The sequence below is a fragment of the Citrobacter sp. NCU1 genome, assembly GCF_010231475.1.
Taxonomy (GTDB): Bacteria; Pseudomonadota; Gammaproteobacteria; order Enterobacterales; family Enterobacteriaceae; genus Citrobacter_D.
In genome coordinates this window covers 1-115343 of sequence record NZ_NRDO01000045.1, presented here as the reverse complement: position 1 = coordinate 115343, position 115343 = coordinate 1, and the positions used below count along the sequence as shown (strand labels likewise).

Here is a 115343-nt window from a genome sequence, read left to right as displayed (position 1 = left end):
GCGCTTTGCGCTATGGATGGGCCCTTCCGGACTCATCGCTATTCTGGCCGGATGGGTAACGACTGAAGTCGGTCGCCAGCCCTGGGTGGTTTATGGGCTGCAACGCACCGCCGATGCCGTCTCCGCTCATGGCGATCTGCACATGAGCATCAGCCTGTTGAGCTTCTTTGTGGTCTACAGCTCGGTGTTTGGCGTCGGTTACAGCTACATGATCCGCCTGATCCGCAAAGGGCCGCTGGAAGATGACTCTACGGTTTCGCCAACCGGTACGCCTGCACGGCCGCTTTCTGCTGCTGTCCTCGATTCTCAACAAGAGGCACATCGCTAATGGGTATTGATTTATCAGTAATCTGGTTTGTTATCATCGTATTCGCCACGCTGATGTATATCGTGATGGACGGCTTCGATTTAGGGATCGGCATCCTCTTTCCCACCACCCGGGATGCCGATGATCGCGATGTGATGGTAAACAGCGTCGCTCCGGTCTGGGATGGCAATGAAACCTGGCTGGTGCTGGGCGGCGCGGGATTATTCGGCGCCTTCCCGCTGGCCTATGCGGTGATTGTTGACGCATTGACCATCCCACTCACGCTGATGCTGATGGGATTAATCTTTCGCGGCGTTGCCTTTGAATTTCGTTTCAAGGCCACGCCTGCGCACCGCCCTTTCTGGGATAACGCCTTTCTGGGCGGATCGATACTCGCGACGTTTTCGCAGGGGGTTGTCGTTGGCGCGGTGATCAACGGCTTTTCCGTCACGGGACGCAGTTACAGCGGCGGACCATTCGACTGGCTGACGCCGTTTACACTCTTTTGCGGTGCCGGACTGGTTGTGGCCTACGCGTTACTGGGCGCAACCTGGTTGGTCATGAAGAGCGAGAACCCGTTGCAGGATAAAATGCGGGCGGCGGCGAAAAAGTGGCTGATGGCGTTATTACTGGTCATTGCCGTCATCAGCCTCTGGACGCCGCTGGCGCACAGTGACATTGCCGCCCGCTGGTTTAGTCTGCCAAATCTGTGGTTCCTGCTCCCCGTGCCCGTTCTTGTGGGGCTGTGCAGCCTGTGGCTATGGCAATCGCTGAGCCAGCCGGAGAGCCACGCGCTGCCGTTTATCCTGACATTAGGGCTGATTTTCCTCGGCTTCAGTGGTCTGGGGATCAGTATTTGGCCGCACATTATTCCGCCCTCTATCACCCTATGGCAGGCGGCAGCGCCCGCGCAAAGTCAGGGCTTTATGTTGGTCGGCGCGCTGCTGATTATCCCTGTCATCCTGGTTTACACCTTCTGGAGCTATTACGTTTTTCGTGGAAAAGTGCAACATGGCGAGGGGTATCATTGATGGAACACTCAGTCTGGAAACGGTTGATGTGGCTGGTTATTTTGTGGGGATGCAGCGTCCTGGCGCTGGCCGCCGTGGGCATGTTCTTTCGCGTATTGATGGCGGCAGCCGGGTTTAAAGCGCATTAGTCTGTGTGCCGGGAGCAGCCTCGCTCCCGGCACATGCCTTTCTTCAGCACACGCTGACATATTCTTTTCGCTAATTTGAATTTTTGAATAATAACCCGACGAAAGCATGGGCATGATAGCCGCAAAAGGTAATCAGACGGTGGCATGATGTTGACGAAAGCGTTATCAGTGATATTGCTGACCTGCGCGTTGTTTTCAGGTCAGTTGATGGCGGGACACAAAGGGCACACATTTTTGTGGGTAAAGAACGTAGATCATCAGCTTCGCCATGAAGCGGACAGCGATGAACTTCGAACGGTGGCGGAAGACTCTGCGGAAGGCCTGCGCGAACACCACTACTGGCAAAAATCGCGCAAACCTGACACCCATTTTCGCTAAAACTTAACCTTTACGTTTCGGCAGCGTTTTCATCAGTTCTTCCGGGCTGACCGACGCCACCACACTCCCCGGCAACGGCATTTTCAAAATATGATTTTTGATCTTGCCGATGACATGCATTTCACACGGACGACAATCAAACTTCAGCGTCAGCACGTCATCGCCGTGGACCAGTTGCATTGGCGTGGCTTTCCAGCTCTTGATATTGCCTTTCGCCTGTTTCGGGCACAGGTTAAACGCAAAACGCAGACAGTGCTTGGTGATCATTACCGGCACGTCGCCTTTTTCTTCATGCGCTTCATACGCAGAATCAATCAGTTGTACGCCATAGCGGTGGTAAAACTCACGCGCCTTGCGGTTGTAAACGTTGGCCAGGAAGCTGAGATGGGATTCCGGGTATACCGGCGCGGGCTCCGTCACTGGCTTACGGCGACCGCGCTGATAGCTGGCGAGACGCGCGGCATCCAGCATTTCTGTGGCTTCCCGCCGGAACTGGTTAAGCACGCTGTTTGGCACAAACAGCGCACCAGGCAAATTCACCTGAATATTGCGGGCGTAGTACATCGTCTGCCCCAGTTTGGCTAAACCGTCTTTCAGGTTGCTCAGCGCTTTTTCAGCATTATTGGCTTCATCGAACTGACCGTCCAGGCTATGGGTGATGCTAACGCCCTCTTCGCTGGTCAGCGTCAGGATCAATTGTTCCTGCCAGCCGCCCAGTTCAATATCAACCGCCACCCGGCGCTCGCTGGAGGTTTTGGTTAAGGCCTGCTGCCAGTTGTGGTCAAGGTTACGATTGAGCGGGTGATGTGGGCGCACTTTGTGCAGATCAGCAGGCATCTCGTTTGGCCAGACGCGATAACGATTCTGTCCCGTTTTTTCAACGGTATTGGCGCGAAAACCGACCACGTCTCGCTTAATTAGCACATTTAATCCGTCACCGTTTGCCAGCGGCTCCGTGGCTTCCACGTCGAGATAATCTTTTGCCACTTTCAGAACTTCACCGACCGGAAGACCAATAAACTTTGGCGAATCAAAAGCGCCAATGTCACCTTTACGGTCATTCACAAAATAATCGGTGCTGCCGCGATGGAATGTTTTATCCGTCGAGGGAATAAAGAAATGTTCAGTACGCCCGGCGGATGCCCGGGCCAGGTCGCTACGATCTTCGATAATCGCATCCAGCATCTGCCGGTAATGGGCGGTGATATTCTTCACATAGCTCATGTCTTTGTAGCGCCCTTCAATCTTGAAGGAACGCACACCAGCGTCAATTAACGCCCCCAGATTGGCCGTCTGGTCGTTATCTTTCATCGATAACAGGTGTTTTTCATACGACACAACCCGCCCCTGATCGTCTTTGAGGGTATACGGCAGTCGGCAGGCCTGAGAACAATCGCCTCGGTTGGCGCTGCGTCCGGTCTGCGCATGAGAGATATAACACTGTCCGGAATACGCCACACATAGCGCACCGTGGACGAAGAACTCAATGGTGGCGTCGGTCGCCTGGTGGATCGCCTGAATTTGGCTCAGACTCAGCTCGCGCGCCAGCACAATCTGGGTAAAACCAACATCAGCAAGAAACTTCGCTTTTTCAACGCTGCGAATATCGCACTGGGTGCTGGCATGCAGTTCAATCGGCGGGATATCCAGTTCCAGAATACCCATGTCCTGCACAATCAACGCATCCACACCGGTCTGATACAGATCGGTAATCAACCGTTGCGCAGGTTCCAGTTCATCATCATGCAAAATGGTATTGAGCGTCACAAAGATCTTCGCCCCATAACGGTGAGCGAAAGGCACCAGCTCAGCAATATCTTTCAGGCTATTACTGGCGTTATGACGCGCGCCAAAACCGGGGCCACCGATATAGACGGCATCCGCGCCGTGCAAAATCGCTTCACGAGCGATGGCCGTGTCGCGGGCCGGGCTTAACAGTTCGAGGTGATGAAGTTGCTGGCGCATACAGTGATTACCATCCGATAACAGCGAAATGGCGGCTATTGTAGTCAGAAGCACCGATTTACGAAATACTTTTCCCGTTTAACGCTGTGGGTAATGAATGAGTGAGTGAAAGTGCGCGGTTTGCTCACTGCTGTTGCGGTAGGCGTGGGGGGAGTCCCCGGCAAAGCGCACGCCTTCTCCGGCCTGTAGCGTTTTCCATTCACCGTTGATACACATCTCCAGTTGACCCGAAATAACCACCACATGTTCAATTACGCCGCGTTCATGCGGGGTTGATTCACTGAGTGCGCCCGGTGCCAACAGAATGGAAAAATGGTCAAAACAGAGTTCAGGATCCCAGGGAAACAGCGGTGTGATCACCATTGCTTGCTGTTGTGGATCGAATGCAGGCGGCGTCACGGATTCCGGCGGCGTAATAAAGGTTGAAAACGGTACATTCAATCCCGTCGCTATTTTCCATAACGTCGCCACCGTCGGGCTGGACTCATTACGTTCAATTTGCCCGAGCATGGCTTTTGAGACACCCGTCGCCTCGGCCAGACGCGACAGACTCCATTCACGCTGGTGACGCAACGTTTTCAGGGTGGTGGAGAGATAGTGAGTCAGATTGTCCATTTGCTCCTCCTGCAAAGAGCCAGCTTACCACTTGTACGCTATAACGCACAAATGCTACAGTGAACGACCGCTATAACGCACAAGAAGGTGCCCATGCGTTCGTTTTCTCTTCCTCTGCCCACAGTACTGTCTGGGTTTGTCGCCGTTCTGGTGGGCTACGCGAGTTCCGCAACCATCATCTGGCAAGCGGCTATTGCCGCCGGAGCCACCACCGGGCAAATAGCCGGGTGGATGACGGCGCTCGGCGTCGCTATGGGCGTCAGTACCCTCGCGCTGACGTTGTGGTATCGCGCGCCAGTGCTGACCGCATGGTCAACCCCCGGCGCAGCGTTACTGGTCACCGGACTACAGGGATTGACGCTTCAGGAGGCGGTCGGCGTCTTCATTGTCGCCAATCTGTTGATTGTCCTGTGTGGGGTTACCGGGCTGTTCGCAAGGCTAATGCAGATAATTCCACACTCTCTCGCTGCGGCTATGCTGGCGGGGATCCTGCTGCGCTTTGGGTTGCAGGCCTTTAACCGTTTTGACGGTGAGTTTGTCTTGTGCGCCAGTATGTTTTTTGCCTGGCTGGTGATGAAAATCATCGCGCCGCGCTACGCCATCATCGCCGCAATGTTGGCGGGAATGGTGATTGCATTACTAAAAGGTGACGTTGTCACGCATGATATTCAATTATCGCCGGTGCTCCCTGCATTTATCGCCCCGCAGTTTTCCTTTGCGCACAGCCTTAGTGTGGCACTACCGCTGTTTCTGGTCACGATGGCGTCGCAAAATGCTCCCGGCATCGCCACGATGAAAGCCTCGGGTTATACCTTACCGGTCTCGCCCCTGATCGTTTTCACCGGACTTTTGGCGCTAGTTTTCTCCCCCTTTGGCGTTTTCTCCATTTGCATTGCCGCCATTACGGCGGCGATCTGCCAAAGCTCGGAAGCACATCCGGACGCCAAACGCCGCTGGATGGCGGCAGCGTCAGCGGGAGGGTTTTATCTGCTGGCCGGCGTGTTTGGTGGTTCCGTCACCAGCCTGATGGCTGCCCTGCCCGTGACCTGGATTCAGATGCTGGCCGGACTTGCCCTGTTAGGTACGATTGGTGGAAGTCTGCATCAGGCACTGAACAACGCGACGGAGCGCGACGCCGCTGTCGTTACATTTCTGGTAACCGCAAGCGGAGTGACGTTGCTGGGGATCGGCGCCGCATTCTGGGGACTCATCGCGGGTGGGATTTGCTATAGCGCGTTAGGCCTGGCTCGCCGCACATAGCTGCGACGGTGTTTAAAACGATGGCGGAAGGGTTTTACGAAACGGAACCCGATACGAGGGCGATATCTGTTAAGGCAAGCGAAGAATGGGAGACAAAAAATTGCGCCATCCGAAGATGGCGCAGTGTGCTTATTTCTGACCTGTTTTATTGACATCAAACATGGTCGCATCGGTCGCCATGTCGTCAACAACTTGCTTCAACGCTTCGAACGTCATTTGCGTTTTTTCGTTGTTCAGATCTTTACCTTCACCCTGACGTACAACTTTAATCACCGGCTTATTGGTTGCCGCGTCGACCAGCTCGCCTTCAAAGTAGAGGTGGGTGTCCATGTCACGATGGCCAGTCGCCATCTGCGTACCTGCAACCACTAACGCGACAGGAACCACTTCATAGAATTGCAGCCCTTCTTTGCTGGTATCCACACCGGTGATCGCACCGCGGAAAATCAAAGTGCGAGGACCTGCGGTTGCGACCAGCGGTTTACGCTGCTCGAGTGCCGTTTTCATTTTGGTGTTGGTGTAGCTCAGCAGTTTATCCAGTACTTGCTGTCCAATCTGAGTGCTTGGCTTAGGTACCGGGTAATAGGTAATCGGATTATAAACAATGTTGTCGTAATTTGATTGTTTAAAGCCAGGATCGACCCAACGTAAAACAGGATGCCCCGTAGCAGATTTTGTTTCCTTAAGACCAGAATAGTCTTTTAAAAACCCCGAGTATTTCTCTGGCTGAGTGATTTTCGACGCACAGCCTGATAACGCCAGTAAACCAGTAAGCACTGCAACTTTTATTAAAGTTTGAGCACGCATGAAACGATCCCTTAGTTTTTGAAGATATGCATCTGAAATAATAGCAAAGAGAAAATAAATACGATGTACCAAAAATGGTATCACCTGCACAAATTTTATATCTGCGTTCGGTAAAACAACGAATTCCGAACGCAGTGTAGATCACAATCCTCGTTTATCAATCGGAATTACCCGTTTTTACGCGCCAGTATTGTCGCAAAACGTAATTTAATTCGGTTACCATTAGCATCCGTACGATGTAATTCTCCGACATCTTCGTTGTATTTCAGCAGTTCCCAGCCTTCGTAATAATCGCGCAATTCCCCTTCTTTAAAGGTAAAAGGGAAATCCACGGTACACGGATAGTCTTCCGTATCCATCGCCGCCACGATCAGGTTATACCCTGCTGGTTTTGTGCAGCGCTGCATATTCGCGATCAAACGCGGAACGGTGTTTGCTTCAAGGAACATCAACACCACGGTAGAAACAATAAAATCATATTCGCCGTCAAAACTCAGCGTGTTGAGATCGACCACCTTCTCATGCACATTTTCCAGCCCTTCCGCCGCTTTAATGCGCGCCACGTTGGCGATACTCATCGGGTTTTTATCCCATGCCGTCACATCGAAACCGTTGGCCGCCAGATAAAGCGTATTACGCCCGTTGCCACAACCCAGATCGAGTGTTTTTCCGGGTTTGACAACCTTTACCGCCTCTAACACTTCAGAATGGGTGCGGGTAAGGTCATATTTATCGGTAAAGTAATTTTCGTCACGAAGGGTCATTTTTTATCCTCAGATTTCTGTAATGTTGCACGTTCGGCGCGAATCAGCAGTCGTCCCTGCATCAGTAAAGCAACCGTGCGTACCAGCAATAACGCAATGATAAAATTGGTGAAAATAAACAGTGGGATCGACAACGTATGGAAAAATCCTGTCGATGAGCCGTGCCCCAGATGCAATCCTGTCGTAGCCAGCGCGGAAACGCCGAACGAGAAGCTCCAGAACGAGGCATTAAACGGTTGTGACAGATACCACGGCATCAAGCGCAACATAAAAAGCAGTTGCAACAAACCGTAGCCAAACAGCATCTTCGCCAGAATATCGCCCTCGCCTCCGTTGACGCTCAGCCAGGCGCTACAGGCCACCAGCGCGGGCGCAAGCTGAATGCCAAGCGAGGTGCGTAACATCGTTGGCAGCTCTCCGGCGCTGCGCAGACGCTGCAAAATCACTGGCTCCAGACTCAGCCACGAGAAGACGCCAGCGCCTAAAAACACCAGACCGGCATCATTGAAACCGAGCGCTCCGCAGGCCATCGCGCTAATAAAATTGTTCGCCACCGTCGGCAAATATAACCCTGGCGTCGTGGCCTCTTCAGGGTGTGATCCCCGCCACAAGCCGGCCGTTTGCCACGCGGCGTAGGTCAGTTGAATGACAACGCCAATACTGAATAACGCCACCGATAGCGAACGACACCAGGGAACAAAGCCAATGGCGACCAGCATGGTGGTCGCAGGAAACAGGCTCACAAAGCTACTCATTACCGGATGGCGCACTTCGGCCAGCACACTGTGGGGAAACCGCACCAGGCGACTGAGAAACGCAAGCGTCAGTAATCCCCAGATGATCATCGCCAGTATCACCAGTCCATCGCCAATCCAATGGCTTACAGGCCAAATATGGCTTGCGTACCGCCACGCGAAGCCCATACCGATGGTGCCCAGGACCATGCCAAAGTATCCCGCAGGGAGATTGAGCACCTTGTCGTGCTGATTTTTATTACTCATTTCGTTTAATTTATAAATTATATTTGAAATGCATTTTATGAAATTTCGCTATGTTTATCCAGAGCCGAAATATTTGCTACGGTTATCTTAAGCGACTGAGTGGAAATAACCCATGACCAAATACCGTCTGAGTGAAGAACAGCGATCGTTTAGTTTTCAGGAGAATGGCAGCAAAAAAAGCGTACTCCTGCGCCAGATAATCGCCGTGGAAGATTTTAACGACGTCAAAGCCGGCACGCCAGGCGGCTGGGTGGACACGGATTCCGTTCTCGCGCAGGAAGGTCACTGCTGGATCTACGATGAAAACAGTCTTGCTTTTGCCGGCGCGCGGATTTCCGGGAATGCCCGAATTACCCAATATTGCGTGATAAAAGAGGACGCACAAATCGGCGACAACAGCTGGATAGACCAGGCAGAAATCAGTCATGGCGCCCAGATAAGTGACAACGTCACTGTGCAACATTCCGTGGTGCGAGGGATTTGCCACCTCTTTGGCGATGCGCGTGTTTTGCATCAGTCAGAAATTATCGCCGCAAGAGGGTTAACACGCGCTAACGACCTGATGTTGCAAATCTATGACCGCGCCACGGTGAGTCGCTCGCGGGTGGTGCATCAGGCGCAAATCTATGGCGATGCGATAGTCAATGAGGCGTTTATAGAGCACCGCGCTGAAGTCTTTGACTTTGCCCTGATCGAAGGTAATGCCGAAAACAATGTCTGGATTTGCGATTGCGCGAAGGTGTACGGCCACGCCCGCATCATTGCCGGTACTCACGAGGATGCTATTCCCACCCTACGCTACAGCTCGCAAGTGGCTGAACACGCAACCGTGGAAGGGAATTGTGTGTTGAAACATCACGTGCTGGTCGGCGGGCGCGCCCATCTCAGCGGCGGCCCCATTCTGCTCGATGATCATGTTTTAATTGAGGGCGACACCCGTGTGATCGGCGAAGTAGTGATAGAACACCGTGTTGAGATAACCGACCGGGCGACGGTGGAAGCCTTTGACGGCGACGTGATTCACCTGCGCGGGCCGAAGACCGTTAACGGTGAACAGCACATTACGCGCACCCCCTTAGCCGGTTTACTGTGAAACCGGATCGATGATACGGGCGTACATATTGACGTCGTGATAATCGCCGTTGAGAAATTCAGCCTGTTTCATACAGCCTTCCAGGATGAAGCCGTTGTGGAGTGCTACGCGGTTACTTCTGGCATTATCAACACGGCATTTGATGACAAACCGGCGGATCTCGCCACGCTGGGCATAAAAATGGATGACGCCCTGCAGTGCACGCGAAAGGATCCCCTGCCCCTGATTTTCTTCATCCAGCCAGTAACCGATATAGGCCGTTTTATTAAGCGGTTCGATTAAATTAAACGAAATAACCCCCACGACATCGTCGTGATTAAAAATAAGGTACATTTTGGCGTAGCCACGCTGGTGCAACATCATGTTGCCCTGCACGGTTTTGTGGGTGTCCTCTTCTGAATTGACGAATGGCACCCAATTCAGCGACTGTTGCAGCCACGCTTTATTTTTGAGGATTAACTGATGCAGCGGCGTCACGTAACTTTCTTCTACCGCGCGCAGTTGTAAGGCGTCGTCGAGTGTGATGATGTCGGACATTTCAGGCCATTCCCTTATTAAAAATCAAGATGGCCAGAATAATATCAGATGAAGGGCCTCAATGCGGGTGAAGCCCTTTGAGAACATGCGTTATTCAACACTTTCTTTTTGCAACATTTTAAGCAGATCGTCCTTCAACAGGCGTTTCTGTTACCTCAGGCGAACAATATCCAAATTGTATCCCCGACCATCAGAACCTTCCAGTCGGGCAATCTCGTGTACAGGCATAATTTTACTCGTTGATGTTTTACCTGGACGGTCAACTGGCTTCCGGTATTCCTGTGCCGCGAGCCGCAAAAACCTGATATTCCCAACGCTTCCCGCGCTCTGGCTTAAGCAAAACGATATCGTATGGATCTCCCTGGGGCGTCGTAAAAGACAATGAAGCGTCGCAGAAGCGAATACCGTGAACCGGGATGGTAAACGTCGGCAGGATCACTTTTTCTGAGACGGCGGCCTCTGTTCAGACAGTTATCAGGGTATCCAGGCCTATGCCCGGATACCGCTGCGTTATGGGATGAAAAGCCTCAGACCGTGGCCCGGACATAGTCTCCGGGAGCCTCCGCCAGCACGGGCCAGGTTTCATTCCCGACGGCATAAGCGGCCACCGGCTCTCCCTTCTCCTTGCTTTTCAGCCACTGATGCCAGTGCGGCCACCAGGAGCCAGGGTGCTCTTTCGCCGTGCTCAGCCAGGTCCCGGCATCATCCGGCAGCGTATCGTTCACCCGGTAACCATATTTCATGCCGGCTGGCGGGTTAATGATACCGGCCACATGCCCGGCCCCTCCGAGCACAAACGTGGTGTCGCCTTTCAGGTGTCTCGCCCCCTGATACGTGCCCTGCCATAGGGCGATATGATCGTCACAGGCGGAAACAAAATAACCGGGAATATCGATCCGCGACAGGTCGATATACACCCCGCCCACCTTGAAACCCCGCGGCTGGATCAGCCGGTTATGCAGATAAAATTCCTGCACGATATCCTGCCAGCAGGCGGCGGTGACGTTAATGCTGTCGCTGCTCCAGAACAGCAGATCAAAGTCCCGGGCCGGTTTTCCCAGCAGATAGTGGCTGGTGTAGTAATTCCAGTAGAGACTGTTCTCGCGCAGGGAGTTAAACGTGACATTCATCATCCTGCCATCCATATAGCCCCGCCGCGTGTTCTGTTCGCTGATAACAGACACCAGCGCCGGATCGATATAGGCTCCCACCTCGCCCGGCGTGGAAAAATCCAGCAGCGTGGTGAAGTAGGTGGCTGATCTGATTTTTTTCTTCATCCTTCTGGCCGCATAATAGGCAACCGTGCAGGCCAGCAGAGTGCCCCCGAGGCAATACCCGGCGGCATTGATCTGCCCGCATCCGGTGATCCCTTCAATCACATTCACCGCGTTGACTACGCCGTCCAGCACATAGCGGTCAAAGCCAGTTTCCCGCAGGGAGGCATCCGGATTGCGCCATGACAGCATGAACACAGCATGTCCCTGCTCCAGCAGCCAGCGCACCATGGAGTTTTTCTCACGCAGATCCAGAATGTAGTATTTGTTGATGAGCGGCGGGACGATCAGTAACGGGGTTTTGTTCACCGTCTCCGTCAGGGGGGTGTACTGAATCAGTTCACAGAGGTCGTTCCGAAAAACCACGGCTCCCGGAGTGGCCGCCAGATGCACCCCAGGAATAAAGGCATTTCTGCTGACCTGGCGAATATTCAGTACCCCATCGCTGTGGCGCAAATCATCGGTAAAACGGGCCAGACCGTCCCTCAGGTTTTCCCCATCAGTGTCGGCTATTCGGGCCAGTGCCTCCGGATTGGTGAACAGGTAATTGGCCGGAGAGAGCGCGCTGAGCAGTTGGCGGGAAAAGAATTTCAGCCGTGGGAGTCCTTCGTCGCCCTCTCCGCCCAGGGTGTCCAGCAGCGTGTCGACGCTCCGGCAGAAGTATAAATAGCGCGCTTTCAGCTCACCGTACATATCGTCCTTATTCCATTCCGGGGCACTGAACCGTGCATCTTCAGCCCCGGACAGAACGTCCTGCGTCTCAGCAACCTGTTTCTCCCACCAGTGCTGCATTCTGTCAGCAAACTGCTCCGGAGCCTGAAAAAGCGACAGCAGCGCCTCATTCACGTCCCGGAGATTAATGGCATACAGGGTTGCCAGCACCGGTGCCAGGCTGCTGAGCGACAGAGTGTCATCACTGTCAGCCTCCTGCTGTGGCCTGCTACGGGCAGCGTGTAAAACGGAATCGGTCATAACCATCCCTTTTATTTGCGGGCCTCACGTCAGTGAGGCCCGTCCTGTTATGACCCGGTGCGTGACCGGGCGGCGTTTTCTGTCATGAGCATTTCAATATCGGCCCTGAACGCTCTTGCTATTTCCGTAAACTGGCTACAGTCCTCCACACAGCGCCGGGACAACGCCAGCAGGCTCTCCAGTTGCTGTGCATTGAAAGCCGCCAGGGACGACAAATCCTTCACCTCCCCCAGGGCATGCAGATGGGCGTTGCCGATATCGCAACGGGCCTGCATGGACGCCAGGCTGAGTCCGGTCAGCTCTTCTACGTTTTTGGCCATCATCTGGTTAAAACGGGCATACGGGATCAGGATTTTTTCGACCTGCTCAGACAGGTTTTTGTACATCTTGGTATACATACACGGGGTTCCTTTTTGAGTGAGTAACAGAAAATCCGGGGCATTTTTATGCCATCCGGAGGGATTACATATTTTTCAGTATGACTGCCGTGCCCATGCCCCCACCAATACAGAGGGTAGCCAGGCCTCGCCCGGCCCCACGCCGACGCATTTCATACAGCAGCGTGACAAGAATGCGGTTACCAGAGGCCCCCAGCGGATGACCGAGCGCAATGGCTCCGCCATTCACATTGGTGCGGGCCAGCAGCGCCTCCGCAGGGGTACGGGTGAGCCTGGCGATCTCCTGGATCACCCCCAGCGCCTGGGCGGCAAACGCTTCATTGCATTCACACAGATCGATGTTGTCGATAAGCAGCCCGGCCTTCCCCAGCGCCCCGAGGCAGGCACCGACGGGCCCCAGTCCCATCACATCCGGGGCAACCCCGACCTGATGGTAGCTTTCGATTTCCACAAGCGGCTGCAGATGGTATTTCTCAACCGCCGCTTCTGAGACAACCAGGATGGCGCTGGCGCCGTCATTAAGGCCGGAGGCATTACCGGCAGTCACCGTGCCTCTGTCGGTAAACGCAGGAGACAGAGCCGCTAATTTTTCGATGGTGACACCGTCCCGGGGGTGTTCATCCTGCGCCACCGTCAGAAGACCGCTACGCGACTTCACCTCAACCGGCACAATTTCGTCTACAAATCGCCCCTGGCTGACGGCGGCCACCGCTTTGCGCTGGCTGGCCAGCGCAAAGCGATCCTGCTCTTCACGGCTGATCTCCAGTCGTCGGGCAATATTTTCCGCCGTGAACCCCATGTGGTATCGGTTGAACGCATCCGTCAGCCCGTCACTGATCAGCAAATCCCGCAATTCCAGATGCCCCGGTCGGATGCCGCAGCGGATATCTGCAGGGACGGTAAAGGGGATCTGCGACATGCTTTCAGTCCCGGCCGCAATGACAACCTCCGCATCACCCGCTTTAATGTGGGCGCACGCGTCCATGACAGCTTTCATACCGCTGCCGCACACCATATTCAGGGTGTAGGCCGGAACCCGGTCCGGGATACCGGCCGCCAGGGCGACCTGACGCCCCACCCCCATTCCCTGTCCGGCACCAATCACATTCCCGACGATCACTTCGTCAACGACGGAGGCCGCCAGTTGGACCTGGGCCAGGACGGCTTTCACGGCTTCAGCGCCCAGCCTGGCCGGAGAGAGGGTTTTCAGTGCGCCCTTAAAACAGCCAACCGGCGTCCGTTTTGCTGCCACGATATACACTTTCACAATCTGTCCTCCTGTGCGTCAGTCACGCCTCAGTGCATGTACAACCCGCCATTGACGGAGAGGGTTTCCCCGGTAATGTAGGCGGCAGCGTCACTGGCTAAAAACGCGACTGCCGCCGCCACTTCATCCGGGGTGGCCAGACGCTGCATCGGGATCCCGGCGGTGATAGCCTGCAGCGCTTCCGGTTTCATCATTTCGACCATTGGGGTGCCGGTATAGCCGGGAGCCACAGCATTCACCGTCACACCGGCCTTTGCCCCTTCCGCTGCAAGGGCTTTGGTGAACCCAATCATGCCCGCTTTCGCTGCAGAGTAGTTCACCTGGCCGAACTGCCCCTTCAGTCCATTCACAGAAGAGATATTGATAATGCGGGCATTCCCTCTCTCACACATGCCCGGAAACAGGGGACGGGTGACGTTATAGATGCCATTCAGGTTGACATTAATCACTTCATGCCACTGTGCGGGCGACATGCGTTTAAACGTGGTGTCCCGGGTGATCCCGGCGTTATTGACAAGCACATCGATATGTTTTTCCTGATCCAGTAATTCGCACAGTGTTTTTTCACACCCGCCGGTATCCGTGACATCCAGGGGAAGTAAAAAAACCTGTGTTTCTGAATAATTATTTTTCCTGAACCATTTCAGGGCCTGTAATTCATCGCCGGGAATATAGCAGACAATAACCCGATATCCGGAAGAGACCAGTGCGCGGGTGATTGCTGACCCGATACCACCGTGTCCACCTGTTACCAGTGCTTTTTTCATAAAATACCGCCAGAATAAAAATTAAAAACAGATGAGCCTGCCTCTCTATTTTCAAGAGGCTGGGGAAAATAAAATAAATAACGAACAAATAAAGGCGTCTGGTTTTTACCTCCAATTACAACAAGTCTGAATACAGAGTATTTCGCTTTGGCGGATTATTATTTGAATCTCATCACATCGACGGATTTTAATTAAAAAAAGGGTGATCGAAGTCATGCTTATGCGATCAAAATAGGTTTTTATTGCACAAAAACACTGACAAATAGATCAAAATCGCAATAAATAATCATTTTTCGGCATAAACAGCTTGACTTGCACAAAAATGCGTTAGCATGAATTTAGATTTCAAATTGAGCACTACGTGCTTTTTTAGGGATAAATAGTTATCAATAAAATAGTGCGATCGCAGCAATAAATATTCATGTCGGTATACGGAAATCGACGAGTGAATCAAAAACAGTAAAATGATCCTTAAGCACCATTAAAATAATGAAAACACATTCAGGAGTATTTTTCTTCATTAGACATATGTTCTCGACAAATGAAATAAATGCGATGAATAATTAATAACTGAGCGGGTAAGTTTATTCTCAGGTAATGCATAACAACGGTTACGCATAAATTATCCGTTATGGACGTTCTTGTTTATGAATGTTTTGGCGTAAATATCGTTACGAGTACGGTATTTAAATGCCAGGATGGCAAACTGGATTGGAATTGTCATCGGGAAGACACCAATATAAGGCGGCCTTTTTATTGTTCTTTCGGAACCTCGATAACGTCATCAATAATCCCCAGGGCCAGTCGCGCCATCCATTTCGCAAAGCGAGAATATCCAGGATACTGCTGGTAGATGCAGTCCATCCGCACCGTTGATTAACCTGGATGCGCTGGAGCCGGCTCAAGCGGAGGTAATGGAAATTCCGGCACAGAATCGCTGTACTCAGGGAAGAATGCGAACGGGATCGGGTTTAAATCGTGTACAAACGTCAACGGCGGGAAATGTAAAAACGGCTCCTCCCGGAGGAAGAGCCGTGATAAACGTTATTCGCGCATTATGCGATCGTCAACATACTGACGTTTGTCCGGCGCTGGCGGGAAATAGTGATACAGCCAGGTTTCGCTGATTGCATCACCCTGACAGCGCAAGAACAGGCGCATATCCACCGGATCGGTAGAGTCCGAGGTGGGGTACCAGTCAAACTGAATGCGATAGCCGTCGAACGGCTCAACATAGAGAATTTCGATCTGTTTCGCTTCACCGCTGGAGAGCGTAATCACCGGCTCAATGCCCTTCGGCGCCGCCGCTTTCAGATCGCCGCCGACGAAATCAATGGCAAAACGACGACACCATTTCTCCGGATAATGCTCGCCCGGCGCCCAGCCTTCCGGGAAACCGCCCATACCGGTACGGGTTGCCATCACGCGCGCCAACGGCGAACGTACAGGCGGTTGCGCGCTCCAGTACAAACGGTATTTGAACGCCAGTTCGTCACCGGCTTTAATCGCTTTTTCCGGTTGCCAGAAGCAGACGATGTTATCCAGTGTTTCTCCGGTCGTCGGGATCTCCATCAGACCGATCGTGCCCTTGCCCCATTGATTACGCGGCTCGACCCACAGGCTTGGGCGTTTGTTATACCAGCCCATGATGTCCTGATAGTGGGTAAAATCACGATCAAGCTGCAACAGACCAAACCCTTTTGGGTTGTTGTCGGTATAGGCATTGAACTGCAGTTTTTGCGGGTTATTCAACGGACGACAAACCCATTCACCGTTGCCGCGCCACATTGCCAGGCGATCGGAATCGTGGATTTGCGGGTGAATGGTGTCGCACATACGGCGTTCGTTATTGCCGCAGCTGAACATACTGGTCATTGGCGCAATGCCCAGTTGCTGAATGTCTTTACGGGCATAGATGTGATTTTCCACATCCATGATCACCTGCGTCTTCTCACAATGGATCACAAACTTATAGGCACCTGTGACGCTTGGGCTGTCTAACAGCGCGTACACCGTAAACGTGGTGTCGCCCGGCTTCGCGGTTTCAAACCAGAATGCCGTGAAATCAGGAAACTCTTCTTTTTTGTCCGCGTAGGTATCAACTGCCAGACCACGCGCAGACAAACCATACTGGTAGGTGTCATCAACGGCGCGGAAATAGCTGGCGCCGAGGAACGACACAATATCGCGACGCGCCAGTTCCGGAGCCTTAAACGCGCGGAAACCGGCAAATCCAAGGTCGGTCTGCCCTTCCAGTTGTTTTGTGTCGACGCCTGCATCGTTGTATTTGAACAGTTCCGGGCGGAAGTGGATCTCACGCGCCTGATGCGTTCCCGCATCCACGGAGAACATCCGCACGCGACGACGGAATCCCATCCCGACATGGAAGAACTGCACATCGAGTTCGCGACCTTCAACGTTATTCCACAGCGACTGTTCAGCATCATACTGGATGCTGTTGTACGCCTGCGGCGTCAGTTTCGCCAGCGTGTCAGGCAGCGCGCGCGGCGCTCCGCCCCACGGTTTCTCCGCCAAATCGTGTGCCATAGATTGCAGAACAGAGAAGTCAAAACGGACGGTTTGACCATCAGCAATGTCGGATTCGGCAGCAAACGCGGCGCGAGAAAAGAGAGATGCAATACCACTGGTACCGCATACGGCGGCCATTGCCATTGAACCTTGAATAAATCGTCTACGATCCATACCTGAAAGTGAGTCCTTCTGGTCGTGTGAATGGTCCCGCGCTGGTACGTAACAGCAGCAAGAGAGTGCACGTTTCTGAGCGCTCACTCTAGACAAAATCGATTAATAATCCAATTGTTGCCCGCCGATAATCTGTACAAAAATGAAAATATTTTATGTCGATCGGAACAGACTGATTCCAATGTAAAGTTAGCACAGGGTTATTACAGGGTTGAAACAGGTTAATCGGCGTTAATCCAGACTGACATGATGTTTCATCACCCGCTTAAACAGTGACATCCGCGCCCGCATAAAACGGTTTTCCACCTTAAAACCAGCAAATTTGTTCAGCCCTATCCGTAACAGGCGATCGCGCCCCTGAACGGAGGCAGGCCAGCGTACCGGGCCGTGCAAAACATCACAGGTGCGACTGGCGTGATAAGCAAAACTTACCCAATAATCCGCCACCTGCGACGCAAACGCCCGATCGTTGTCATTAGCATAATAGCGCGACGGTTCCGCCAGCATCAGCGTATCAAAGACATAAGGCACTTCATTACCGTGCCATGCCCCTTTGGCATAGGTGGCATGCTCGCTTTGTGCAACATAATCGAACCAGTATCGCCAGCAGGGTTCGCCGACCCGCTGCTGCGCTTGCATGACCACGTATCCCAGCGTGGTGAACGCCATATCACGACACACCTGGCGTCCCAGTTCTTCATCCCCTTTCACACCGGGATACAACAGTTTGATAAGCCCCAGGCCCAGCCGACGCTCCCGGCGCAACTTTTCGATTTGCCCGGCGAGATCCACGCCAAACACCGCCATCACGCTGGCTTCATCGCTGTTTGAGCCAATCAGTACCGGCATCGGATGCTGTTTTCCAGCAAAAATGATGTCGAGCATCGGTTCCGGGAGCACTGCATCGCCAGAAATCGGCGTCGGGGCTATTTTCAACGGCGCACCGAGCGACCAAAACGCATCTGCCGGGATCGCCCGTAACTGTTCGGCGGTGGCGTTGTGCAGACCAAAGTGCGCGGCCACGGCGACGCCTTTTTCGAGCGCCGTTTCGCGTGGCGTATCGGGCAACGTATACCCGCTCTGAATGATGGCTTTGTGAAAAAGCCCTTTGGCGCGCGGTGAGGCCATTAATGAGAGGACGCTGCGCGCGCCAGCTGATTCCCCAAACAAGGTGACATTGTGCGCATCGCCTCCAAACGCGGCGATGTTGTCCTGTACCCAACGCAGCGCTGCAATCTGGTCAAGCAAGGCAAAATTGTTCAGACATTCGCCCTCTTCGCCCTCCAGCGCCGGATGCGCAAAAAAGCCGAGATGACCGAGGCGGTAATTGAGCGTGACGACCACCACCTCTCGTTTTGCCAACGCTTCGCCATCGTAAGGCGGCAGACACCCGGAACCGATGGTGTAGCCCCCACCGTGCAGCCACACCATGACGGGTAATGGCCGGGAACGTGTCGCCGGGGACCAGATATTCAAATAGAGACAATCTTCCGAAAAACGCCCAGGGTCACCGCCGCCAAGCGCTTTGCAATATTCAATATCCTGCCAGCTTGCACAGGAGAAGGTGTTCGCCTGGCGGACGCCTTGCCACGCAGGCGCAGGTTGCGGCGCACGCCAGCGCAGCTCGCCTGTCGGCGGCGCCGCATAGGGGATCCCACGCCAGAGATGGATGTCGCCTTGCACGACACCCATAATGTTACCCTGCTGCGTGTTTGCCAGCGGGAGGGAGGGGATTTTCATGACAATATCCTGATACCACGTCTTTCACATCCCAACAGGATACCGTGTTCAGAGCAGGCCGCAACGCCGCTTACTGCGTTCTTCCGCCTGCTGGTACAACACAAACTCATCATGGACCGGACAACCCAATGCCTGCTCAAAGGCGTCACGGCTGGCATTGCCGTGGCTGCGTGCCTGCGTTTCATTGCCGAGATTTGACTGAAAAATCCCCGCCGCACTCACCGGCAGAAAATCTTCGTACGTAATGGGTTGCGCCACCACCCACCCGCGCTCAATCAGCGGTTGCGGATCATCCCCCGCATGGATCGCCTGACGATGCGCTTCACCTGATGGGGTCAGGCGATAGCGAAACCAGGCCAGTCCTTGCTGGCGCAGAAGAAATTCGCTATCGGGAAACACTTTGAACACATCCTGCAAATGAAGCTGGTGCGTGAGATTATCTTTACCGGTCCCGGCCTGTTGCAGCAGCGAGTCATACAGCTCACGGCCTTTCGGGGTTAGCGCCACCCCGCGCTGTTCGATTTCACCAAACCTCGCCGAATGGGTTCCCTGCATTTCGCCGGCAAACAGCACCGGTTCTTCCAGTGCTTTAAAACTGGTCTGGCGCAACAGAATCGGCACGTCGCGGCGCGGCGGGCCTTCAATCAAAATTTTGGGTTCAATTCCGCACTCCGGCATCATGGATTGCACCCTGTCGATGTCCAGCGTACGCGGCGTCAGGTGATTAATATGGCAGCCGGGGAAACACACCACATCAGCAATCAGGCGGTGTTCATTGTGCAGCGCATGGTATGTCGCCTCATCGACCGTGGCATGGCGATGCCAGCGAAAGGTCTCCAGCGCTTCCTGAACAAATTCCCGCGCCTGCGCAAGGGTAAAACCGCCCTGCGTATCAAATTCATCCAAAAGCTCACGGCAACGCGGGGTAAAAATATCGCGTTTCGCCAGAATCTCTGCCGCCCGCTTTCTGAGTTCTTCGTTCTCGATAAGCTCGAGTCGCAACAACGAGGTGAAGACGCGGAAAGGATTGCGGGAGAGCGAAGCATCATCAATCGGGCGAAAAGCGGTGGAATGCACAGGGACGCCCGCCTGAGAAAGATCGTAATAACTCACAGGATACATCCCCATAATGGCGAACATCCTGCGCAGTGTGGAAAGCTCCTGTGCGGTCCCTACCCGAATCGCGCCGTGGCGCTCCACGTTCAGCCGCGCCAGTTCATCGGCATTGGCCAGTTTTTCATGCAGTGTCGGGTTATTCTCCAGTACGGATAGATTCACGTCAGCGACAAGTTCCAGCAATGTGCCGTATTGCGGCACTTCCTGCTGGTACATTGCTGACATTGCCTGCGAAAAGTGTTCCCGAATCTCATCTGCCGTGATGGTGTTCGCCATAATGTCATGCCTCCAGTGAATATTACCTGGAGTGTAGAAAACGCTATTCACTCTGGGGGGAAGAATTTACGAAGTGTGATCTCGCCTGAATTCGTTGCCACCCGCGCTTACGCCCTCCTCTCAGATGTCTGACGCGCAGCGGTTTGGTAAACCCCGTACAGAGCAGTACAAAACATAAGCAAAACAAAACAGTTGTAACTTAAATGCCTTAAATGTTAATAATAATTTGCTAACAGGTTATCAAAAATTAATAACTTTACTTGTCACCAACACTGCTTTGTTTTTAACATCTATTATGGAAAAAAATGGTTTGTTCAGTCAGCGCATTCGCTTGCGCCATCTTCATACTTTCGTAGCCGTCGCCCAACAAGGAACACTGGGGCGCGCGGCTGAAACCCTTAACCTGAGTCAACCGGCGCTCTCCAAAACGCTTAACGAGCTGGAGCAATTGACCGGAACCCGTCTTTTTGAGCGTGGACGCCTCGGTGCGCAACTCACGCTGCCTGGCGAGCAGTTTCTTACTCATGCAGTGAAAGTGCTTGATGCGCTAAACACCGCAGGACAGGCGCTGAACCGCAAGGAAGGACTCAATCATGATGTGGTGCGCGTTGGCGCCCTGCCCACCGCCGCACTGGGGATCCTCCCCGCCGTTATCGGACAATTTCATCAGCAACAAAAAGAGACGACCCTGCAAGTGGCGACCATGAACAATCCCATGTTGCTGGCGGGTTTGAAGTCGGGAGAGATCGATCTGGGGATTGGCCGAATGTCCGACCCGGAATTGATGAGCGGGCTCAATTATGAGTTATTGTTTCTCGAATCCCTGAAACTGGTTGTGCGCCCCAACCACCCGTTGTTGCAGGAAACGGTGACGCTGAGTCGCGTGACGGACTGGCCGGTGGTGGTCTCCCCCAAAGGAACCGTCCCCCGGCAGAGCGCCGAAGCCTTGCTGCACAGCCAGGGCTGCAAAATGCCCTCCGGTTGTATTGAAACACTTTCAGCATCCCTCTCGCGCCAGCTTACCGTCGATTACGATTACGTTTGGTTTGTGCCTTCCGGCGCAGTCAGGGACGATTTACGTCAGGCGACGCTGGTATCGCTGCCGATTCCGTCTCAGGGAGCCGGTGAGCCTATCGGGATCCTCACTCGCGTCGATACGTCCCTTTCCTCTGCGGCGCAAACGCTGATTTCAACGATCCGCAAATCCATGCCACTCTGACGCCTCGTATTACCGTCCCGTGCTGGATACCCGGTCAGTAATGAGAAGACAATCAGGCCGGGTCATTCCCGGCCTGTAGTTCAGAACGTTTCCCGGTTATGGGCGGTGGCAGGCTGTAGTAAATGCCGCCCCGGCGCGCTTTTTCCCCGGCTTGTGGCCTGCAAACGAAACGCCCCTACGGCGTCGGTTAATCTGGCGGCCTGCGCTTCCAGAGAGGCGGCCGCAGCAGACGCCTCTTCAACCAACGACGCGTTTTGCTGCGTCACTTTATCCATCTCTGAAATGGCCTGGCTGACCTGCACAATACCCCGGCTCTGCTCATCCGACGCGGCGGCGATGTTCAGCATAATATCGGTAACGCGTTTAACTGCCTCAACAATCTCCGTCATCGTTTCGCCCGCGGCCACCACTTCGCCCGCCCCCTGATCGGTAAGTCTGACCGACTCGCTGATCAGCCCTTCAATCTCTTTCGCCGCTTGCGCACTGCGACTGGCAAGGGTGCGGACTTCACTGGCGACCACGGCAAATCCGCGCCCCTGTTCGCCCGCGCGTGCAGCCTCCACGGCGGCATTCAACGCCAGGATATTGGTCTGGAAGGCAATACTGTTGATAACCGCCGTGATTTCGGAAATCTTCTTCGAACTGGAGGAGATATTCCCCATCGTTTTCACCACGCCAGAAACCATCTGACCGCCCCGACTGGCTTTATCAGACGCGTCTTCCGCCAGTTTGCTGGCATGGTGCGCGTTATCGGCATTTTGTTTCACGGTGGCGGTTAACTCCTCCATACTGGCAGCCGTCTGTTCGATCGCCGCAGCCTGTTGTTCCGTGCGTGAAGAGAGGTCGGTGTTACCTGCCGAAATTTCACTGGTGCCGCGATAGATCTCTTCCGTCCCCTGGCGAACCGTGCCAACGGTCCGGACCAGCGCATGCTGCATTTTTTGCAGGTGACGGCTCAGGCGACCAATTTCACTGCCTCCGGTAGGTTCATCCTGCAAGGTTAAATCGCCAGCGGCGATCTGTTCGATACGTCGGGCGGCACGTTGCAATGGCTGAATCACCGTGCGGCGTAGCACGATAAATGTCATCAGGGTTAATACCAGCGCCAGCGCAAATGCACCAATCATAAACATCAGCCCCAGTTGGCTACGCTGGTGCGCCTGAGCACTCAGCCGGCTTGCCCGTTCCGTGCGCAGTTCGACCGCGTTTTGCAAGGTGGTGTTATACGCGTTGTCCAGCGAGCGCGCCTGTTCGTTTTCATGGTTGATGATGGCTTCAAACATGCCATTTCTGGCGTATTTCAGCATCGGCTGCAAACCGTCGATATAGGCAGTAAAACGGGCGCGCAACGCGTCGTCCAGCGCTTCATCCGCCGGCGTTTTCACCGCTCGGGCCATCCAGGCGTTAAACCCATCCTGCGCCAGTTTGATGCGTTTTTCCGCCTCATTGATGTTCGCTTTCATGTCCGCCATTTCAGCAATACGGCTGGCGGCGCCAGCATGGATCAGACTGATGCGTGCGGTCCGCAGGTGGTCAGCACTATTGGATAGCCCCATGCGCACCTGTATTTCATCTGTCACATCGCGTTGGTCGCGGTCTGCCTGCAACAGAAAATAGCCTGCCAGCCCTGAACTGAGCGCGAACAAAAGCAGGATGCCACCGAGAATGGAGGAAAACAGCGGAACCAGCCGGATATGATGCAAAAAGCCCAGCTTATGTGGTGCCTGCATCGATGATGTATTGTCCATGACCGTCGACTCTCTTATAGGTGAATGCGCAAAAAACGCCCGTAAGAGAATCATCGGCATCTCCCGACAATTGCTTACCCTGAAAAGCGCCGTATTCGTCACATTTCAGAACAATTCATTCCGGAAAATTCAGGAAAGTGCCAGCGGCAGAGACCGCTGGCGGAGTGCTTAGTTATCGCCGAAATGGATAACAGTGCGAATAGATTTGCCCTGATGCATAAGATCGAACGCCTCATTAATCTGTTCCAGCGGCAAGCGGTGGGTAATGAACGGATCCAGTTGAATTTTCCCGCTCATGGCCTCTTCCACCATTCCCGGCAACTGCGAACGTCCTTTAACGCCGCCAAATGCTGAACCACGCCAGACGCGCCCGGTCACTAACTGGAAGGGACGCGTTTTGATCTCCTGACCCGCCCCCGCTACGCCGATAATAATGCTCTCGCCCCATCCCTTGTGGCAGCACTCCAGCGCGGCGCGCATCACATTGACGTTACCAATGCACTCGAAGCTAAAGTCGACGCCACCGTCGGTCAGCGCAACAATCACATCCTGAACCGGCTTGTCATGATCGTTCGGGTTGATAAAGTCAGTCGCGCCCATCTCAGCGGCGAGTTTGAATTTTTCCGGATTGGTATCGATAGCCAGAATGCGACCGGCTTTTGCCTGTACCGCCCCCTGAATAACCGCCAGACCAATGCCGCCCAGACCGAATACGGCTACGGTGTCGCCCTCTTTCACTTTTGCGGTGTTATGCACCGCGCCGATACCGGTCGTCACGCCACAGCCCAGCAGACACACTTTATCCAGCGGTGCCTGCGGGTTCACTTTCGCCAGTGAAATCTCGGCGCAGACCGTGTACTCACTGAAGGTACTGGTGCCCATATAGTGATAAATGGGTTCACCGTTATAGGAGAAACGGGTGGTGCCGTCCGGCATCAGACCTTTCCCCTGCGTGGCGCGAACGGCCTGACACAAGTTCGTTTTACCTGACTTACAGAATTTACACTCACCGCATTCTGCCGTGTACAGAGGAATAACGTGGTCGCCGGGTTTCAGACTGGTCACCCCTTCGCCAACCTCGACGACGATCCCGCCGCCTTCGTGTCCCAGCACCGCAGGGAACACCCCTTCCGGATCATCACCAGAAAGCGTAAACGCGTCGGTATGGCAAACCCCGGTATGGGTGATTTTCACCAGCACCTCACCTTTTTTTGGCGGCGCGACGTCAATCTCAACAATTTTTAGCGGCTGGCCGGGGCCAAATGCAACTGCTGCACGTGATTTCATGTGTCTCTTCCCTTTATCGTCAGGTGATGTCTTTATTTTAGATAAGCGCGAAGCAGATGGCCGATCTCGGCCATGCGCACCGCACGCTGGTCCGGCGTGGTTTCGCCGCTGACCAGTTCATCTTTCAGGTGGATCTCGACCATTTCGCCCATCAGGCCGTTAGATGCCCCACGCACCGCCGCGATTTGTTGCAGAATGGCCAGGCACGGCTCGCCGGACTCCAGCGCCCGCTCCAGCGCATCGACCTGCCCGCGAATGCGACGAACACGAGTAAGAATACGTTTTTTATCTTCAGGGGAATGTGGCATACGCCCTCCATACTATAGGGGGGTATAGTAGCAATGTATGATAGCGGCTGTAAAACAATGATGTGGTGAATGAATAGTTAATGTGAATGATACAGCGGGAGAAACACACAAAACCCCGAATCGTCAGGCGGCCTGGTTTCGGGGTTTCTTTCACGCAGGCAGCGTATCGCCTGGCGGTGGTTTAATGATGCCGGTATTCTCCGGTACTGTGTTGCGGCCCAATGCGTCCTGCTTCAATCAAAATCTCTTCGATAAGCTCTTCAAGGCACTCTTTTCCGTGTTTGTCACAAACCAGATGCACTTGTCTGCAAATCTCATCCCCCTTCATACCATCACACAGCGCCGATTTCAGCATGAGCGTCGCCCAGCGTCGGGCTTCAGAGTGAGTCAGCATAACCCCTCCCGATATCTATAACCTTTTAAGCGTAGTTCGCAGAACAGGCTTTATCCATGTTCAGGCGTCTGATAAAGGGAGAGAGATCGCGTGTAGCGCGTCTGGCAGCACGCTAATAAACTCGTTTATATTTGTCATACAAATATATATAATGCCCGCTTCCGATGTAGACCCGTTTTTTTCACCTGCGTACGGGTCTGGTTAGACGCAGGTGCTTTCTCTTCCCCGTTCAAAGTAAAAACCCGTAAATATGTAACACCGTGAGTTTAAGACCGTGATATCCGGGGCGACCACCGGGTTTGGCGTCCCTCCGGGAACCAAATCCCGGTGTTTCCCCTCATTCATTGGCTTTACGGAACGGTGTTACGCAAGGCGCGGCGATGCGTGATGTCAGGAACGTTTACGCGGCATCATGCGCAACAGCGTATTGTCTTTCCAGAAATAGTGGTGCATCAGCGCGGCGCCAGCATGCAGCGCAATCACAAAGTAGCCCAGGTTTGCCAGCGTGACATGCCAGGATTTCAGTGTATCCGCGAGTTCAAAATGGGCTTCAGCGGCATGTGGCATCACAATCCCGAATGCAATCCAGGGATTTCCCCGGTTGTAAATCATCAGCAAACCGATGATCGGCAGAACGATAAACAGCAGGTAGATAACCAAATGGCCAAGGTGGGCAAGACCGGTCATCATTGGCTTCGGTTTTGGCACGATCGGCGGCGCAGGATACTTAAGCCGGACTAACAGACGCGTCACCATCAGTATGAGAATTGAGATCCCGCACGAAACGTGGACCATATTGAACCACGGACGATAACTTTGAGGCGCAAACCCACGTAATTCCATGGCGCAGTAGGCGCCGATCACCAGTAAAAAGACCAGCCAATGAATGCCAATTTGCAGGCCAGAATACTTATTGCCCATAACAATTCCTGAATAAAAACAATAAAGCGCCAACATAGCGATCTTTTGTTAAAAATTCATTAACTTTTGTTCCCCCGTTTTCAATCGGTTACGGGGAGTCGCAGGAATGGTGGTTGCTGGCAATGGCAGAGTGGACTAAGCCTGGTAGGGAAAAAATGTGGCGTATTGCCGGATCCTGACAGGAGAAAATCATGAGTAAGATTGGCATTAACGGTTTTGGTCGTATTGGTCGTCTGGTCCTGCGACGTCTGCTGGAAGTGAAAAGCCATGTGGATGTGGTGGCGATCAACGATCTCACCTCCCCCAAAATACTCGCTTATCTGTTAAAGCATGACTCTAACTACGGACCGTTCCCCTGGAGTGTTGATTTCACTGAGGATTCGCTGATTGTCGACGGCAAGAAAATTGCCGTTTACGCAGAAAAAGAGGCTAAAAACATTCCCTGGAAAACCACTGGTGCGGAGTACATCATTGAGTGTACCGGTTTTTATACCTCCGCAGATAAAGCCCGTGCGCACCTCGACGCCGGTGCTAAAAAAGTGCTGATCTCAGCGCCTGCGGGTGAGATGAAAACCATTGTCTTTAACGTCAATGATGAGACGCTGACAGCCAGCGACCAGATTGTCTCTGTCGCCTCCTGCACCACCAACTGCCTCGCGCCGATGGCAAAAGCGTTGCATGACAACTTCGGTATTCAGGTCGGCACCATGACCACCATTCACGCCTATACCGGCACGCAATCGCTGGTCGATGGCCCGCGTGGCAAGGATCTGCGCGCATCGCGGGCGGCCGCGGAAAATATCATCCCCCATACCACGGGTGCGGCAAAAGCGATTGGCCTGGTGATACCGGAATTGAGCGGTAAACTGAAAGGCCACGCTCAGCGTGTACCTGTAAAAACAGGTTCAGTGACGGAATTGGTCTCAATTTTGGGTACAAAAGTGACCGCTGAAGAGGTTAACAACGCGCTGAAAAAGGCGACGGCGAATAATGAATCCTTTGGCTACACCGATGAAGAAATCGTCTCATCCGACGTTATCGGCTCTCACTTTGGTTCGGTGTTTGACGCCACACAAACGGAAATCACCGAGGTGGGTGATTTGCAGCTGGTGAAAACGGTCGCCTGGTACGATAACGAATACGGATTCGTCACCCAACTGATCCGTACCCTGGAGAAATTCGTCAAACTTTAAATAATGAGAGGCGGGTCGGGCAGCGTTCACGCTCACCCGACCCGCCCGTTTCTGCTCGCCAATTAGGACTGTAGATAGACGACCTGCGTTTGCAGGTACTCATTCAACCCGTGTTTCCCGTCGGCCCCGCCAATACCCGATTTTCGCCACCCGGCATGAAAGCCCTGCATGGCTTCAAAGTTTTCGCGGTTAATGTAGGTTTCACCAAACTTCAGCCCTTTGATAGCCCGCATAGCAACGCTCAAATTCTGCGTATAAATAGAGGACGTAAGACCATAATCGCTGTCATTTGCCATCTGCAACGCCTGTTCCAGCGTGTCAAACGCCACGACAGGCAGCACAGGCCCAAATGTTTCTTCGTGCATGATGGCCATCTCCTGGCGCACATCCAGCAACAGAGTCGGCGGATAATAGTAGCCTTTCCCCTCAACCGCTTTGCCGCCCAGTACCACTCTGGCCCCTTCTTGTACCGCTCTCGCCACTTTTTGCTCTACCCGAGCCAGCGCCGCCGCATTAATCAAGGGTCCCATCGCGATATCATCCCGCTGTGCCGGATCGCCAAACTGTACTGCTTTCATCGCCTCGCCCAATCGATTGACAAAGCGATCGTAGATCCCTTTTTGCACATAGACGCGTTCCGCGCAGTTACAGACCTGCCCGCTGTTGATCACCCGTGAATCGACAATCGCTTTAACGGCCAGATCCAAATCCGCATCGTCCATCACAATCGCAGGCGCTTTACCGCCCAGTTCCAGGCACACTTTGGTGATATTTTTCGCCGCCGCCGTCATGATTTTCTCACCCGCCGTAATGCTTCCGGTCATGCTCACCATGGCCACTTTCGGGTTGCCCGCCAGCTCCTGTCCCACGGTTTCACCCCGCCCTAACACCAGGTTAAAGACGCCAGCAGGCAACCCGACATCATGCACAATTTGCGCAAAAGCAATGGCATTATTGGGGGTGAACTCGCTGGGTTTAATGACGATAGTATTTCCGGTCAGCAGCGCCGGTGCCAGCTTGCGGGCAATCAAAAAGAACGGGAAATTCCACGGTAGGATCCCGGTGGTTACGCCAAGGGCGCGTTTGAACAGCAAAATATTTTCACCCGGACGGTCGCTTTGCAGGATTTCGCCTTCGTAGCGGCGCGCCCACTCCGCCATATAGTCGATGTAATCCGCCGTAAAGGCGACTTCCACCTGCGCCAGTTGTTGGATTTTGCCGCCTTCCGCAACGATCAAGGCGCCGATCTCTTCTGCGCGCTCGCGGATACCCGCCGCCAGTTTTCTTAACCATCCCGCCCGTTCAATGGCGGGCAATGCCTCCCAGGCAGGCTGCGCGCGCTCCGCCGCCTCAATGGCCTGGCGCGCCTCTTCTGCGCTGCCATCGGGAATGCGGGAAATCAGTTCTTCCGTTGCAGGATTAACCACATCAATCCATGACGTTCCCTGCCAGCTCACAAACTGGCCATTGATATACATCGGGTGTTGTACGGGTGCTGACATGCGCTGCTCCTGTAATTGATTTGTTTTTAACAAGTAAAATCATTGTTAATTAATATCAATCATGAGCACATGCCGCCGTCAGGTTATCGACTTTGTGAAGTTGTTCATAAAAATCGCCCCGAAAGGGGCACAGAAAGGAGAATAGCGCAGAAAAATCATGCCCGTTTGCGGATAAATTGGCGCAAACGGGCAAACATGAGCGGTTAACGCAGGGAGCGGCTTGCTATTGCATCATTGAGCACATTATCGTTTTGCAGGATCTGCCAGGCCGCCTCAACCTCATCGGGAATGTCAATGTGGACAATAAAATCTCGTCCACGCGGTCCGTAACCGGCCTCATTATCACGTACCCGCGGGAGTTCGCCCGCAATTAATGACAGGTAACGCTCAACGGGCCACACCCCTTGCGCCGCATTCGTGAAATCAACCCCCTTTTCCTGATGACGCAACTCCGGCGTAAAACCCGGAAAGCTCAGCCAACGCGGGGCATCCGGGTCATCCCGCGTCACACGCCGGAACGTCGCCAGCGTGCGTCGCTGCATGGTGGGGTCCTGCACCACAATGGCCGTGTTAATGGTCACGGGCGCCTGACGGATTAAAGCGCAGCTGAAACGCGCGTTCTCTCCGCAGTTTGTTGACTGGTCTTCCACCCAAATGGATTCGCCAGGAATTTGCCAAAACTGACTGGCAATGTCGGCCAGAATCGCCGCTTCTGCCCGCCCGGTGGTACGTATCGTGTGATAACGCGGGTGTTCTGCAACCGCCGAATAGAGAAACGACGTCGAGTGGCCAATGCCTCCGCTTATCAGCAGCGGGATACGCTGCTCTTTTGCTATTTTGCAGGCCGCATCGATGGTCGGGATAACGGCATTTCCCGCCAGGACAACGCAGTCAGCCTGAAAGGGTTCCTCAGCGGAGAAATCGTTTTGCGCCAGCCAAAGGCCGACGGTGTTCACTGCCTGTAACGTCACTTCAGTCAGTGGCGGGAATTGACGCATGCTCATGATCCTCTTCATTGTTCTCTGCAGGGTACCGAACTCACTTCGCGAAAATAGCGGATCACTCTGAAAGACGGCCTGTTGAATTTCAGCATTTTTTAGCATCTCTGTGAAATAACAAGAAATAACTAAAAAAGTCGCGGTTGCACCTGGAGATTATCCTGTCACCTTCACTCCAGATAAAGTATTTACTTTCCATTCTCGCAAATAGCAGTGAATCACACTGCAATAATGTTGCCGGTTTAGCCCTTTTATTGGCCTTGTCACTTGTTAAATATTACAAACAATTCTAGTTTGATTAACAATTTAACAACCTTTGTAACGCGACAGGTTGCACCCACACCGATTCGGGTATCACCTGATTTATACTCTCTGTGGCGAGGTTCCAGTAATGACAACGCATCAAAGCAGCACGGCTATCTTGAAGAAAAACAAAAAAGTTCTCATCGCCAGTCTGACCGGCAGCGCGATAGAGTGGTTTGATTATTTTTTATATGGCACCGCCGCCGCACTGGTGTTTAACAAAATATTCTTCCCGATGGTGGATCCGGTCATTGGGCTGATTCTCTCTTATCTTTCCTTCTCCCTCACCTTTTTCATTCGTCCTATCGGCGGGGTGTTGTTTGCACATATTGGCGATCGTATCGGGCGTAAGAAAACGCTGGTGCTTACTCTGTCGTTGATGGGCGGCGCAACCGTGATGATTGGCCTGTTGCCAACCTATGAGATGATCGGGATCTGGGCGCCTATTTTATTGATTCTGATGCGTGTTATTCAGGGAATGGGCATCGGCGGTGAATGGGGCGGCGCACTGTTACTGGCCTATGAATATGCCCCCGAAAAACGCAAAGGCTTTTTTGGCAGCATTCCGCAGGCAGGCGTCACCATCGGTATGCTGATGGCCACCTTTATCGTTTCGCTGATGACCCTGTTCAGTGAAGAAGACTTCCTCTCCTGGGGCTGGCGTATTCCCTTCCTGTTAAGTTCCGTACTGGTGTTGTTAGGACTGTGGATCCGCAAAGATATTGATGAAACGCCAGAGTTTAAGAAGGTGAAGCAATCCGGTCAGGTGGCCAAAGCGCCGCTGCGCGATACGCTGACGCATCACTGGCGCGAAGTGCTGATCGCTGCCGGGTTGAAAGTGGTGGAAACCGCGCCGTTCTATATTTTCTCGACCTTTGTCGTCAGCTACGCCACCACCACCCTGACATACCAAAAATCACAGGTATTGGAAGCGGTCACGCTGGGCGCGCTGGTTGCGACGGTGATGATCCCGCTCATGGGGCTGCTTTCCGATAAAGTGGGACGCCAAAAAATGTACGCCATCAGTGTGTTTGCGCTGGGGCTGTTTATTGTTCCGTGGTTCCTGTTACTCAACACCGGCACCACCTGGGGAATCGTGGTCGCTACGGTTATCATGTTTGGTATCTTGTGGGCGCCGGTGACTGCTGTTCTCGGTACGCTGTGCTCTGAAATCTTTAGCGCTAACGTGCGTTACACAGGAATTACCCTCGGTTATCAGATTGGCGCAGCGCTGGCGGGCGGCACCGCCCCGCTGATCGCGACCGGCCTGTTGGCAAAATACGATGGCGACTGGGTGCCTGTCGCCATCTATCTGATGACCACCGTCGCCATTTCACTGACGGCGATTTTCTTCGCCAGCCGACGCCGCCGCACCGCCGTCATTGACGCGCAAACATCAACCCTGTAATAGCAAAACGGCCAGCAAATGCTGGCCGTTAAGATCCCTCTCAAGCTTAATAAATACTAGCCGCTAATCTGCTCCATCGCTTGCAGAATACGCTTATCCGAGATCGGATAAGGCGTTCCCAGCTGTTGGGCAAAGTAGCTGACGCGCAGTTCCTCAATCATCCAGCGGATCGCTTTGACATCTTCATCTTCACGACGCGCAGGCGGCAGTTTATTGATCCACTGCTGCCAGGCTTGCTGTACGCTTTCGACTTTCAACATCTGCGCCCGGTCGCGGTGCGGATCGGTAGCCAGTTTCTCGAGGCGTTTTTCGATCGCCTGGAGATAACGCAGCGTGTCACCGAGACGTTTGAAGCCGTTACAAGTGACGAACCCGCGATACACCAGACCGCCCATTTGCGCTTTGACATCGGAAAGCCCGAGCGCCATGGTCATATCCACCCGCCCTTTCAGACGCTTGTTGATATTGAAAACGGCAGTCAGGATCTGTTCGACCTGTTTTGCAATGTCGACCACCGTCTCGTTCAGCTCGGCGCGAACTTTCTCATGCAGCGCCGCAAAGCCTTCTTCCGTCCACACCGGCCCACCATTGGCGTCAATCAACTTGTCAACGCCGCAGGAGATGCAGTCGTCGATGAGATCCAGCACCTTACCGTACGGGTTAAAGTACAGGCCAAGTTTGGCTTTGTTCGGCAGCTTCTCGTGCAGATACTTGATCGGCGACGGAATATTCAGCAGCAACAGGCGGCGCAATCCGCACCACATCGCTTGCTGTTGTTCCAGCGGATTGTCGAACAGTTTGATGGCAACGCTGTCGCGCTCATCCACCAGCGCGGGCCAGGCTTTCACTTTGTAGTTGCCGCGTTTTTGTTCGTAGCTTTCCGGAAGCTGACCAAAACTCCAGATGTGCAAACCGCTCTGTTCGATACCGTCATCGGCAACGGCGGAAAGCGTTTCCTGCACTTTGCTCTTCAGCGCCTCTTTCAACGCCGACAACGAACGCCCTTCCTGCAGCTTCTTGTTTTTGTCATCCACCACACGGAAGGTGATTTTCAGATGGTCGGGCACCTGCTCCCACTGCCAGGCTTCGCGGTCAACCGTTACACCCGTCATCCGGCGCAGCTCACGCTCCAGCGAATCCAGCAACGGCAGTTCCAGCGGCGTCACGCGACCTAAAAACGCTTCGGCATAGTTTGGCGCGGGCACAAAGTTACGTCGTATCGGTTTCGGTAACGATTTAATCAATGCGATGACCAGTTCGCGGCGCAGGCCGGGAATTTGCCATTCAAAGCCGCTCTCTTCCACCTGATTTAACAACGGCAGCGGAATATGGACGGTGACGCCGTCAGCATCCGCACCCGGTTCAAACTGGTAGCTTAAGCGCAGCTTAAGATTGCCCTGATGCCAGAAGTTCGGGTAGTCCAGCTTGCTGATGTTTTCTGCGCCCTCTTTGATCAGCATACTCTTTTCAAAGTTGAGCAGATCCGGGGTTTCGCGACTGACTTTCTTCCACCAGTTGTCGAAGTGGCGCGCGGAGATCACGTCATGGCTGATACGCTGGTCATAGAATTCGAACAACGTCTCGTCATCCACCAGAATGTCGCGGCGGCGCGATTTGTGCTCCAGCTCTTCTACTTCGGCGCGCAGTTTCAGGTTTTCACGGAAGAACGCGTGGCGCGTCTGCCAGTCGCCTTCCACCAGCGCGTGGCGTATAAACAGCTCGCGGCAAAGCATTGGGTCTACCTGGCTGTAGTTGACCTTACGCGCCGCGACAATTGGCAGACCGTAAACGGTGACCTTTTCCGTCGCCATCACCGCGCCCTGTGTGCGTTCCCAGTGCGGTTCGCTGTATGAGCGTTTGATCAGATGCTGCGCAACTGGCTCCACCCACTCGGGATCGATCCGCGCGGCGATACGTCCCCACAGACGGCTGGTTTCCACCAGTTCGGCAACCATCGTCCACTTCGGCGGTTTTTTAAATAAGCCTGAGCCGGGGAAGATAGAGAAACGGGCGTTACGCGCGCCGGTAAACTCCTGCTTATCCGCATCCTTCATGCCGATATGGGAAAGTAAACCGGTAAGCAGCGCGATATGAATCTCACGATATTCGGCGGGTTCACTGTTCACCGGAATACCGAGCTCTTTCACCACCTGACGCAACTGCGTGTAGATATCCTGCCACTCACGCACGCGCAGATAGTTGAGGAAATCGACCTTGCACTGACGGCGGAACTGATTCGATGACAGCGCTTTCTGCTGCTCACCGAGGTAATTCCACAGATTCACAAAAGCGAGGAAGTCGGACTCTTTATCGTGAAAGCGCTGATGCTTCTCATCCGATGCCTGCTTTTTGTCCATTGGCCGCTCGCGCGGGTCCTGGATAGACAGCGCAGAAGTGATGATCATCGCCTCGCGCACGCAGCCATGTTTTTGCGCTTCCAGTACCATCCGCGCCAGACGCGGATCGACCGGCAACTGCGACAACTGACGACCGAGCGGCGTCAGTTTGTACGCGGTTTGCTGTTCATCGGTGGTGATCGCCCCCAGCTCTTCCAGCAGGCGTACGCCATCCTGGATGTTGCGTTTATCTGGCGCTTCAACAAACGGGAACGCGGCGATATCGCCCAGCCCCAGCGCCGTCATCTGCAAAATGACCGACGCCAGGTTGGTACGCAGGATTTCCGGATCGGTAAATTCCGGACGCGACAGGAAATCGTCTTCCGAATAAAGGCGAATACAGATCCCTTCCGACACACGTCCGCAGCGGCCTTTACGCTGGTTGGCGGAGGCCTGCGACACCGGTTCAATCGGCAGTCGCTGCACTTTGGTGCGATAGCTGTAGCGGCTGATACGCGCGGTACCCGGATCGATCACGTACTTAATGCCCGGCACCGTCAGGGAGGTTTCCGCGACGTTGGTGGCCAGCACAATGCGACGCCCGCTGTGCGACTGGAAGACCCGGTTCTGTTCGCTATTGGACAGTCGTGCATACAGTGGCAGCACTTCGGTATGGCGCAGATTGAGTTTATTGAGCGCATCGGCGGTATCACGAATTTCACGCTCGCCGCTCATAAAAATCAGAATATCGCCGGGGCTCTCGCGTCCCAGCTCATCCACCGCGTCGAAAATCGCCTGTAGCTGGTCACGTTCGGTATCGTCCGCATCTTCAACAATCGGGCGATAGCGCACTTCCACCGGGTAAGTCCGACCGGAAACTTCAATGATCGGCGCGTTATTAAAGTGGCGTGAAAAACGCTCCGGGTCGATGGTCGCGGAGGTAATGATAATTTTCAGATCCGGGCGACGCGGCAGCAGCTCTTTCAGATAGCCGAGCAGAAAATCGATGTTCAGACTGCGTTCGTGCGCTTCATCAATGATGATGGTGTCGTACTGCATCAGCAGTCTGTCCTGCTGGATTTCAGCCAGCAAGATACCGTCGGTCATCAGTTTGACCATGGTGTTGTCGCTGACATGATCGCTAAAACGCACTTTATAGCCGATACAGCCGCCCGGCTCCGTTTGCAGCTCCTCTGCAATACGGTTGGCGACGGTACGCGCCGCCAGACGACGCGGCTGCGTATGACCGATCAATCCTTTGATGCCGCGCCCCAGTTCCATGCAAATTTTGGGTAACTGCGTGGTTTTCCCGGAGCCAGTTTCCCCCGCCACAATGACCACCTGATGGTCACGAATGGCGTTCAGGATGTCCTGTTTTTTCTGACTTACCGGCAGGTTATCCGGGTAAGTGATGTCAGGACGAGCCGCTTCGCGCAGCAGGACTTTACCTGCTGCCTGTTCAATCTCTTTCGCCATCTCCTGGTAAATGGCCTGTTGTGCATCAGGATTTTTAACCTTCTTCACACCGTGCAGGCGCCGGGAAAAGCGCAGTCGGTCACGCAGCATCAGCGAATCCAGCTGTTGCTGAAGGGTGTGAAAAGTCAATTTTTGTTGTTCTGTCATAACGTTAGAGGGCAGTGCTCTGCCTGATCAAATCTCATTTCGATGTTAGGTATAGATTACCACATCGGTGCTAACCGTGTGTTGTTCAATAATTTCGAACATAGGCTTCGATATATTGCGCTATCACTGCGGCAGGATTGTGAATAAAGTGTCAACAAGCAACGGGGCATCCCCTTCAAACACATACAAGGAAACACCTATGAGCAAGGTATTAGTCCTCAAATCCAGTATTCTGGCAGGGTACTCTCAGTCTGGTCAGTTGTCTGATTATTTTGTTGAACAGTGGCGTGAAAAGCACTCCGCAGACGAGATCACCGTTCGCGACCTCGCGGCAAATCCCATTCCCGTACTGGATGGCGAGTTAGTGGGAGCTCTGCGCCCGAGCGACGCCGCGCTGACGCCACGTCAGCAGGAAGCACTGGCGCTCTCTGATGAGCTGATTGCGGAACTGAAAGCGCACGACGTGATTGTTATCGCCGCGCCAATGTACAACTTCAACATCCCGACGCAGTTGAAAAACTACTTCGACCTGATTGCGCGTGCTGGCGTCACATTCCGCTACACCGAGAAAGGTCCGGAAGGTCTGGTGACCGGTAAACGCGCGGTGATCCTCTCCAGTCGTGGCGGTATTCACAAAGATACCCCGACTGACCTGATCGCGCCGTACCTGAAAGTCTTCCTCGGCTTTATCGGTATTACCGACGTGAATTTCGTGTTTGCAGAAGGGATTGCCTACGGTCCGGATGTCGCGTCCAAAGCACAATCCGACGCCAAAGCGGCCATCGACAGCGTCGTGGCGGCCTAAAAATTCCCCCTCTCACCGCCCGGTGGGAGGGTTTTGTCTTTCTTTTATCTCTAAAAATCCCGCCTGACCTATTTTGTATTACGAATTCCTACCCTCACGATAAAACCACAAGATTAATAAGCCTTTTATTTATTTATGTGATGAATGCTTTGCTCATTTAATCTCCACCGCCATTTTAATTACCGCGTAACAGTTTAGAAAGAATATTTCGTTTAATGAAAAAGTATGATGGTTGTAAAACCATGACCTTTCATAGTTATGAACATTACGCAATTGTAACACTACTGAAATACTCCTTAATATTTATAAACAACGCTAATGTATTTTTATCATTACAAATGAGGTTTCGTGACGTTTTTAAGTCATTTCAATACGTTAACAGCTTTTTAAAAGCTGTTTTTATTATCACCGTACGTTAGAAATAAACTTAGCGAACAAAGTAAATTTAAATATCGGTAAAAAATGGAGGCCCAAAGGTAGTGTCATTTACCACTTAGAAAAGAACTCAGATGCGTAATTATTAATCAGATAATTTTTACAGTCGTACTCAGTACATTTCTTCTGCCTTTATTTTGGTAGATGCGAATGAGAATGCTTATTCAAGCAATGAGGCAATTATCTATGGCTACACAATACGACTTCACAGTAACTCTGCACGACCTGGCGTTTATTCTTCAGCAAATCAAGATATCAGAAGCTGCGACCAATCCGGATGGCAGCGTGAATGGCGATCTGCTTCGCGAATTAGTCTCCAGCCCCCTGCTGCCTTACGGGGTTCGTACCGTGGATGGTTCATGGAACAACCTTCTGCCCGGCCAGGAGCTGTACGGTTCTGCCGACCAGAGCATGCCAAGATTGGTTGCTCTGGATTTGAATGATATGGAGGCACTGGCAAAGTACCTCATTTTAAATCCCAATCAGATGGTGACTGATGCCGATCCGCGCATTATCAGTAACCTGATTTCCGACCAAACCGCGTCGAACCCGGCAGCCCAGGAAGCCCATGACGGGCTGGTTGACGTCCCCGGCGGCGGTACGGTTTCCGACAATGGCAGTTTGTCGATTCCGAACCTCTCGCCTGACATTGGTTTATCACCAGCGTTTAACGGCTGGATGACCTTTTTCGGGCAATTCTTCGACCACGGTCTGGATCTGATCCCCAAGGAAGGCAATGGCATCGTCTTTATTCCGCTGATGCCAGACGATCCTCTGTATAAAGAGCCAGTTCCGGGGCAGCCTGATACTAACTTCATGATTCTCACCCGCGCGAAAGTCGATGCCAATCATGACACCATTAACACCACTACGCCGTGGATTGATCAGAACCAGACCTATACTTCCCACCCTTCGCATCAAATTTTTATCCGCGAATATGTGATGGTAGATGGTAAGCCAGTGCCCACCGGTCATTTGCTGGAAGGGAGCAACGGCGGGCTGGCCACCTGGGCTGATATCAAACATCAGGCTGAAACCTTGCTGGGCATTAAGCTGACCAATCAGGACGTTTTCAATGTGCCGCTGCTGGCGACCGACCGCTATGGCAACCTGATTTTAAGCGAAAATGGCAAAGTCCAAATCGTGACCGGGCATGGGCTGGTGGAAGCCAATGGAGGACCTTTACCTGCCGATACGCTGAGAACCGGACACGCATTCCTCGATGATATTGCCCACACGGCGGTGCCGAAAGCCAACCTGGTGGCCGATAGCGATAGCGACCTCGGCAATGCGCCCGCGGCGGGCACTTATGACGATGAACTGCTCGACAGACACTTCATTACCGGTGACGGTCGTGGTAACGAAAACATCGGTCTTACCGCCGTACACTCGGTGTTCCACAGCGAACATAACCGACTGGTCGAGCAGTACAAAACCACCATCCTTGAAACGAACGATATTGATCTGATCAACCAATGGCTGATGCCAGAACATCAGATTACCGAAATGCCAGCAGACACCAGCACGCTGCAATGGAACGGGGAATACCTCTTCCAGGCCGGTCGTTTCGCCACGGAAATGCAGTATCAACACCTGGTGTTTGAAGAGTTCGCCCGCGCCGTGCAACCGGCGGTCGATCCGTTCGTCTTCTCGAACACGGCGGATATCAACCCGGCTATCTTTGCTGAATTTGCCCATGTGGTTTACCGCTTTGGTCACTCAATGCTCACCGAAACCGTCGCCCGTACCGATGCCGACATGCAAGACGGTGACATCGGGCTGATTGAGGCATTCCTGAACCCCGTCGCGTTCCATGAGCTTAACGGCGAAACTATCTCCAGCGAGCAGGCCGTCGGCGCGATTGTGCGCGGTATGACCCGTCAGGTCGGCAACGAAATTGACGAATTCATTACCGAGGCGCTGCGTAATAACCTGATTGGGTTGCCGCTGGATTTGGGCGCGCTTAACCTTGCTCGCGGGCGCGACACCTTAATGCCCACCCTTAATCAGGCGCGTGAGCAATTCTATGAATTAACCGGCAACAGCGAATTGCGCCCCTATACCAGCTGGGCCGATTTTGGCTCTTTCCTGAAAAACCCGTCCTCGATCATCAACTTTATGGCGGCCTACGGTCAGCATGAGTTGATTAAAGCCGCGACTACACTGGACGGAAAACGAGCGGCGGTGAACTTCCTTTTGTTTGGCGCGGAAGACGATCCGGCGCGTGCCGATGCGCTTGATTTCTTTATGGGAACCGGTGCCTGGGCAGATAAAGAAACCGGCCTCAACATGGTCGATTTCTGGATTGGCGGGCTGGCGGAACGTAAAAATGAGTTCGGCGGCATGCTCGGCTCCACCTTCAACTTTGTCTTTGAAACCCAGATGGAAATGTTGCAGGACGGTGATCGGTTCTACTATCTGAGCCGCGTCCAGGGTCTCAACATGTTGAACGAACTGGAGGCAAACTCCTTCTCCGCCCTGGTGATGCGTAACAGCGATCTGGGCGATCCGGGTTCGTCTCACCTGCCCGCTCACCTGTTCCAGACGCCGGATTACACCTTCGAAGTCAATCAGTCCTTGCAAACGCATGCTGATCCAAAATGGGGCAATGCGCTGAAAGACCTCCTCTTCCCTCTGGTGGTACGCCGTGCGGCGGGAGCGGACGTTGATGGAGATGGCGCGGCTGACGGCGCTTACCTGAAATATTCGGGTGATGGTCATGTGGTGCTCGGCGGCTCGGCGGGCAACGACACCTTAATTGGCGGCAAAGGGATCGACAGCCTGTGGGGTGATGCCGGTGACGACCGTCTCGACGGTGGCGATGAAGCCGACGTGGTACACGGCGGCGATGGCAACGACATCATTACGGACACCGGAACGCCCATTGGCGGGGCTGACTTCCTGCATGGCGATGCGGGACACGACGTCATTTTCTCCGGCAACGGCAACGACCTGATCTTCGGCGGCAGCGGCAGTGACTTCATGGTGATCGGCGAAGATGCTCAGGAAGTCTTTGCCGGACGCGATAATGACTTCGCGCTGGGGGGCTCCGGCGGTGACACCCTGATGGGTAACGAAGGCGACGACTGGTTAGAAGGCGGTGACGGCTTCGATACGCTGGCCGGCGATAACTCCGAACTGTTCTTTAACAGTACCATCATTGGGCATGACGTGCTGAACGGTCAGGGCAACGATACTGACTACGACGGCGAAGGCGGTGACGACATCATGGTCCAGGGCGCGGGCATTCAGCGCAACAACGGCATGTCCGGTTTTGACTGGGCTATTCACAAAGGAGATCCGAACGCCGCCAACTCCGATCTGGGCATTCCGATTTTCGTCAACCAGCAAGAGTTTATCCTGCGCGATCGTTTTGACCTGGTTGAAGGCCTTTCAGGCTGGAAATTTGACGACGTGCTGGTTGGCACTGAGCAACCTATCGGTACTGCGCCGGTTCAGGGGACGCCGCTTTCCAACAACCTGACCCAGGAGGGCGCAGACAGAATCAGCGGACTCCAGTCGATTCTGGGTGTTCCACGCGCAGCATCGGGTGATGCCGTCTTGTTTAACCCGGACAACGGTGGCGACATTTTACTGGGTGGCGGTGGCAGCGACCGCCTCACCGGTAAGGCCGGAAACGACATCATCGACGGCGACTCGTGGCTGAACGTGCGTATCGCAGTATCCGGGCTGGCTGGGGTAACCAGCGCAGACAGCATGAACGAGCTCAAATCTTACATGCAGGCGGGCACGCTCAAACCGAACCAACTGTCGATTGTGCGGGAAATTCTCCGCGACGGTAATGGCACTGAAACCGACGTTGCCGTCTACCGGGATCTCAGCAGCAACTATCTATTTCAGCGTAACACCGACGGCAGCCTCACGGTCAATCATGCCACTCCGGCGGCAGGACTGGCGTTCAATGATGGCGTAGACCGCCTGCTCAACATTGAAAAAGTGGAGTTTGGCGACGGCGAACAGCTCTGGGTAACGGCACAAAAAGCCACCGGTAATCTCGCCATCAGCGACGGGACGCCGGAAGTGGGCGATCTGTTGCAGGTCAATCTGTCTAATCTGCTGGATGGGAATGGTATTGCCGCCGATACGCCAATCACCATGACCTGGCAGGCGCTGGTCGGCGGTCAATGGCGCGATCAGGCAACAGGTACGCAGTTCCGGGTTCCGGGGAATATTCTGGGCGCGCCACTGCGGGTTGTTGCCAGTTTTACCGACCGCATGGGCGATGCTGAAACACTGGTGTCGTCGCAAACCAGCGCCGTGATGGTCCGCGATCAGCCCACCACCGGTTCACCAGTCATCAGCGATCTGACGCCAACGGAAAGCGTCACGCTGACCGCCGTAGTCTCCGGCATTGCGGATGCAGACGGCTTAACCGGAGATAACTTCCGCTACCAATGGCGAGTGAGCCAGCCAAACGGAGGATTCACCAATATTAACGGCGCGACGTCAGCGACCTACACTCCGCCTGCCGCCATGATTGGGCGTACGTTGCTGGTTGTGGTGACGGTCACGGATGATGAAGGAAACCCATCCGTCGTCCTGACCTCTTCGGCCACCCAACCGGTTGGCGACATGATTGTTGGCACCAACGCGTCAAACACCCATTCGGGGACGGCGTGGAGCGATGTCATCCTTGCACAAGGCGGTAATGACACCCTGCTCGGTCAGGCGGGTGACGATCTGCTGAACGGCGGAGCCGGCGATGACGACATTGAAGGCGGCAGTGGTCGGGATACGCTGATTGGCGAGGCCGGTAACGATCAACTTGATGGTGGACTGGATGCCGACACGATGGAAGGTGGCGCTGGAAACGACCTCTATATCGTGGATAACGCGGGCGATGTTGTGACCGAAGGGGTGAATGCGGGGACCGATACTGTCGAGACCAGTCTCGCCACCTGGGTCATGGCGGACAACGTCGAAATCCTCGAATATACCGGTTCAGGGAATTTCACCGGTACCGGTAACGCGCTGGCCAACACCATCACCGGCGGCAGCGGCAATGACAACCTATCCGGGCTGGGAGGAAACGACCAGTTGCTGGGTGGCATTGGCAACGACACGCTCGACGGTGGCGACGGTAACGACAACCTGCAAGGGGCAAACGGTGTCGACACCCTGTTGGGGGGCGCAGGCAACGATGTGCTCTCCGGCGGTCTCGGCAATGACGTACTGACCGGCGGTGCGGGTAACGACAGCATGGACGGCGGTACGGGTGACGACCGCTTCATCTTCTCAACCGGGTTCGGACAGGACAGTATTTCCGGTTTCGACAGTAATGCTATCGGCGGACAGGATCTGATTAATATCTCCGGAATGGGCGTTACTACCGCAAACTTTGCCTCTACTGTTTTGATTTCGGGAAATAATAACCAAACGATCATCACCATCGGCGGCGATGTTATTACGCTGACGGGTGTTGCGGCCAATACCGTCAATTCCACAGACTTTATTATTTAACGTCTGGGGAAATTATTAATAACTCGATAAACGAGTAAGGAGCCTATTATGCCGCGCCAGCAAACGCCAACTGAGCTACAAAATGCGTTGAAAGGAAGTAAGCCTGCATTTCTGATGTTACTGTTTTTTAGCAGTATGATTAATATGCTAATGCTGGCGCCGGCAATTTATATGCTACAAGTCTATGATCGCGTGTTGGTCAGTAAAAACACGACCACATTGTTAATGTTGACATTGTTGATAATCGGTCTGTATACCGTTATCTCAATGATTGAATATGCCCGCGCCAGTGTAATGACGCGATTTGGCAACCGACTGGATGTGAAATTAAATCAATTAGTCTTTAATGCCGCATTTAAACGCCGGGTGAGCACCCGTGAAAATAACCCGGCGCAGGCGCTGGCCGATCTGGCGCAAATTCGCCAATTTCTCTCGGGCAACAGTTTATTTGCCCTGTTAGATATTCCGTGGACACCCTTCTATTTACTGATTGCGTTTATCGTCCACCCGCTTTTGGGATATCTTTCCATCGTCGGGATACTGATTTTATTTACCCTGACACTGGTCTCCGAACTGTCGACCAAAAAGCCGATTCAGCAGGCGCACGCATTAACCATCAACAATACCAGTAATCTGAATAAGCAATTACAAAACTCCGACACCATTGAAGCGATGGGCATGCTGGCAACGCTGAAAAATCACTGGCTGGCGCAACACAGCAAAGTGCTGGTTCTGCAAACGCAGATTGCGGACAAAACTGCCACATTAAGCAGCCTGAGCCGCTTTGTTCGCATCTTATTGCAATCTATTTCACTGGGCGCGGGGGCCTTACTGGTGATCGGTGGTCAAATCACCCCCGGCCTGATGATTGCCGCCTCCATTATCCTCGGCAGGGTGTTGAACCCGGTAGAACAGGTTATCGGTAGCTGGAAACAGTTTGTGCAGTTTCGCAACGCCTGGCATCAAACTTCAACGCTGTTACGGGAATTTCCGGAGCAAAAAGAGGTGCTGACGCTGCCGCGCCCAAAAGGCAATATCAACGTCGAGGGTGTCTTCGCCGCGCCTCCGGGTCAAAAATCCCCAACGTTGCGTAATATCTCCTTTCAACTCGGACAGGGAGAAATACTGGGGATCATCGGCCCCTCCGCGTCCGGAAAAACCTCGCTGGCGAAACTGTTGGTCGGCGTCTGGAGCCCGCTCTCCGGTAAGGTTCGTATTGATGGCGCGGATATCTGTCAGTGGGACAAAGCATTGCTTGGCCCGTCCCTCGGCTACCTGCCGCAGGATGTGGAGTTGTTTGACGGCAGCATCGCGCAAAATATCGCACGCTTTACCGACAACGACAGTGAACTGATCGTTGCGGCAGCGCAACTTGCGGGGGTGCATGAGATGATTTTGCGCCTGCCGCAGGGATACGATACTCCACTTGGCGCCGAGGGATACCAATTGTCGGGCGGCCAACGGCAGCGAATCGGGCTGGCGCGGGCGGTCTTTAACAACCCGGCATTCATCGTGCTGGATGAACCCAACGCCAACCTTGATGACGCGGGTGAACACGCCCTCATCAAGGCCATCAATACGTTACGCACCCAGGGGCAAACGGTGATCATTATTTCACACCGACCGACGCTGCTGGGCGTCGTCGATAAAGTGTTATTGCTCAACGAAGGGGCGATTCAGGAATTCGGTCCACGCGACCAGGTGTTTGCCAATTTACGTCAGGCAAATATTTTAAAATCGGTCCCCAACGCCTCAACCACACCACCTCCTGCCCCGAATAATGAACCACAACGAGAGGCTTTATAATGAAAAAGCGTACAGATAATTCTGCAACGTCAGAGACTGCGAGTGTCGATACGAATATATGGCCGCCTTTAATCCGAGGTCTCGTTGTCATTATTCTGGGAGTGGGTGGTTTTATATTATGGGCGGTCGGCGCGCCACTGGACGCCGGTGTCGTTGCTGACGGTACGGTTACTGTCTCCAGCAATCGTAAAACCATTCAACATTTAAGCGGCGGCCGGGTGACCGATATTCTGATTAAAGAAGGCAATCTGGTTAAGAAAGATCAAATTCTGGTTCGCCTGGATAAAATGGCGCTTGATATGCGTTACAGCGCATTGATTGCACAATATATCTCGGCCAAAACCCATGAGGACAGGTTACTGGCCGAAAGGGACGGTCGCGATACGATCGTCTATAGTGAGGAATTGATAAGCCAATTTTCCAGTAATAAGCGCCTTGTTGAAGTCCGTCAATTACAAGAAAAGCTGTTTGAGACTCGCAGAAAAAATATTCAGGATGAATTATCCATGATTCAGGAAACGCTGGATGGGTTGACCGGACAAACCGAAAATTTAACCAAGATAAAAGGGTTTCGCGAGCATCAATTTACGCTTATTAGCAGAGAACTGGGCGCCATTCGCGCCCTGAGCGAAAAAAACTACTATCCCAAGGCCCAGTTACTGGTGCTTGAGCGGGAAGCCGCCGAAATCTCCAGCAATGTCTCAGAAGACATACTCAATATCGCCAAACTCAAGTCTCAGCAAAATGAGATGAAAATCAAAGCGTATCAAGTACAGCACCAGTTTCTCCAGGAAGTGGAATCGGAGCTGACCCTCAAACAAAAAGAGGTCGCGATGCTGGAAGATGAGTTAGCGTCGACCCGACACGAGCTGAATAACACGGAGATCCGCTCGCCAATTGACGGGATCGTGCTGGACGTAAAAGTCAGTACCGTCGGCGGGATCATTCAGCCGGGTGAGCATTTGATGGATATTGTCGCCGCAGAACAACCGCTGCAAATTGACGCCAAAATCCCGGTGCATGCCATTGATAAAATGACGCCGGGACTGACCGTCGATGTGTTATTCCCGGCGCTCAACCATGCCTTATTACCTTCGGTTCCGGCACAGGTATTGACCGTTTCGGCCGACCGCCTGATCGATAAAACCACGCAACAGCCCTATTATCTCGCTGAAGTCCGGGTCTCCCCGGAAGGCGTGCATCTGTTGGGAAATTACAAAATTAAAGCGGGAATGCCTGCCAGCGTAACGATAAAAACCGGTGAGCGCACATTTTTGAGCTATCTGTTTAAACCGTTACTGGCCCGGCTGGAGTTGGCTTTCAAAGAGTATTAATACGTTAGAGAATCTGTCACTCTGACGAAGGGTGACCTTATGTTCACTGCTTCTCTGAAACCACACTCCCTGTGAACGTGCAAGGGAGGCTCGCCGCCGCCTCCCTTTCAACCCTGGCTCCTGCCGGGATTGTTAAGGGGGCGGCGATAGCACCCTTTACCCGTTCACGGGGCATGAAATACCAGAGAAGCGAAGCACATAAAGTGAACGGAACCGTTCGCAAAATCAGCATGTTGTCCGTTCCGGGTAAATCCTGAGAGGGCTAACCCTTACATGGCCGACTTCGGTCGCAGGTTCTCATCAAATTGCAGGCGTTTACGACCCGGTTCTTCTTCCCGCAGCGGTTCCACCTGATGCATCGTCAGCTTGCAACGCTCTACCAGTACCTGATACTCACGTGTCCCCTGCTGCTTCCATGCCATCTCCTGAGCGCTCAGCGCGCGGATAGCCTTCGCCGGGCTACCGATAATCAGGTAGTCCGCCGGCATTTCGGCTTTCGCTTTCACAAATGCGGCGGCGCCGACGATGCTGTTTTCACCGATCACCGCTCCGTCCATGACCACCGCGTTCATGCCCACCAGCGCGTTACGGCGAATCGTGCAGCCGTGCAGGATCGCGCTGTGTCCAATGTGGCCATTCTCTTCCACCACGGTGTCCTGTTCCGGAAAACCATGCATCACGCAGTTATCCTGAATGTTCGCCCCGTCTTTAACGACGATACGCCCAAAATCCCCCCGCAGACTGGCGTTCGGCCCCACGTAGACCCCTTTACCGAGGATCACATCGCCAATCAACACAGCCGTCGGATGGACGTAACTCTCTTCAGGCACCACCGGGGTCAATCCATCTATTTGATATATTGGCATACTGCCTCCTGATCTACGCTCAGACCGCCAAAACGCTGGAACCAGAGACTACCCGGCGACGGCAACTCTCCTACCGAGGTTTCCCCTTTTTCACTGACAAACGCCAGTGCGCCTGGGGCAACACGTTGATAAATGTTGATACATAGCTGACGCGCCGTCTGTCCTGCCCAATGCGCCGGTAATAACTCTTCGGGCAACAATGGATCTTTCAACACCACGCGTCGATAGAAATGGATGAGCAGAAGCTGAATATGAAATGCGCGCTGCGGCGTTAATTCGTCGGGCTCCACCTCTTTCAACAGCGGCAACAAGGGGCGAAATGCGTTGATAAACGACTCGTACATCACGTTTTGTTCGGTCAGTTGCCAGCACTCTTCAACCCTGGCGCGCAACGCTGCGCGCGAAAGCGCCAGCGGAGAATACGCCTCAAAACAGATCACGTTCTCCGCGACACCGGCCTCGTGCAACAGCGACTGCACATCCGCAAGCTGTTGCGACGGTGACGCCATCAGACTTGGCGCCAGGGTGCCAAATCCCTGCCAGATCAGCTGTTTTTTGACATCAGCGAGGGTGTTTTTGTCTAACCCTTCAGACAACAGCAACAGCCATTTGCCATTCCACGCGGGCTGTTCAGCGCGATAAATTTTGGTTTCCGCCCGTCGGGTTAAACGCAGACCTTTGTCACTCAGACTGTAGAAACTGCGGCGTCCCAGACGCGAGACATTCAGCCAGCCCTCTTTGTTGAGCCGAAATAGCGCGGTACGCACAAAGCGTTCGCCAAAGCCCAGCCCTTCCAGCAATGCCGCCAGACTCCCGAGCCAGATTTCACCGCCGCGATGAGAGAGCGAGTCGCCATAAAGCGAGGAGATAAGTGAGGTTCCACTGATGTGACCAGCGCTAACCGCCTGCTGGATGAACGTGTCGAGTTTACTCATGTGATTCATTCTGTTGTCATTTTTTCCCTATGATGAAGCATAGCACACTCCTTTTTTTCTGAACCTCTCCCAAAAGGGAGAGGTTCAGATTTGCGTTAGCCGTTAGCGGCGATGTTGCGTAAATCGAACACGCGGCAGGCTTTCCCTTCTGAACGCGGAATACTGCCGCAGTTCACAATCATCACGTCAGTCGAAATACCGACCATCGATTTGATGCGGTGACGCAACTGATGGCATACCTGACAGCGCTGTTCATGGGTCAGCGTCAGGCTGCTCTCTTTCAGTTCTACCTTCACGGAAAGTGAATCGAGATGTCCGCGACGGTTTACCTCAAGCTGGTAATGCGGCGACAGATGTTCGAGCTTGACGATCTCTTCCTCAAGTTGTGAGGGGAAGACGTTCACGCCGCGAATAATCAGCATGTCGTCGCTGCGACCACTGATGCGGTCCATACGGCGCATCGTGCGGGCGGTGCCCGGCAGCAAACGCGTCAGATCGCGGGTACGGTAACGAATCACCGGCAACGCCTCTTTGGTCAGCGTGGTGAACAGTAATTCGCCCTGCTCGCCATCGTTCAGCGGCGTGCCATCATTCGGGTTCACGATTTCCGGGTAGAAGTGATCTTCCCAGATGGTCGGACCGTCCGCCGTTTCGATACACTCCATCGCCACACCAGGGCCCATCACTTCGGACAGGCCATAAATATCCAGCGCAGTGATCCCCAGACGACGCTCAATTTCTTTACGCATTGCCTGCGTCCACGGTTCCGCGCCAAACACGCCGACACGCAGAGAGCACTGGCTGGCGTCGCCGCCCATCTGGCGCTCCAGTTCTTCAATTAAGTTCAGGCAATAGGACGGCGTCACCATAATCATATCGGGCTGGAAATCACGGATCAGCTGCGCCTGTTTTTCGGTTTGCCCGCCAGACATCGGAATCACCGTGGCCCCTAAACGCTCTGCGCCGTAGTGCGCGCCAAGCCCGCCAGTAAACAGCCCGTAACCGTAGGCGACATGAATTTTATCTTTCGCGCTGCCGCCTGCGGCGCGCAGTGAACGCGCGACAATATTCGCCCACGTATCAATATCATTTTGGGTATAGCCGACGACAGTCGGTTTGCCGGTGGTTCCTGAAGAGGCGTGGATACGCACCACCTGCTCCATCGGCACCGCAAAGGTGTCGAACGGGTAGTTATCGCGCAGATCCTGCTTGGTGGTGCACGGGAATTTGCGCAGGTCGGCCAGCTCTTTGAAATCGTCAGGATGCACGCCAGCGGCATCAAATTTGCGGCGGTACATCGGAACGTTGTCGTAAGCATGTTTCAGCGTCCACTTCAGGCGCTGGGTTTGCAGCGCCTGTAATTCATCCAGCGACGCGGTTTCAATCGGATCCAGTTGTATTGTTGTTTTCGTTGTCATTGTAGGGTACTCGCAGGTTGTTATGCTCAAACACGTTCCAGAATCATGGCAATGCCCTGACCCACACCGATACACATCGTGCACAACGCATAGCGACCGTTGCGGCGATGCAGCTCATGGGTCGCGGCTAACGCCAGCCGGGCACCACTCATTCCCAACGGATGGCCTAACGCAATCGCACCACCATTGGGGTTAACATGAGGGGCATCATCTGCCAGCCCCAGTTCCCGCAGCACACCCAGCGCCTGGGCTGCAAACGCTTCATTCAATTCGATAACGTCCATATCGTGAATACTCAGACCTGCACGCTCCAGCACTTTGCGGGTGGCAGGCACCGGACCGAGTCCCATCAGGCGCGGTTCAACCCCGGCAGTCGCCATCGCGACAATGCGTGCCCGTGGGGTCAGTCCCTGCGCAACGGCCATCTGCTCGCTGGCAACAATCAGCGCTGCGGCCCCGTCGTTAACGCCAGACGCATTACCGGCGGTGACGACGCCATCACGACGAAACGGGGCTTTTAGCGCGTTGAGTTGCGCGAGCGTCGTTTCCGGACGCGGATGCTCGTCATGTTGTATTTCTGTTACGGTGCCTTTTTTATTCTTCAGTACTACCGGAACGATTTCCTGCGCCAGGATCCCCATCTCTTGCGCTCTTGCCGTCCGCTGCTGACTGCGTAACGCGAAGGCATCTTGATCTTCACGCGTTATCCTTAACAACTCAGCTACATTCTCTGCCGTTTCCGGCATGCTGTCAGTACCAAATTGCTGCTCCATGAGCGGGTTCACAAATCGCCAGCCAATGGTGGTATCAAACATCTCCGCCTGACGCGAAAAGGCGCTGGTTGCTTTTCCCATCACGAAAGGTGCACGAGACATTGACTCCACGCCGCCGGCGATCAGCAGATCGCTGTCGCCCGATTTGATGGCCCGCGCGGCAAAGCCCAGCGCATCAAGACCAGAACCGCACAAACGGTTGATGGTGGTGCCGGAAACGGTTTGCGGCAGACCCGCCAACAGTGACGACATTCGCGCCACGTTGCGGTTATCTTCGCCCGCCTGGTTGGCGCAGCCGAAAATCACGTCATCAATGCGTTGCGCGTCAAGCTTCGGGTTACGCACCAGCAGTTCACGCAGCGGGATAGCCCCTAAATCATCAGCACGTACGCCCGAGAGCGCGCCGCCGTAGCGACCAATGGGAGTACGAATTCCGTCACAAATAAATGCATCGCGCATCAGGCTTCTCCTGTGATGGTGCCGCCGGTGCGGTGAGATTTACCGCGAAACAGCGCGACCGTTTTATGCTGTTGGTTAACAATTTCGATGTCGTAAACACCGGTTTTTTTCCCCTGATGACGCACCTGAGCGGTGGCGGTCAGGACATCGCCCGCAAATCCCGGGCGTAAAAAATCAATGGTGCAGGCCGAGGCCACCGCCGCCAGTCCCTGACTGTTGCAGGCGTAGGCAAACGCGGTATCCGCGAGGGAAAACAGTTGCCCGCCGTGGCAGCTCTGATGCCCATTCAACATTTGCGGCGTGACGGTCATCGTCAACACGGCAAAGCCGTCATCCATCTCAAGAATGTTGATACCCAGCGCTTTTGCGCAGGCGTCGTTCTCATACATTGCGTGGGCGTTTTGCCAGGCGTTATGACTCATAACCAGACTCCAGAAGCGCACGCTGGCGCAGCAATGAGCAAGGGCGATAGCGTTCTTCACCGTAATGCCGTTGCAGGTTTTCCAGCAGAATCAGCAGGCGTTGCCAGCCGAGACGTTCCCCCCATGCGAGAGGTCCACACGGATAATTGACGCCAAGCCGCATGGCGGTGTCGATGTCCTGTTCGGTGGCGACCCCTTTTTGCAACGCGTCGAGGGCTTCATTGACGATCATCGCGACGGTACGCCAGACCAGTAACCCCGGATAATCAGCGATGTGCAGCACGTTTTTTCCCTGCTGTTGCAGGTAATAAATGGCTTTTTGCGTCGCCGAGCGCGGATTGCTGTCTGCGGCGGCGACAATCGCCACATCGCCTTCCATGCGATCCACCACCACTACCGCGCGCCCGGTACGCAATGCCAGCGCCTGGGCGGTTTCGCCCTGCGTTTCAATCAGCAGCACATCGTCAAGTTCGGTGACACCGTCACTTCTTTTTTCAATCTTCACCGGGCCGTAACTTGCACTCACCGCGCCGACAACCTCGGCGGGCGAGCGCTCGGTACGCCAGTCATAGACGCCGTGGCCGCTTTTTTTACCCAGACGCCCCGCCATCACCAGCTCTTGTTGCACGAGCGAAGGCAGAAAACGGCGCTCCTGCCAGAACGCGTTAAACACTGAGCACGTCACCGCAAAGTTGACGTCCTGACCAATCAGGTCGGTCAATTCCAGCGGGCCCATCGGAAAACCACCGCCGCCACGCAGCGCGGCATCAATGACCTCCGGCGTCGCAACCTGCTCTTCCAGCGCGCGCCAGGCTTCCGAATAGAACGGACGGGCCACCCGATTGACGATAAATCCTGGCGTAGACTGGCAGCGGACGGGCTGTTTACCCCAGCTCATCGCCAGATTGCACAGCTGCTCCACCACCGCCTCTGAGGTCGCTAATCCGCTGACCACTTCAACCAGCTTCATGACCGGCGCGGGATTGAAAAAGTGCAGTCCGGCGACACGCTCAGGATGGCTAACGCTGGCCGCGATCGCCGTAATGGAGATCGACGAGGTATTACTGGTCAGCAGCGTGTGAGGCTGGCAAATTTCCGCCAGTTGGGAAAACAGCGCCTGTTTAATCTCAAGACGTTCTGACGCCGCTTCAATCACCAGGTCGGCCGCCGCCAGCGAGTCGATATCGGTCACCGGAACCAGCCGCGCCAGCGTCGCCTCGCAGGCTGTCGCCGCAAATTTGCCTCGCGCCACGCGAGACTCCAGACGACGGCGAATTCCGTCAACGCCGCGAGAGACAGCGGCCGCTGAAATGTCATACAGCAGCACCTGATGACCGTGGCTGGCGGCGACTTCGGCAATGCCCGCCCCCATCGTGCCACTGCCAATCACTGCGACGGTCTGTACACGTGTCATCATGTTATTTCCCCGTGAATTGCGGTGAACGCTTCGCGAGAAATGCGCTGACGCCTTCCCGGTAATCCGCACTCCGCCCCGCCAGACGCTGATAATCGCGCTCCAGATCGAGCTGTGCATCCAGCGTGCTGGTTTCCGCGTGGTTGAGCGCCTGTTTGATAAGTCCCAGACCAAACGTGGGCTGCGCCGCCAGATGAAGCGCCAGTTGCTGTGCGGTGTCGGAGAGTTTCTCATCGTCCACCACCTGCCAGATCATGCCCCAGTGGTGCGCCTGTTCTGCACTCAGCTTGTCGCCCAACAGCGCCAGTCCCATCGCACGTGCTCGCCCCGCCACGCGCGGCAACAGCCAGGTGCCGCCACAATCGGGAACTAAACCTAATTTACTGAATGCCATCACAAAATTGGCCGAGCGGGCAGCAATGACGATATCGCATCCCAGCGCCAGCGTTGCTCCGGCGCCCGCCGCGACACCGTTCACCGCGCAGATGACCGGTTTGGGCAGTTTGGCCAGACGACGCACCAGCGGGTTATAGAAACGTTCTACAGACATGCCCAGGTCGGGTGCAGGTCCGTTAGGGTCGACGTTACGGTCGTTAAGATCCTGCCCGGCGCAAAAACCGCGACCGGCCCCGGTCACCAGCAGGCAGCGGATGGTGTCATCACGCTCGGCCTGTTTCAGGCACTCAGCCAATTGCTGGTGCATCACGTCATTGAAACTGTTCAGACGCTCCGGGCGGTTGAGCGTAATCGTCATCACGCCCTGTTCAACATGACTCAGAATGAAATCCATGATTAGCGTCCTTTAAAAACAGGTGAGCGTTTTTGCAAAAATGCGTCGATCCCTTCCCGGCGATCTTCCGTTGCCGAAAGCAGCGTAAAGAGCTGGCGTTCTTGCGCCAGTCCGGCCTGGAGGGGGACTTCCTGCGACTGGCGTAGCGCAAGCTTCGCCGCCTGTAGCGCCAGCGGTGAATGGCGCGCCATCAGCGCCGCTTGTTGCAAGGCATACTCCAGCGTCAGCGCCGCCGGGTAGACATCACTGACCAGTCCCGACTGCAACGCCTGCTGCGCGGTAATGCTCTCACCGGTCAGCACCATTTTGTGGGCAAGCGATTTCCCGACGCTGCGAATCAGACGCTGCGTTCCACCGGCGCCCGGCATAATGCCCAGCGTGATTTCCGGCAGACCAAAACGGGCGTTATCCCCGGCAATCACCACATCACACAGCAACGCCAGTTCACAGCCTGCTCCCAGCGCGTAACCGTTGACGGCGGCGATCAACGGTTTATTAAAGGCGTTGATACGGGCCCACAGATGGACGCGCGCGTCGTTGAGCGTGGCGGGCAGATCTTTTTCCGCCATTTCATTCAGATCGGCGCCGGCAGCAAAAAAACGTTCGTTGCCGGTGATCACACAGACGGCGATGTCGCTGTCGGTCGCGGCGGCTTCCAGTTCGGTCGCCAGTTGCGCCAACAGCGCATTGTTCAGAGCATTGCGCGCCGCCGGACGATTCAGCGTTAGCTGCAATACGCGATCGTGTCGGGTGACAATCAGTTCGTTCATGCCATCCCCTTCGCATCAAAGTCGACAACCACATCGCTGGTGAGCGGCAGCGCCTGGCAGCTCAGGACATAACCTGCCGCCAGTTCGTCCGGCTCAAGGCTGTAGTTGGTAACCATATCCACTTTTCCACGCACCACTTTGCATTTACAGGTGGCGCACACCCCGCCTTTACAGGCGTAAGGCAAGTCAGCGCCCTGACGCAGAGCCGCATCGAGAATGCTTTCGTCATCGGCCGACAGCGTGATTTCGCGGTCACGGCCATCCTGACGCACGGTCACTTTCTGCCCTTGCGCCTGGACGCTGGTCGTGCGTTTTACCGCCGTTCCTGGGGTGTTGAACCGCTCCAGATGGATGCCCTTTTCCGGCATACCGAGCGCTTTGAGCGTGGCTTCCGCCTCATCCATCATCGCCGCCGGGCCGCAGATAAAGGCTTCGTCGAACTGGCTGTAATCGACCAGATGCGTCGCCAGCGCCGTCAATTTTTCGCCGTCAATACGCCCGTGCAACAGGTCGCTGTCCATCGTCTCCTGACTGAAAATGCACACCAGTTGCAGACGCTGCGGGTATTTATCTTTCAGGTCGGCCAGCGCCTGGCGAAACATCATGCTCTGGCTGCTGCGGTTACCGTAAATCAGCGTGAACTCGCTTGCGGTTTCGGTTTGCAGGGTGGCAGACAAAATCGCCAGCATCGGCGTAATACCGGAACCTGCCGCGATCGCCAGATAGCGTCCGTGACGTTGGGGTTGCGGCTGATAACTGAAATGTCCCTGCGGCACCATCACCTCAAGCGCCATGCCTTGTTTAATCTCGTCGCGAGCATAGTGGGAGAAGCGTCCGCCCTCGATAGCCTTTACCGCCACGCTGATTTCACCCGGATTCAGGCTACGGCAGATGGAGTAACAACGGCGTAGCTCCGTCCCTGCCAGTTGCGCTTTCAGCGTCAGGTGTTGACCTGGGCGAAAACGATACGCGTCCTGTAACGCGGGTGGCACCGCAAAGGTGATGGTCACCGCATCGCGGGTTTCGGGTTCTACTTTTGCCACCGTTAAGGAATGAAACGTTGTCATGGCAACCTCAAATACATTTGAAATAATCGAAGGGTTCACGGCAGGTGTCACAGCGCCAGAGCGCTTTGCAGGCCGTTGAACCAAATTCACTGATAAGCGACGTGTGTACGCTGCCGCAGCGCGGGCAGCTCACCTCAGCCGGGAGATGCGCATGGCAACTGTGTCCGACCGGCGGGCTAATGCCGTACTGGCGCAGGCGCTCACGGGCATCCGGCGTCATCCAGTCGGTGGTCCAGGCCGGATCAAGGCGCAATACAATGTGAACGGGCGTAAAACCGTGCGTCGTCATCGCCTCGCGGATAGCACCGATCAGATGTTCCGTCGCCGGGCAGCCGGAATAGGTTGGCGTAAAGCCGATGACCCAACCGTCTCCCTGTTGTGCGACGCTGCGCACCATGCCGAGGTCGGTAATGGTCAGCACGGGAATTTCCGGGTCCGGGATCGCGCTAAGCAGATTCCAGATTTCGCGTATTTGTGCCGGTGCTACCTCTGCCAGACGTTGCATGACGACTCCTCCGTTACCACTGCTGACCAGGATACGCGCGCTGGAGGTACTGCATTTCCGCCAGCATCGGTCCCAGATGTTCGGTATGCAGCCCTTTTTTGCCGCCTGTGCGGTACGCCGCCTCTTCCGGGACAGTCAGCGCAGCGGCGCTAAATCCGGCGAACACTTCGGCTTCCCATTCCTCGCGCAGCAGTGCGGGATGAACGGCAATACCGGCGTCGCTCAGGGCGATATCAATCTCGTCGGCGTCGAACAACTCGGAGGTAAAGCGCCAGAGCGTGTTGACCGCCTGCTGCATTTTTTGCGCTGACACCTCAGTGCCGTTGCCCAGACGTTCCAGCCAGCCACGACTAAAACGCAGGTGATAACGGGCTTCTTTAATGGCTTTGGCAGCGATCGCGGCAAGCTGTTGATCGCGGCTTTCGGTGAGTCGGGTAAACAGCGCTACGTGCCAGGCATCAATGAAATACTGGCGGGCGATGGTGTCGGCGAAGTTGCCGTTGGGCTGCTCAACCAGCAGTAAGTTGCGAAACTGGCGTTCATCGCGGCCAAACGCCAGCGTGTCTTCGTCGCCAGTGCCTTCCAGTTCGGCGGCATAACTTAAGAAATTGCGCGCCTGACCGAGCAAATCGAGGCCAATGTTGGCGAGTGCGAGGTCGATTTCCAGCTCCGGGGCATGTCCGCACCACGCGCCAAGACGTTGCGACAGCACCAGACAGTTATCCCCCAAACGCAGGGTATAAGCGGTTAACGTTTTCATTCCCTGCCTCACATGTGCTCAATGCCATCGGGGATGGTGTAAAACGTCGGATGGCGATACACCTTGCTCTCCGACGGGTCGAAGAACTCGCCGCGCTCTTCCGGTTGAGAGGCGACGATTTCGCTCGCCTTCACGACCCAAATCGAACACCCTTCGCTGCGGCGAGTGTAGGCGTCACGCGCATTCTCCAGCGCCATCCGATCATCTGCTGCGTGCAGGCTGCCCACGTGACGGTGCGACAATCCCTGCTTCCCGCGAACAAAAACTTCATATAACGGCCAGTAAACTTTGCTCATTGTGTTTCCCCTTAAGCGACCTTGCGGGCGTGTTGTTTTTGCGCATGCGCCAGTGCGGCTTCGCGCACCCACGCCCCTTCTTCCCAGGCTTTGCGTTTGGCATCCAGACGTTCCTGGTTACAGACGCCACGGCCGTTGATCACCTCGTTGAACTCCCGCCAGTCGATCTCGCCAAAGCGGTAATGGCCGCTTTCCGCGTCCAGGCGCAGGTCCGCATCCGGTACGGTCATGCCCAGCATTTCAACCTGCGGGACGGTGTTGTCGACAAAACGCTGACGCAGTTCGTCGTTGCCAAAACGTTTGATCTTCCACGCCAGGCTTTGAGCGCTGTTCGGCGAGTTGTCGTCGTTCGGCCCAAACATCATCAACACTGGCCACCAGAAACGATTAATGGCGTCCTGAAGCATCTGCCGCTGAGACTCGCTCCCTTGCGCCAGCGCCATGCAGGCTTCGAACCCCTGACGTTGATGAAAGCTTTCCTCTTTACAGATTTTCACCATCGCCCGGGCATACGGTCCGTACGAGGTACGGCACAGCGCCACCTGATTCACAATCGCAGCGCCGTCAACCAGCCAGCCGATCACGCCGATATCTGCCCAGCTCAGCGTGGGATAATTAAAGATGGAGGAGTACTTCATGCGGCCATCGAGCATCTTCTGATAGATGTCTTCGCGGGCGCAGCCGAGGGTTTCCGCCGCGCTGTAGAGATACAGACCGTGCCCGGCTTCGTCCTGCACCTTCGCCAGTAAGATGGCTTTGCGACGCAGTGTCGGTGCGCGGGTGATCCAGTTGCCTTCCGGCAGCATGCCGACAATTTCAGAATGCGCATGCTGACCTATCTGGCGGATCAGCGTCTTACGATAGGCTTCAGGCATCCAGTCCTGCGGCTCGATTGCCGTCTCTTGCACTATGCGTTGCTCAAAGCGTTGTTCTTCGGTCACGTCATCACCTTTACGATTCCAGTTTTCGTGATTTAAAACAAAAAATGAATCACGTTGTTTTATAAACGTTACACAATGGTTAATTAAAACCCCAAGATTTGTTTGTGTAATTTGTGACGCGATTCGCAAGCGATTTGTCTTTTTTCTTTATATTCAGACAAATAACGAACCACATGTAACACCACGCGATCACATTGTTAATAAAATATTAAAACAAGGCTTGATTTTTATGATTCATAAATCAACTATTCATAGCGAGATCACGTAACATTTGGAGAGAAGAGATGCAGCAACTAGCCAGCTTCTTGTCCGGTACCTGGCAATCTGGCCGGGGCCGCGCCCGTACAATTCATCACGCCATCCACGGCGAAGCCTTATGGGAAGTCACCAGCGAGGGCCTCGATATGGCCGCCGCTCGCCGGTATGCTATTGATAAAGGGGGAAATGCGCTTCAGGCCATGACCTTTATTGAACGTGCCGCGATGCTGAAAGCCGTTGCCAAACATTTGCTCGGCGAAAAAGAGACCTTCTATGCGCTCTCCGCGCAAACCGGCGCCACCCGGGCAGACAGTTGGGTCGATATTGAGGGCGGTATCGGTACGCTGTTTGCTTATGCCAGCATGGGCAGCCGCGAACTCCCGGACGATACGCTTTGGCCAGAAGATGAACTGATCCCCCTTTCTAAAGAAGGCGGTTTCGCCGCGCGTCATGTGCTGACCTCAAAATCCGGCGTGGCAGTCCACATTAACGCCTTTAACTTCCCGTGCTGGGGCATGCTCGAAAAACTGGCGCCGACCTGGCTGGCTGGCGTACCGGCAATCGTTAAACCGGCCACCGCCACCGCCCAGGTCACGCAGGCGATGGTGAAATCGATCGTTGAGAGCGGTCTGGTGCCCGACGGTGCCATCAGCCTGATTTGCGGCGGCGCAGGCGATCTGCTCGACCAGCTCGACAGTCAGGATGTGGTCACGTTCACCGGCTCCGCCTCAACGGGCCAGTCATTGCGTGTTCACCCTAACATCGTGGCAAACTCGATCCCCTTCACTATGGAAGCAGACTCGTTGAACTGCTGCGTCCTCGGTGAAGACGTGACGCCAGAAAGCCCGGAATTTGCGCTGTTTATCCGTGAAGTGGTGCGTGAAATGACCACCAAAGCCGGACAAAAATGTACTGCGATTCGTCGTATCATCGTGCCAAATGCACAGATTGAGGCAGTGAGCGAGGCGTTGGTCGCCCGTCTTGGAAAAGTCGTGGTGGGCGATCCGGCTCAGGAAGGCGTCAAAATGGGGGCGCTGGTCAACGCCGAACAGCGTGCCGACGTTCAGGAAAAAGTGAACCTGCTGGTCGAGGCCGGTTGTGAAGTGCGTCTTGGCGGTCAGGCGGATTTAACCGCGCCGGGGGCGTATTTCCCGCCGACGCTGCTGTTCTGCCCTCAGCCGGACGAAACCCCGGCGGTTCATGCCACAGAAGCCTTCGGCCCTGTCGCAACGCTGATGCCGTATCAACACGCCGACCACGCGATGGCGCTGGCACGTGCGGGCGGCGGCAGCCTGGCGGGAACGCTGGTGACGGCAGATCCTGCGCTGGCGCGTCAGTTTATTGCCGGGGCCGCCCGCGCCCACGGCCGTATTCAGATCCTCAATGCAGAATCCGCCAAAGAGTCCACCGGACACGGTTCGCCGCTGCCGCAACTGGTTCACGGTGGTCCTGGACGTGCAGGCGGCGGTGAAGAACTGGGCGGCCTGCGGGCGGTGAAACATTATCTGCAACGCACGGCTATCCAGGGCAGTCCAACCATGCTTGCCGCGATTGGCAAACAGTGGGTGCGTGGGGCGCAGGTGCTTGAAGACAGAATTCACCCCTTCCGCAAATACTTTGAAGAGTTGCAGGCGGGCGACAGTTTGCTGACGCCGCGTCGTACGATGACCGAGGCGGATATCGTCAATTTTGCCTGTCTGAGTGGCGATCACTTCTATGCGCACATGGACAAAATCGGCGCAGCGGAGTCCATTTTTGGCGAGCGCGTCGTGCATGGCTACTTTGTGCTTTCTGCCGCCGCAGGGCTGTTTGTCGATGCGGGCGTCGGGCCGGTTATCGCCAATTACGGGCTGGAGAATCTACGCTTTATCGAGCCCGTGAAACCCGGCGATACGATTCAGGTTCGTCTGACCTGCAAACGCAAGACGTTGAAAAAACAGCGTTCAGCGGAGGAGAAACCGACGGGCGTTGTCGAATGGGCGGTAGAAGTCTTTAACCAACACCAGACACCGGTCGCGCTTTACTCCATTCTGACGCTGGTCGCACGTCAGCACGGGGATTTCGCGTCCTGATAATCAGTAACCGGGCGGCCTGTTGCGGGCTGCCCGGCATTCCTCAGTAAAACAGCAATGCAATCAGCCAGACTGCCCACAGCAGCGCAATCAACCCCAAAGCCTTGCGAAATTGTTTAAGCGCCCCCTGCCGCCGCTCGCTTAGCGTTAGCCGTTGCAGCCTTTCGCGCCGCCAGATGAAAAAGAGCGCAACACCCGCCTGCTCATTATTTTCCTGGTTGATCACCGCTAAATACTGCGCATCCAGCCAGACTCGCCAGCAGCCGAAACCGGCGAGTCCGCACAGTAATGCGATAACCGCGCGCACTATCCCAGCCTCACCGATAAACACCACCCACATCAGCGGCGCAAGGATAAAAAACAGCAAAAAACGCCAGCTCGACAAGGTTTGTTGCAGCAGAGGCGACACGACATCCTCGTCACGCGTTACACTGTCACACTTGTTTTCCATTGTTCCAGTAACTCCAGATGTTCAGGGGTGAAGACCACCTGCGAACGGGCTTCGCGGACACGAGCAACCGCGTGTGCGACGTCCAGCGTCGGGTAGCGCCACAGCAACCAGGCTGCAACGACCAGGGCACTCCGGGAAAGCCCAAGCGCACAGTGAACAAGCACGCTCCCGTGCGTGGCGCGTAACGCTTCCAGCTTCTCTACCGCCAGACGCAGCGTCGCCGGGTCCGGGTTCACCAGATCCAACAGAGGGACGCACTGGTAAACCTGTCCATGCACGGCGGGTGAACGCGCAAACTCACTGGTCAAATCCAGTACCGCACGTGCCGTTGGCGGCGTTCGTGGGTACACCCCCAAAGATACGCCATCCGCAAGCGGGCTTACCGTCGGTAAACGGCGGGTGTAGAGGCGCATCGAAAGCCACATGCCTGCGCGCCAGGGCAACAACAGCCACCACGCCGCGCCGCTTAATCGCCCTTTTTCATCTTTTTGCAGCGCGTCTGCGCCTAAAACACTATAGGCGAGTGAAACAATCATCAAAGCAATGGCGGGCCACCACAGCCAGTACGTCACCCGCGTTCCCGCCAGACACACCAGCGCACCCGCGAAATAGCGTCCTGCCAGGGTGAGATGTTTTCCGCCAGCCCATTGCCAGCGCCATGTGCCCTGCGCGGGGATCAGCCAGTCAATCAGCATCCCGACGGCCAGCCCGGTGACGACATCAATGGCGTGATGCTGCCAGGTCGTCAGCACAGAAACCGCGATCAACAAAAACCAGCCGGTACTGAACGTCCGCCAGCCGCCGCTCAGATGGCGGTGGAAATGCCGCCACAGCAGCCAGCATAAAATAATATGCAAGGAGGGCGACTGATTGTACGGCAAATCAAACTGTTCAAGCTGGCCGAACAACCAGCCCGCCAGACCGTTAATTTCTGGTCTGACAAAGGTAAAACGCAGTGGAAACAGCAGGAAACCGGCGCAGGCGATAAGCGACGCCAGCGCCAGTCGCCCGACCAGACGGCGTTGTTCATTCAGCGACGTGCAAATAAACAGCGACAGGCCGTACAGCAGGTCCAGACTCCAGTAGGGAATGATGGTGAACGGCACAAACGGAATATGCCGTTCCCAGTCAAAGACGATGCTGCCGATACCGTCTCGCCCGGCGGTGAATTGATTGACCTGTCCGTAGGTCAGAAAGAAAAACGGCGCAAGCAACAGCAGCCAGCCGAGACCCTGAACGAAAATGGGGCGTTGAACCGTCATGATGCGCGACGCACCGCCATTGAGACGGTGAAAATGCCCCATTCATCGATCAACTGGGCGCATTTATCGAACCCCGCTTCGTGCACCAGCGCATCCATTTCCCCCTGGGTACGCACGCGCATCACCCACGCTTTACCGTCTTTGTGGCTGGTGAGCGACCAGGCGATGGTTTTGAGCTGCGGATGCCAGGGCTGCCCGGTGTAGATCAGAATGCCGCCAGGCTCTATCGCTTCTGCCAGTCCGGCAAGCGAGTTACGCACCAGCGTATTCTCGGGAAACAGTTCATACAGCCCGGAGACAATGCCCAGCGTCGGACGCGGTTCAAGCGAGGCCAGTTCCGTACGGTTAAAGGCATCTCCGTGTTCAAAACGTGCCCTTCCCGCCATTCCGCGCTGCGCAATCATCTCCTGACCTTTCAGGACGTTTAGCTCGCTGTAGTCGCGCAGCAATATCTCACTCGCCGCCGTTTCGCCTTGCAGCGCATCGAGCACGTAGCGTCCGTGACCGGCGGCGATATCCACTACCCGCACCGGCGTTCCTTGCGCCTTCAGTTGCGCGACCGCGTGTTGGATCAGCGTCTGAAGATGCGTTTTTCGCTGCCGAATGCCTTTCCAGCCCACGCTGTTGAGGTAGTTCTTATCAATCAGACGCCCCAGCGCGCTGCTGCCCTGCGGCTGATTACGATAGACGTAGTCCAGCGTACTACCAGAGTCAAAACCGGTCTCAAATCCCAGACGAACGCCCGTGGACTGCGTTCCCAGCATTTTCATGGCGTAACGCAAACCGCGATAAGCGATATCGTCGACAGAGAACGGTTCCGGCCCGCCGCTTAAGATACGCCAGGTGTCTGCGCCAGGACTCCAGCGGTCTTCGTGACGATAGTCGAAGCATTGAGGCGGTCTGGCGTAGAGCGTATCGATAAAGTCCCGCATTTTATCAAAGGCCAGATGCCGCTCTTTTTCGCCCAGCGTATCGTGATAAAAACCGGGTAAAACATGCAATTCTTTGAGCGGACTGCGCAGACGCTGGTAAAAATCGATCTGTGGCTTTCGATGCACAACGAAATCTTCGCCGGAGACCAGCAGCTGGACAGGCATAGTAATCGCCCCCGCGTCGCTGACAATACGCTCTGCCGTTTTATAGAGATCGAGCAGGATATTGACCGCAATCGGGCGGGTGATCAGCGGGTCATGATTGAAACTCGCCACCCGTTCGTGATCATGCGTCAGATACTTGCCTTTGACATAAGAATTGACAAAGAAAAGCCCGCGCAGGCGATGCATCAGCGCAAGCCCTGGACGGGCAAACGGCACGTACAATTTCACCTTAAACGCCGGAGATGCCAGTACCATGCCACGAATTCGCGGGGCATAATCATGGGCCCAGGTCGCCGCCATTACCGCACCGACGCTTTGTGCAACCACCACGACCTCTTCCAGCGTCGTCTGGCTGTCGGCGGCGGCAAAACGGACAAACTCATCAACATCTTTCACCGAACGCGCCAGCGACGGACTGTATCCTCGCATCCCCGGCGAACGCCCATGGCCCCGCGCATCCCATGCATAGAACGCGGTATCCGGCATCGCCAGTTCATCAACAATGTGTTGCAGCCGCCCGGAATGTTCGTGTCCGCGATGAAACAGGACAATCACTTTGGCGGTTGTTCCCACCGTCTGCGCTGGCCAGTGGCGATAAAACAGCTCGCAATTGTCGCTGGTCAGAAAATGTCGTTCATCCGGTGTGCGATGTTGATTCATGAGTGTGATTTCCTGTTGTTTGTTGCTGAAGCGCCAACAGTTGTTGCTTCAGTTCATCCATAAACACGTTTTTCTCGGGATGACCAGGCAGCGCGTCACCCACACAGACATCAATAAAGAGCGGAAGAGGAATTCGATTTCCCCGCGCCATCACCTGCTCTGTCCCGCGCAGCCAGACGGGAATAATCGGCACCTCCGGCAGGCGTTGGCTCAAATGCCACACCCCGGATTTCAGCGGCGACAGTTTCCCAGGCTCCCCCCGCGTACCTTCCGGGAAGATAATCAGTATCTTGTTGTCGCGAAGCGCCTGTTCACACTGCGCCAGCGGATTGGCTTCCCCGCCCTGGCGAGAGATGGGAATAATATTGATGATATTGAGCGCGAACCAGGCCATCCCTTTGTTGCGCAGAAAATAGTCGGCCGCCGCCACCGGATGGATCTGCGCCTGGCGGCGCAGGGGAAACAGCGACAACAGGGCAAACACATCCATATGGCTGTTGTGATTCGCCACGATAATCGCCGGTCCCTGTTGTGGTAAGCGTTGACGATGTTTAACCCGCAGCCCCAGCCACAACCAAATCACCGGCCAGACGATGCACAATGAGAACAACGTTCTAAGCAGTTTCGTCATCATAGGTTAGTAACAAAAATAACGAATGAAATGAAAAAAGACTGGCGCCGTGAAAATCAGCGAGTCCAGCCGGTCGAGGATCCCGCCGTGTCCAGGCAATAACGTGCCGCTGTCTTTCACGCCAATATCACGCTTGATGGCCGACATCACCACATCACCACAGAATCCAGTCACCCCGATGATTAGCCCCGCAAGCAGCGCCATCGGCCAGCTTAACGGCGTGAGTATGGGTCCCAGCAACAGCGCCAGCAGCGCCGTGGTGGCCACGCCGCCCACCAGTCCTGCCAGCGTTTTATTGGGGCTGACTGTCGGCGTCACTTTGATACGCCCAAGCGATTTTCCCCACAGATACTGGGCAATGTCGTTAAATTCGGTTAAACCAACCAGAAAGAGCACCAGCAACGCGCCGGTTTGCTTGTCGTCAGCAGGCAGCACCAGCAAAAACGCGACGTGACTGAAGGCGAATACGGTCGTCATCAGACTCCAGTGTAACTGGGAGGCGGTACGCAAAAATCCCTGCGTATCACCGGCGATCACCATCCGCGCCGGTAAAAATAAAAAGACATACACCGGAATAAACACCACAAACATGCCGTACCAGCCAATGCCGATGAGCCAGTAGTTAATGGGAATGGCGATAAACATCCACAACAACGGCATACGATCGGAATGACGAGAAGGCACCAGCGTCAAAAACTCTTTTAACGCCATAAAACTGACGATCGCGAAAAAGGTCAGCGCCAGCCAGTGCGGGCTTAACATCGCCAGCGAAAACAGAATGATAATGACCCACCAGGTGCGGATACGTAACGTCAGTTCACGCCAGTCTTTGCCGGGACGTAGCCTCACCAGCAGCATGTTCACCACCGTCGCCAGTACTAACAGAGCAAAAATGACCGCCAGCGATTTTTCCAGCAACATCATTTCGCCCCCTCTTCACGCAATGCGCTCCGACAACGGTTCACCACCGTCCACAGCAGCAGCGCGATTGCGACCGCCCAGACAAGGTTGTTCCATTGCACAAGCCAGGGCCAGATGGCCAGCGCCAGCCCCCACGCGCCAAACACCAGTGCCCTGTCGCTTTTACCTAACGGGCCGCTGTAGTTACGTACGCCGTTGATAGTTTGAACCAGCACGCCGCAGAATTCCGTCATCGCTGCACAGAACAACATCACTAATACCAACGCCAAAGAACTGGCGGGCAGAAACAAAAACGGCAGGTAAAGGGCAATGTCTGATACGACATCCCCCACTTCATTAAGAATAGCGCCCAGGCGGGATTGTTGATGGCATTCTCGCGCCAGCATACCGTCCAGCGCATTGAGCGCCATGCGAATAAATAGCACCACCGGCAGCAGGAAAAACAGTTTCGGCTCGGGGAAGTAACTCAATACCGCCCCGGTGACCAGGGAAAGTGCCATTGCGGCAAGGGTAACGTGGTTGGCAGTCACATGGCGTCGGTTCAGCCAGAACATCAATGGACGCAGAAGTGCCTGAAACGCGGGTTTTATCTGATAAAGCGTCATTACCTTTCCCTGATAATTGATAGACCTCTCTATTGTGTATCAAGTATTAATAATGGACTAACGCTTTTCACCCTGCCGGTGAGTAATTCGGAAGTTGCACCCGAAAATGATAACAAGTGAACGTCATCGCCGCGCGTTTACCACCGGTTGACGGGATCTGGCACATCTGACAAATAACCTGGCAAATGCAAGCAAACCGTTTCCACTGTCCGATTGCTATGTTAGCGATAGATAAACCGCACGCAAAAGCGGTCGCAAACGCAGAACAACACAACATGACGAGGTTATATATGGACCTGACTCCCCGCAAAACAGCGCTGGCGTTGGCTGTCGCCCTGCTGTGCTCCTGGCAGTCGCAGGCATTCGCCCATGGCAGTGAAGCGCAAATGCTGCCAATGACAAAAACCCTGCAGGATTTTGGCGCAGATGTGCAGTGGGATGACTACGCGCAGATGTTTACCATCAGCAAAGATGGCGCTTTCGTGAAAGTGAAGCCGGGCGCGAAAACGGCCATCGTCAATGGTAAATCCCTGACGTTGCAGGTTCCGGTGGTGATGAAGAACAAAAAAGCCTGGATCTCCGAAGGGTTTATTAATGAAGTTTTTCAGTCCGATCTGGACCAAACCTTCCAGGTGGAAAAACGCCCCCACCCGCTTAACTCGCTGACCGCCGACGAGATCCAACAGGCCGTTGAGATTGTCAAAGCCTCGCCTGATTTCAAACCGAATACCCGCTTTACCGAAATTTCACTGCGTGAACCGAACAAAGAGGAAGTCTGGGATTTCGCGCTGAACGGAACCCCGGTGAAACAGCCCCGTAAGGCCGATGTCATCATGTTGGATGGCAAAAATATCATTGAAGGCGTGGTTTCGCTGGATGACAAAAAGATTGAATCCTGGACGCCTGTCAAAGATGCCCACGGCATGGTCTTGCTGGACGATTTCGCCACCGTGCAAAACGTGATTAATGGCAGCGAAGAATATGCCCAGGCGCTGGCAAAACACGGGATCACAGACCCGAAAAAAGTGATCACCACCCCGCTGACCGTCGGCTACTTTGATGGCAAAGACGGCTTAAAACAGGATGAGCGCTTATTGAAAGTGATCAGCTACCTGGATGTCGGCGACGGTAACTACTGGGCACATCCGATTGAAAACCTCGTCGCCGTGGTCGATCTTGAGCAGAAGAAAATCATTAAAATTGAAGATGGCCCGGTGATTCCGGTGCCGTTGACACCGCGCGCGTATGACGGTCGAGATCGCCATGCCCCGACGGTAAAACCGCTGCAAATCGTCGAGCCTGAAGGTAAGAACTACACCATTACTGGCGATATGATCCACTGGCAAAACTGGGATTTCCACCTGCGTCTGAACTCGCGCGTCGGCCCGATTATTTCAACCGTCACGTTTAACGACAATGGTAAGAAGCGCAAGGTGATGTACGAAGGTTCGCTGGGCGGCATGATCGTTCCTTACGGCGACCCGGACATTGGCTGGTATTTTAAAGCCTACCTGGATTCCGGCGATTACGGGATGGGGACGCTGACCTCGCCTATCGAGCGTGGTAAAGATGCGCCAGGTAACGCCGTACTGCTGAATGAGACCATCGCGGACTACACCGGTAAACCGACGGAGATCCCGCGCGCCGTGGCTATTTTTGAGCGCTACGCGGGTCCGGAATATAAACATCAGGAAATGGGTCAACCTAACGTCAGTACTGAACGTCGCGAGTTGGTGGTGCGTTGGATCAGTACCGTCGGCAACTACGACTACATTTTTGACTGGATTTTCCATCAGAATGGCACTATCGGCATCGATGCGGGCGCCACCGGGATTGAAGCGGTGAAAGGCGTACAAGCGAAGACGATGCATGATCCAAGCGCGAAAGACGACACCCGTTACGGCACGCTGATCGATCACAATATTGTCGGCACCACCCACCAGCATATTTATAACTTCCGTCTGGATTTAGACGTCGATGGCGAGAATAACAGCCTGGTGGCCATGGATCCGGAAGTGAAACCGAACACCGCTGGCGGACCGCGTACCAGCACCATGCAGATTAATCAGTACAACATCAGTAATGAGAAAGATGCCGCGCAGAAATTTGACCCAGGCACCATTCGTTTACTGAGCAACACCAACAAAGAAAACCGCATGGGTAATCCGGTTTCCTATCAGATAATCCCTTACGCTGGCGGTACGCATCCGGTAGCAACAGGCGCCAAATTCGCCCCGGATGAATGGATCTATCACCGTCTGAGCTTTATGGACAAACAGCTGTGGGTCACGCGTTACCATGCCGGTGAACGTTTCCCGGAAGGCAAATACCCGAACCGTTCAACCCATGATACGGGGCTTGGCGAGTACACCAAAGACAACGAGTCGCTGGACAATACCGACACCGTGGTCTGGATGACGACCGGCACCACCCACGTTGCTCGCGCGGAAGAGTGGCCGATTATGCCAACCGAATGGGTACATACCCTGTTGAAACCGTGGAACTTCTTTGACGAAACACCGTCGTTAGGCGCAGTTAAGAAAGAGAAGTAACGTTGGGAAAGAGAAAAACGGCGCGTTGCGCCGTTTTTTTTATCCCTGCATAAACACCACCTCCTATGGCGGTGGTCAGCAACAGGTTTTAGCTTTGCCGTTTTGATTGTCTTTGGATTTAAATCTTTCAGAACAGGCAGAGACTTTTACTGGCGTCGGTGTTTTGCAAGGGTAAAAAACCACCTGTATAGCAGGTGGCATTGATAACGCCCCATAGTGGCGTACTAAAAGCCCTAACAAAAAGTTGTCAGCAACCGATTTGGTTTTACCTGAATGTGTATGGATTTAAAACTAACAAAACGGGCGGAGGTTTCTTTTCGGGAACGTAGTCATCGCAGTCAATTCCTCCGGCTATGCTGGTGATTTTTGCGAAAATAGGGGGGCGAGAGAAGAGTACAACGTGCTCAATTTTCTGATGATGGGATATCCGACCTGCATATGAGGTACCCGGAAAGCGACACGCTACCGGACACCCCATCAGAGATTAATAACGCACGCACACCGACTTGGTTTCACACCAGCCGTCCAGCCAGTCCGGACCGAAATCGCGCCCGGTACCAGACTGTTTCATTCCGCCAAACGGCAGGTTGGCATCGATCAACGTATGGCTGTTAACCCATACCGTTCCGGCCTGTAAACGGTCGGTATATTCCAGCGCTTTGCTGATATTTTGCGTCCAGACGCTCGCCGTCAGACCGTATTCCGTATCGTTCGCCAATTGAAGCGCTTCTTCACCATCCGCCACACGTACGAGATTAACAACCGGACCGAAGACCTCTTCTCGCGTCAGGCGCAGCTTCGCATCTGGGTTCACCACCAGTGTCGGCGTCACGTAGTAGCCATTCGTGTCCGGAACTGTCGCACCGACGATCAACTCCGCATGATTGGCACGGGCATCGTCAAGGAAGGTCTGTACTTTGTCGCAGTGCGCTCTGGAAACCAGTGGGTTAATCTGTGCCTGTGGCGACATCCCCGGCCCAATGCTCAATGATTTAACCGCCTGCTCAAAGCCGCTCACCAGCGTGTCAAAAAGCGGGGCTTCAATGTAAATGCGCGAACTGGCGGCACACACCTGTCCCTGATTCAGGAAGCTCCCGGTCATCAGACCTTCGATTACCCACTGTGGGTCGGCATCTTTCAGTACAATCGCCGGGTTTTTACCGCCTAACTCCAGGGTCACGCCTGTCAGCCTGTCGGCCGCCGAACGCGCGATGTTTTTACCTGTTGCCGTTGAGCCCGTGAAGCTGACTTTCGCGATATGCGGATGCGTGGTGAGTGCGGCGCCGCACACGGCACCGCTGCCGGTCACCACGTTGAAGACGCCATCCGGGATCCCGGCTTCTGTTGCCAGTTCCGCGACACGTAGCAGCGTAAGCGGCGTGGTTTCAGAGGGTTTGATAACGATAGAGCATCCCGCCGCCAGCGCAGGCATCACTTTCCACATCCCGATCATCAGTGGGAAATTCCACGGCACAATCCCTGCAACCACCCCCACCGGTTCTTTACGCGTCCAGGCCTGATAGCGCGCGCCCTGCGGTAGTGGAATAGAAAGATCCAGCGTTTTACCGGCAATTTTGGTCGTTAATCCAGCGGTATAGCGCATCCAGTTCAGCGTGCAACCGACTTCGAACGCGCGGGAAATCGCGATCGATTTCCCCTGTTCCAGGGTTTCGAGCTGTGCCAGCTCTTCACAGTGCTGTTCAACCAGATCGGCGAAACGTAGCAGGATTCGCTCGCGTTCAGCGGGTAATTTGCCTGCCCAGGAGCGCGAAACAAAAGCACGCCAGCCGCACATCACCGCGCGATCGACATCGGCGACGCTGGCATCCGCCGTTGTGCCTATCACCTCACCGGTGGCCGGGTTGTAGAGACTGAGCCGTTTATCGCCATCGGATGGCGTCTGGCGCCCATCAATCCAGAGCCCATGCTGCCTGTCCAGAAAGTGTTGTACCGCTGCGAGGACGGCGACCTGTGTATCAGACATACATTTCTCCTTACTGTTGCAGGTTTTCCAGACAGTTTATGCCGCCTTCACAAAACGGGCTTTTTGCTCTGTGACAATCGCTTTGTTTGCTGTGACAGGCTCCGCAAATACCAAGAATAACCCCTACAAACCCTATGCCCGGCGGGCGTTATTTCCTATAGTCAGCCACAACGCCCTTGCAATTTGCAACATTAATGCAACAGAACTTAAACAATGCACAAGGCAGCGAGATAAAAATGGCTGGTGTGAGCGAGAAGGACCAATACGAACAATGGCTGGCGCAAATCAATCAGGTTTGCGGCAGCTTTGCCGCCCGCCCGTTGGCGGGAGAATTTGTTGGCAAACTGGAATCAAGTTTTGCTAATAATCTGAAGCTAAGTACGGTCACGGCGGGAGGGGTAAACCTGTTTCGCACCCGCCAGGAAATTAAGCACAGCAATGACGCCTGGTTTTATACCGTGTTCCAGCTCGACGGTAAGGCGGTGATGGAACAGGACGATCGCCAGATAGAACTTGAAACCGGCGACATAACGCTCATTGACGCCTCACGCCCCTGCTCTTTTTACTGGCCGGCAAAAGCCCGTCAGGTTTCACTGTTGCTGCCACGGCAGATCCTTGAACAACACTTTCGCTTTCAGGAAGTCAGCTGTGCGCAAAAGCTCTCGCGGGATCTGCCCACCGTACAACTGAGTCACCGACTGTTGCAGGAGAGCATGAGCAATACAGGGATGAGCGAGACGGAAAGCGAAGCCGCGCTGGAAGCCATTGTGTGTCTGTTACGGCCTGTCCTGCAACAGCAAGAGAGCTTACCGCCGCGTAAAGAGCGGCAGTTTCGCAATGTATTGTCGCTGATCGACGCACATATACAGTCCGAAACGCTACGCCCGGAATGGGTCGCCGCCGAGAGTGGTATGTCGGTACGCAGTTTATACCGCATGTTTGCGGATAAAGGTCTGGTGGTGGCGCAATACATTAAAAATCGCCGTCTTGATCTTTGCGCGCAGATGCTGCGAACGGCCAACGGAGAAGAGAAACTGGCGGGTATTGGCTATGCCTGGGGGTTTGCCGATCATAGCCATTTTTCGACCGCCTTTAAGCAGCGCTTCGGCATTTCGCCAGGCGAATACCGTAAGCGCTATCGCTAATTATTTTTGCATCCATTTTCCGTTGATGCCCTGAACATACTCGCCAGGCTTCGCACGTTCGACCAGCTTTTGCCCTGCCATTTTCGCCACTTGATCAACCGGAATATGATTGGTTTCGGCCAGTTGTTGATAGCTGGCGTTGCGCGCCTCATTGATTTTTTTCACCAGCGTTTGCGTTTGTGCGTCGTTTTTCAGCGCGACCAGATAACCGTTCAACGTTTCCCCGACGCGCCCCTGGCTGCGGGCTTCATTCAGGGTCAACGCCATCACATTGCCGCTCAGCAAACTCAGAATAAGCACCGTCAGTGTGAGCTGTTTTTTCATCATGACCTCAGAATAAATCGCTGCGCGACTTCAGTAAGCTTTCGACGTCTTTATCCACTTTGATATGAATTTCATGTTCAATTTTGACGTTCATATTGATGGTGATGGGCTCTTCGGGCGCAGCAACTTCAATACGGGGCGTACAGCCGGTCACTAACGCAGAGGCACACAGCGCCAGCATGGCAGTCATCGTTTTCATTGTGGTTCCTCACATTCCTTGCCTTCCGGGCAATGGGTTTCTGGCAACGCTGTATTTTGTTCTAGCCATGCCTGTAAATTGTCGCCAAAACGCAGACTGCGCCAGAGCGTAAACACATTCTCTTCATGGGTGTAGTTCAGGTTTACCCGCCCCACTTTTCCATCAACGCGACTGCTACCTGCAATTGTCGCCTGCATGGTTAAGACACCCAGATTATCTAAATTGATTTTCGTCCAGGAATGGGCAATTTCCATATAACGTAGCCAGTTGATCGCCGCTCCCGCAGCCATATTGTCTTTGACTACGGCGTCGGCAGTGTCTTTGTCAATACGCAACGTCATGGGGCCTGGATTCGTCAGCCAGCCATCTTTGATGATCCATTTTTCATTGTTCAACCACAGCGGTAGCGCACCGCTCACCGGGCCGGACATCGCAAACTGTTTGGGATTGACCGCACTGATAAGCTCGCTTGAAGAGATGTTCTGCACACGCAGAAGTGCGGGATCGTGCTGCGGCATCCGCAACTGCTGCATGGTGACTTTCCCGCCCAGCAGATCGACGCTGACATCGCTCAACAGCAGCGGATCCGCTTCACTCCAGGGGTAATTGCCCTGAAGGTCGGCCGTAATATTTTTTGCCGTCACCTGGTTGACGACTTCTGCGATACGTAACGAAACCGGCCCCCGCGTGCCCAGTTGCCAGACGCCAGCGCTAAAACGAAACGGCAGCACAAAATCCACGCCATTGATTTCATTGTCAGGCATCCACGCGCTACCGCCTTTCAGCACGCCGTGCCCGCCCGCTTCAAAACCCTGCTCTTGTGCAGCGGAAAACGCAATCTGCGCATACAACTCGCCTTCGCGTAATTTCATCTTCCATTCAGGCGGTATCAACGGTTGAAAAACCGTCAGTGACTGCTTTGGCCACCAGGCTTGCCCGCGCAGACGCACGCCATCCCAGCGACCGTTCACCCGTACTGGTCCGATCGCCCCCGCATGCAGATCGCCTTTGTACTGGAAAAAAGTGGGATCGCGACCGTCGACGCTGAATTTCAGGGTGGAAGGCGGTAATACGCTGCCGCCGGTAAAGGTGGTTTTCCCGGCATCAAAGGACAATGCGCCGCTGAAGGCGGGTTTCTTCGCGTCACGAACCCACACCACCGGTTGTTCGAGTATCAGACGCGGGTTATCCACCTTCATGGTGCCGTACTGCAGTTGGTCAAATCCGGTAGACAGATCGGTAAGGGTGATTGTTTGGTCATGCCACTCTCCCCGTCCTGCGACATCCCAGTGCGCATGCATCGGGGTAAAACTGCCCGTGCCCCAGTAACGCCACTGCCAGCGCCCTGCATCTGGCAGAAAATCATTCGCCATGCCATCGAGGTGCAGAACGAAGTCGCCCATTTTATTCTCATGCGCGCGCAGAATGGCCTGCAGACGGCCATCGACCCCACGCGGCGTCACCTTCACGCCCGCCAGCGGCCAGCGGATCTCATCAATATCCAGAGAATCGATCACCCGACCACGGGAACGCAGCAATGCGCCTGGCGCAAAATCCAGTTGAGGCGCGGCCAGACTGCCGGTGAGTTGTGCGGGCAGGATAGCGTAGAAAATCAGGTCGCCCTGTTTCGCTTCCCCGGTGACCTGCAATGGCATCTCACTGTTATCCATGCTGAGTTTCCCCGGCCCGAACGTCAGCACCGCGTTCCCTTTCCCCGCATCGCCCTGAGTAAGCACGTTCAACCGCCCGCTCACGACTGCATTTTCAGGGCCAGCCTGCCAGTTCTCTATTTTGAGTCCCATCCGCCCGCTGAGCGGAAACCCCTGATACGGCCACGCCCAGCGCCCGTCGCTAATGGTGAGCTGCTGACGCGTCACTTCCCAAGGGAGATCCAGCAACGGATCCGGATTATCTCGCGCCATCACCACCAGTTGACCGGCATTATCGCGCCAGTCAATTTCGGCATCCACCAGGGATGGCTCCTGCGGCAAGCTGAGTGTCGTCACCGCATGCCCGCTCACGGGCAGCCCATCAGGGACCAACGGCAGAGTGAATTCCCCGACCAGTTTCACCGGCGGCTGTTGTTCGAAAGCGGAGACTTCCAGTTCACTGACGGTGAGAGCCTGCCCGCGCAGGTGGCCCTGGAATTTGACTTTATCGCCCTGATAACGGAGTTGCTGGAGAGTCGGGGTCAGAGAGACAGACAGTTTCCCCTGCCACTCCTGCCACGGAGAAAGGATAATTTTGTCGATATTAATCCAGGTATTCGGCAGCATCGACTGCCATTCAGCCAGCGTTTTGGGGGCAGCCGGTGATTGTTTAGCTTCGGGGAGTTTTGCCAGACAAGCTGAATCAAGCTCGATTGCGCCAACATTTAACAACCAGCGACTCGGGTGAGAAAGCCCGGCCTCTGTCACCTTCGCTAACTGACAGTCACCGACCAGGTAGCGCAGTTCAGGAATATGTAATCCATCACGCGTAAGACGCGGACTCTTATCCAGCGCGATGCGCGTCCCCACAGGCAGCCAGATACCTGCCAGTGTGGGAACCCATAACCCAAGCGTCATAATCAACGTCAGTGGTATCAGGGCCAATAATAGAAGTAGTGCGAGAACGGCTTTATATTTACCCTTCATGGGTAGTTAATGTCCTGATTTAGCGAAAAATATAGCCGGTTAAGGCCCGTATTGTGGCATGTTTGATCGTGCTGTTGAAGACGGCGCCACTAATAAGGATAGATGCTCTAAAGTTATATGTAATATTATATATAATACAGATTTTTCATAAAGATATCTAATGAATCAGGGACATAGAGACGAAGAGCATCACGGCGTCCGTATAGGATATTTCGCCGTAAAATATCCAACCGACGCCCGGATGCCTCCAGACGCTGGATACCTGACGCCGGATAAGAGTGATTGTCGACGCGCGATCATAACCCCGCCCCTCTCCTTGACGATTTATATCAACGCAAGCACCTGCGGGATGTCCGCTGGCCGGTACAGACGCAGGGAGATTCTTCGATCAGCTTTTTGGTCTGTTCATCATGAAACCCGGAATTTGTCACCTTTTCCCGCTTTGGTATTTCGGGGGAGTAACGCAATAAACCGTACCCGATGGGTTAAAAAATCACGACGATGCGTGGTGGAGACGTTATCCCACATGTGTCTGGTGTCAATATAACGCCTTAATTTATCACAGCAAATAAGCAATAAAGATCCACAGATAATTCAGTATCATTTATGTCAATGGTGACTTAATTCTCCACTAAAGAAAAACAAGATTAAGCAAAATTAATCAAAAAAGTCATATGCATAATTGACATAATATTATGATATTTCTTAATGAGCATCGTTATGATTACTTCATTGCAAAAAAAACATAAAAATAATATAACGTTTTTTTCACTATTATCTCTCGGTGCATTCTTGCTTCTGTGGTTCGCACCGTTGAACAGCAGCCATTACAAACTCTCACTCTACCCGGTCATCGCTACGTTTACGGGGGCTCTGCACATCCAGATAGGTAGTTTTATGATAATGAACTACTTAAGCTATCGTAAAAACAAACATCTACTCCCCCTGGCATGCGCATTTCATAGCTCAGGGATATTGTTATTTATCGCACTCTACGTTTATTTTTCACATTCAGTAGAAACGAGCCTCGTTTTTAATGACATTGCCACATTACATGCTATAAGAATAACACTCACCACCGGTTTGTTTATCGTTGCACTCTATTTATATAAAAAAGAAAAAAGCCGACAAAAATATCACAACGTAATTGTCTACTCTGTTTTTCTATGGTGCATTTTGCATCTTACAGTCGCTATTTTTTATTCAATAAATGCAGTTTCACTGCCTTTACAACTGATCAATCCCACCACCTTTGAGTGGTTACATCCGTGGCACGGATTGTTCATCTTCGTATTTATTTCGCTATGGGTAGGTATTGTGTTTTTTATCCTTAGCCTGACGAAATTAAAAAACCAGTTCTGGCTCAGTATGTCTCTGGTGGCGTTGAGCAACATCCTGATTTTTACCACGTTGTTTAAATATTCCCATATGAACTCTGCGGGTTGGTATCTTGCCCGGGGAGTTGAGTGCCTGGGCTCAATGGCGGTAATGACCGTCTTAATGTCCGATATCTTCCATCGTTTTAAAGCGTCACGCCAGGCTTATGAGCTTTCATACGAAAATTCAGTTCGCGATCCAATGACCCGTCTTTTTAATCGCGGATATTTTTATAACTCGCTAAGCAATGAAATTAAAAATTTGACTCCGCAGAAGCCGCTCAGCATTATTTTTTGCGATATTGATCACTTTAAGTCAGTGAATGATACGTGGGGACATTTGCAAGGGGACAGAGTTATTATCAAACTTGCAGAATTAATGGTAAGCCTGGTTCGAGAACTCGATATTGTGGCCAGAATTGGTGGTGAGGAGTTTGCTATTCTACTCCCTGACTGCCATACACAACGTGCGCAAAATATTGCCGAGAGGATACGAAAACAGGTCGAGAAGGCCACCCCTGCGTCAACCAACGGTGATTTTCCACGAACCATCACGGTCAGCCTGGGTATCGTTTCTTCAGTGGATTGCACGATGGCTGCTGAGCAACTTGCGGATTGGGCCGACCGCGCACTGTATATGGCAAAAAACCAGGGGCGCAATCAAACTGTCGTCTTTCCCAAAGCGCTTATGTCGCAAGATACAGTGTAATAATCAATTGGCCGGAACCTCCATTTTCTGAATGGAGGTATCTCGCCCCTCTCCGTAAACGAACAAAATCACGTCTCGTGCTGAACGATGGCGTTGCCCCAGAGAACCCAAAGAAAAGTCTGTGTTAAAGAAAGCGATCTGACTTAAAGAAGATACATACAGGGACAATAGATGCTCTAGAATTATTCATTATGTCCATATCTATCAATTAGTTTTTAGATTTTGTAAGATAATTTTAATCATGTTAATGTGAATCCATTATCACTGGAGAAAATCTTATGAAACTCGCTGTCTATAGCACAAAGCAGTACGACAAGAAGTACTTGCAGCAGGTTAACGAGGGATTTGATTTCGAACTTGAGTTTTTTGACTTTTTGCTGACCGAAAAAACAGCAAAGACGGCGTATGGCTGTGAAGCGGTGTGCATTTTTGTTAACGATGACGGCAGCCGTCCGGTGCTGGAAGAGCTGAAAAAGCATGGCGTTAAGTACATCGCCTTGCGCTGTGCCGGGTTCAATAATGTGGATCTGGATGCGGCAAAAGAACTGGGGCTGCAGGTTGTGCGCGTCCCGGCCTATTCTCCTGAAGCCGTGGCTGAACATGCCATAGGCATGATGATGACGCTCAACCGCCGTATCCATCGCGCTTATCAGCGCACCCGTGACGCGAATTTCTCTCTGGAAGGCCTGACCGGGTTTACGATGCACGGTAAAACGGCCGGGGTGATCGGCACGGGGAAAATCGGCGTTGCCACGCTGCGGATCCTGAAAGGTTTTGGCATGCGTCTGCTGGCGTTTGATCCCTATCCCAGCGCTGCGGCGCTTGATCTGGGTGTCGAATATGTCGACCTGCCCACGCTGTTTGCCGAGTCGGATGTGATCTCCCTGCACTGCCCGTTAACACCGGAGAACTACCATTTACTCAACCACGCCGCCTTTGATCAAATGAAAAATGGGGTGATGGTCATCAACACGAGTCGTGGCGCACTGATCGATTCTCAGGCGGCCATTGACGCGCTGAAAAACCAAAAAATCGGTTCACTGGGGATGGACGTTTACGAGAACGAACGCGATCTGTTCTTTGAAGATAAATCGAATGATGTGATTCAGGATGACGTTTTCCGTCGCCTGTCAGCCTGCCATAACGTGTTGTTCACCGGACATCAGGCCTTCCTGACGGCTGAAGCGTTGATCAGCATTTCTGAAACGACGTTGCAGAATCTGAAGCAACTGTCCAACGGTGAAACCTGCCCGAACGCCCTGTTTTAACCTTTTCGCTCCCCTGCCGTCAGGGGAGCATTTTCAGATAATCACCAATGATTTATCTGACCATATTATTATTATGGTAAATATTCCCCATTATTGAATGTAGAGAACCGTCATGCAAAAAATCGTCACGCTGGTTGCACTCAGCATGCTAATGGCTGGTTGTGTGAGTAACAGCAAAGTGTCCGTTAACAGCGATCAGCTGCAGCACCACCGTTTTGTTCTTGATAGCGTTAACGGCAAGCCGTTCCCCGCCAGTAAAAATCCCCCGGAACTCAGTTTTGGCGAGAAAATGACCGTTTCGGGGAAAATGTGTAATCAATTCTCCGGCGAAGGCAAACTGTCCGACGGCGAACTGACAGTAAAAGAAATGGCGATGACACGCATGATGTGTGCCGATCCGCAATTAAACGAACTGGATAACACCATCAGCACCATGCTCAGGAAAGGGGCGCAAGTCGACTTAACCGCCAACCAGTTGATACTGGCGACGGCGGAACAGACGTTAACGTATAAACTGTCAGATTTAGTGCAGTAAATCGGCGGCGATTAATAGCTGCCGCAACTCCCGGCGGCGAGCGACTGTTCACTGCAGCGTTTGCCGTTGGGTAATGCACACATGCCGATGGCCGAACCATCAAGCTGGCGAGCCACGGAGAGCGAACCGCCGATCATGGCGCAGTTAGCCTCACCAGAACTGGACATTGCCGCTCGTAAACCGGGTGCCACATGCGCTGCCGTTGCCTGCTGAACAGGTTCACTACTGCAGGCCGATAATAATAAAGCGGCACATCCCACCAAAAACGCTGCGCGCATTTCTCTCCCCTCTAAAAATTTACCAAAGACAACACCGCCATAAATAATAGGCAGTGGAATCTGCGGCGTCGAGAGGCAATGTGCGCATTTATGCGCCCTGGTGACATTTTATGGCAATTTTTCATGTCAGTTCGATCACATCTTGCACTCTGTGTCTCTTCTGGACATCAATCATGAACGGTAAGGCCCCGGATAGCGATCGGTGCTGTGTGACGCTCTTCTTACAGAGTCCAGCCATCACGCCCGGCGGCCTTACGATAGTACAGCGCTGCGTCCGCTTTCTGAAACAATTGACTATCCGGCCCTATCGCCACACCGATACTCAACGTCACCTTGCAGGCGGTTCCCTGCACGGAAAGATTCCTGACTTGCGTAATCAAATGCTCAAGATTTTCCGCCAGCTCATTTCTGTCCATTAATAACAGGGCGGCAAACTCGTCCTCACCGATGCGATAACCCTGCCCCAGTACACGCATTATGGTGGACGCAACATGCTGTAAGACGACGTCGCCGGTCTGATGTCCGTAGGTATCGTTCACTCTTTTAAAATGATCGACGTCTATCAGTACCAACGCAAATGGCGCACTCCCCGTGTTTAATTTTTCCATGACGTCATCAAACGCCCGTCGGTTGAAAATTCCGGTTAGCGGATCGATATGGAGAGCCTGGTGGTACTCATGATAACGTTGCCGAATGCTCTCAAGCTCTACCAGGGTTTTATCAACGAACCATGCCTCATGCTGCTGTTGCTGAAGTTTTAGTCCGTTTTGATGGTCGATTACCCGCAGTCCATTTTCCACAATGCGCACCTCATTGCTCACGATGCGCAGCAAGGAGCGTATTCCAAATAAGGCAACAATACAGAGTGCGCCAAGCGGCAATAGCACACGCGTCAATTCCTTATACAGAATGGTCAGAAATGTCTCCGGCGGCAGGTAAAGGCCAAGCTCCCAATCAACATAGGAGAGCTGCCGGTGAAACAACATACCGTCATAGAGTAATCTGAACGTATTTTGTTCATTTTTGGCTTTCAATTCGGTGTCTACTTTCACAAGCCATTCAGGGTTTATTTCTGAGATCATGGGACCATTGCGCTTGCGAAGATATAACGTCCCTGGATTTTTCCCTAATGCCCTTGCCAAGATCTGGTTAATCCTGTCAAGTGACATATCTACCATCATCAGGCCAATGCCTTCCCCCGTCGCGCCCTGAAAACGCCGGACCATTGTCAGGACTTTCTGCCCGGAAATGTACTCAGAATAGGGACCGACCCATCGAATTACCTCGCCCTTCTCTTTCAACACTGAATACCAGGGGCGTTGAGTGGCATCATAGCCAGCGGGCGGTTTCCAGGGAGGATAACACTCCAGACGTTGGTCATTGACATGGTAAAAATAGATGAAATGCGCTTCTTTCTTGATGAGATGAACCACTTCCCAGGTGGAGTCCTGTACCGATTCACCGCGACGTATGGTATTACGATCCACCCTGTTACTCAGCGCGGTAAGCTGACGTTCACTTTCCTCCACCATATCTTGCAAATAGATATGGTCCAGGGTTTGTAACATCAGGCTATAATTGCTGAGGATCTGTTGTGCGCTTCTCTGATAGTTTTGCACAATCACGGCTATCGTGAGCAAGATGATGCTGATACCGATGACCAGAGACAATTTAGCGTATAAATAAAGTCGATAACTCGATTTCGGCACAGTGTATTACCAACCGTTCAGTTTTTATTAATTAATATCCAGCATGGATTTATGGAACGTTTGCAGCATCTGTCGACCACGAACGGATACTCTCCCCTCAACCCATAATAAAACCTCATTGATAATTTCAGTTTTACGGGTGCTAATTTAATAATTAATTTTACAAAACCAAAATATTCACAATAACCTAAATAATTATATTCGCAGTCCATGCAGCAACAGTACTGTGTAGATAAGAACATAATTATTAACACACTGGCGACGATAACGAGCCTTGACAATTATCAATAAAACAACACATCCATTACACAAATTACGTAGTAATTTTAAATTCAATTAAGTTTAGCATCACTAACATAACAACCTTATCCCCGCGCCCCCCCTTTTTTAGCGCTCTTCTTTGCTGCCGTGGTGACTAAAATATAAACAGTGGCTTATCGAAGCATAATGCGTTAAACATCAAATCACCTTTTCTATTCCGGTCTTAGACGCATTACGTGCACCGTTTACGCTCACGGGCGCTTATCAGTACAGAAATCATCGTCGCCACCGCAGAGACAGAAAACTGAGCGTCAACACTCACGGTTCGTACGATCTTCTGGCCCCTCCAGAAAAAGCGCGACATTGTTTTGAAACTTGCCAGGAGGAGTCTGGTTTCAAAAGACAAGATTACGTTATCGCGCCCCTTCTCAACCACGACACACGTTTACCCGCAGGATGCTAAACCCAGGCGCACATCCGTCATTCATCGCCGTGCGCCAGGTTGGCGTTTAATGGCCCGGAGAACGTCATCGGAATCAGGTAGATATGCTTCACGAAAAAATCAAAACCGAAACGCCCCCTGTGTCATTTTGTGCACTTGAAAGCCTCATAACTTCAAGGGAATACAGGAAAGTCCTATAATTAGAGGATAACTACAGGACTCGCCGATGTTTCGCGCGTCCCTTTATTTTGCGCAATGTAAGGGTGTCATATGATTACTATTGACGGTAATGGCGCGGTTGCTTCAGTCGCGTTCCGTACCAGTGAAGTTATCGCCATCTACCCGATTACGCCAAGTTCGACCATGGCTGAACAGGCGGATGCCTGGGCCGGTGACGGGCTTAAAAACGTGTGGGGGGACACCCCGCGCGTCGTAGAAATGCAGTCGGAAGGCGGCGCCATCGCCACTGTTCACGGCGCATTACAGACCGGGGCGTTGTCTACATCGTTTACGTCCTCGCAGGGTCTGTTGTTGATGATCCCGACACTGTACAAACTGGCCGGTCAGCTTACCCCGTTTGTGCTTCATGTTGCTGCCCGGACCCTCGCGACACACGCGCTGTCTATTTTTGGCGACCATTCCGACGTGATGGCCGTTCGCCAGACCGGCTGCGCCCTGCTGTGCGCCAGCAGCGTTCAGGAAGCGCAGGATTTTGCGCTGATATCGCACATCGCCACCCTGAAAAGCCGCGTGCCGTTTATTCATTTCTTTGATGGCTTTCGTACATCGCATGAGATCAATAAAATTGTCCCGCTGGCCAATGACACTATTCTGAGCCTGATGCCGCAGGCTGAAATTGCCGCACACCGCGCCCGCGCGCTGAATCCGGAGCATCCGGTGATCCGCGGTACTTCAGCCAACCCGGACACCTATTTCCAGTCTCGCGAGGCGACCAACCCGTGGTATAACGCCGTTTACGACCATGTTGAACAGGCGATGAATGACTTCGCCGCTGCCACCGGGCGCCAGTACAAACCTTTTGAGTATTACGGTCACCCGCAGGCGGAACGCATTATTATTCTGATGGGTTCTGCGATCGGCACCTGTGAAGAGGTCGTGGATGAGTTGCTGACTCACGGCGAAAAAGTCGGCGTGCTGAAAGTCCGCCTGTATCGCCCCTTCTCCGCCCGCCATTTACTGCAGGCGTTACCGGAATCCGTTCGTTCTATTGCCGTTTTGGATCGCACCAAAGAACCTGGCGCGCAGGCGGAACCGCTGTATCTGGATGTGATGACTGCGCTGGCCGAAGCCTTCAACGGCGGAGAGCGCGAATCCTTACCGCGCGTCATCGGTGGACGTTATGGCCTCTCGTCAAAAGAGTTTGGCCCGGACTGTGTACTGGCCGTCTTTAACGAACTGAACAGCGCCAAACCGAAACCGCGTTTTACCGTAGGCATATATGATGATGTAACCAATCTGTCACTTCCCTTGCCTGAAAATACCCTTCCCGGCAGCGCAAAACTCGAAGCGCTGTTTTATGGTTTAGGCAGCGACGGGAGCGTTTCAGCAACCAAGAATAATATCAAGATTATCGGTAACTCCACGCCGTGGTATGCGCAGGGGTATTTTGTTTACGACTCCAAAAAAGCAGGTGGCCTGACCGTGTCTCACCTGCGGGTGAGCGAGCAGCCGATTCGCTCTGCTTATCTGGTCTCCCAGGCGGATTTCGTCGGTTGCCACCAGCTGCAGTTTATCGACAAGTATCAAATGGCAGAGCGTCTGAAACCAGGCGGTATTTTCCTGCTTAACACCCCCTATCACGCCGATGAGGTATGGTCGCGACTGCCGCAGGAGGTTCAGGCGGTTCTGAACCAGAAGAAGGCCCGTTTTTACGTTATCAATGCCGTCAAAATTGCCCGAGAATGTGGTCTGGCTGCCCGCATCAACACGGTCATGCAGATGGCGTTCTTCCATCTAACACAAATTTTACCGGGCGACAGTGCGCTGGCGGAGTTGCAGGGCGCCATTGCGAAAAGCTACAGCAGTAAAGGCCAGGATTTAGTAGAGCGTAACTGGCAGGCTCTGGCGCTGGCCCGTGAGTCAGTCGCCGAAGTTCCTCTGCAGGCGGTGGACCCACACAGTGCGAATCGTCCCCCGGTCGTTTCCGACGCTGCGCCTGATTTTGTGAAAACGGTGACCGCCGCCATGCTCGCCGGTCTTGGCGATGCCCTGCCCGTTTCCGCGCTGCCGCCGGACGGCACCTGGCCGATGGGTACCACCCGTTGGGAAAAACGCAACATCGCTGAAGAGATCCCCATCTGGAAAGAAGAGCTGTGTACCCAGTGTAACCACTGCGTCGCCGCCTGCCCTCACTCGGCCATCCGCGCCAAAGTGGTTTCGCCTGAGGCTCTGGAAAACGCACCGGCCAGCCTGCATTCGCTGGATGTGAAATCACGCGATATGCGCGGTCAGAAATACGTCCTGCAAGTTGCGCCTGAAGACTGCACCGGGTGTAATTTGTGTGTCGAAGTTTGCCCGGCGAAAGATCGTCAAAATCCGGATATCAAGGCCATCAACATGATGTCGCGTCTTGAGCACGTTGAAGAGGAGAAAATAAATTATGACTTCTTCCTCAGTCTGCCGGAGATTGATCGCAGCAAACTGGAGCGTATCGATATCCGTACCTCGCAGTTGATTACGCCGCTGTTTGAGTATTCCGGCGCCTGTTCCGGCTGCGGTGAGACGCCGTATATCAAGCTGTTGACGCAGTTGTACGGCGACAGAATGTTGATCGCCAACGCCACCGGGTGTTCTTCAATCTATGGCGGTAATTTGCCTTCAACGCCTTACACCACCGACATTCATGGTCGCGGGCCCGCGTGGGCAAACTCATTATTTGAAGACAACGCCGAATTTGGCCTGGGCTTCCGTCTGACGGTGGATCAACACCGGGTACGTGTTTTGCGCCTGTTGGAACAGTTCGCAGATCAGATCCCTGCAGAATTAAACGAAGCGCTGCATGCCGATGCGACGCCTGAAGTTCGCCGCGAACAGGTCGCCGCATTACGCCTGCATCTTAAAGATGTTGACGCTGCGCGTGAGTTATTAAGCGATGCCGATGCGCTGGTCGAAAAATCAATCTGGCTAATCGGTGGTGACGGATGGGCCTATGATATTGGCTTTGGCGGTCTTGACCATGTATTAAGTCTGACCGAAAACGTCAATATTCTGGTGCTGGACACCCAGTGTTACTCCAACACGGGTGGGCAAGCGTCGAAAGCGACGCCGCTGGGCGCGGTGACGAAATTTGGCGAACACGGGAAACGGAAGGCGCGTAAAGATTTGGGCGTCAGTATGATGATGTACGGTCATGTTTATGTCGCACAGATCTCATTAGGAGCGCAACTGAACCAGACGGTGAAAGCGATTCAGGAAGCTGAATCGTATCCGGGACCGTCGCTTATCATCGCCTACAGCCCCTGCGAAGAGCATGGCTACGACCTGGCCTTAAGTCACGATCAGATGCGTCAGTTAACCGCGACCGGCTTCTGGCCACTGTATCGCTTTGACCCACGTCGGGCCGATGAAGGTAAACGACCGCTGGCGCTGGATTCTCGCCCACCGTCAGACGCGCTGGCCGACACGTTGCTCAACGAGCAGCGGTTCCGTCGCCTGAATAGCCAACAACCGGAAGTGGCCGAGCAATTGTGGAAAGACGCGACGGCGGATCTGCAAAAACGTTATGACTTTCTTGCGCAATTAGCCGGAAAAGCAGAAAAGAGTGATGCGGAGTGAACCTGAAAGTAAAAAATTAGCGTTCAGATAAAAAAAAGCCCGAACAATGGTTCGGGCTTGTCAATTTATTCGCTGGGAAATAAAACCCCATCGCAATGGCCAACGAAAAAAGCAAAAAGTGACAATAAAGGCATATAACCCGCGCAGAATATCGCAACAAATTTCGCTTGTATAATTTTTATTTTGTATATATTAAGCCAAATCATTCACCGAAATTATCATCATTTCAATGGAATTATTTGTTTAAGATTTTACTTAACATGTAACAATTCATATTTATCGATTTACGGAACTTCTCATTTAGCATGCTTTTACTCCCTCATACGGGTAGTCACAGGTAATTAAAAAAAACTAAAGGATTATTTCGATGAAAAGAAAAGTATTGGCTCTCGTAATTCCTGCCATGTTAGCCGCAGGTGCTACCCACGCCGCTGAAGTTTATAACAGCAACGGCAACAAATTAGATCTTTACGGTAAAGTAGTCGGTCTGCACTATATGTCTGACGACGCTGGCGCTGATGGCGACCAGTCCTATATGCGTATGGGTTTCAAAGGCGAAACTCAGATCAATGACGACCTGATCGGCTTCGGTCAGTGGGAATACCAGGTTAACACCAACACCACAGAAAGCGACCACGGCAACAGCTTCACCCGTCTGGGTTTCGCGGGTCTGAAATTCGGTGACTACGGTTCATTCGACTACGGTCGTAACTACGGCGTAATGTACGACGTAGAAGGTTGGGTGGATATGCTGCCAGAATTCGGCGGCGACTCTTACACCAAATCAGATAACTTCATGACCGGTCGTGCCAACGGCGTAGCAACTTACCGTAACAACAACATGTTCGGTATGGTTGACGGTCTGAGCTTCGCATTGCAGTTCCAGGGTGCTAACGAGAACCAGGTTACTGACGAAAATGGCCAGGAGATCCAGGAAGGTACTGGCAACGGTAACGACAAACGTAATATCAAAAACTCCAACGGTGACGGTTTCGGTATCTCCACCTCCTACGACTTCGGTATGGGCTTAACCCTGGGTGCGGCATATACCTCTTCTGACCGTACTAACGAGCAGGTTGAGTTCTCTACTGCAGGCGGCGACAAAGCTGACGCATGGACTGTCGGTGGTAAATATGATGCGAACAACATCTATTTCGCCGCAATGTACTCTGAAACCCGTAACATGACCCCGTATGGTGATAGCGACAACACCATTGCGGAAAAAACTCAGAACTTTGAAGTCACTGCTCAGTACCAGTTCGACTTCGGTCTGCGTCCGAACATTTCTTACCTGATGTCTAAAGGCAAGGATCTGGGCACCGACGGCGACCAGGATCTGGTGAACTATGCTGAAATCGGCCTGACTTACTACTTCAACAAAAACATGTCCACCTTTGTTGATTACAAAATCAACCTGCTGGACGAAGACGACAGCTTCTATGCTGACAACGGCATCGCCACTGACGACATCGTAGCCCTGGGTCTGGTTTACCAGTTCTAAGTCTACTGGCCCGCTGGCAACAGCGGGCTATTCACTCTTCCCCATTCTTCACCCCACTGTTTTATTTCTGCTAAAACTACATATCTGTTGCACGAAAATCCCCGACGGGTAGATGATGGCTGGCATAAGAACCTGTCATAACGGACACCTGCAATGCACCACCATCCCGTAAAATCATCGCGAATCACATCCATCGGTTATGATGAAACATCCCGCACGCTGGAAATTCGCTTTCATCACCCTGATGCAGTTTTGCAATATCAGGATGTTCCCGCCCGCATATTTCACCATTTTCTTAATGTTGTCTCCAAAGGGCGATTTTATGACGGCGTTATTAAGGGAAAATTTCCAGAACGGAGACTGAAATGACACAAAATGTGACGCCCGTCATTATACATAAAGTGCTATCAGGAGATAGAATTCAGGTGGATACTTAAACAGGAGGTTTTATGAGCAGAATGATTCTTGTCCCTATCGATATTTCCGATTCAGAATTAACTCAACGTGTGATTGCCCATGTCGAAGCGGAGGCAAAAATTGACGATGCACAGGTCCATTTTTTGACTGTGATCCCGTCACTGCCCTACTACGCCTCATTAGGTTTGGCGTATTCAGCTGAGTTACCTGCGATGGACGATTTGAAAGCCGAAGCAAAATCTCAGTTGGAAGAAATTACCAGGAAGTTCACTATCCCCAGAGACAGAATCCATCTGCATGTTGAGGAAGGCTCTCCAAAAGATAAGATTCTGGAAATGGCGAAAAAATTACCGGCTGAGATGGTGATTATTGCCTCGCATCGCCCGGATATCACCACCTATCTGCTTGGCTCCAACGCCGCTGCCGTGGTGCGGCACGCGGAGTGTTCCGTACTGGTTGTTCGCTAAACGTTGCTGCCCGCAACGCCGTTGCGGGCTTTTAGCCGCTTTTCTTTATAACGAAATCCGGTGAAAACCAAATAACAGTGCAGGTGCCAGTCGATAAAAAGGCACCGGACGCCAGAAAAAATACCCCTGTAAAAAATGAATCCCCTTCGCATTCAGGTAATCAGCCTGATGCTGCGTTTCAACACCTTCTGCGATGATTTTTAACGACAGGTTTTTCGCCATATCAATAACGCAGTCAACCAGCAGGGTTGAGTCCGGGGTATTGCTGATCCGCCGCACAAAGCTTTTATCAATCTTGATGAAATCAACCGGAAATTCGTTGAGATAAGAAATACCGGAATAGCCGGTACCAAAATCATCCAGCGCCACCAGTACGCCATGACTACGCAGACGGGCAAACATCGACAGACTTTTCGGTGTTAGGGCTAAAGGTTCCCGTTCTGTCACTTCCAGTACCAGGGTGATTTTTTTCGCGGACAAGACATCCAGCAGATGTAAGCAATCATACTCCAGCACTTCGCTTTGCCCGTGCGCCGCACTGATGTTGATACTAATATGCAGACCTTCCGGTAAGTGAGGGATTGCCGGAGTAAGATCGTCGATGACCCGCATCATCAGTTTATGCGTCAGTTCGATAATCAGACCGGTCTTTTCGGCAACCGGGATAAAAACATCAGGAGGGATAAAACCCGCTTCAGGATGCTTCCAGCGGGCCAGAATTTCGAAACCGGCAATTTTGCCACTCGCCCCATTTACCACGGGCTGATAAAAGGGAATGATCTCTCCCTTGTCGATAGCCCGGCGTAAGTTCTCCTCAGGGGTCGTGTATTTACTCAGATAGCGATGGAGTATCCATCCGGTAATCAGCGACATGATCGCAAGGATAGCGGTAAGAAAGCCACCCTGAGAGGTCAACCGAGTCAGACTAAAAAAAGGCGGTGGGTCGTATTCAATTCTGAAAGGATAACGTGACGATTGCTGATGCGCCTTGCCCTGCCTGTCTGACGAAATAGGCCTGACGACATCATTGTAATCCAGCATTTTATTACCGACTACAAGGGTAAGCTGTATTCGGTTGGACGCGGTCTTAAGCGCGGTGTTGAGATGCACGAATCCAATACTTGCCCCCACATAACCAGAAATACCCGGCGCCAGATAAAAGAGCACAGGGGTTCCCCCGGTGATTTCATCGCCAGGATAGAGTGTAAGACTGGCCGCGGTCGATTTATCTTCGTGAATTTTTCGCGTCTGACTGCCCAGCAGAGAAGAACACCATACTTCGTGATTTCGAATCAGGACTACATAACGTAAATGTGGCCCCATTGCCGCTTCGCGATTCAATACCCGCTGCGCATCAGGAGTGCAGGAACCGGCGGTCAGCGGGCGAACAATGCCAACCGCTTTAATGGCTTCATCCACCATACTGTCAGCAAGGGATACCGACAGTTTTGCTTCCTGTACCCTGTCTGTGTATTCCGCGCGCCAGAGTTGCCAGTTCAGCGCCGTAACACCGACAATAAAAAACACTAAACCACAGACTAAGGAGACCAGCGTAGCTCGCATAATGGCTTTCCAGTTTGGGAGATTTTTTATGGCTTTCCTGAATCGTAAAAATAGTCGGCTTACAGAAAAAAAGTGTGATTAATCAATAAATATTTAAAATATCCGTTCTCAGCTTGTTCGACGCGCCGGGAACACAGCTAAACGCGGGAAAGCACAAAAGCCGTACACGGCGCAAAATCGCCCGGAGGCAAGATAGAACGTTGCTATAAAACGTGCTGACATTCGTCGCCGTAATCCGTACCATACGCGACATACTTTTACCTGTTGGCTTTTGCCAGCCTGAACTAACCCGTCATTTATCACTAGCCAGATGGGCATGATAATGCGCCCACCCTTTTGGTGCCTGAGACAGTAAACAATGCAAGAAAATCAAGAAATCACAAAGAAAGAACAATACAACCTGAACAAATTACAAAAACGTTTGCGTCGTAACGTGGGCGAAGCGATTGCTGACTTCAACATGATCGAAGACGGTGACCGTATTATGGTGTGCCTTTCCGGCGGGAAAGACAGCTACACCATGCTGGAAATTCTGCGTAATTTGCAGCAAAGCGCGCCGATCAGTTTTTCCCTGGTGGCTGTTAACCTCGACCAGAAGCAACCCGGTTTCCCGGAGCATATTCTGCCGGAATACCTGGAGCAGTTAGGCGTCGAGTATAAAATTGTCGAAGAAAACACTTACGGGATCGTAAAAGAGAAAATTCCGGAAGGGAAAACGACCTGTTCCCTCTGCTCGCGCCTGCGCCGCGGCATTCTGTATCGCACGGCGACAGAACTCGGCGCGACCAAAATTGCGCTTGGACATCATCGTGATGATATTTTGCAGACGCTGTTTTTGAATATGTTCTACGGCGGCAAAATGAAAGGAATGCCGCCAAAGTTGATGAGCGATGATGGTAAGCACATTGTCATCCGTCCGCTGGCCTATTGCCGCGAGAAAGATATTGAGCGCTTTGCGCAAGCGAAAGCGTATCCGATTATTCCGTGTAACCTCTGCGGCTCGCAACCCAACCTGCAACGTCAGGTGATTGCCGACATGCTGCGTGACTGGGATAAGCGTTACCCAGGGCGAATTGAGACCATGTTCAGCGCGATGCAAAATGTGGTCCCTTCTCACCTGAGCGACATCAACCTGTTTGACTTCAAAGGGATCCAGCATGGATCCGACGTTGTGAACGGCGGCGATCTGGCGTTTGATCGCGAAGAAATCCCGCTGCAACCGGCGGGATGGCAGCCAGAAGAAGATGAAAATCAACTGGACGAGTTGCGACTGAATGTCGTCGAAGTGAAGTGATTTTTTGGCGTCTCGGGTCTGATACCTGAGACGCCCTCTTAACGCTTATTTCAACAAGCGAACCCGGCAAGTTTTGCCTTTAATCTTACCGTTTTGCAATTGTTTCCACGCTTTATGCGCTATCGTCTGGCGAACCGCCACATAGACGTGCGCCGGATGCACGGTAATCTTACCAATATCAGCACCCTCCAGACCGATATCACCGGTCAACGCCCCCAACACATCGCCAGGACGCATCTTGGCTTTTTTGCCGCCATCGATGCACAGCGTCGCCATCTCAGCCTCCAGCGGAAGAATCGGGCTGCTACCCGGCGTCGCCAGCCAGTTGAGTTTAAGCTGTAACATTTCAGACAAAATATTCGCACGCTGTGCTTCTTCAGGGGCGCAGAAACTGATAGCCAATCCACTTTGACCCGCGCGGGCGGTACGACCGATACGGTGTACGTGAACTTCCGGATCCCACGCCAGCTCAAAGTTGACCACCAGTTCCAGCGATTTGATATCAAGACCGCGGGCGGCCACATCGGTGGCGACCAGCACGCGCACGCTACCGTTTGCAAAGCGAACCAACGTCTGGTCACGATCGCGCTGCTCAAGATCGCCGTGCAGCACCAGAGCACTTTGCCCTGCGGCATTAAGCGCATCACACACTGACTGACAATCTTTTTTGGTATTGCAGAACACCACACAGGACGCGGGCTGATGCTGGCTGAGTAATTTTTGCAGCAGCGGAATTTTGCCCTGCGCAGAGGTTTCATAAAATTGCTGCTCAATCGCAGGCAGCGCGTCGACGGCGTCGATTTCAATGGTGAGCGGCTCCCGCTGCACCCGACCACTGATAGCAGCAATAGCATCAGGCCAGGTGGCAGAAAATAACAACGTCTGACGCGAAGCGGGGGCAAAACGGATCACCTCGTCAATCGCGTCACTGAATCCCATATCGAGCATGCGATCGGCTTCGTCCATCACCAGCGTATTCAGGGCATCCAGCGAAACGGTGCCTTTTTGCAGATGGTCGAGTAAACGCCCCGGAGTGGCCACAATGATATGTGGCGCATGCTGGAGAGAATCACGTTGAGCGCCGAAAGGCTGCCCGCCGCAGAGCGTTAAAATTTTGGTGTTGGGCAGAAAACGCGCCAGACGACGCAACTCTCCCGCAACCTGATCGGCCAGTTCGCGGGTAGGACAAAGCACCAGCGATTGCGTCAGGAAAAGACCCGCATCAATATGCTGCAGAAGTCCAAGACCAAACGCGGCCGTCTTGCCACTGCCGGTTTTTGCCTGTACGCGAACATCACGCCCGGACAGAATGGCTGGCAGCGCGGCAGCCTGTACCGGCGTCATCTCAAGGTAACCCAACTCGTTAAGATTCTCGAGTTGGGCGGTAGGCAAAACATTCAGGGTAGAAAAAGTCACAATTCAATCTCGTTGTAAAAGGCTTATCATAAGCAGGCGCGTATCCTCGCAGATCTCCGCTTACGATGCGACATTTTAATCGGTTCTTCATCTGGCGGCGGATCTGGCATGGGCTGCGGACGAGGAATGGGATCGGGCATCGGTATCGGATCGGTTGGCAGGGGTTCCGGCTGACGCGTATGCAGGTGCAGCAGGGTTAAAAAGCGGCTCATGTTACCCTCCGGTCATTCAGGCTGACACTTTTAGGGTAGTCCCGCAGGCAAAAAAAAGCCGACTAATCTAAGTCGGCGTCGTACGAATCAATTGTGCTATGCAGTAATTCAAAAAAGGAAGTAAGACAATATGGAGCGCAACGCCCATCGCTTGACGTTGCATTCACCTGCGAGAGAGATATTGCCCCGAATAGGTGGATGATTTATTGACTTCGCTCAAACTATACGGCGTTTTCATGCTCACAGAGGATTAAAAATCGTTGTTGTTACAACCATTTACTACGATGCAACCATAAAGTAACACCACCAATCAGCACCACTAACAGAATGCAAAACAGGGAAAATCCAAATCGCCATGCCCCGCCCGGAATTCCGCCGAGGTTAACGCCGAATAAACCGGTCAAAAATGTGCTTGGCAGAAACACCATTGCCATTAATGACATGGTATAGGTTCTGCGCGACAGCGACTCTTGCATCACCTGCGCAATTTCATCGGCCATGATGCCTGTGCGCGCAATACACGCGTCAATCTCATCCAGCCCTCTTCCCAGACGATCGGCAATGTCCTGCATCCGGCGACGTTGGTCGTCATTCATCCACGGCAGACGTTCGCTGGATAGCCGCGCGTACACATCTCGCTGCGGCGCCATGTATCGTCGCATCACAATCAGTTGTTTACGTAGCAACGCCAGAAAACCCCGGGGTGGAATTTGCTGATCAAGGAGATTGTCTTCCAGGTCAATAATTTTATCGTGAAGTTGTTCAATAAACTCGCTGGCGTGATCGGTTAACGCATCGCACACATCCACCAGCCAGCTACCGCAATCTTCGGGGCCAGTGCCTTCCTGCAAGTCGCTCACAACGTCATCCAGCGCCAGAACTTTACGCTGTCGGGTGGACACAATCAGACGCTCATCCATATACAGGCGCATCGCAACCAGTTGATCGGGGCGTTCGTCGGTACTGCCGTTGATGCAGCGTAATGTAATTAACGTCCCTTCCCCCATCCGGCTCACTCTGGGGCGCAGGCTTTCACCCGCCAGCGCGTTGCGCACATTATTGGGCAGTAACGGCGTGGTTGCCAACCACTGCGCGCTGTCAGGATGGGTGTAATTAAGATGCAGCCAACAGGGGTGAGCGTTGTCAATAATGTCATTATCTTCTAACGGCTTCACGCCACCATTGCCGTCCAGCAGCCAGGCAAAGACAGCGTCCGGCACGTTAACTTCTGATCCCTTAATGGCTTCCACAGCGCCTCCACAATCATTCATTCTCACCGATAGTCTAGCCTTCGGCGAATGTTAAGCAATATCTCATTATCCCATTGTGCTGAAATGATTCAGAAATATCGCTCAAATCCCCGTAGGGATCGCTCAACTCGCGTATCTCTCCAGTGCCATGTTCTCTCCGGTTTGGGGAATGCAATGTGGTTGTTCTATGTGAAAAAAATGTTATTGGCCGGGGGTTTTATCAGGCCCTTGGCACAAATTACTGCTAGATTTATTTGCACGATATTCTCTCAATGGTGAGCCAGATGTTGCACGTTGCCTGGGACCCCGTTCTGATTGGCATTTCTTTTTTAGTCGCTTTTATCGCTTCTTTCGTTGCTCTTGACAGTGCCGGTAAAGTCGCGATTTCCAGTCATCGTGTCTCGGCTTTCTGGCGTTTTTCTGGTGGCGCGACTCTCGGTATGGGCATCTGGTCAATGCATTTCATTGGGATGCTGGCGATGAAAATGAGCATGCCAATGAATTATCATTTTCTTCTCACCGCGTTATCTTTTCTGATAGCCCTGGTGGCCGCCACGCTGGCTATCACTATTGCCATTTCCGGCGATACCCTTTCAAGGAAAAAGCTCGTTGTTGCGACGGGAATTTTGAGCTCTGGCGTGGTGAGTATGCATTATGTCGGGATGGCCGCTATTACGGAACACTCTGCTATTCGTTGGGATGCAAGTCTTATTGCACTCTCCGTCGTCATTGCCGTGGCGGCATCCGGCGTCGGATTATGGCTGGCCTTTCATCTGCGACAACATTCCCGCAGAGTATTCATCAATCGCCTTATCGCCGCACTCATGATGGCACTGGCGATTTGCGCCATGCATTACACGGGGATGGGAGCCGCCACATTCACGCATTATGCGCACACACCGCATTCGGGCATGAATACGGTCGACTTATCGGTCTGGGTTTCCGCCATTACGCTGATTATTCTGGGCATTATGCTGATTATTTCGATGATTGATTCTCAGTTGCGGACCTCCCGGCTGGCAGACAATTTGCATCAGTTAAATTCCCGTCTTGAATATAAAACCCAGTTTGATGCCCTCACAGGCCTTGCCAACCGCACACAAATCGATATGTGCCTACAGGATTGTCTGCACCATTCTGCGCTGCATCAGCAACATTTTGCGCTGGTGTTTATCGATTTAGACAGGTTCAAGATGGTGAATGATACGTGGGGCCATCACATTGGCGATCAGCTACTGATTGCCAGCGCACGGCGGATCAGCAAATGCCTTGACGACACGATGACGCTCGCCCGACTGGGCGGGGACGAATTTATGCTGCTCGTACCGGGTAGCACAAAAGAATCGCTATCCTCCTTACTGACGAGGATTGCCGGGGAAATCAATGCCCCCTTCCCACTCTCCGGGCACATGATTCGTGTCTCGCTGAGTGCCGGAAGCAGCTTTTATCCTGAACATGGTTCCACGCTGCACGACCTCAAAGTGAAAGCCGACGTGGCGATGTACCATGTTAAGCAGAAAGGCAGAAATGGCTGGGCCATTTATTCGCCGGAAATGGAGGCTCTTGTGAGCTCTGCGGCAGGGATTTTGCAGGACCTCCCGCTGGCGCTTGAGCAACGTCAATTCGAACTGTGGTTTCAGCCCAAATACACTGCCGGAGACCATTCTCTGACCGGTTTTGAAGCGTTACTTCGCTGGCGACATCCTGAACAAGGCCTGCTGCTACCGGGGGTATTCCTGCAAGCGCTGGAAGATACCGGGTTGATTATCCCGGTAGGAAACTGGGTTATTCAGCAAGCCTGTTTCCAGCTTTACCAATGGAAACAACAAGGACACCCTGAATGGTCACTTGCCATCAATCTTTCCCCCACACAATTTGAACAGCATGATATCGTCGACATTGTTTCTGAGTCGCTGAAACGTTATAACCTCTCGCCAACACAATTAACGCTGGAACTCACTGAAAGTGTTGCCTTTAAAAACTTATCGCGCAGTGTAGAAATATTGAATACATTTTCTGAAGCAGGGATCATCGTTTCTATTGATGATTTCGGCACCGGTTATTCAAATATGTTGATGTTAAAATCGCTTCCGGCACGCGAATTAAAAATTGACAGGGTATTTATTAAAGATCTCGCTGAAAACAGCAAAAATATGAAAATAGTGTCTACTATTATCGACATTGCGCATTCCATGAATATGCGCGTTGTTGCTGAAGGTATCGAAACCCCGGAGCAAGAAATGCTGCTAACCCGCATGGGCTGTGGCGTGCTGCAAGGTTTTTTGTATGCAAAACCGATTCCAGCGAATAGAATCCAGGAATTGATCCAAAAAGACAGTATCGTAAAGCAGTTGAAAGCTGTGTCCCCATTAGCTCCGCAGCAAACTATTTCGCTGTAAGAGATTGATGATAAGAATGATCTGCCAATAATTGGCTACACAGCATGTGAAGATAACAGGATTATCGATGATTGCACACGAACTCAATGCCCTTGATTTATTAACCGTTCCTGTTTGGATCGTCGCACCGCATCAAGAAACACTGGTATTCTCAAATACCGCTGCGCGGGAACTGATGCAGGAAAATACATTCAGTCAACTGCGAAAAGGGTTATTTTCGGCCCACGCACAAAATGAATTATCCAAGTATATCACTGACCTACAAAACAAGCGGGATATTGTAGAAATCCTGACAGTGCATTGTCATGGTCAGGAAAATGCGCTGACCTGCCGACTTACCCTCAAAACACTCGCAACCGGGGATGAGGTGATACTCTTTGAGGGTTTTGAAGTGCAGGCGGTGCAAGGGCTAAAAGCCAGTCGTTCTGCAAACTATCAGCGCAAGAAACAGGGTTTCTATGCCCGTTTTTTCCAGACAAACACCGCGCCAATGCTGCTGATAGATCCCTCCAGAGAGGGACTGATTGTAGATGCTAACCTGGCGGCCATGAACTTCTACGGTTACAGCCACGACGTCATATGTCAAAAACATACGTGGGAAATTAATGAATTAGGCCGCCATGTGTTGCCTGTTATGCATGAAGTCGCGCGCCTTCCCGGAGGGCATAAACCGCTCAACTTTGTTCACAAGCTGGCTGACGGCTCCACACGTCATGTACAAACGTATGCCGGCCCGATCGAAATTTACGGCGACCGTCTTATGTTGTGCATTATCCACGACATCACTGAACAAAAGCGGCTTGAGCAGGAACTGGAACGCGCCGCAATGCATGACGAACTCACCGGTTTATTGAACCGAAGGCAGTTTTATCAACTAACCGAACAGAGCCAGACGCCCCATTTAGCACTGACGCAGGATTACAGTTTGTTGCTGATCGACACCGATCGCTTTAAGAGCATTAACGATCTTTATGGCCATTTGAAAGGCGATGAGGTGTTGTGTGCCCTTTCGCGCACGCTTGAAGAACACGCCCGTAAAGGCGATCTGGTTTTTCGTTGGGGGGGAGAGGAGTTTGTACTGCTGTTGCCGCGCACGCCGTTGGATACGGCAATGACCATCGCCGAAACCCTGCGCGCCAGTGTCGCTAAAATCAGTATCGCTGGCTTACCACGTTTTACGGTCAGTATTGGCGTGGCGCGACATGAACAGAATGAAAGTATCGACGAGTTGTTTAAACGCGTGGACGATGCATTATACAAGGCAAAAAATAACGGACGTAACAGAGTACTCGCCGCCTGACGTCGCATGATGCTGTTGATGCGTCACGGAAGACGCTGTGTTTTTTGTCCTGATTTTGTGGCCCGCTCCGGGCCGCTGTAGGCGCATGTTAACGTGATGTCGCTAGCGACTGCGCTTGGCGTGACGTTCCCAGTTTTCTTGTTTCGCCTGCGCGGTTTTGCGCAATGCAACATAGCATGCACCGCTGCCACCATGATGCGGTAACGCCGGACACCAGGCCTGCACATCGTCGAACTCTGCCAGCCATCGTGCGAGATAACTGCGGATGATATTGGCATGTGAACGGTCTTCCCGTCCTTTACCGTGGATAATCAGCACATTACGTAAGCCGTCCTGTAATGCCTGTAAAATGAAACTAAACAACATCTTGCGGCACTCTTCAACAGGCTGGCGCAATAAATTCAGGCTTGCCTGCTGGCTGTACTTACCTAAACGCAGCTTGTCGATCACCCCTTGCTGCAGACCTTCCCGACGACATTCCAGCGGTTGACTGAGCGGGATAACCTCCAAAAAATCGGTGGTGAGAAAATTATCAAGCTGGAGCGTATCCAGACGCTGCGGAGCGCGCTGATTGCGCGTGGGCTGCCAGTGTATATCCGTGCAACGCTTTAGCGGCTGGACATCCTCCATGGCGTCAAGAAATAGCGATGTGTCGTCAGGCTTCATGATTCATCCTCCCGCTTTAGCTTCTGTACTATCATAACCGCACGATATTATGTCGACAACGCTTTACAGTTGTTTCCAATAACAGATCAAAATGCATCGCGATATCGGACACTGAGCGACTCCGCCTTCTCTTTTTAGGGTATAGATGCCGATCATGGTCGCGTGATATCGTGTCATTTTTCCGATCGTGTCGGAAACATCACTGTTCTGAATAAAGGGGAACGGATGCTGAGATTACTTCAAGACAACATAGCGACCCCACTGGGGCCGCTGTGGGTGATTTGTGATGAACAATTTCGCCTGCGCGCAATTGAGTGGGAGCAACATAGCGACCGTATGGAGCAATTGCTGGATATTCACTATCGCAGCGAAGGGTATGAGCGTGTTGTCGCCAAAAATCCCGGCGGCCTGAGCGATACGCTCTCTGACTATTTTGAAGGCAATCTCAGCATTATTGATACGCTGGAAACCGCCACTGGCGGCACCGATTTTCAACGTGAGGTGTGGCGGGCGCTACGCGCCATTCCGTGCGGACATGTCATGCATTACGGCCAGTTAGCAGAGCAATTAGGTCGCCCTGGCGCCGCACGCGCTGTCGGCGCCGCCAATGGCGCGAATCCCATCAGTATTGTTGTGCCCTGTCACCGTGTCATTGGGCGTAATGGCACGATGACCGGGTATGCCGGCGGCGTGCAGCGAAAAGAGTGGCTACTGCGCCATGAAGGTTACCTGCTGCTTTAAAATCCAGGCATTTTGTGCCATCCACTTCACACTTTACTATAAAGTAATCCTGGATAATTTGAGGGTTTTCAAAGGGATACAAATATTCACCTGACTTATATATGAATTATCCCCTATTGAAGGTAGCTCAGACTTACGTGCTCACCAAAAAGATGTTAAAATTGACAAATATCAATTACGGCTTGAGCAGACCTATGATCCCGGAAAAGCGAATTATACGGCGCATTCAGTCTGGCGGTTGTGCTATCCATTGCCAGGATTGCAGCATCAGCCAGCTTTGCATCCCGTTCACACTTAACGAGCATGAGCTTGACCAGCTTGATAATATCATCGAGCGTAAAAAGCCTATTCAAAAAGGCCAGACCCTGTTCAAAGCAGGTGATGAGCTGAAGTCACTCTATGCTATCCGTTCCGGCACGATTAAAAGCTATACCATCACCGAACAAGGCGATGAGCAGATCACCGGTTTTCACCTTGCAGGGGATCTGGTCGGTTTTGACGCCATCGGTAGCGGTCATCACCCCAGTTTCGCCCAGGCGCTGGAAACCTCAATGGTATGCGAAATCCCGTTCGAGACGCTGGATGACCTGTCGGGCAAAATGCCGAACCTGCGTCAACAAATGATGCGTCTGATGAGTGGCGAGATCAAAGGCGATCAGGACATGATCCTGCTATTGTCGAAGAAAAATGCGGAAGAACGTCTGGCGGCCTTTATCTACAATCTGTCTCGCCGGTTTGCACAACGTGGATTCTCTCCGCGTGAATTCCGCCTGACCATGACACGTGGCGATATCGGTAATTACCTTGGGTTAACGGTAGAAACCATTAGCCGTCTGCTGGGGCGTTTCCAGAAGAGTGGAATGCTGGCGGTTAAAGGTAAATACATTACGATCGAAAATAGCGATGCGCTGGCAGTCCTCGCCGGTCATACGCGTAACGTTGCCTAATCTTTTAGCTAACGCGTCAATTATCCTTCTGTCAAATCGGTAGATTTTATCGATTTGGTAGAAGGTTTTTCATCATTTCACTCGTTTAGTTATATTTCAGATAAATACCGATTACGCATATCAGACAATAACGGCTGTTTTACTATCACCAAACAACCTCCAAATCTGGGTATCAAAAGCCAGATCTGTATGGTTTTCAAAGTACTTCTCAGGACCAAAAACCCTTCATTTTCAGCTAATATCCGTTGAAGCATCGTGTGGCCTCCCTGTTTTGAGATCACGCCGTCTACTATCCAGAACCGTTTTAATCCCCTTCGCTTCCCGCTTATTGCTGATATTTCCCCCTGACTTTATCGCAAACCACTCAGTGTCAGGCACTGAAGGGATTGGCGAATAATATCTGGAACTGACGGTAGAGCGACGACCCCAGGGACAGTTTTCTATGATGGATTGAGAGGGAAAACGGTAGGCAATGGGTGGACTAAAAACGCAAAATACCGTACTCAGGCGGGTTCAGAAGGCACTACGGCGAGTGTTGAAATATTCACCTTGCGAATAGTAGATATCAAGTATGATGCAGAACAATACTCACTCTAATACTGCGTGGAAAAATGACAGTTTGTCCTGGTAATGTCGTTGTTATCTATACAATTCATTGTAAAGGAATCAAGTGATGAAATTTCTCTTCTGCCATGTTGGATGGATGGCCAGTTATCACGGTGCGACGGATGAAGATTACCCTCTGAAAGGCGGAAAATACAACGACAGCTATATTGGGCACGAAGCCTGCAACTTTGTGGACATTAATGGCTTTTTGTATGGGTATGTCCAGGTTTCGGAAGGAAAAACGATTAATATCGGCAGACTTGGGGCCGATCGCGGTGATACATCTATCGAAAATATCACTGTTGTATGGCTGGCAACAGCCCCGGATGGTGGAATTGTCGTCATCGGATGGTATAAAGATGCAACGGTTTATCGTCAGTACCAGAAAACACCAACACCTTCAGCGCGTCATCTCAAGGATGACATTCTGTACTACAACATCAAAACCGAAACCAAAAATGCCTTCCTCCTGTCACCAGGTGAACGAACTCTGTCTTCGAAAAAAGGTAAGGGTTGGCCAGGTCAATCCCCGCTATGGTACGCATCAGAACCAGAAAACCAACAATTTATTGAAAAAGTAAGAGCGTTAATAAACGATAAATCAATAATAAAACCCACCCAGTCACCCGATGCTCCAAATGCAGCGGGTGTCACGGATCTGGATTTAATAGAAGCCGCCACCGAAGGCCGGGATATGTTAGTTACGCATATCAAAAAAGAACGCAACCAGGCAATAATAAATCGAAAGAAAAGGCATGTTCTCAAGGCGACTGGCCATCTCAGGTGTGAAATCTGCAACTTTAGCTTTAGGGATGTCTACGGAGATATTGGCAGTGATTTTTGCGAAGTGCATCATATCAAACCATTATCCGAAGCAAGCGAAAAAATAGAAACCTCATTGGACGATCTTGCTATAGTTTGCTCGAATTGCCATCGAATGATTCACCGTATAACGCCAGTGCCCGGTATTGAAGAGTTTAAATCCCGGTTTGGTTTTGATAGTACAAAAAATTAATGCCGCCCCAGAGCTGGGGTTATTTCCCCAGTTCTATCTACGCTTCATTGCTTACCCGTTGAATAACCCGCTGACGTGTCTGTGCCCCCGCGGGGTAGCTCAGTTCGGTTACACACATCGATTCCCGTAATCGAAAGCATTCAGCAATTTCGACACCACGAAGTGGATCACTACATTCAACCAACTGAGTGAGCTGTTAACTAGATTAACCTCTCTTTTATCACCTGTCCGATGGGACATGTGATATCATTATAATTTATAAGGTTTATTTGAAATGGATTGAGTATATGCGCCAGGATCAGGTCAATACGCCGAATAACCCTATACCGACAGCATTGCCCTCAGAGCAGCACAGCTCCTGAAGAAAGTTGTTCAATTTAAACGGTATAGAGCCAAAAACCATAAATTTCCCCAATTTATTGATCTGGCAGAAGGTTCTTCCCTGTTTCAATTACCATATATGGGTTACTCTTTTAAATACAGACTGCGGTGACAGTTGTAAGGAGACCCTGTATGGCTATGTATCAAAACATGCTGGTAGTCATCGATCCTAACCAGGACGATCAACCCGCATTACGGCGAGCTGTTTATTTGCATCAACGGATTGGTGGCACAATCAAAGCCTTTCTGCCGATCTATGACTTTTCCTATGAGATGACCACCCTGCTGTCGCCTGATGAGCGCACGGCAATGCGTCAGGGCGTTATCAGCCAGCGAACAGCATGGATACGTGAACAAGCAAAATACTATATTGATGCAGGTATTCCTGTTGATATTAAAGTGGTCTGGCACAACCGTCCTTTTGAGGCGATCATCCAGGAAGTTATCAGTGGCAAGCATGATCTGGTCCTGAAAATGGCACACCAGCACGACCGACTGGAGGCCGTCATCTTTACCCCTACTGACTGGCATCTATTACGGAAATGTCCAAGTCCGGTGTGGATGGTGAAAGATCAGCCCTGGCCTGAAGGGGGTAAAGCCCTGGTTGCGGTAAATCTGGCAAGTGAAGAGCCGTACCATAGTGCGCTGAACGATAAACTGGTCAAAGAGACGCTACAACTCGCCGAGCAGGTCAACCATACCGAAGTGCATTTGGTTGGCGCTTATCCTGTCACACCTATCAATATTGCCATTGAATTGCCTGAATTTGATCCGAGTGTGTATAACGATGCGATCCGTGGCCAGCATCTGCTGGCGATGAAGGCGCTGCGACAAAAGTTCAGTATCAATGAGGATGTCACACACGTTGAAAAAGGCCTGCCGGAAGAAGTCATTCCTGATTTAGCAGAACATCTGCAAGCGGGGATTGTGGTGTTAGGTACGGTCGGACGCACCGGGATCTCCGCAGCGTTCCTCGGTAATACAGCGGAACAGGTCATTGACCATCTGCGTTGTGACCTGCTGGTCATCAAACCCGATCAGTATCAGACGCCGGTTGAACTGGACGACGAAGAAGACGATTAATCGCTCATGAGAATGCCGGATGACGGTGTAAATACCTTATCCGGCCTGCCATCAAGGCCCGGCCAGTGCGTCGGGCCTTTTTCTGATTAGTGTTTATCCTCACCGCCCAGGAAATAGATCCCCAACGGAATCGCCAGTAAGATCGTAAAGACCAGGCTATAGACGCAAATCATCGAAGATTGAATAACATACATTGACGTCGTCCAGTCAGACAGCGGAATATCGTATTGCTCTATCACCCCTCCGATGGTCGCTCTCGTCACCACTGACGCTGCAATGATAAATACCCCCAGCAGGCACAACAGAAACTTCTTCCCCTTTGCTGTCTTCAGCGTTGTCATGATCATAGTATCGTCCTTTTGCAGATGAAAGCTCTGTTACTTGCGCGTAACAATACCACGACAACACGCGATTGTCTGCTCGATAAGTTGTGACATTGCGTTCACATTAACGCCACACTTCTGAATCTGGCGCTAACTGCGTTATTTTTCTCGCCTATTTAATTATCCGCTTTCCGTCCATTCTGATAAAATATCATCCCTTCGGGTTGGTCGTAATGCATAAATAGCCCTCCAGGAGCAATAACGATACCTATGACAACGGATTTCATTTTAAAAAATGCTTTCAATCTGGCAATAATCTTCAGTTGCAGCGCCGCGCTGGTGATAATGCGATTCTGGCTCTACCGTAAATTAAAATGGCAGAAAGGTTTTATTTTTCACGCTGCCCAGTTCTTTATTTACGCAATTATCATCGGCACGGTGGGTAGCATCATCAATAACGTCATTGCGAATTACAAGCTGACGTTCATTTCAGCCAGCGCCATCGACTTTATCTGCACCTCACTGATTGCGCTTATCCTGACGATAAAACTGTTTTTAGTGATCAACCAATTTGAGAAAGCGCAGATCGATAAAGGTCGCGATGTGACCAGCGCCAGAATCGTGTCGCGTATTATCAAGATAACAATCATTAGTGCGATCGTTTTACTGTACGGCGAGCACTTTGGGATGAGTTTATCCGGTTTGCTAACCTTTGGCGGGATCGGTGGTATCGCCGTCGGGATGGCGGGTAAAGATATTCTCAGTAACTTCTTTTCCGGCATTATGCTGTATTTCGACAGACCTTTTAGCATCGGCGACTGGATCCGTTCTCCCGACAGAAATATCGAAGGTACGGTGGCTGAAATTGGCTGGCGGATCACCAAAATTAATACGTTCGATCACCGCCCACTGTACGTCCCGAACTCTATATTCTCTTCTATTAGCGTCGAAAACCCAGGCAGAATGACCAACCGACGCATTAAAACGGTGATCGGGTTACGTTATGAAGATGCCGGGAAAGTCCGCGAGATTGTCGCGGCGGTGACAAGCATGCTTGAGCATCACCCTGATATTGACCAAAAGCAAACACTGCTGGTTTATCTCAACGAGTTCGGGGATTCATCGCTGAATATTCTGGTCTATTGCTTTAGTAAAACCACGGTATGGAAAGAATGGCTCGCGGTCCAGCAAGATGTTTATCTGAACATTATTGATATCGTGCAGAGCCACGGCGCTGATTTCGCGTTTCCCAGCCAGACGCTTTATCTTGATGAGCCAGAAAAAATCAGTCATTAACCCGGTCGACTATTTTCGCCAAATACGCATCAAGATGATGTCGGCGTAAATAGTCTTCCAGCTCTTTTGCCCATGCTTCACCCTCCCCGAGAATTGCGCGGCTGTGGGTTGCCGCATACAAATAGCGGTTATCGTACAGATTTATCAGCGTTTGATTTATCCCTTCGATATTAACACCAGGGTTTTGCTGCTGTTTCTCCAGCGCCCTGACAATACGAGTTCGTTCTTCTGGGGACGACGGCAGTTCCCGCTCATTGAGTTCACTCAGTACCAGAAATTCGGGAGGTATCCCCTCTTCAATGGCGGCCTGCAGACGATAATGGCCATCCAGGATCACAAACGATCCCAGCCCGGCAATGTACCAGACCAGTATCGGCGGCAATGTCCCCTCGCGACACTTTTTACGCCACCATTTCAGCCGCCCTGCATCGGGTTGTATAGAATAACGTCCGAGCAGCAGATTCCCGCCCCACCACCAGTCGGCTAATGTGACGCTGTCGGGATGGGCAAGGTCGGGAAAATCGACCCCATAAAGACTCCACTGACAGCCGAAATTCCCGCTACTCTCCGGCGATTCAAAACGCCAATTTTCCACAGGGATGGGCTGTTGACGAGAATACGGGGCTGAGGGTTTCACCGCAGACATTGGCCTTAGCAACCAACGGCGTGGAGACAGGAGTGGAACAGGCGCATTCATCAACTGACGGGAAAAATAACGACACCACTCGCCAATCCAGCTCCCCTGCGGCTTGCCTTTGATGAACTCGACATCGTCCGATGTCACGGGAGGTAATACATCTCGCCTTCCCGCGTAGTCGGAATTCAATATCACCCACACGCCAGAGTGATCTTTCAGCATGGAGGCCCAGAATAGCGTCTCGCCATAAAGCGTTAACGCCATCCGACCATGATGACCACTCAATATATCGACAGCCTGGACAGCACCCGAATTTTCCCGGACCGTCAGCGTTAAACCCTGCCAGTGGTTATTGCGGTCAAAAAGGTCTTTCCACCAATATCCTGTCATTTCCCTCTTCCCTGAAAGCCCGGCGATAACACCGGGATGTTAGTGGGATAGTAAGTGAAAAGGAGGCGCTGGCGCCAGCCTTGTAGACTGATGCGAGTTCGCATTCCCTCTTCCACCAGGCTATATCTTAGACATCTTTATTCATACAGGGGTGGTGAGGATGGGCAAGAAGATTCTAATGCTGGTGGGTGATTACGCTGAAGATTACGAAACCATGGTGCCGTTTCAGGCATTGCAGATGATTGGTCATCAGGTTGATGCGGTCTGCCCTGACAAAACCAAAGGCGACTATATCATGACGGCGATTCATGATTTCGATGGCGCCCAAACCTACAGCGAGAAACCGGGTCACCGTTTTACGCTCAACGCCGATTTTGCGGCGGTAGAAGAAAAAAATTATGACGCGCTGTTGATCCCCGGCGGACGGGCACCAGAATATCTGCGGTTAAACGATAACGTCATCAAACTGGTGCAGGCGTTCGACGCCGCACGTAAACCTATTGCCGCTGTTTGCCACGGCGCCCAGTTACTGGCGGCCGCCGGTATACTGAAAGGACGCACCTGCAGCGCCTACCCGGCCTGTGCGCCGGAAGTCCGGCTCAGCGGCGGGCAATATGCTGATATCGGCATTGACCAGGCACATGTTGACGGCAATCTGGTCACCGCCCCTGCCTGGCCAGCACATCCGCAATGGTTGGCGAAATTTGCCGAACTCTTACAGCAGTAAAATGGTGAATGGGTAAAAAGACGCTGGCGCTATTATAGCGCCAGCGTTGGGTATATTGTTGACGGTATATCAGTGCTTCACAATATACATTGTCCGGCTGTAGGCCACATCTTCCGGGTTTGTAATGGGATACCCTTTCAGCCAGGGTTTAATTAAACGGCCATTGGTGTACTGATAAATTGGCGCAATCGGCGCCTGATCCATCAGGATTTTTTCTGCGGCATTGTAATCCGCATTACGTGCCTGCGCTGTATTTTCCAGGGTTGCCTGGGTCAGCACCTTATCGTAAGCCGGATTGTTGAAACGAGATATATTACCGGTATGTGTTGATGTCAGCAGCGACAGGAAAGTAGACGGTTCGTTGTAATCCCCAACCCAGGAAGCACGGATCACATCAAAATTACCGATATTACGGCTATCAATATAGGTTTTCCATTCCTGGTTTTGCAGTTTTACATCCACGCCCAGGTTTTTCTTCCACATTGAGGCCACGGCGATCGCAATTTTTTGATGATTTTCAGACGTATTATACAGCAACGTCAGATTTAACGGACGATCCGGACCATAACCTGCGGCGCGCAGTAGCGTTTTTGCCTGAGCATTCAGTTCTTCCTGACTCATTTGCTCAAACGGTGAAGGTTCAGGTGTAAATCCTGCCGTGACATCCGGGGTAAAATGCCAGGCCGGTTTTTCCCCGGTCCCCAACACTTTTTCAGCCATAATACGCCGGTCGATGGTCATGCTTAATGCCAGTCGCACACGAGAATCTGCGGTCGGCCCTTTTTGTGTGTTGAAGGCATAATAATACGTCCCCAACTGCGGTGGGGTATAAACCTGACCGGGAATATCCTTCAGCAATTTCTGATACAGATTTTTCGGGAAGGACTCCGTGATATCAATATCCCCCGCCAGATAGCGTTTGGTCGCGGATGATTCCTGGTTAATTGGCAGGAACGTCACTTTTTGTATGACGGTTTTCGCATTATCCCAATAATGCGTATTCGGCACGACAACCAGTTTTTCATTAACCACGCGATCTTTCAGAACGTAAGCACCGTTGCCGATCAAATGACCTGGCTTAGTCCAGTCCTTTCCGCTTTCTACATTGGCTTTCTGCACTGGATAAAATGCAAAGTTGGCGGTCAGATTTGCAAACCAGGGTAACGGTTTATCCAGGTGAACTTTTAACGTCCGTGAATCAACGGCAATGACGCCCAATTTATCCGGCGTGGCTTTCCCATCAATAATCGCCTGCGCATTATTAATTCCCGCCAACGCTGCAAACCAGGCGAACGGTGAAAGTGTCTTAGGATCAACCAGACGCTGCCAGCTATACACAAAATCATGTGCTGTGACCGGGCTACCGTCGGCCCATTTGGCGTTCTCACGCAGGGTAAACGTCCAGACACGGTTGTCATTGCTCTTCCATTGGGTTGCAACCCCCGGAATAATTTCACCTTTGTCGTTTTGATTGACCAGGCCTTCAAACAGGTCACGAATCACCTGAATTTCTGGCAATCCAACGGCTTTCGCCGGATCAAGCGACGCAGGCTCATCTTTGATATGGCGCACAAGCTCTTGTTTTTCTGCCAGTACCGTTCCGTTGGGAACATCTGCAGCATGTGTCTGAGAGATGCTGCTAACCAACAGCGCACAACAGGTTACTGAAACAGAGAGCTTCATAAGGGACCCCAATCGATGAGTTAATCCTGAATAAAATGACGGCGTAATTATTTGTTTTAACTATGGGAAAAGCAAATAACTTCCCACAGAAAATTGATATTACAACGAGAACACGAAGTCTACGAAAACGATTTGATTATCCGTGAAATTTGCACAACACTGCGATTAATAACTCCAGCATTCAGAGACGCTTATGACCGTTACTCGCCCTCGCGCCGAACGCGGCGCATTTCCGCCAGGCACCGAACATTATGGACGTTCACTCTTAGGGGCGCCGCTGATCTGGTTTCCGGCTCCCGCAGCCGATCGTGAAAGCGGTCTGATTTTAGCGGGCACCCACGGTGATGAAAATTCATCGATGGTCACGCTCTCCTGCGCGCTTCGCACCCTCACCCCTTCTTTACGTCGTCATCACGTGGTACTGGCCGTCAACCCGGATGGTTGCCAGCTCGGACTGCGCGCTAATGCCAACGGCGTCGATTTAAATCGCAACTTTCCCGCGGCAAACTGGAAGGCGGGAGAAACGGTTTATCGCTGGAACAGCGCTGCTACAGAGCGCGATGTGGTGTTGCTTACCGGCGAACATTCGGGTTCGGAACCGGAAACGCAGGCGTTGTGCCAACTCATTCACCGTATTCACCCTGCGTGGGTCGTGTCGTTCCACGACCCACTGGCCTGCATTGAAGACCCTAAACACAGTGAATTGGGCGCATGGCTGGCGCAGATGTTCGAACTGCCGCTGGTGACAAGCGTAGGTTACGAAACACCAGGGTCGTTTGGCAGTTGGTGCGCCGATCTCAACCTGCACTGTATTACCGCCGAATTTCCGCCCATTTCATCCGACGAAGCCAGCGAAAAGTACCTGCTGGCAATGTCGAATTTGCTACGCTGGCATCCTAAAGATGGAGTTTGCCGGTCGTAAAATGCAGCGCTGGCTCGACATCCACTGCAAGCCAGGTCGGGCCATCAAGATCGGCGAAACTCACTTGCGTCGACAGAGGGAGCGCGGCGCTAATCGCACGCGACGTGCACAACATACAGCCCAGCATTAAACCGAACCCCTGCGCTTTGGCTTCGGTGGCTAACGCTAATGCTTCCGTCAGCCCTCCTGTTTTGTCCAGTTTGATGTTGACCATCTCATAACGCCCTTGCAGCGATTTCAGGCTGCCACGGGTATGGCAACTCTCATCTGCGCAAATAGGCAGCGGGTGAACAAAATTCTCCAGCGCGGCATCATCCTGCGCCGGTAACGGCTGTTCCAGCATCGCCACCCCCAAATCTGCCAGAAGCTGACAGCGGGCAGCCAGACCGCTTGCATGCCAGGACTCATTGGCATCAACAATCAGCGTTGCCTCGGGAACCGCCGCACGAATCGCCACCATACGTTCACTGATCAGTCGGTCATCAAGCTTCACCTTCAGAAGTGTCGCCCCGTTTTCCCACAGTGCCGCCGCGCTGGCCGCCATTTGTTCTGGCGTTCCAATCACCACGGTTTGCGCCGTAATCACCGGTGAATGCAATGTGATGCCAACGAACTCAGTCAGCGATTGCTGCTGCTGGCGGGCGCTTAAATCCCATAATGCGCAATCTACCGCGTTACGCGCAGCGCCAGCAGGTAGCAGTTGCTGTAAGTCCTCACGGGTCAACCCTTTTTCCAGTTGCGGGGCAATGCTCATGACCTGCGCAAGCACCGAGGCATCGCTTTCACCATATCGAGGGTAAGGCGTACACTCACCGATCCCCTTCACTCCGTTTTCTTCCAGCTCCACAACCACCACATGCGCTTTTGTCCGACTCCCCCGCGCAATGACAAAGGGGGTATGCAGTGGCCAGGCTTCCTCATACACCTTCACCGATCTCATTCGTGCTCCTTACGTGGCGGCGGCATGCAATTCACCACAAATAGCGTTTGCTGTGTTAACTACTGATGGCATAAACTAACCGCGACGTTAACTATATGTAAACAGGAAGATAACCATGTCACAAACCGTTCATTTCCAGGGCAACCCCGTTGCAGTCGCCAACACCATTCCTCAGGCTGGTAGCAAAGCGCAGGCTTTTACCCTCGTGGCAAAAGACCTGTCTGACGTCGCACTGACTCAGTTTGCTGGCAAACGTAAAGTGCTGAATATTTTCCCGAGTATTGATACCGGCGTATGTGCGGCATCGGTACGTAAGTTTAACCAACTCGCCACAGAAATCGACAACACCGTTGTGCTGTGCATTTCTGCCGACCTGCCATTCGCCCAGTCTCGTTTCTGCGGCGCGGAAGGCCTGAGCAACGTTATCACCCTCTCCACGCTGCGTAACAGTGATTTTCTGAAAAACTACGGTGTGGAAATCACTGAAGGTCCTCTGAAGGGTCTGGCGGCACGCGCCGTTGTCGTTCTCGATGAAAACGACAACGTCATTTTCAGTGAGCTGGTGAATGAAATCACCAACGAACCTGACTACACCGCCGCGCTGGACGTTCTGAAAGCCTAATCCCTGCGGATACAAAAATGCCTCCGGATGTGGAGGCATTTTCTTCTATGTTGTTACTCGTGTTGTTACTCGTCGTTCTTCTTCTGGCTCAACCCATACTCACGCAATTTATTGGCAATCGCGGTGTGTGACACTCCCAACCGTTTCGCCAGCTTACGCGTGCTGGGATAATTGCGATAAAGCTGCGTCAATACGGAACGCTCAAAACGACTGGTAATATCATCCAGTGACCCTTCCATCGCATCTTCTCCGACAGCCACGGTCGCGGCATCGTAATCCGGCAACAGAATATCTTGCGGGCGCAGCTCGTAGCCTTCCAGTTGAGTTAACGCCCGGTAGATAGCATTTTTAAGCTGGCGCACGTTGCCTGGCCAGCCGTAACGGGTGAGTACCGTTCCAAGATCGGCGGCAAGTTTCGGCCTTGGCACTCCCTGCTCATCGGCAAAACGCGCCACGAACAGCTCAGTGAGCGGCATAATGTCCTGCGGGCAGTCGCGCAGCGGCGGCAGGTTGAGCGTCAGAACATTCAGGCGGTAGTACAGGTCTTCCCGGAACAGTCCTTTTTGCACCAATTCCACCAGGTTCTTCTGGGTGGCGCAAATCACCCGGACATCCACGTGAACTTCCTGGTCTTCGCCCACCCGGCGGAACGTACCGTCATTGAGAAAGCGCAACAGTTTGGTCTGCATACGCGGCGACATCTCGCCGATTTCATCCAACAGCACCGAGCCGCCGTTCGCCTGTTCGAAGAAGCCTTTTTTGCCTTCCGGTGCGTGGCCAAAGAGCTCACTTTCCACCGCATCTTCCGGGATGGAGGCGCAGTTCAGCGCCAGGTACGGTTTTGCCGCGCGTGGGCTCGCCAGATGACAGGCATGAGCAAAGAGATCTTTCCCTGTCCCGGTGTCTCCGGTGATCAACAGCGGCGCACTCAACATTGCCAGTTTACGTGCCTGCTCAACCACATGTTTCATTTTTGCGCTAACGGCAATAACCTGACTAAAGGCACTCAGATCCTGGGTATTCAGGTTCTGTAACTGGCGTCCCATCCGCAGGGTGGAGCGCAGCATCACCACGGCCCCTGTCAGCATATGTTCGTCGTTTTCGCCCTGAAGATGGACCGGCGTAATTTCCATCAGGAAATTCTGGCCGTTGATCACCACATGCTCGTTGTGGGAGCCCTGCGGATTTCCCTCCAGCCAGCGCTGGAAGTTAAAACCATTGATCAATTGCGCCGCCGTGTGATTACGCATGCGCTCCAGGTTTTGCGCGAAAAGTTGACAGCTCGCAGGGTTCGCCATCTCCACTTTGCTTTTCATGTCCAACGACATGACCGGCTCCGGGAGCGCCTCAAGCAACGCGCTGAGCGCCAGATGTTCGCGTTCAGACGGCATCCACGGCACGGTGCGCACATCAGTGACGCCCGCAATGCGACGAATCTCCGCCATCAGGCTGCTGAAGTTAGTGAACTCCAGTTCAGCGAAATTAAGGTAAATCCGCCCGATGGGGTCAATCTCAATACCACGTAAATCGATGCTGCGAAGTACCAGTAAATCCAGCAATTCACGGGTCAGACCTAGACGATCTTCACAAAAGACTTCCAGACGCATGGGAACCTTCACCTAAACAATGAACTATTAGACAGATGATAAGCCACTATTCGGTTAGCAGGAAGGAGTCTGTCAACAAATATTGACAGCATGGTGGAAAAATGGGCGCTGACGCGTAAAGTTGTACGCTCAGCACCCATAATCAGGGTTAATTTTCGCGGGACGATTTGTTTTTCTGCAGCGTCTCTTTGAGCTGCCCCACCAATTGGCGCCGAAAATCCCCCAGACGGGGTTTATCATCATCAATCCACGGTAAAGGACGGCAAAGCTCCATCGCTTTAATCCCCAGGCGAGCCGTCAACAGCCCTGCGCCTATGCCCTGCGCAGCGCGGGTGGACAGACGAGCCGCCAGATCCTGCGACATCCAGTCCATCCCCACTTCACGCACCAGTTCACTGGCGCCCGCAAACGCAATATTCAGTAGCACCAGACGGAACAGCCGCAAGCGACTGTAATACCCCAGTTCAATACCGTACAACGTGGCGATGCGGTTAATCAGGCGTATATTACGCCAGGCAATGAAGGCCATATCCACCAGCGCTAACGGGCTGACGGCAATCATCAGGGTCGATTCGGCAGCCGAGCGGCTAATTTCTCGCCGCGCCTGCGCGTCCAGCACGGGTTGCACCAGATGCGCATACAGGCTAACGACTTCCCGATCATTTTGCGTCTCATGAATCGAGGCGTACCAGCGTTGCAACGCCGGATGTGATTGATCAATACCCGCCTGCTGCGCCAGCTTCTCACAAAAAACGCGCCCCTTATCGGTACCGACACTGTGTAACAGTTCGCGGGCTTCATCACGCTCATGCGCACGCTGACGTAACCGCCACAGCCGACGCCACTCGGTAGCCACCGACCCAACGCCTGCGCCGATAATCAACATGCCTGCTGCACAGCCGCCAAGCGCCGCCCAGTCCTGGGTTTGCCAGGCATTCATCGTCCACTGAACGCCCTGCGCGACGACGCTTGCACCAAAAAGCGCCAGACCGCCCATCACCATTTTGCGCCACAGGCTGCGTTTAGGACGTAGCGCCGCATCGATAACCGCTTCTGCCTGCCCTTCATCCTCCAGCGGCTCTTCTGTCTTCGCTGGCGCGAAGGTCTGCGCCTCTGTCTCGCTGAAGGCGTGTTGCGACTTAAAGGTCGGATGTTGGTCTGTTTCCAACGGCCCGGCGAAATCGATACGCGGTTTCAACGGTTCGGTCATCGCAATTTATCTCCTATCAAAAACTCCAGCGCGGCATCCAGACGAATGTGCGGCAACGGTTGGTCCACATCCATCACCCGCGGGCGAAACGCTTCAAACTGAAACCCCTGACTGTCCCAGAACGCCTGCCCGGGCAGACGCGCGGGCACCTCCCCAGGATAGACGGTCAGTGGTTTACCATCGCTCAGGCGATCGCCACGCAGCGCAGGGATTTTTTCACCATTCACCTCAATCAACCCGCTGGTGGTCGCCTGGACGGAGGCCAGCCCCAGGCAATCCATACTGATCCCCTCAAAGGCGGCATTTTGCCAGGCATCCTGGATCAGTTGCTGGAGCAAAGAAACCATATTGGCGTGTTGATCGACGGTGACGTGGTCCGCTTTGGTGGCCGCAAACAGCAATTTGTCGATCACGGGCGAAAAAAGCCGACGGAACAACGTACGTTGACCGTAATGAAAACTCTGCATCAGTTGCGTCAAAGCCAGACGCATATCATTAAACGCCTGCGGTCCGCTGTTGAGTGGCTGTAAGCAGTCCACCAACACAATCTGACGATCAAAACGCAGGAAGTGGTTTTTGTAGAACCCCTTCACCACTTTTTCACAGTAGTAATTAAAGCGCTCGCGCAACATTCCGGCATTGGTGTGTTTGTCGGCCTGCGCCAGTTTTGATTCGCCAATCGCATCCACATCCGGCCACGGGAAAAATTGCAAAGCCGGCGCGCCCGCCATATCTCCCGGCAACACAAAGCGTCCCGGTTGAATGAAATGCAAACCTTCTTGTTTACATTGATGCAAGTATTCAGTCCACGCGGTCGCAATGTCAGCCAGACGGTTTTCATCCGCAGGCGCCAGCGGATCCAGCCCCTGGCATAACTGACGCCATTTGGCAGACCACTCACCCCGTTTGCCTTGCAACAGACCTGTCATTTGTCGTGACCAGCTCAGGTAATCCTGCGCCAACATGGGTAAATCGAGCAGCCATTCGCCGGGATAATCCACAATCTCCAGATACAAAGTGGAGGTATCTTTGAAATGGCGCAGAAGGGAATCATTAGATTTGTAGCGTAAGGCGAGACGAATTTCACTCACGCCACGCGTCGGTGTCGGCCAGCCAGGAGGCTGACCATAAAGCTGAGCCAGCCCCTCATCATAGGTAAAACGCGGAATACCAAAATCACGTTGCGGCACCCGCTTTACCCCAAGCAGGCGCTCTTCCCTCACTGCGCTGAGTAATGGCAGACGAGCACCGGTATGCACATTCAGCAGTTGATTCACCATCGCCGTGATAAACGCCGTTTTACCACTGCGGCTCAGCCCGGTCACCGCCAGGCGCAGATGTCTGTCGACCCCTCGATTGACCAGTGCGTTGAACTCGTTTTTAAATCGCTTCATCGCCTTCCCGTTGTGCCTGAAGAACCGAAAAAATATAACAAGCAGGAATTAAAGATAGGGACAAATTCTTAATTATCAATTCAGTGGCTATATGCCTTTTAGCATCTTTCAATGAAATGTTGATTGATCCCTGAAGAGGTACCTGCTGATACTGCTCCGAAATACGCGCCGTTTTCCCCTGTTTCGCCGCCAAAACCGGTACGCTCTGCGCAAGTACCAACGCAAAAATCCCTTTTCTCAACATGTTATTGTCTTTGCGGGTGTTGATAGAAAAAGAGATTCTACGCCGGATCTGAATCAGAGAGTGCGGGCTCTCTATTATCATCCATAGCGGCGGGATATTTTTGCCGCGACACGTCTCAATAGGGGTTCCAGCGCCAACGCCAGCAACATTTTCAGCGGGCGGCGAGCGACGGACTTGATAGCCCACCCTGCCACACCTGCCGGGCCATAGCGTAGCGCGGTCAGCAGAACCAGTTTTCCTGCGAGTTTAACGCCCGGCTTTACCTTTTGCCCGGCGCGTTGCCAGCGTGTATTCATCTGATGAACTCTCTTTATTACAACTGACGGAAACGGCTACGCAGCGTGAATGTGTCCGACGTAACATAGCGCTCCATTTCACGCAGACGCTTTTCACCCGCCGCCAGTTCCCTGTCCACAGCATCCAGCAATTCACCGCTTGAAGGTTGTTGCTCGCCCGTGGTCATGTTATCTGGCAGTGGATCCAGCACAAACGTCAAAATGATATAAGCGACCAGCGTAAAGAACGCCAGCCCGAAGAAAATCGACAGCACCACCAGAATCCGCACCAGTTTCACCGGCACATCTAGATAGTTGGCGATCCCGGCGCAAACGCCGCGCACCATACCCTGCTGCGGAATACGCCAGAGCTTTTTATTCAAATCAATCCCTCCCATTAGCGATCCCTCCAGTTCGGATGTTCTGCATCGAGAATGTCTTCCAGCGTCTGAATGCGCTCGCGCATACGTTGCGCGTCTTCGGTTAATTGCGCCAAACGTTGTTGCTCACTTTGCGACAGTTCCCCACGGCTGGCGCGGTTGCTGTAATGCAGCCATAACCAAATCGGCAACACAAACAGCACAAAGATGGTTAACGGTATGGCCAGAAATAGCGCGCTCATGAGTACTCCTTACAGGTAATGAGCGGCGGCGCATTCAGACGCCGCCTGCAGTTATTATTGATTGTCTTGTTTCATTTTGGCTTTCAGTTGCGCCAGTTGCTCGCTGATTTCATCATCGGCTTTCAGGTCGGCAAACTGCTGATCCAGCGTTCTCTGTTTGCCAAAGTTATGGCTTTCCGCCTCCGCTTCCATCTGATCAATACGGCGCTCAAAAGATTCAAACCGGGCCATCGCTTCGTCCAGCTTACCGCTGTCCAGTTGACGGCGCACATCACGAGAAGAGCTTGCGGCCTGGTGACGTAACATCAGGGCCTGCTGGCGGGCACGCGTTTCACTGAGTTTATTCTCCAGTTCGCCAATCTCTTTCTTCATGCGCGTTAGCGTGTCGTCCACCAACGTTACTTCATGTTCGAGGCTGGCAATCAGATCGGTCAGTTTCTGCTTTTCAATCAACGCGGCACGCGCCAGATCGTCTTTCTCTTTACGCAATGCCAGTTCCGCTTTCTCCTGCCACTCTGCCTGCTGACTGAGTGCCTGCTCAATGCGACGGGACAGCTGTTTCTTTTCCGCCAGCGCCCGTGCAGAGTTGGAACGGACTTCAACCAGGGTGTCTTCCATTTCCTGAATCATCAGTCGCACCAGTTTCTGCGGATCTTCAGCTTTTTCCAACAGCGAGTTAATGTTGGCGTTCACGATGTCGGCAAAACGAGAAAAAATACCCATAATTCAATCCTCACAATTTTTCTGATGTTGGGCTATGCCCTGCTGTAGCTCTATTACAATTCACGTGCCAACTTTTTATCTTATTGATTAATAATCAAATGTATAATTTTACCTCGCCGGAAATTCAGGTTACAGTGGTGAATAAGACTAACAAGTGGTGAATAAGACTAACAAGTGGTGAATTTCATCATGGCAGAATACAAAGATAACCTTCTGGGTGAAGCCAACAGTTTTCTTGAAGTGCTGGAGCAAGTTTCTCATCTGGCACCGCTGGATAAACCAGTGCTGATTATTGGTGAACGCGGAACCGGTAAAGAGTTAATCGCTAACCGCCTGCACTATCTCTCCTCCCGCTGGCAGGGGCCGTTTATTTCGCTAAACTGC

At 52.9% G+C, this 115343-nt stretch carries 99 protein-coding genes and 2 pseudogenes (1 of these 101 running past the window's edge); 36 read left to right on the top strand and 65 right to left on the bottom strand.

Annotated elements, in window-relative coordinates; all coding sequences use genetic code 11:
- The 4 genes from CJP72_RS15450 to CJP72_RS15435 form a co-directional block, all read left to right on the top strand.
- Window positions 1–328 carry the 3' end of a cytochrome ubiquinol oxidase subunit I gene (locus CJP72_RS15450; RefSeq protein WP_162382238.1) on the top strand. Its footprint begins 1076 nt before the window's first position, so the window shows 328 of its 1404 coding nt (coding positions 1077–1404); its start codon lies off the left edge, out of view; it ends in the stop codon at window positions 326–328.
- Window positions 328–1338 carry a cytochrome d ubiquinol oxidase subunit II gene (cydB, locus tag CJP72_RS15445; RefSeq protein ID WP_162382237.1) on the top strand — a complete coding sequence of 337 codons (1011 nt, stop codon included), beginning with the start codon at window positions 328–330 and terminating at the stop codon, window positions 1336–1338. Before CJP72_RS15450 ends, cydB begins: the two co-directional genes overlap by 1 nt.
- Window positions 1338–1466, top strand: a complete 129-nt coding sequence (locus CJP72_RS15440; protein WP_162382236.1) for a DUF2474 domain-containing protein — start codon at window positions 1338–1340, stop codon at window positions 1464–1466. The genes cydB and CJP72_RS15440 overlap by 1 nt, the downstream gene beginning before the upstream one ends.
- 147 nt (window positions 1467–1613) lie before the next feature.
- Window positions 1614–1844 carry a DUF2554 family protein gene (locus tag CJP72_RS15435; RefSeq protein WP_162382285.1) on the top strand — a complete coding sequence of 77 codons (231 nt, stop codon included), beginning with the start codon at window positions 1614–1616 and terminating at the stop codon, window positions 1842–1844.
- A gap of 3 nt (window positions 1845–1847) precedes the next feature.
- Here CJP72_RS15435 and CJP72_RS15430 read toward each other — a convergent pair whose 3' ends face one another.
- Window positions 1848–3809, bottom strand: a complete 1962-nt coding sequence (locus CJP72_RS15430; RefSeq protein WP_162382235.1) for a peptidase U32 family protein — start codon at window positions 3807–3809, stop codon at window positions 1848–1850.
- Between the two features lie 78 nt (window positions 3810–3887).
- Window positions 3888–4424, bottom strand: a complete 537-nt coding sequence (locus CJP72_RS15425) for a helix-turn-helix domain-containing protein (protein WP_162382234.1) — start codon at window positions 4422–4424, stop codon at window positions 3888–3890.
- Between the two features lie 72 nt (window positions 4425–4496).
- Here CJP72_RS15425 and CJP72_RS15420 point away from each other — a divergent pair, with 72 nt between their 5' ends.
- Entirely contained in the window at window positions 4497–5684 is a 1188-nt protein-coding gene (locus tag CJP72_RS15420) for a benzoate/H(+) symporter BenE family transporter (protein WP_342212319.1), read from the top strand.
- A gap of 129 nt (window positions 5685–5813) precedes the next feature.
- On the opposite strand, the gene CJP72_RS15415 is transcribed toward CJP72_RS15420, so the two are convergent.
- The 3 genes from CJP72_RS15415 to tehA all read right to left on the bottom strand — a co-directional run bounded on the left by CJP72_RS15415 (window position 5814) and on the right by tehA (window position 8256).
- Window positions 5814–6491: a DUF3313 domain-containing protein gene (locus tag CJP72_RS15415; RefSeq protein ID WP_162382284.1), complete on the bottom strand. Its 678-nt coding sequence runs from the start codon at window positions 6489–6491 to the stop codon at window positions 5814–5816.
- 167 nt (window positions 6492–6658) lie between these two features.
- Entirely contained in the window at window positions 6659–7255 is a 597-nt protein-coding gene (gene tehB / locus CJP72_RS15410; protein WP_162382232.1) for a tellurite resistance methyltransferase TehB, read from the bottom strand.
- Window positions 7252–8256, bottom strand: coding sequence for a dicarboxylate transporter/tellurite-resistance protein TehA (tehA, locus tag CJP72_RS15405; RefSeq protein WP_162382231.1), 1005 nt, complete (start codon window positions 8254–8256; stop codon window positions 7252–7254). The genes tehB and tehA overlap by 4 nt, the downstream gene beginning before the upstream one ends.
- 112 nt (window positions 8257–8368) lie before the next feature.
- Between tehA and ydcK the strand changes: the two genes are divergently transcribed.
- A complete protein-coding gene (gene ydcK / locus CJP72_RS15400) occupies window positions 8369–9349 on the top strand; it encodes a YdcK family protein (protein WP_162382230.1) in 981 nt (326 codons plus the stop codon).
- Here the strand turns inward: ydcK and rimL are convergent.
- The 10 genes and pseudogenes from rimL to hglS all read right to left on the bottom strand — a co-directional run bounded on the left by rimL (window position 9341) and on the right by hglS (window position 20399).
- Window positions 9341–9886 carry a 50S ribosomal protein L7/L12-serine acetyltransferase gene (gene rimL, locus CJP72_RS15395; protein WP_162382229.1) on the bottom strand — a complete coding sequence of 182 codons (546 nt, stop codon included), beginning with the start codon at window positions 9884–9886 and terminating at the stop codon, window positions 9341–9343. The two genes, ydcK and rimL, sit on opposite strands and share 9 nt — an antisense overlap.
- Window positions 9887–10039: 153 nt before the next feature.
- A pseudogene (locus CJP72_RS25580) lies at window positions 10040–10105 on the bottom strand (hypothetical protein); the annotation flags it as partial.
- 308 nt (window positions 10106–10413) lie between these two features.
- A complete protein-coding gene (phaC, locus tag CJP72_RS15390) occupies window positions 10414–12132 on the bottom strand; it encodes a class I poly(R)-hydroxyalkanoic acid synthase (protein WP_162382228.1) in 1719 nt (572 codons plus the stop codon).
- Between the two features lie 47 nt (window positions 12133–12179).
- Complete coding sequence (locus CJP72_RS15385) at window positions 12180–12530, bottom strand: phasin family protein (protein WP_162382227.1); 351 nt, start codon at window positions 12528–12530, stop codon at window positions 12180–12182.
- A gap of 64 nt (window positions 12531–12594) precedes the next feature.
- The gene (locus CJP72_RS15380) at window positions 12595–13800 is read right to left on the bottom strand and encodes an acetyl-CoA C-acyltransferase (RefSeq protein ID WP_162382283.1); all 1206 of its coding nucleotides are present in this window, start codon (window positions 13798–13800) and stop codon (window positions 12595–12597) included.
- Window positions 13801–13826: 26 nt separating this feature from the next.
- A complete protein-coding gene (locus tag CJP72_RS15375) occupies window positions 13827–14564 on the bottom strand; it encodes an SDR family oxidoreductase (RefSeq protein WP_162382226.1) in 738 nt (245 codons plus the stop codon).
- A 753-nt stretch (window positions 14565–15317) separates the two neighbouring features.
- Window positions 15318–15428 (bottom strand): arylsulfatase, encoded by a 111-nt coding sequence (locus CJP72_RS15370; RefSeq protein ID WP_162382225.1) that lies wholly within the window; start codon window positions 15426–15428, stop codon window positions 15318–15320.
- 180 nt (window positions 15429–15608) lie between these two features.
- Complete coding sequence (locus CJP72_RS15365; RefSeq protein ID WP_162382224.1) at window positions 15609–17267, bottom strand: glucan biosynthesis protein D; 1659 nt, start codon at window positions 17265–17267, stop codon at window positions 15609–15611.
- A gap of 231 nt (window positions 17268–17498) precedes the next feature.
- Window positions 17499–19007 (bottom strand): carboxylesterase/lipase family protein, encoded by a 1509-nt coding sequence (locus CJP72_RS15360; protein WP_162382223.1) that lies wholly within the window; start codon window positions 19005–19007, stop codon window positions 17499–17501.
- 48 nt (window positions 19008–19055) lie between these two features.
- Window positions 19056–20399 carry a 2-oxoadipate dioxygenase/decarboxylase HglS gene (gene hglS, locus CJP72_RS15355; protein ID WP_162382222.1) on the bottom strand — a complete coding sequence of 448 codons (1344 nt, stop codon included), beginning with the start codon at window positions 20397–20399 and terminating at the stop codon, window positions 19056–19058.
- Between the two features lie 295 nt (window positions 20400–20694).
- Here hglS and CJP72_RS15350 point away from each other — a divergent pair, with 295 nt between their 5' ends.
- Entirely contained in the window at window positions 20695–21618 is a 924-nt protein-coding gene (locus CJP72_RS15350) for a LysR substrate-binding domain-containing protein (protein WP_162382221.1), read from the top strand.
- Between the two features lie 80 nt (window positions 21619–21698).
- Here the strand turns inward: CJP72_RS15350 and CJP72_RS15345 are convergent, their stop codons facing one another.
- From CJP72_RS15345 to cybB, 5 genes are all read right to left on the bottom strand, one after another.
- The gene (locus CJP72_RS15345; RefSeq protein WP_162382282.1) at window positions 21699–23366 is read right to left on the bottom strand and encodes a methyl-accepting chemotaxis protein; all 1668 of its coding nucleotides are present in this window, start codon (window positions 23364–23366) and stop codon (window positions 21699–21701) included.
- Between the two features lie 168 nt (window positions 23367–23534).
- Complete coding sequence (locus CJP72_RS15340) at window positions 23535–24653, bottom strand: S-(hydroxymethyl)glutathione dehydrogenase/class III alcohol dehydrogenase (protein WP_162382220.1); 1119 nt, start codon at window positions 24651–24653, stop codon at window positions 23535–23537.
- A gap of 32 nt (window positions 24654–24685) precedes the next feature.
- The gene (locus CJP72_RS15335) at window positions 24686–24961 is read right to left on the bottom strand and encodes a metal/formaldehyde-sensitive transcriptional repressor (protein WP_003833178.1); all 276 of its coding nucleotides are present in this window, start codon (window positions 24959–24961) and stop codon (window positions 24686–24688) included.
- Window positions 24962–25142: 181 nt separating this feature from the next.
- Window positions 25143–25355, bottom strand: a complete 213-nt coding sequence (locus CJP72_RS15330; RefSeq protein WP_162382219.1) for a hypothetical protein — start codon at window positions 25353–25355, stop codon at window positions 25143–25145.
- Window positions 25356–25745: 390 nt separating this feature from the next.
- Window positions 25746–26276 carry a cytochrome b561 gene (cybB, locus tag CJP72_RS15325; RefSeq protein WP_162382218.1) on the bottom strand — a complete coding sequence of 177 codons (531 nt, stop codon included), beginning with the start codon at window positions 26274–26276 and terminating at the stop codon, window positions 25746–25748.
- A gap of 191 nt (window positions 26277–26467) precedes the next feature.
- Here cybB and gap point away from each other — a divergent pair, with 191 nt between their 5' ends.
- Window positions 26468–27469: a type I glyceraldehyde-3-phosphate dehydrogenase gene (gene gap, locus CJP72_RS15320; protein WP_162382217.1), complete on the top strand. Its 1002-nt coding sequence runs from the start codon at window positions 26468–26470 to the stop codon at window positions 27467–27469.
- A 62-nt stretch (window positions 27470–27531) separates the two neighbouring features.
- Here the strand turns inward: gap and aldA are convergent, their stop codons facing one another.
- Both aldA and CJP72_RS15310 read right to left on the bottom strand, forming a co-directional pair.
- Entirely contained in the window at window positions 27532–28971 is a 1440-nt protein-coding gene (gene aldA / locus CJP72_RS15315; protein WP_162382216.1) for an aldehyde dehydrogenase, read from the bottom strand.
- Between the two features lie 203 nt (window positions 28972–29174).
- Window positions 29175–29975, bottom strand: a complete 801-nt coding sequence (locus CJP72_RS15310) for a YdcF family protein (RefSeq protein ID WP_162382215.1) — start codon at window positions 29973–29975, stop codon at window positions 29175–29177.
- Window positions 29976–30360: 385 nt separating this feature from the next.
- On the opposite strand from CJP72_RS15310, the gene CJP72_RS15305 reads away from it, so the two are divergent.
- Window positions 30361–31680, top strand: coding sequence for an MFS transporter (locus tag CJP72_RS15305; protein ID WP_162382214.1), 1320 nt, complete (start codon window positions 30361–30363; stop codon window positions 31678–31680).
- A gap of 56 nt (window positions 31681–31736) precedes the next feature.
- Here CJP72_RS15305 and hrpA read toward each other — a convergent pair whose 3' ends face one another.
- Window positions 31737–35639 carry an ATP-dependent RNA helicase HrpA gene (hrpA, locus tag CJP72_RS15300; RefSeq protein WP_162382213.1) on the bottom strand — a complete coding sequence of 1301 codons (3903 nt, stop codon included), beginning with the start codon at window positions 35637–35639 and terminating at the stop codon, window positions 31737–31739.
- A gap of 199 nt (window positions 35640–35838) precedes the next feature.
- Here hrpA and azoR point away from each other — a divergent pair, with 199 nt between their 5' ends.
- From azoR to CJP72_RS15280, 4 genes are all read left to right on the top strand, one after another.
- Window positions 35839–36444: an FMN-dependent NADH-azoreductase gene (azoR, locus tag CJP72_RS15295; RefSeq protein WP_162382212.1), complete on the top strand. Its 606-nt coding sequence runs from the start codon at window positions 35839–35841 to the stop codon at window positions 36442–36444.
- A 621-nt stretch (window positions 36445–37065) separates the two neighbouring features.
- Window positions 37066–42360, top strand: a complete 5295-nt coding sequence (locus tag CJP72_RS15290) for a peroxidase family protein (RefSeq protein WP_162382211.1) — start codon at window positions 37066–37068, stop codon at window positions 42358–42360.
- A 48-nt stretch (window positions 42361–42408) separates the two neighbouring features.
- Complete coding sequence (locus tag CJP72_RS15285) at window positions 42409–44166, top strand: type I secretion system permease/ATPase (protein ID WP_162382210.1); 1758 nt, start codon at window positions 42409–42411, stop codon at window positions 44164–44166.
- Window positions 44166–45500 (top strand): HlyD family type I secretion periplasmic adaptor subunit, encoded by a 1335-nt coding sequence (locus CJP72_RS15280; protein WP_162382209.1) that lies wholly within the window; start codon window positions 44166–44168, stop codon window positions 45498–45500. Before CJP72_RS15285 ends, CJP72_RS15280 begins: the two co-directional genes overlap by 1 nt.
- 269 nt (window positions 45501–45769) lie before the next feature.
- Here CJP72_RS15280 and paaY read toward each other — a convergent pair whose 3' ends face one another.
- From paaY to paaA, 13 genes are all read right to left on the bottom strand, one after another.
- Window positions 45770–46366, bottom strand: coding sequence for a phenylacetic acid degradation protein PaaY (paaY, locus tag CJP72_RS15275; protein ID WP_162382208.1), 597 nt, complete (start codon window positions 46364–46366; stop codon window positions 45770–45772).
- Window positions 46348–47301, bottom strand: a complete 954-nt coding sequence (gene paaX / locus CJP72_RS15270; protein WP_162382207.1) for a phenylacetic acid degradation operon negative regulatory protein PaaX — start codon at window positions 47299–47301, stop codon at window positions 46348–46350. Before paaX ends, paaY begins: the two co-directional genes overlap by 19 nt.
- Window positions 47302–47396: 95 nt before the next feature.
- Entirely contained in the window at window positions 47397–48719 is a 1323-nt protein-coding gene (paaK, locus tag CJP72_RS15265; RefSeq protein ID WP_162382206.1) for a phenylacetate--CoA ligase PaaK, read from the bottom strand.
- A gap of 26 nt (window positions 48720–48745) precedes the next feature.
- The gene (gene pcaF, locus CJP72_RS15260) at window positions 48746–49951 is read right to left on the bottom strand and encodes a 3-oxoadipyl-CoA thiolase (RefSeq protein WP_162382205.1); all 1206 of its coding nucleotides are present in this window, start codon (window positions 49949–49951) and stop codon (window positions 48746–48748) included.
- Entirely contained in the window at window positions 49951–50373 is a 423-nt protein-coding gene (gene paaI, locus CJP72_RS15255; protein WP_162382204.1) for a hydroxyphenylacetyl-CoA thioesterase PaaI, read from the bottom strand. Before paaI ends, pcaF begins: the two co-directional genes overlap by 1 nt.
- A complete protein-coding gene (gene paaH, locus CJP72_RS15250; RefSeq protein WP_162382203.1) occupies window positions 50363–51790 on the bottom strand; it encodes a 3-hydroxyacyl-CoA dehydrogenase PaaH in 1428 nt (475 codons plus the stop codon). Before paaH ends, paaI begins: the two co-directional genes overlap by 11 nt.
- Before the next feature lies 1 nt (window position 51791).
- On the bottom strand, window positions 51792–52580 hold the full coding sequence (paaG, locus tag CJP72_RS15245; RefSeq protein WP_162382281.1) for a 2-(1,2-epoxy-1,2-dihydrophenyl)acetyl-CoA isomerase PaaG: 789 nt from the start codon (window positions 52578–52580) through the stop codon (window positions 51792–51794).
- On the bottom strand, window positions 52580–53347 hold the full coding sequence (paaF, locus tag CJP72_RS15240) for a 2,3-dehydroadipyl-CoA hydratase PaaF (RefSeq protein WP_162382202.1): 768 nt from the start codon (window positions 53345–53347) through the stop codon (window positions 52580–52582). The genes paaG and paaF overlap by 1 nt, the downstream gene beginning before the upstream one ends.
- Window positions 53344–54414: a 1,2-phenylacetyl-CoA epoxidase subunit PaaE gene (gene paaE / locus CJP72_RS15235; protein ID WP_162382201.1), complete on the bottom strand. Its 1071-nt coding sequence runs from the start codon at window positions 54412–54414 to the stop codon at window positions 53344–53346. Before paaE ends, paaF begins: the two co-directional genes overlap by 4 nt.
- 7 nt (window positions 54415–54421) lie before the next feature.
- The gene (gene paaD / locus CJP72_RS15230) at window positions 54422–54919 is read right to left on the bottom strand and encodes a 1,2-phenylacetyl-CoA epoxidase subunit PaaD (RefSeq protein WP_162382200.1); all 498 of its coding nucleotides are present in this window, start codon (window positions 54917–54919) and stop codon (window positions 54422–54424) included.
- Window positions 54920–54932: 13 nt separating this feature from the next.
- Window positions 54933–55679: a 1,2-phenylacetyl-CoA epoxidase subunit PaaC gene (gene paaC / locus CJP72_RS15225; protein WP_162382199.1), complete on the bottom strand. Its 747-nt coding sequence runs from the start codon at window positions 55677–55679 to the stop codon at window positions 54933–54935.
- 8 nt (window positions 55680–55687) lie between these two features.
- A complete protein-coding gene (gene paaB, locus CJP72_RS15220) occupies window positions 55688–55975 on the bottom strand; it encodes a 1,2-phenylacetyl-CoA epoxidase subunit PaaB (protein ID WP_162382198.1) in 288 nt (95 codons plus the stop codon).
- 11 nt (window positions 55976–55986) lie between these two features.
- On the bottom strand, window positions 55987–56916 hold the full coding sequence (paaA, locus tag CJP72_RS15215) for a 1,2-phenylacetyl-CoA epoxidase subunit PaaA (protein WP_342212317.1): 930 nt from the start codon (window positions 56914–56916) through the stop codon (window positions 55987–55989).
- 284 nt (window positions 56917–57200) lie between these two features.
- Here paaA and paaZ point away from each other — a divergent pair, with 284 nt between their 5' ends.
- Window positions 57201–59246 carry a phenylacetic acid degradation bifunctional protein PaaZ gene (gene paaZ / locus CJP72_RS15210; protein WP_162382197.1) on the top strand — a complete coding sequence of 682 codons (2046 nt, stop codon included), beginning with the start codon at window positions 57201–57203 and terminating at the stop codon, window positions 59244–59246.
- Window positions 59247–59289: 43 nt separating this feature from the next.
- Here the strand turns inward: paaZ and CJP72_RS15205 are convergent, their stop codons facing one another.
- Genes CJP72_RS15205 through CJP72_RS15180 form a run of 6 tightly spaced genes read right to left on the bottom strand, consistent with a single transcriptional unit; the run spans window position 59290 to window position 64873 of the window.
- Complete coding sequence (locus tag CJP72_RS15205) at window positions 59290–59697, bottom strand: hypothetical protein (RefSeq protein WP_193568741.1); 408 nt, start codon at window positions 59695–59697, stop codon at window positions 59290–59292.
- Window positions 59673–60959, bottom strand: a complete 1287-nt coding sequence (locus CJP72_RS15200; RefSeq protein ID WP_162382196.1) for a phosphatase PAP2/dual specificity phosphatase family protein — start codon at window positions 60957–60959, stop codon at window positions 59673–59675. Before CJP72_RS15200 ends, CJP72_RS15205 begins: the two co-directional genes overlap by 25 nt.
- Window positions 60956–62716, bottom strand: coding sequence for a bifunctional alpha/beta hydrolase/class I SAM-dependent methyltransferase (locus CJP72_RS15195; RefSeq protein WP_162382195.1), 1761 nt, complete (start codon window positions 62714–62716; stop codon window positions 60956–60958). Before CJP72_RS15195 ends, CJP72_RS15200 begins: the two co-directional genes overlap by 4 nt.
- Window positions 62691–63347, bottom strand: a complete 657-nt coding sequence (locus tag CJP72_RS15190) for a lysophospholipid acyltransferase family protein (protein ID WP_446714973.1) — start codon at window positions 63345–63347, stop codon at window positions 62691–62693. Before CJP72_RS15190 ends, CJP72_RS15195 begins: the two co-directional genes overlap by 26 nt.
- 6 nt (window positions 63348–63353) lie before the next feature.
- Window positions 63354–64271, bottom strand: a complete 918-nt coding sequence (locus CJP72_RS15185) for a phosphatidate cytidylyltransferase (protein WP_162382193.1) — start codon at window positions 64269–64271, stop codon at window positions 63354–63356.
- Window positions 64268–64873: a CDP-alcohol phosphatidyltransferase family protein gene (locus tag CJP72_RS15180; protein WP_162382192.1), complete on the bottom strand. Its 606-nt coding sequence runs from the start codon at window positions 64871–64873 to the stop codon at window positions 64268–64270. The genes CJP72_RS15185 and CJP72_RS15180 overlap by 4 nt, the downstream gene beginning before the upstream one ends.
- A gap of 290 nt (window positions 64874–65163) precedes the next feature.
- Here CJP72_RS15180 and tynA point away from each other — a divergent pair, with 290 nt between their 5' ends.
- Entirely contained in the window at window positions 65164–67425 is a 2262-nt protein-coding gene (gene tynA / locus CJP72_RS15175; RefSeq protein ID WP_162382278.1) for a primary-amine oxidase, read from the top strand.
- Window positions 67426–67909: 484 nt separating this feature from the next.
- On the opposite strand, the gene CJP72_RS15170 is transcribed toward tynA, so the two are convergent.
- On the bottom strand, window positions 67910–69409 hold the full coding sequence (locus CJP72_RS15170; protein ID WP_162382191.1) for an aldehyde dehydrogenase family protein: 1500 nt from the start codon (window positions 69407–69409) through the stop codon (window positions 67910–67912).
- Between the two features lie 236 nt (window positions 69410–69645).
- Between CJP72_RS15170 and feaR the strand changes: the two genes are divergently transcribed.
- Window positions 69646–70554: a transcriptional regulator FeaR gene (feaR, locus tag CJP72_RS15165; protein ID WP_162382277.1), complete on the top strand. Its 909-nt coding sequence runs from the start codon at window positions 69646–69648 to the stop codon at window positions 70552–70554.
- On the opposite strand, the gene CJP72_RS15160 is transcribed toward feaR, so the two are convergent.
- Genes CJP72_RS15160 through CJP72_RS15150 form a run of 3 tightly spaced genes read right to left on the bottom strand, consistent with a single transcriptional unit; the run spans window position 70555 to window position 73713 of the window.
- On the bottom strand, window positions 70555–70878 hold the full coding sequence (locus tag CJP72_RS15160; RefSeq protein WP_162382190.1) for a YdbL family protein: 324 nt from the start codon (window positions 70876–70878) through the stop codon (window positions 70555–70557).
- A gap of 7 nt (window positions 70879–70885) precedes the next feature.
- The gene (locus CJP72_RS15155; RefSeq protein WP_162382189.1) at window positions 70886–71077 is read right to left on the bottom strand and encodes a YnbE family lipoprotein; all 192 of its coding nucleotides are present in this window, start codon (window positions 71075–71077) and stop codon (window positions 70886–70888) included.
- A complete protein-coding gene (locus tag CJP72_RS15150) occupies window positions 71074–73713 on the bottom strand; it encodes a YdbH family protein (RefSeq protein ID WP_162382188.1) in 2640 nt (879 codons plus the stop codon). Before CJP72_RS15150 ends, CJP72_RS15155 begins: the two co-directional genes overlap by 4 nt.
- 720 nt (window positions 73714–74433) lie before the next feature.
- Here CJP72_RS15150 and CJP72_RS15145 point away from each other — a divergent pair.
- The 3 genes from CJP72_RS15145 (at window position 74434) to hslJ (ending at window position 77601) form a co-directional block, all read left to right on the top strand.
- Window positions 74434–75798, top strand: coding sequence for a sensor domain-containing diguanylate cyclase (locus CJP72_RS15145; RefSeq protein WP_162382187.1), 1365 nt, complete (start codon window positions 74434–74436; stop codon window positions 75796–75798).
- A 278-nt stretch (window positions 75799–76076) separates the two neighbouring features.
- Window positions 76077–77066 carry a 2-hydroxyacid dehydrogenase gene (locus tag CJP72_RS15140; protein WP_162382186.1) on the top strand — a complete coding sequence of 330 codons (990 nt, stop codon included), beginning with the start codon at window positions 76077–76079 and terminating at the stop codon, window positions 77064–77066.
- Window positions 77067–77178: 112 nt separating this feature from the next.
- Window positions 77179–77601, top strand: a complete 423-nt coding sequence (hslJ, locus tag CJP72_RS15135) for a heat shock protein HslJ (RefSeq protein ID WP_162382185.1) — start codon at window positions 77179–77181, stop codon at window positions 77599–77601.
- An 11-nt stretch (window positions 77602–77612) separates the two neighbouring features.
- Here hslJ and CJP72_RS15130 read toward each other — a convergent pair whose 3' ends face one another.
- Together CJP72_RS15130 and CJP72_RS26125 are read right to left on the bottom strand one after the other, a co-directional pair.
- Complete coding sequence (locus CJP72_RS15130; protein WP_162382184.1) at window positions 77613–77879, bottom strand: putative hemolysin; 267 nt, start codon at window positions 77877–77879, stop codon at window positions 77613–77615.
- A gap of 221 nt (window positions 77880–78100) precedes the next feature.
- Window positions 78101–79588 carry a diguanylate cyclase domain-containing protein gene (locus CJP72_RS26125; protein WP_162382183.1) on the bottom strand — a complete coding sequence of 496 codons (1488 nt, stop codon included), beginning with the start codon at window positions 79586–79588 and terminating at the stop codon, window positions 78101–78103.
- 973 nt (window positions 79589–80561) lie between these two features.
- On the opposite strand from CJP72_RS26125, the gene nifJ reads away from it, so the two are divergent.
- From nifJ to uspF, 4 genes are all read left to right on the top strand, one after another.
- Window positions 80562–84086 (top strand): pyruvate:ferredoxin (flavodoxin) oxidoreductase, encoded by a 3525-nt coding sequence (gene nifJ, locus CJP72_RS15120; protein WP_162382182.1) that lies wholly within the window; start codon window positions 80562–80564, stop codon window positions 84084–84086.
- 367 nt (window positions 84087–84453) lie between these two features.
- Window positions 84454–85587: a porin OmpC gene (ompC, locus tag CJP72_RS15115; RefSeq protein ID WP_162382181.1), complete on the top strand. Its 1134-nt coding sequence runs from the start codon at window positions 84454–84456 to the stop codon at window positions 85585–85587.
- Between the two features lie 153 nt (window positions 85588–85740).
- Window positions 85741–85956 (top strand): KTSC domain-containing protein, encoded by a 216-nt coding sequence (locus tag CJP72_RS15110; RefSeq protein ID WP_162382180.1) that lies wholly within the window; start codon window positions 85741–85743, stop codon window positions 85954–85956.
- Window positions 85957–86036: 80 nt separating this feature from the next.
- Entirely contained in the window at window positions 86037–86471 is a 435-nt protein-coding gene (gene uspF, locus CJP72_RS15105; RefSeq protein WP_162382179.1) for a universal stress protein UspF, read from the top strand.
- A 45-nt stretch (window positions 86472–86516) separates the two neighbouring features.
- Here uspF and CJP72_RS15100 read toward each other — a convergent pair whose 3' ends face one another.
- Window positions 86517–88034, bottom strand: a complete 1518-nt coding sequence (locus CJP72_RS15100) for an EAL domain-containing protein (RefSeq protein WP_162382178.1) — start codon at window positions 88032–88034, stop codon at window positions 86517–86519.
- Window positions 88035–88188: 154 nt separating this feature from the next.
- Between CJP72_RS15100 and CJP72_RS25570 the strand changes: the two are divergent.
- Window positions 88189–88314: pseudogene (locus CJP72_RS25570) on the top strand (site-specific integrase); the annotation flags it as partial.
- A gap of 78 nt (window positions 88315–88392) precedes the next feature.
- On the top strand, window positions 88393–89328 hold the full coding sequence (gene ttcA, locus CJP72_RS15095) for a tRNA 2-thiocytidine(32) synthetase TtcA (RefSeq protein WP_162382177.1): 936 nt from the start codon (window positions 88393–88395) through the stop codon (window positions 89326–89328).
- 45 nt (window positions 89329–89373) lie between these two features.
- Here the strand turns inward: ttcA and dbpA are convergent, their stop codons facing one another.
- The 3 genes from dbpA to zntB form a co-directional block, all read right to left on the bottom strand.
- A complete protein-coding gene (gene dbpA / locus CJP72_RS15090) occupies window positions 89374–90747 on the bottom strand; it encodes an ATP-dependent RNA helicase DbpA (RefSeq protein ID WP_162382276.1) in 1374 nt (457 codons plus the stop codon).
- Between the two features lie 23 nt (window positions 90748–90770).
- Window positions 90771–90956, bottom strand: a complete 186-nt coding sequence (gene ynaL / locus CJP72_RS15085) for a proline-rich small protein YnaL (protein ID WP_162382176.1) — start codon at window positions 90954–90956, stop codon at window positions 90771–90773.
- A 266-nt stretch (window positions 90957–91222) separates the two neighbouring features.
- Entirely contained in the window at window positions 91223–92206 is a 984-nt protein-coding gene (gene zntB, locus CJP72_RS15080) for a zinc transporter ZntB (RefSeq protein WP_162382175.1), read from the bottom strand.
- Window positions 92207–92490: 284 nt separating this feature from the next.
- Here zntB and CJP72_RS15075 point away from each other — a divergent pair, with 284 nt between their 5' ends.
- Both CJP72_RS15075 and CJP72_RS15070 read left to right on the top strand, forming a co-directional pair.
- Entirely contained in the window at window positions 92491–94605 is a 2115-nt protein-coding gene (locus tag CJP72_RS15075; protein WP_162382174.1) for a putative bifunctional diguanylate cyclase/phosphodiesterase, read from the top strand.
- A 67-nt stretch (window positions 94606–94672) separates the two neighbouring features.
- A complete protein-coding gene (locus tag CJP72_RS15070) occupies window positions 94673–95905 on the top strand; it encodes a GGDEF domain-containing protein (protein ID WP_162382173.1) in 1233 nt (410 codons plus the stop codon).
- A gap of 102 nt (window positions 95906–96007) precedes the next feature.
- On the opposite strand, the gene smrA is transcribed toward CJP72_RS15070, so the two are convergent.
- Window positions 96008–96571, bottom strand: a complete 564-nt coding sequence (gene smrA, locus CJP72_RS15065; protein ID WP_162382172.1) for a DNA endonuclease SmrA — start codon at window positions 96569–96571, stop codon at window positions 96008–96010.
- Window positions 96572–96796: 225 nt separating this feature from the next.
- Here smrA and ogt point away from each other — a divergent pair, with 225 nt between their 5' ends.
- The 4 genes from ogt (at window position 96797) to uspE (ending at window position 101344) form a co-directional block, all read left to right on the top strand.
- The gene (ogt, locus tag CJP72_RS15060) at window positions 96797–97312 is read left to right on the top strand and encodes a methylated-DNA--[protein]-cysteine S-methyltransferase (RefSeq protein ID WP_162382171.1); all 516 of its coding nucleotides are present in this window, start codon (window positions 96797–96799) and stop codon (window positions 97310–97312) included.
- A 194-nt stretch (window positions 97313–97506) separates the two neighbouring features.
- On the top strand, window positions 97507–98259 hold the full coding sequence (fnr, locus tag CJP72_RS15055) for a fumarate/nitrate reduction transcriptional regulator Fnr (protein WP_003020397.1): 753 nt from the start codon (window positions 97507–97509) through the stop codon (window positions 98257–98259).
- A gap of 673 nt (window positions 98260–98932) precedes the next feature.
- Complete coding sequence (locus CJP72_RS15050) at window positions 98933–99880, top strand: HNH endonuclease (protein WP_162382170.1); 948 nt, start codon at window positions 98933–98935, stop codon at window positions 99878–99880.
- Between the two features lie 513 nt (window positions 99881–100393).
- Window positions 100394–101344 (top strand): universal stress protein UspE, encoded by a 951-nt coding sequence (gene uspE / locus CJP72_RS15045; protein WP_162382169.1) that lies wholly within the window; start codon window positions 100394–100396, stop codon window positions 101342–101344.
- 86 nt (window positions 101345–101430) lie between these two features.
- On the opposite strand, the gene CJP72_RS15040 is transcribed toward uspE, so the two are convergent.
- Window positions 101431–101691, bottom strand: a complete 261-nt coding sequence (locus CJP72_RS15040) for a DUF2534 family protein (protein ID WP_162382168.1) — start codon at window positions 101689–101691, stop codon at window positions 101431–101433.
- A gap of 246 nt (window positions 101692–101937) precedes the next feature.
- Here CJP72_RS15040 and CJP72_RS15035 point away from each other — a divergent pair, with 246 nt between their 5' ends.
- On the top strand, window positions 101938–102963 hold the full coding sequence (locus tag CJP72_RS15035) for a mechanosensitive ion channel family protein (RefSeq protein ID WP_162382167.1): 1026 nt from the start codon (window positions 101938–101940) through the stop codon (window positions 102961–102963).
- Here CJP72_RS15035 and CJP72_RS15030 read toward each other — a convergent pair.
- On the bottom strand, window positions 102953–103990 hold the full coding sequence (locus CJP72_RS15030) for a ParB/Srx family N-terminal domain-containing protein (protein WP_162382166.1): 1038 nt from the start codon (window positions 103988–103990) through the stop codon (window positions 102953–102955). The genes CJP72_RS15035 and CJP72_RS15030 overlap by 11 nt on opposite strands.
- 160 nt (window positions 103991–104150) lie before the next feature.
- Between CJP72_RS15030 and CJP72_RS15025 the strand changes: the two genes are divergently transcribed.
- Entirely contained in the window at window positions 104151–104717 is a 567-nt protein-coding gene (locus tag CJP72_RS15025) for a DJ-1/PfpI family protein (RefSeq protein ID WP_162382165.1), read from the top strand.
- A 69-nt stretch (window positions 104718–104786) separates the two neighbouring features.
- Here CJP72_RS15025 and CJP72_RS15020 read toward each other — a convergent pair whose 3' ends face one another.
- Entirely contained in the window at window positions 104787–106400 is a 1614-nt protein-coding gene (locus CJP72_RS15020; protein ID WP_162382164.1) for a peptide ABC transporter substrate-binding protein, read from the bottom strand.
- A 193-nt stretch (window positions 106401–106593) separates the two neighbouring features.
- Here CJP72_RS15020 and mpaA point away from each other — a divergent pair, with 193 nt between their 5' ends.
- Window positions 106594–107322, top strand: a complete 729-nt coding sequence (gene mpaA, locus CJP72_RS15015) for a murein tripeptide amidase MpaA (protein ID WP_162382163.1) — start codon at window positions 106594–106596, stop codon at window positions 107320–107322.
- Here the strand turns inward: mpaA and ycjG are convergent.
- Entirely contained in the window at window positions 107297–108262 is a 966-nt protein-coding gene (ycjG, locus tag CJP72_RS15010; protein WP_162382162.1) for an L-Ala-D/L-Glu epimerase, read from the bottom strand. The genes mpaA and ycjG overlap by 26 nt on opposite strands.
- Before the next feature lie 115 nt (window positions 108263–108377).
- Here ycjG and tpx point away from each other — a divergent pair, with 115 nt between their 5' ends.
- The gene (gene tpx / locus CJP72_RS15005; protein WP_162382161.1) at window positions 108378–108884 is read left to right on the top strand and encodes a thiol peroxidase; all 507 of its coding nucleotides are present in this window, start codon (window positions 108378–108380) and stop codon (window positions 108882–108884) included.
- Between the two features lie 65 nt (window positions 108885–108949).
- On the opposite strand, the gene tyrR is transcribed toward tpx, so the two are convergent.
- From tyrR to pspA, 8 genes are all read right to left on the bottom strand, one after another.
- Window positions 108950–110491: a transcriptional regulator TyrR gene (gene tyrR / locus CJP72_RS15000; protein WP_162382160.1), complete on the bottom strand. Its 1542-nt coding sequence runs from the start codon at window positions 110489–110491 to the stop codon at window positions 108950–108952.
- Between the two features lie 148 nt (window positions 110492–110639).
- Window positions 110640–111701: a YcjF family protein gene (locus CJP72_RS14995; protein WP_162382159.1), complete on the bottom strand. Its 1062-nt coding sequence runs from the start codon at window positions 111699–111701 to the stop codon at window positions 110640–110642.
- Window positions 111698–113095, bottom strand: coding sequence for a YcjX family protein (locus tag CJP72_RS14990; RefSeq protein WP_162382158.1), 1398 nt, complete (start codon window positions 113093–113095; stop codon window positions 111698–111700). The genes CJP72_RS14995 and CJP72_RS14990 overlap by 4 nt, the downstream gene beginning before the upstream one ends.
- Window positions 113082–113339 (bottom strand): hypothetical protein, encoded by a 258-nt coding sequence (locus tag CJP72_RS14985; RefSeq protein ID WP_162382157.1) that lies wholly within the window; start codon window positions 113337–113339, stop codon window positions 113082–113084. The genes CJP72_RS14990 and CJP72_RS14985 overlap by 14 nt, the downstream gene beginning before the upstream one ends.
- 77 nt (window positions 113340–113416) lie before the next feature.
- Window positions 113417–113635, bottom strand: coding sequence for a phage shock protein PspD (pspD, locus tag CJP72_RS14980; RefSeq protein WP_162382156.1), 219 nt, complete (start codon window positions 113633–113635; stop codon window positions 113417–113419).
- 17 nt (window positions 113636–113652) lie between these two features.
- Window positions 113653–114012 (bottom strand): envelope stress response membrane protein PspC, encoded by a 360-nt coding sequence (gene pspC / locus CJP72_RS14975; RefSeq protein WP_162382155.1) that lies wholly within the window; start codon window positions 114010–114012, stop codon window positions 113653–113655.
- Window positions 114012–114236: an envelope stress response membrane protein PspB gene (gene pspB / locus CJP72_RS14970; protein WP_162382154.1), complete on the bottom strand. Its 225-nt coding sequence runs from the start codon at window positions 114234–114236 to the stop codon at window positions 114012–114014. Before pspB ends, pspC begins: the two co-directional genes overlap by 1 nt.
- A gap of 54 nt (window positions 114237–114290) precedes the next feature.
- Window positions 114291–114959 (bottom strand): phage shock protein PspA, encoded by a 669-nt coding sequence (pspA, locus tag CJP72_RS14965; protein WP_162382153.1) that lies wholly within the window; start codon window positions 114957–114959, stop codon window positions 114291–114293.
- Window positions 114960–115133: 174 nt separating this feature from the next.
- On the opposite strand from pspA, the gene CJP72_RS14960 reads away from it, so the two are divergent.
- Window positions 115134–115343, top strand: a 210-nt coding sequence (locus CJP72_RS14960; protein ID WP_342212316.1) for a sigma 54-interacting transcriptional regulator, incomplete at its 3' end; no start/stop codon positions are given.

Coding starts and splice junctions, on each gene's coding strand:
- cydB (WP_162382237.1), top strand. CDS start 328: ATGGGTATTGATTTATCAGTAATCTGGTTTGTTATCATCGTATTCGCC.
- CJP72_RS15440 (WP_162382236.1), top strand. CDS start 1,338: ATGGAACACTCAGTCTGGAAACGGTTGATGTGGCTGGTTATTTTGTGG.
- CJP72_RS15435 (WP_162382285.1), top strand. CDS start 1,614: ATGTTGACGAAAGCGTTATCAGTGATATTGCTGACCTGCGCGTTGTTT.
- CJP72_RS15430 (WP_162382235.1), bottom strand. CDS start 3,809: ATGCGCCAGCAACTTCATCACCTCGAACTGTTAAGCCCGGCCCGCGAC.
- CJP72_RS15425 (WP_162382234.1), bottom strand. CDS start 4,424: ATGGACAATCTGACTCACTATCTCTCCACCACCCTGAAAACGTTGCGT.
- CJP72_RS15415 (WP_162382284.1), bottom strand. CDS start 6,491: ATGCGTGCTCAAACTTTAATAAAAGTTGCAGTGCTTACTGGTTTACTG.
- tehB (WP_162382232.1), bottom strand. CDS start 7,255: ATGACCCTTCGTGACGAAAATTACTTTACCGATAAATATGACCTTACC.
- tehA (WP_162382231.1), bottom strand. CDS start 8,256: ATGAGTAATAAAAATCAGCACGACAAGGTGCTCAATCTCCCTGCGGGA.
- ydcK (WP_162382230.1), top strand. CDS start 8,369: ATGACCAAATACCGTCTGAGTGAAGAACAGCGATCGTTTAGTTTTCAG.
- rimL (WP_162382229.1), bottom strand. CDS start 9,886: ATGTCCGACATCATCACACTCGACGACGCCTTACAACTGCGCGCGGTA.
- phaC (WP_162382228.1), bottom strand. CDS start 12,132: ATGACCGATTCCGTTTTACACGCTGCCCGTAGCAGGCCACAGCAGGAG.
- CJP72_RS15385 (WP_162382227.1), bottom strand. CDS start 12,530: ATGTATACCAAGATGTACAAAAACCTGTCTGAGCAGGTCGAAAAAATC.
- CJP72_RS15375 (WP_162382226.1), bottom strand. CDS start 14,564: ATGAAAAAAGCACTGGTAACAGGTGGACACGGTGGTATCGGGTCAGCA.
- CJP72_RS15370 (WP_162382225.1), bottom strand. CDS start 15,428: ATGGACTGCATCTACCAGCAGTATCCTGGATATTCTCGCTTTGCGAAA.
- CJP72_RS15365 (WP_162382224.1), bottom strand. CDS start 17,267: ATGGATCGTAGACGATTTATTCAAGGTTCAATGGCAATGGCCGCCGTA.
- CJP72_RS15360 (WP_162382223.1), bottom strand. CDS start 19,007: ATGAAAATCCCCTCCCTCCCGCTGGCAAACACGCAGCAGGGTAACATT.
- hglS (WP_162382222.1), bottom strand. CDS start 20,399: ATGGCGAACACCATCACGGCAGATGAGATTCGGGAACACTTTTCGCAG.
- CJP72_RS15350 (WP_162382221.1), top strand. CDS start 20,695: ATGGAAAAAAATGGTTTGTTCAGTCAGCGCATTCGCTTGCGCCATCTT.
- CJP72_RS15345 (WP_162382282.1), bottom strand. CDS start 23,366: ATGGACAATACATCATCGATGCAGGCACCACATAAGCTGGGCTTTTTG.
- CJP72_RS15340 (WP_162382220.1), bottom strand. CDS start 24,653: ATGAAATCACGTGCAGCAGTTGCATTTGGCCCCGGCCAGCCGCTAAAA.
- CJP72_RS15335 (WP_003833178.1), bottom strand. CDS start 24,961: ATGCCACATTCCCCTGAAGATAAAAAACGTATTCTTACTCGTGTTCGT.
- CJP72_RS15330 (WP_162382219.1), bottom strand. CDS start 25,355: ATGCTGACTCACTCTGAAGCCCGACGCTGGGCGACGCTCATGCTGAAA.
- cybB (WP_162382218.1), bottom strand. CDS start 26,276: ATGGGCAATAAGTATTCTGGCCTGCAAATTGGCATTCATTGGCTGGTC.
- gap (WP_162382217.1), top strand. CDS start 26,468: ATGAGTAAGATTGGCATTAACGGTTTTGGTCGTATTGGTCGTCTGGTC.
- aldA (WP_162382216.1), bottom strand. CDS start 28,971: ATGTCAGCACCCGTACAACACCCGATGTATATCAATGGCCAGTTTGTG.
- CJP72_RS15310 (WP_162382215.1), bottom strand. CDS start 29,975: ATGAGCATGCGTCAATTCCCGCCACTGACTGAAGTGACGTTACAGGCA.
- CJP72_RS15305 (WP_162382214.1), top strand. CDS start 30,361: ATGACAACGCATCAAAGCAGCACGGCTATCTTGAAGAAAAACAAAAAA.
- hrpA (WP_162382213.1), bottom strand. CDS start 35,639: ATGACAGAACAACAAAAATTGACTTTTCACACCCTTCAGCAACAGCTG.
- azoR (WP_162382212.1), top strand. CDS start 35,839: ATGAGCAAGGTATTAGTCCTCAAATCCAGTATTCTGGCAGGGTACTCT.
- CJP72_RS15290 (WP_162382211.1), top strand. CDS start 37,066: ATGGCTACACAATACGACTTCACAGTAACTCTGCACGACCTGGCGTTT.
- CJP72_RS15285 (WP_162382210.1), top strand. CDS start 42,409: ATGCCGCGCCAGCAAACGCCAACTGAGCTACAAAATGCGTTGAAAGGA.
- CJP72_RS15280 (WP_162382209.1), top strand. CDS start 44,166: ATGAAAAAGCGTACAGATAATTCTGCAACGTCAGAGACTGCGAGTGTC.
- paaY (WP_162382208.1), bottom strand. CDS start 46,366: ATGCCAATATATCAAATAGATGGATTGACCCCGGTGGTGCCTGAAGAG.
- paaX (WP_162382207.1), bottom strand. CDS start 47,301: ATGAGTAAACTCGACACGTTCATCCAGCAGGCGGTTAGCGCTGGTCAC.
- paaK (WP_162382206.1), bottom strand. CDS start 48,719: ATGACAACGAAAACAACAATACAACTGGATCCGATTGAAACCGCGTCG.
- pcaF (WP_162382205.1), bottom strand. CDS start 49,951: ATGCGCGATGCATTTATTTGTGACGGAATTCGTACTCCCATTGGTCGC.
- paaI (WP_162382204.1), bottom strand. CDS start 50,373: ATGAGTCATAACGCCTGGCAAAACGCCCACGCAATGTATGAGAACGAC.
- paaH (WP_162382203.1), bottom strand. CDS start 51,790: ATGATGACACGTGTACAGACCGTCGCAGTGATTGGCAGTGGCACGATG.
- paaF (WP_162382202.1), bottom strand. CDS start 53,347: ATGAACGAACTGATTGTCACCCGACACGATCGCGTATTGCAGCTAACG.
- paaE (WP_162382201.1), bottom strand. CDS start 54,414: ATGACAACGTTTCATTCCTTAACGGTGGCAAAAGTAGAACCCGAAACC.
- paaD (WP_162382200.1), bottom strand. CDS start 54,919: ATGCAACGTCTGGCAGAGGTAGCACCGGCACAAATACGCGAAATCTGG.
- paaC (WP_162382199.1), bottom strand. CDS start 55,679: ATGAAAACGTTAACCGCTTATACCCTGCGTTTGGGGGATAACTGTCTG.
- paaB (WP_162382198.1), bottom strand. CDS start 55,975: ATGAGCAAAGTTTACTGGCCGTTATATGAAGTTTTTGTTCGCGGGAAG.
- paaZ (WP_162382197.1), top strand. CDS start 57,201: ATGCAGCAACTAGCCAGCTTCTTGTCCGGTACCTGGCAATCTGGCCGG.
- CJP72_RS15205 (WP_193568741.1), bottom strand. CDS start 59,697: ATGGAAAACAAGTGTGACAGTGTAACGCGTGACGAGGATGTCGTGTCG.
- CJP72_RS15200 (WP_162382196.1), bottom strand. CDS start 60,959: ATGACGGTTCAACGCCCCATTTTCGTTCAGGGTCTCGGCTGGCTGCTG.
- CJP72_RS15195 (WP_162382195.1), bottom strand. CDS start 62,716: ATGAATCAACATCGCACACCGGATGAACGACATTTTCTGACCAGCGAC.
- CJP72_RS15190 (WP_446714973.1), bottom strand. CDS start 63,347: ATGACGAAACTGCTTAGAACGTTGTTCTCATTGTGCATCGTCTGGCCG.
- CJP72_RS15185 (WP_162382193.1), bottom strand. CDS start 64,271: ATGATGTTGCTGGAAAAATCGCTGGCGGTCATTTTTGCTCTGTTAGTA.
- CJP72_RS15180 (WP_162382192.1), bottom strand. CDS start 64,873: ATGACGCTTTATCAGATAAAACCCGCGTTTCAGGCACTTCTGCGTCCA.
- tynA (WP_162382278.1), top strand. CDS start 65,164: ATGGACCTGACTCCCCGCAAAACAGCGCTGGCGTTGGCTGTCGCCCTG.
- CJP72_RS15170 (WP_162382191.1), bottom strand. CDS start 69,409: ATGTCTGATACACAGGTCGCCGTCCTCGCAGCGGTACAACACTTTCTG.
- feaR (WP_162382277.1), top strand. CDS start 69,646: ATGGCTGGTGTGAGCGAGAAGGACCAATACGAACAATGGCTGGCGCAA.
- CJP72_RS15160 (WP_162382190.1), bottom strand. CDS start 70,878: ATGAAAAAACAGCTCACACTGACGGTGCTTATTCTGAGTTTGCTGAGC.
- CJP72_RS15155 (WP_162382189.1), bottom strand. CDS start 71,077: ATGAAAACGATGACTGCCATGCTGGCGCTGTGTGCCTCTGCGTTAGTG.
- CJP72_RS15150 (WP_162382188.1), bottom strand. CDS start 73,713: ATGAAGGGTAAATATAAAGCCGTTCTCGCACTACTTCTATTATTGGCC.
- CJP72_RS15145 (WP_162382187.1), top strand. CDS start 74,434: ATGATTACTTCATTGCAAAAAAAACATAAAAATAATATAACGTTTTTT.
- CJP72_RS15140 (WP_162382186.1), top strand. CDS start 76,077: ATGAAACTCGCTGTCTATAGCACAAAGCAGTACGACAAGAAGTACTTG.
- hslJ (WP_162382185.1), top strand. CDS start 77,179: ATGCAAAAAATCGTCACGCTGGTTGCACTCAGCATGCTAATGGCTGGT.
- CJP72_RS15130 (WP_162382184.1), bottom strand. CDS start 77,879: ATGCGCGCAGCGTTTTTGGTGGGATGTGCCGCTTTATTATTATCGGCC.
- nifJ (WP_162382182.1), top strand. CDS start 80,562: ATGATTACTATTGACGGTAATGGCGCGGTTGCTTCAGTCGCGTTCCGT.
- ompC (WP_162382181.1), top strand. CDS start 84,454: ATGAAAAGAAAAGTATTGGCTCTCGTAATTCCTGCCATGTTAGCCGCA.
- CJP72_RS15110 (WP_162382180.1), top strand. CDS start 85,741: ATGCACCACCATCCCGTAAAATCATCGCGAATCACATCCATCGGTTAT.
- uspF (WP_162382179.1), top strand. CDS start 86,037: ATGAGCAGAATGATTCTTGTCCCTATCGATATTTCCGATTCAGAATTA.
- CJP72_RS15100 (WP_162382178.1), bottom strand. CDS start 88,034: ATGCGAGCTACGCTGGTCTCCTTAGTCTGTGGTTTAGTGTTTTTTATT.
- ttcA (WP_162382177.1), top strand. CDS start 88,393: ATGCAAGAAAATCAAGAAATCACAAAGAAAGAACAATACAACCTGAAC.
- ynaL (WP_162382176.1), bottom strand. CDS start 90,956: ATGAGCCGCTTTTTAACCCTGCTGCACCTGCATACGCGTCAGCCGGAA.
- CJP72_RS15075 (WP_162382174.1), top strand. CDS start 92,491: ATGTTGCACGTTGCCTGGGACCCCGTTCTGATTGGCATTTCTTTTTTA.
- CJP72_RS15070 (WP_162382173.1), top strand. CDS start 94,673: ATGATTGCACACGAACTCAATGCCCTTGATTTATTAACCGTTCCTGTT.
- smrA (WP_162382172.1), bottom strand. CDS start 96,571: ATGAAGCCTGACGACACATCGCTATTTCTTGACGCCATGGAGGATGTC.
- ogt (WP_162382171.1), top strand. CDS start 96,797: ATGCTGAGATTACTTCAAGACAACATAGCGACCCCACTGGGGCCGCTG.
- fnr (WP_003020397.1), top strand. CDS start 97,507: ATGATCCCGGAAAAGCGAATTATACGGCGCATTCAGTCTGGCGGTTGT.
- CJP72_RS15050 (WP_162382170.1), top strand. CDS start 98,933: ATGAAATTTCTCTTCTGCCATGTTGGATGGATGGCCAGTTATCACGGT.
- uspE (WP_162382169.1), top strand. CDS start 100,394: ATGGCTATGTATCAAAACATGCTGGTAGTCATCGATCCTAACCAGGAC.
- CJP72_RS15040 (WP_162382168.1), bottom strand. CDS start 101,691: ATGATCATGACAACGCTGAAGACAGCAAAGGGGAAGAAGTTTCTGTTG.
- CJP72_RS15035 (WP_162382167.1), top strand. CDS start 101,938: ATGACAACGGATTTCATTTTAAAAAATGCTTTCAATCTGGCAATAATC.
- CJP72_RS15030 (WP_162382166.1), bottom strand. CDS start 103,990: ATGACAGGATATTGGTGGAAAGACCTTTTTGACCGCAATAACCACTGG.
- CJP72_RS15025 (WP_162382165.1), top strand. CDS start 104,151: ATGGGCAAGAAGATTCTAATGCTGGTGGGTGATTACGCTGAAGATTAC.
- CJP72_RS15020 (WP_162382164.1), bottom strand. CDS start 106,400: ATGAAGCTCTCTGTTTCAGTAACCTGTTGTGCGCTGTTGGTTAGCAGC.
- mpaA (WP_162382163.1), top strand. CDS start 106,594: ATGACCGTTACTCGCCCTCGCGCCGAACGCGGCGCATTTCCGCCAGGC.
- ycjG (WP_162382162.1), bottom strand. CDS start 108,262: ATGAGATCGGTGAAGGTGTATGAGGAAGCCTGGCCACTGCATACCCCC.
- tpx (WP_162382161.1), top strand. CDS start 108,378: ATGTCACAAACCGTTCATTTCCAGGGCAACCCCGTTGCAGTCGCCAAC.
- tyrR (WP_162382160.1), bottom strand. CDS start 110,491: ATGCGTCTGGAAGTCTTTTGTGAAGATCGTCTAGGTCTGACCCGTGAA.
- CJP72_RS14995 (WP_162382159.1), bottom strand. CDS start 111,701: ATGACCGAACCGTTGAAACCGCGTATCGATTTCGCCGGGCCGTTGGAA.
- CJP72_RS14990 (WP_162382158.1), bottom strand. CDS start 113,095: ATGAAGCGATTTAAAAACGAGTTCAACGCACTGGTCAATCGAGGGGTC.
- CJP72_RS14985 (WP_162382157.1), bottom strand. CDS start 113,339: ATGTTGAGAAAAGGGATTTTTGCGTTGGTACTTGCGCAGAGCGTACCG.
- pspD (WP_162382156.1), bottom strand. CDS start 113,635: ATGAATACACGCTGGCAACGCGCCGGGCAAAAGGTAAAGCCGGGCGTT.
- pspC (WP_162382155.1), bottom strand. CDS start 114,012: ATGGGAGGGATTGATTTGAATAAAAAGCTCTGGCGTATTCCGCAGCAG.
- pspB (WP_162382154.1), bottom strand. CDS start 114,236: ATGAGCGCGCTATTTCTGGCCATACCGTTAACCATCTTTGTGCTGTTT.
- pspA (WP_162382153.1), bottom strand. CDS start 114,959: ATGGGTATTTTTTCTCGTTTTGCCGACATCGTGAACGCCAACATTAAC.